General features: G+C 70.7%; 98 protein-coding genes and 3 pseudogenes (2 of these 101 cut by a window edge). 59 read left to right on the plus strand and 42 right to left on the minus strand.

What is annotated here, in order from left to right; translation table 11 throughout:
• From IG08_RS0117460 to IG08_RS0117470, 3 genes are all read right to left on the minus strand, one after another.
• Positions 1-781, minus strand: partial view of a caspase family protein gene (locus IG08_RS0117460; RefSeq protein ID WP_030602648.1) — the 5' portion only. 4,469 nt of this gene lie to the left of the window's left edge; only the first 781 of its 5,250 coding nucleotides appear in the window; its start codon is at positions 779-781; its stop codon lies off the left edge, out of view.
• Positions 782-879: 98 nt separating this feature from the next.
• Entirely contained in the window at positions 880-2,616 is a 1,737-nt protein-coding gene (locus IG08_RS0117465; protein ID WP_030602651.1) for a DUF2264 domain-containing protein, read from the minus strand.
• Positions 2,617-2,688: 72 nt separating this feature from the next.
• The gene (locus IG08_RS0117470) at positions 2,689-3,732 is read right to left on the minus strand and encodes a rhamnogalacturonan acetylesterase (protein WP_030602654.1); all 1,044 of its coding nucleotides are present in this window, start codon (positions 3,730-3,732) and stop codon (positions 2,689-2,691) included.
• Positions 3,733-3,925: 193 nt separating this feature from the next.
• On the opposite strand from IG08_RS0117470, the gene IG08_RS0117475 reads away from it, so the two are divergent.
• A complete protein-coding gene (locus IG08_RS0117475) occupies positions 3,926-5,608 on the plus strand; it encodes a rhamnogalacturonan lyase B N-terminal domain-containing protein (RefSeq protein ID WP_030602657.1) in 1,683 nt (560 codons plus the stop codon).
• 89 nt (positions 5,609-5,697) lie between these two features.
• Positions 5,698-6,675, plus strand: a complete 978-nt coding sequence (locus tag IG08_RS0117480) for a hypothetical protein (protein WP_030602659.1) — start codon at positions 5,698-5,700, stop codon at positions 6,673-6,675.
• A 91-nt stretch (positions 6,676-6,766) separates the two neighbouring features.
• On the opposite strand, the gene IG08_RS0117485 is transcribed toward IG08_RS0117480, so the two are convergent.
• Positions 6,767-8,176: an RICIN domain-containing protein gene (locus IG08_RS0117485; protein ID WP_030602662.1), complete on the minus strand. Its 1,410-nt coding sequence runs from the start codon at positions 8,174-8,176 to the stop codon at positions 6,767-6,769.
• Positions 8,173-9,258, minus strand: a complete 1,086-nt coding sequence (locus IG08_RS0117490) for a glycoside hydrolase family 43 protein (protein WP_030602667.1) — start codon at positions 9,256-9,258, stop codon at positions 8,173-8,175. Before IG08_RS0117490 ends, IG08_RS0117485 begins: the two co-directional genes overlap by 4 nt.
• Before the next feature lie 196 nt (positions 9,259-9,454).
• Between IG08_RS0117490 and IG08_RS0117495 the strand changes: the two genes are divergently transcribed.
• Entirely contained in the window at positions 9,455-11,560 is a 2,106-nt protein-coding gene (locus tag IG08_RS0117495) for an autotransporter-associated beta strand repeat-containing protein (RefSeq protein ID WP_030602669.1), read from the plus strand.
• Between the two features lie 3 nt (positions 11,561-11,563).
• Here IG08_RS0117495 and IG08_RS0117500 read toward each other — a convergent pair whose 3' ends face one another.
• Positions 11,564-12,676, minus strand: coding sequence for an aminoglycoside phosphotransferase (locus IG08_RS0117500; RefSeq protein WP_030602672.1), 1,113 nt, complete (start codon positions 12,674-12,676; stop codon positions 11,564-11,566).
• A gap of 88 nt (positions 12,677-12,764) precedes the next feature.
• Here IG08_RS0117500 and mmuM point away from each other — a divergent pair, with 88 nt between their 5' ends.
• Both mmuM and IG08_RS0117510 read left to right on the plus strand, forming a co-directional pair.
• Positions 12,765-13,691, plus strand: coding sequence for a homocysteine S-methyltransferase (gene mmuM / locus IG08_RS0117505; protein ID WP_030602675.1), 927 nt, complete (start codon positions 12,765-12,767; stop codon positions 13,689-13,691).
• A 197-nt stretch (positions 13,692-13,888) separates the two neighbouring features.
• Entirely contained in the window at positions 13,889-14,953 is a 1,065-nt protein-coding gene (locus IG08_RS0117510) for a LacI family DNA-binding transcriptional regulator (protein ID WP_030602678.1), read from the plus strand.
• Between the two features lie 145 nt (positions 14,954-15,098).
• Here IG08_RS0117510 and IG08_RS0117515 read toward each other — a convergent pair whose 3' ends face one another.
• The 7 genes from IG08_RS0117515 to IG08_RS0117545 all read right to left on the minus strand — a co-directional run bounded on the left by IG08_RS0117515 (position 15,099) and on the right by IG08_RS0117545 (position 26,217).
• Positions 15,099-16,694, minus strand: a complete 1,596-nt coding sequence (locus IG08_RS0117515) for a carboxylesterase/lipase family protein (protein ID WP_052424755.1) — start codon at positions 16,692-16,694, stop codon at positions 15,099-15,101.
• Between the two features lie 140 nt (positions 16,695-16,834).
• Entirely contained in the window at positions 16,835-18,088 is a 1,254-nt protein-coding gene (locus tag IG08_RS0117520) for an alginate lyase family protein (protein WP_030602684.1), read from the minus strand.
• 25 nt (positions 18,089-18,113) lie between these two features.
• On the minus strand, positions 18,114-21,446 hold the full coding sequence (locus IG08_RS0117525; protein WP_030602688.1) for an alginate lyase family protein: 3,333 nt from the start codon (positions 21,444-21,446) through the stop codon (positions 18,114-18,116).
• Positions 21,443-22,969: a glycosyl hydrolase family 28 protein gene (locus tag IG08_RS0117530; RefSeq protein ID WP_030602691.1), complete on the minus strand. Its 1,527-nt coding sequence runs from the start codon at positions 22,967-22,969 to the stop codon at positions 21,443-21,445. The genes IG08_RS0117525 and IG08_RS0117530 overlap by 4 nt, the downstream gene beginning before the upstream one ends.
• A 34-nt stretch (positions 22,970-23,003) precedes the next feature.
• On the minus strand, positions 23,004-23,876 hold the full coding sequence (locus IG08_RS0117535) for a carbohydrate ABC transporter permease (protein ID WP_030602694.1): 873 nt from the start codon (positions 23,874-23,876) through the stop codon (positions 23,004-23,006).
• Positions 23,873-24,871 carry a carbohydrate ABC transporter permease gene (locus IG08_RS0117540; protein ID WP_030602697.1) on the minus strand — a complete coding sequence of 333 codons (999 nt, stop codon included), beginning with the start codon at positions 24,869-24,871 and terminating at the stop codon, positions 23,873-23,875. The genes IG08_RS0117535 and IG08_RS0117540 overlap by 4 nt, the downstream gene beginning before the upstream one ends.
• Positions 24,868-26,217, minus strand: a complete 1,350-nt coding sequence (locus IG08_RS0117545; protein WP_030602700.1) for an extracellular solute-binding protein — start codon at positions 26,215-26,217, stop codon at positions 24,868-24,870. The genes IG08_RS0117540 and IG08_RS0117545 overlap by 4 nt, the downstream gene beginning before the upstream one ends.
• A 513-nt stretch (positions 26,218-26,730) precedes the next feature.
• Here IG08_RS0117545 and IG08_RS0117550 point away from each other — a divergent pair.
• The 8 genes from IG08_RS0117550 to IG08_RS0117585 all read left to right on the plus strand — a co-directional run bounded on the left by IG08_RS0117550 (position 26,731) and on the right by IG08_RS0117585 (position 36,161).
• Positions 26,731-27,744 carry a hydroxyacid dehydrogenase gene (locus tag IG08_RS0117550; RefSeq protein ID WP_030602703.1) on the plus strand — a complete coding sequence of 338 codons (1,014 nt, stop codon included), beginning with the start codon at positions 26,731-26,733 and terminating at the stop codon, positions 27,742-27,744.
• Between the two features lie 421 nt (positions 27,745-28,165).
• Complete coding sequence (locus IG08_RS0117555; RefSeq protein ID WP_030602706.1) at positions 28,166-29,254, plus strand: LacI family DNA-binding transcriptional regulator; 1,089 nt, start codon at positions 28,166-28,168, stop codon at positions 29,252-29,254.
• 387 nt (positions 29,255-29,641) lie between these two features.
• A complete protein-coding gene (locus IG08_RS0117560) occupies positions 29,642-30,973 on the plus strand; it encodes an ABC transporter substrate-binding protein (protein WP_030602709.1) in 1,332 nt (443 codons plus the stop codon).
• Positions 30,974-30,992: 19 nt separating this feature from the next.
• Positions 30,993-31,877 (plus strand): carbohydrate ABC transporter permease, encoded by an 885-nt coding sequence (locus tag IG08_RS0117565; RefSeq protein ID WP_030602711.1) that lies wholly within the window; start codon positions 30,993-30,995, stop codon positions 31,875-31,877.
• A complete protein-coding gene (locus tag IG08_RS0117570) occupies positions 31,877-32,791 on the plus strand; it encodes a carbohydrate ABC transporter permease (protein WP_030602714.1) in 915 nt (304 codons plus the stop codon). Before IG08_RS0117565 ends, IG08_RS0117570 begins: the two co-directional genes overlap by 1 nt.
• Positions 32,788-34,377 carry a glycoside hydrolase family 43 protein gene (locus IG08_RS0117575; protein ID WP_030602717.1) on the plus strand — a complete coding sequence of 530 codons (1,590 nt, stop codon included), beginning with the start codon at positions 32,788-32,790 and terminating at the stop codon, positions 34,375-34,377. The genes IG08_RS0117570 and IG08_RS0117575 overlap by 4 nt, the downstream gene beginning before the upstream one ends.
• A gap of 196 nt (positions 34,378-34,573) precedes the next feature.
• Complete coding sequence (locus IG08_RS0117580) at positions 34,574-35,623, plus strand: LacI family DNA-binding transcriptional regulator (protein ID WP_030602719.1); 1,050 nt, start codon at positions 34,574-34,576, stop codon at positions 35,621-35,623.
• A gap of 31 nt (positions 35,624-35,654) precedes the next feature.
• Positions 35,655-36,161, plus strand: a complete 507-nt coding sequence (locus IG08_RS0117585; RefSeq protein ID WP_158812256.1) for a hypothetical protein — start codon at positions 35,655-35,657, stop codon at positions 36,159-36,161.
• On the opposite strand, the gene IG08_RS0117590 is transcribed toward IG08_RS0117585, so the two are convergent.
• Both IG08_RS0117590 and IG08_RS0117595 read right to left on the minus strand, forming a co-directional pair.
• Entirely contained in the window at positions 36,158-36,805 is a 648-nt protein-coding gene (locus tag IG08_RS0117590; protein ID WP_030602725.1) for a ThuA domain-containing protein, read from the minus strand. The two genes, IG08_RS0117585 and IG08_RS0117590, sit on opposite strands and share 4 nt — an antisense overlap.
• Positions 36,806-36,815: 10 nt before the next feature.
• On the minus strand, positions 36,816-37,634 hold the full coding sequence (locus IG08_RS0117595; protein WP_052424756.1) for an ABC transporter ATP-binding protein: 819 nt from the start codon (positions 37,632-37,634) through the stop codon (positions 36,816-36,818).
• A gap of 261 nt (positions 37,635-37,895) precedes the next feature.
• Between IG08_RS0117595 and IG08_RS0117600 the strand changes: the two genes are divergently transcribed.
• From IG08_RS0117600 to IG08_RS0117615, 4 genes are read left to right on the plus strand one after another with little or no spacing between them, the layout of a single operon-like run.
• Positions 37,896-38,705 carry a class I SAM-dependent methyltransferase gene (locus tag IG08_RS0117600; protein ID WP_030602729.1) on the plus strand — a complete coding sequence of 270 codons (810 nt, stop codon included), beginning with the start codon at positions 37,896-37,898 and terminating at the stop codon, positions 38,703-38,705.
• A 9-nt stretch (positions 38,706-38,714) separates the two neighbouring features.
• A complete protein-coding gene (locus IG08_RS0117605) occupies positions 38,715-39,734 on the plus strand; it encodes an ABC transporter substrate-binding protein (protein WP_052424757.1) in 1,020 nt (339 codons plus the stop codon).
• A complete protein-coding gene (locus IG08_RS0117610; protein ID WP_052424758.1) occupies positions 39,731-40,522 on the plus strand; it encodes an ABC transporter permease in 792 nt (263 codons plus the stop codon). Before IG08_RS0117605 ends, IG08_RS0117610 begins: the two co-directional genes overlap by 4 nt.
• A 46-nt stretch (positions 40,523-40,568) precedes the next feature.
• Entirely contained in the window at positions 40,569-41,366 is a 798-nt protein-coding gene (locus tag IG08_RS0117615; RefSeq protein ID WP_052424759.1) for a phosphotransferase enzyme family protein, read from the plus strand.
• Here IG08_RS0117615 and IG08_RS0117620 read toward each other — a convergent pair.
• A complete protein-coding gene (locus tag IG08_RS0117620; protein ID WP_030602741.1) occupies positions 41,356-41,988 on the minus strand; it encodes a hypothetical protein in 633 nt (210 codons plus the stop codon). The genes IG08_RS0117615 and IG08_RS0117620 overlap by 11 nt on opposite strands.
• Positions 41,985-42,416 carry an ATP-binding protein gene (locus IG08_RS0117625; protein WP_030603074.1) on the minus strand — a complete coding sequence of 144 codons (432 nt, stop codon included), beginning with the start codon at positions 42,414-42,416 and terminating at the stop codon, positions 41,985-41,987. The genes IG08_RS0117620 and IG08_RS0117625 overlap by 4 nt, the downstream gene beginning before the upstream one ends.
• Positions 42,417-42,528: 112 nt before the next feature.
• On the opposite strand from IG08_RS0117625, the gene IG08_RS0117635 reads away from it, so the two are divergent.
• From IG08_RS0117635 to IG08_RS0117650, 4 genes are all read left to right on the plus strand, one after another.
• On the plus strand, positions 42,529-43,362 hold the full coding sequence (locus IG08_RS0117635; protein ID WP_030602744.1) for a helix-turn-helix domain-containing protein: 834 nt from the start codon (positions 42,529-42,531) through the stop codon (positions 43,360-43,362).
• Entirely contained in the window at positions 43,359-43,550 is a 192-nt protein-coding gene (locus tag IG08_RS0117640; protein WP_030602747.1) for a DUF397 domain-containing protein, read from the plus strand. The genes IG08_RS0117635 and IG08_RS0117640 overlap by 4 nt, the downstream gene beginning before the upstream one ends.
• 46 nt (positions 43,551-43,596) lie before the next feature.
• On the plus strand, positions 43,597-44,622 hold the full coding sequence (locus IG08_RS0117645) for a DUF5954 family protein (RefSeq protein WP_030602748.1): 1,026 nt from the start codon (positions 43,597-43,599) through the stop codon (positions 44,620-44,622).
• A gap of 70 nt (positions 44,623-44,692) precedes the next feature.
• Complete coding sequence (locus IG08_RS0117650) at positions 44,693-45,325, plus strand: VOC family protein (protein ID WP_030602751.1); 633 nt, start codon at positions 44,693-44,695, stop codon at positions 45,323-45,325.
• A gap of 7 nt (positions 45,326-45,332) precedes the next feature.
• Here IG08_RS0117650 and IG08_RS0117655 read toward each other — a convergent pair whose 3' ends face one another.
• The 5 genes from IG08_RS0117655 to IG08_RS0117675 form a co-directional block, all read right to left on the minus strand.
• Positions 45,333-45,998: a TetR/AcrR family transcriptional regulator gene (locus IG08_RS0117655; protein WP_030602753.1), complete on the minus strand. Its 666-nt coding sequence runs from the start codon at positions 45,996-45,998 to the stop codon at positions 45,333-45,335.
• 45 nt (positions 45,999-46,043) lie between these two features.
• Complete coding sequence (locus tag IG08_RS0117660) at positions 46,044-46,448, minus strand: carboxymuconolactone decarboxylase family protein (protein ID WP_030602756.1); 405 nt, start codon at positions 46,446-46,448, stop codon at positions 46,044-46,046.
• Positions 46,445-47,293, minus strand: coding sequence for an SDR family NAD(P)-dependent oxidoreductase (locus IG08_RS0117665; protein WP_030602759.1), 849 nt, complete (start codon positions 47,291-47,293; stop codon positions 46,445-46,447). Before IG08_RS0117665 ends, IG08_RS0117660 begins: the two co-directional genes overlap by 4 nt.
• The gene (locus IG08_RS0117670) at positions 47,290-48,522 is read right to left on the minus strand and encodes a cytochrome P450 (RefSeq protein WP_030602762.1); all 1,233 of its coding nucleotides are present in this window, start codon (positions 48,520-48,522) and stop codon (positions 47,290-47,292) included. The genes IG08_RS0117665 and IG08_RS0117670 overlap by 4 nt, the downstream gene beginning before the upstream one ends.
• 162 nt (positions 48,523-48,684) lie before the next feature.
• A complete protein-coding gene (locus IG08_RS0117675) occupies positions 48,685-48,885 on the minus strand; it encodes a ferredoxin (RefSeq protein ID WP_030602765.1) in 201 nt (66 codons plus the stop codon).
• Positions 48,886-49,024: 139 nt separating this feature from the next.
• On the opposite strand from IG08_RS0117675, the gene IG08_RS0117680 reads away from it, so the two are divergent.
• The gene (locus tag IG08_RS0117680) at positions 49,025-49,426 is read left to right on the plus strand and encodes a VOC family protein (protein WP_030602767.1); all 402 of its coding nucleotides are present in this window, start codon (positions 49,025-49,027) and stop codon (positions 49,424-49,426) included.
• Here IG08_RS0117680 and IG08_RS0117685 read toward each other — a convergent pair.
• Positions 49,409-50,086 (minus strand): helix-turn-helix transcriptional regulator, encoded by a 678-nt coding sequence (locus IG08_RS0117685; protein WP_030602770.1) that lies wholly within the window; start codon positions 50,084-50,086, stop codon positions 49,409-49,411. The genes IG08_RS0117680 and IG08_RS0117685 overlap by 18 nt on opposite strands.
• 131 nt (positions 50,087-50,217) lie before the next feature.
• Positions 50,218-51,168 carry an AraC family transcriptional regulator gene (locus IG08_RS0117690; RefSeq protein WP_030602772.1) on the minus strand — a complete coding sequence of 317 codons (951 nt, stop codon included), beginning with the start codon at positions 51,166-51,168 and terminating at the stop codon, positions 50,218-50,220.
• Between the two features lie 105 nt (positions 51,169-51,273).
• Between IG08_RS0117690 and IG08_RS0117695 the strand changes: the two genes are divergently transcribed.
• A complete protein-coding gene (locus IG08_RS0117695) occupies positions 51,274-52,113 on the plus strand; it encodes an NmrA family NAD(P)-binding protein (RefSeq protein ID WP_030602774.1) in 840 nt (279 codons plus the stop codon).
• A 207-nt stretch (positions 52,114-52,320) separates the two neighbouring features.
• Here IG08_RS0117695 and IG08_RS0117700 read toward each other — a convergent pair whose 3' ends face one another.
• Positions 52,321-53,469, minus strand: coding sequence for a YihY/virulence factor BrkB family protein (locus IG08_RS0117700; protein ID WP_078655631.1), 1,149 nt, complete (start codon positions 53,467-53,469; stop codon positions 52,321-52,323).
• A gap of 681 nt (positions 53,470-54,150) precedes the next feature.
• Between IG08_RS0117700 and IG08_RS0117705 the strand changes: the two genes are divergently transcribed.
• The 28 genes and pseudogenes from IG08_RS0117705 to IG08_RS0117840 all read left to right on the plus strand — a co-directional run bounded on the left by IG08_RS0117705 (position 54,151) and on the right by IG08_RS0117840 (position 88,448).
• On the plus strand, positions 54,151-56,619 hold the full coding sequence (locus IG08_RS0117705; RefSeq protein WP_078655632.1) for a Pls/PosA family non-ribosomal peptide synthetase: 2,469 nt from the start codon (positions 54,151-54,153) through the stop codon (positions 56,617-56,619).
• A gap of 24 nt (positions 56,620-56,643) precedes the next feature.
• Positions 56,644-58,755, plus strand: a complete 2,112-nt coding sequence (locus tag IG08_RS0117710) for a non-ribosomal peptide synthetase (protein WP_030602782.1) — start codon at positions 56,644-56,646, stop codon at positions 58,753-58,755.
• A 14-nt stretch (positions 58,756-58,769) separates the two neighbouring features.
• The gene (locus tag IG08_RS0117715) at positions 58,770-59,768 is read left to right on the plus strand and encodes a TauD/TfdA family dioxygenase (RefSeq protein ID WP_030602785.1); all 999 of its coding nucleotides are present in this window, start codon (positions 58,770-58,772) and stop codon (positions 59,766-59,768) included.
• Positions 59,765-60,796: a 2,3-diaminopropionate biosynthesis protein SbnB gene (sbnB, locus tag IG08_RS0117720; protein ID WP_030602788.1), complete on the plus strand. Its 1,032-nt coding sequence runs from the start codon at positions 59,765-59,767 to the stop codon at positions 60,794-60,796. Before IG08_RS0117715 ends, sbnB begins: the two co-directional genes overlap by 4 nt.
• Before the next feature lie 36 nt (positions 60,797-60,832).
• Positions 60,833-61,804 (plus strand): 2,3-diaminopropionate biosynthesis protein SbnA, encoded by a 972-nt coding sequence (sbnA, locus tag IG08_RS0117725; RefSeq protein ID WP_030602791.1) that lies wholly within the window; start codon positions 60,833-60,835, stop codon positions 61,802-61,804.
• A 384-nt stretch (positions 61,805-62,188) separates the two neighbouring features.
• Positions 62,189-63,823: an acyl-CoA dehydrogenase family protein gene (locus IG08_RS0117730; RefSeq protein WP_030602794.1), complete on the plus strand. Its 1,635-nt coding sequence runs from the start codon at positions 62,189-62,191 to the stop codon at positions 63,821-63,823.
• A gap of 413 nt (positions 63,824-64,236) precedes the next feature.
• A complete protein-coding gene (locus IG08_RS0117735) occupies positions 64,237-65,526 on the plus strand; it encodes a GAF domain-containing protein (RefSeq protein ID WP_030602798.1) in 1,290 nt (429 codons plus the stop codon).
• A gap of 175 nt (positions 65,527-65,701) precedes the next feature.
• Entirely contained in the window at positions 65,702-66,982 is a 1,281-nt protein-coding gene (locus IG08_RS0117740) for a hypothetical protein (RefSeq protein ID WP_030602801.1), read from the plus strand.
• 76 nt (positions 66,983-67,058) lie between these two features.
• Positions 67,059-67,631 (plus strand): GNAT family N-acetyltransferase, encoded by a 573-nt coding sequence (locus IG08_RS0117745; RefSeq protein WP_030602804.1) that lies wholly within the window; start codon positions 67,059-67,061, stop codon positions 67,629-67,631.
• A 127-nt stretch (positions 67,632-67,758) separates the two neighbouring features.
• Positions 67,759-67,842 carry a putative leader peptide gene (locus IG08_RS62815; RefSeq protein ID WP_310591794.1) on the plus strand — a complete coding sequence of 28 codons (84 nt, stop codon included), beginning with the start codon at positions 67,759-67,761 and terminating at the stop codon, positions 67,840-67,842.
• A 128-nt stretch (positions 67,843-67,970) separates the two neighbouring features.
• Positions 67,971-69,668 carry a nitrite/sulfite reductase gene (locus tag IG08_RS0117750; RefSeq protein ID WP_030602807.1) on the plus strand — a complete coding sequence of 566 codons (1,698 nt, stop codon included), beginning with the start codon at positions 67,971-67,973 and terminating at the stop codon, positions 69,666-69,668.
• Positions 69,665-69,850 (plus strand): hypothetical protein, encoded by a 186-nt coding sequence (locus IG08_RS61370; RefSeq protein WP_078655634.1) that lies wholly within the window; start codon positions 69,665-69,667, stop codon positions 69,848-69,850. The genes IG08_RS0117750 and IG08_RS61370 overlap by 4 nt, the downstream gene beginning before the upstream one ends.
• A complete protein-coding gene (locus tag IG08_RS0117755; protein ID WP_030602810.1) occupies positions 69,847-70,566 on the plus strand; it encodes a phosphoadenylyl-sulfate reductase in 720 nt (239 codons plus the stop codon). Before IG08_RS61370 ends, IG08_RS0117755 begins: the two co-directional genes overlap by 4 nt.
• Positions 70,567-70,589: 23 nt before the next feature.
• Entirely contained in the window at positions 70,590-71,126 is a 537-nt protein-coding gene (gene cysC / locus IG08_RS0117760) for an adenylyl-sulfate kinase (RefSeq protein ID WP_043454604.1), read from the plus strand.
• Positions 71,123-72,000, plus strand: a pseudogene (gene cysD, locus IG08_RS54255) (sulfate adenylyltransferase subunit CysD). Before cysC ends, cysD begins: the two are co-directional and overlap by 4 nt.
• Positions 72,001-72,002: 2 nt before the next feature.
• Positions 72,003-73,331 (plus strand): sulfate adenylyltransferase subunit 1, encoded by a 1,329-nt coding sequence (locus IG08_RS0117770; RefSeq protein ID WP_030602816.1) that lies wholly within the window; start codon positions 72,003-72,005, stop codon positions 73,329-73,331.
• A 230-nt stretch (positions 73,332-73,561) separates the two neighbouring features.
• Positions 73,562-74,674 (plus strand): aliphatic sulfonate ABC transporter substrate-binding protein, encoded by a 1,113-nt coding sequence (locus IG08_RS0117775; protein ID WP_030602819.1) that lies wholly within the window; start codon positions 73,562-73,564, stop codon positions 74,672-74,674.
• A gap of 10 nt (positions 74,675-74,684) precedes the next feature.
• The gene (locus tag IG08_RS0117780) at positions 74,685-75,488 is read left to right on the plus strand and encodes an ABC transporter ATP-binding protein (protein ID WP_030602822.1); all 804 of its coding nucleotides are present in this window, start codon (positions 74,685-74,687) and stop codon (positions 75,486-75,488) included.
• Positions 75,475-76,353, plus strand: a complete 879-nt coding sequence (locus IG08_RS0117785; protein WP_030602825.1) for an ABC transporter permease — start codon at positions 75,475-75,477, stop codon at positions 76,351-76,353. The genes IG08_RS0117780 and IG08_RS0117785 overlap by 14 nt, the downstream gene beginning before the upstream one ends.
• 5 nt (positions 76,354-76,358) lie before the next feature.
• Positions 76,359-77,108, plus strand: a complete 750-nt coding sequence (locus IG08_RS0117790; RefSeq protein WP_030602830.1) for a sirohydrochlorin chelatase — start codon at positions 76,359-76,361, stop codon at positions 77,106-77,108.
• 220 nt (positions 77,109-77,328) lie between these two features.
• A pseudogene (locus IG08_RS61375) lies at positions 77,329-77,421 on the plus strand (sirohydrochlorin chelatase); the annotation flags it as partial.
• 114 nt (positions 77,422-77,535) lie between these two features.
• The gene (locus IG08_RS0117800) at positions 77,536-79,746 is read left to right on the plus strand and encodes a hypothetical protein (RefSeq protein WP_030602833.1); all 2,211 of its coding nucleotides are present in this window, start codon (positions 77,536-77,538) and stop codon (positions 79,744-79,746) included.
• Positions 79,747-79,749: 3 nt separating this feature from the next.
• A complete protein-coding gene (locus IG08_RS0117805; protein WP_030602835.1) occupies positions 79,750-80,997 on the plus strand; it encodes a TRAFAC clade GTPase domain-containing protein in 1,248 nt (415 codons plus the stop codon).
• The gene (locus tag IG08_RS54260) at positions 80,994-83,606 is read left to right on the plus strand and encodes a GTPase-associated protein 1-related protein (RefSeq protein ID WP_043454546.1); all 2,613 of its coding nucleotides are present in this window, start codon (positions 80,994-80,996) and stop codon (positions 83,604-83,606) included. Before IG08_RS0117805 ends, IG08_RS54260 begins: the two co-directional genes overlap by 4 nt.
• Positions 83,607-83,694: 88 nt before the next feature.
• Complete coding sequence (locus IG08_RS0117820; protein WP_030602837.1) at positions 83,695-85,335, plus strand: TRAFAC clade GTPase domain-containing protein; 1,641 nt, start codon at positions 83,695-83,697, stop codon at positions 85,333-85,335.
• A 189-nt stretch (positions 85,336-85,524) separates the two neighbouring features.
• Complete coding sequence (locus IG08_RS0117830) at positions 85,525-86,187, plus strand: vWA domain-containing protein (RefSeq protein WP_030602839.1); 663 nt, start codon at positions 85,525-85,527, stop codon at positions 86,185-86,187.
• Entirely contained in the window at positions 86,181-87,107 is a 927-nt protein-coding gene (locus IG08_RS0117835; protein ID WP_030602840.1) for a protein phosphatase 2C domain-containing protein, read from the plus strand. The genes IG08_RS0117830 and IG08_RS0117835 overlap by 7 nt, the downstream gene beginning before the upstream one ends.
• Before the next feature lie 3 nt (positions 87,108-87,110).
• Positions 87,111-88,448: a serine/threonine protein kinase gene (locus IG08_RS0117840; RefSeq protein ID WP_030602842.1), complete on the plus strand. Its 1,338-nt coding sequence runs from the start codon at positions 87,111-87,113 to the stop codon at positions 88,446-88,448.
• Positions 88,449-88,507: 59 nt separating this feature from the next.
• Here the strand turns inward: IG08_RS0117840 and IG08_RS0117845 are convergent, their stop codons facing one another.
• The 4 genes from IG08_RS0117845 to IG08_RS0117860 all read right to left on the minus strand — a co-directional run bounded on the left by IG08_RS0117845 (position 88,508) and on the right by IG08_RS0117860 (position 92,174).
• The gene (locus tag IG08_RS0117845; protein WP_030602844.1) at positions 88,508-88,828 is read right to left on the minus strand and encodes a hypothetical protein; all 321 of its coding nucleotides are present in this window, start codon (positions 88,826-88,828) and stop codon (positions 88,508-88,510) included.
• Between the two features lie 68 nt (positions 88,829-88,896).
• Complete coding sequence (locus IG08_RS0117850) at positions 88,897-90,366, minus strand: hypothetical protein (protein WP_043454549.1); 1,470 nt, start codon at positions 90,364-90,366, stop codon at positions 88,897-88,899.
• Between the two features lie 160 nt (positions 90,367-90,526).
• Positions 90,527-91,123 carry a TIGR03086 family metal-binding protein gene (locus tag IG08_RS0117855; RefSeq protein WP_030602850.1) on the minus strand — a complete coding sequence of 199 codons (597 nt, stop codon included), beginning with the start codon at positions 91,121-91,123 and terminating at the stop codon, positions 90,527-90,529.
• Between the two features lie 25 nt (positions 91,124-91,148).
• The gene (locus IG08_RS0117860) at positions 91,149-92,174 is read right to left on the minus strand and encodes a ketopantoate reductase family protein (RefSeq protein WP_030602851.1); all 1,026 of its coding nucleotides are present in this window, start codon (positions 92,172-92,174) and stop codon (positions 91,149-91,151) included.
• Between the two features lie 38 nt (positions 92,175-92,212).
• Here IG08_RS0117860 and IG08_RS0117865 point away from each other — a divergent pair, with 38 nt between their 5' ends.
• Both IG08_RS0117865 and IG08_RS0117870 read left to right on the plus strand, forming a co-directional pair.
• A complete protein-coding gene (locus IG08_RS0117865) occupies positions 92,213-93,052 on the plus strand; it encodes an aldo/keto reductase (protein ID WP_030602853.1) in 840 nt (279 codons plus the stop codon).
• 34 nt (positions 93,053-93,086) lie between these two features.
• On the plus strand, positions 93,087-93,941 hold the full coding sequence (locus IG08_RS0117870; protein WP_030602856.1) for a transglutaminase-like domain-containing protein: 855 nt from the start codon (positions 93,087-93,089) through the stop codon (positions 93,939-93,941).
• On the opposite strand, the gene IG08_RS0117875 is transcribed toward IG08_RS0117870, so the two are convergent.
• Together IG08_RS0117875 and IG08_RS0117880 are read right to left on the minus strand one after the other, a co-directional pair.
• Positions 93,922-94,296 carry a nuclear transport factor 2 family protein gene (locus IG08_RS0117875; protein WP_030602859.1) on the minus strand — a complete coding sequence of 125 codons (375 nt, stop codon included), beginning with the start codon at positions 94,294-94,296 and terminating at the stop codon, positions 93,922-93,924. The genes IG08_RS0117870 and IG08_RS0117875 overlap by 20 nt on opposite strands.
• The gene (locus tag IG08_RS0117880; RefSeq protein ID WP_030602861.1) at positions 94,289-94,837 is read right to left on the minus strand and encodes a DUF1697 domain-containing protein; all 549 of its coding nucleotides are present in this window, start codon (positions 94,835-94,837) and stop codon (positions 94,289-94,291) included. Before IG08_RS0117880 ends, IG08_RS0117875 begins: the two co-directional genes overlap by 8 nt.
• Before the next feature lie 226 nt (positions 94,838-95,063).
• Here IG08_RS0117880 and IG08_RS0117885 point away from each other — a divergent pair, with 226 nt between their 5' ends.
• Together IG08_RS0117885 and IG08_RS0117890 are read left to right on the plus strand one after the other, a co-directional pair.
• Positions 95,064-97,313 carry an MMPL family transporter gene (locus tag IG08_RS0117885; protein ID WP_030602864.1) on the plus strand — a complete coding sequence of 750 codons (2,250 nt, stop codon included), beginning with the start codon at positions 95,064-95,066 and terminating at the stop codon, positions 97,311-97,313.
• 101 nt (positions 97,314-97,414) lie between these two features.
• Positions 97,415-98,377 (plus strand): hypothetical protein, encoded by a 963-nt coding sequence (locus IG08_RS0117890; RefSeq protein ID WP_030602867.1) that lies wholly within the window; start codon positions 97,415-97,417, stop codon positions 98,375-98,377.
• On the opposite strand, the pseudogene mgt reads toward IG08_RS0117890, so the two are convergent.
• The 5 genes and pseudogenes from mgt to IG08_RS0117915 all read right to left on the minus strand — a co-directional run bounded on the left by mgt (position 98,368) and on the right by IG08_RS0117915 (position 103,729).
• A pseudogene (gene mgt, locus IG08_RS0117895) lies at positions 98,368-99,637 on the minus strand (macrolide-inactivating glycosyltransferase). The gene IG08_RS0117890 and the pseudogene mgt sit on opposite strands and share 10 nt — an antisense overlap.
• On the minus strand, positions 99,634-100,413 hold the full coding sequence (gene erm, locus IG08_RS0117900) for an ErmE/ErmH/ErmO/ErmR family 23S rRNA (adenine(2058)-N(6))-methyltransferase (RefSeq protein WP_030602872.1): 780 nt from the start codon (positions 100,411-100,413) through the stop codon (positions 99,634-99,636). The pseudogene mgt and the gene erm overlap by 4 nt, the downstream one beginning before the upstream one ends.
• A gap of 264 nt (positions 100,414-100,677) precedes the next feature.
• Complete coding sequence (locus IG08_RS0117905) at positions 100,678-101,964, minus strand: ABC transporter substrate-binding protein (protein ID WP_030602874.1); 1,287 nt, start codon at positions 101,962-101,964, stop codon at positions 100,678-100,680.
• The gene (locus tag IG08_RS0117910) at positions 101,964-102,797 is read right to left on the minus strand and encodes a carbohydrate ABC transporter permease (RefSeq protein ID WP_030602877.1); all 834 of its coding nucleotides are present in this window, start codon (positions 102,795-102,797) and stop codon (positions 101,964-101,966) included. The genes IG08_RS0117905 and IG08_RS0117910 overlap by 1 nt, the downstream gene beginning before the upstream one ends.
• On the minus strand, positions 102,794-103,729 hold the full coding sequence (locus tag IG08_RS0117915; RefSeq protein WP_030602880.1) for a carbohydrate ABC transporter permease: 936 nt from the start codon (positions 103,727-103,729) through the stop codon (positions 102,794-102,796). The genes IG08_RS0117910 and IG08_RS0117915 overlap by 4 nt, the downstream gene beginning before the upstream one ends.
• A 224-nt stretch (positions 103,730-103,953) precedes the next feature.
• Here IG08_RS0117915 and IG08_RS0117920 point away from each other — a divergent pair, with 224 nt between their 5' ends.
• Positions 103,954-104,817 carry a phosphotransferase enzyme family protein gene (locus IG08_RS0117920; protein ID WP_030602883.1) on the plus strand — a complete coding sequence of 288 codons (864 nt, stop codon included), beginning with the start codon at positions 103,954-103,956 and terminating at the stop codon, positions 104,815-104,817.
• Positions 104,818-104,862: 45 nt separating this feature from the next.
• On the opposite strand, the gene IG08_RS0117925 is transcribed toward IG08_RS0117920, so the two are convergent.
• Positions 104,863-105,810 carry a LysR family transcriptional regulator gene (locus IG08_RS0117925; RefSeq protein WP_030602885.1) on the minus strand — a complete coding sequence of 316 codons (948 nt, stop codon included), beginning with the start codon at positions 105,808-105,810 and terminating at the stop codon, positions 104,863-104,865.
• A gap of 94 nt (positions 105,811-105,904) precedes the next feature.
• Between IG08_RS0117925 and IG08_RS0117930 the strand changes: the two genes are divergently transcribed.
• Both IG08_RS0117930 and IG08_RS0117935 read left to right on the plus strand, forming a co-directional pair.
• The gene (locus IG08_RS0117930) at positions 105,905-106,873 is read left to right on the plus strand and encodes a DMT family transporter (RefSeq protein WP_030602888.1); all 969 of its coding nucleotides are present in this window, start codon (positions 105,905-105,907) and stop codon (positions 106,871-106,873) included.
• The gene (locus tag IG08_RS0117935; protein ID WP_030602891.1) at positions 106,834-107,376 is read left to right on the plus strand and encodes a YbaK/EbsC family protein; all 543 of its coding nucleotides are present in this window, start codon (positions 106,834-106,836) and stop codon (positions 107,374-107,376) included. The genes IG08_RS0117930 and IG08_RS0117935 overlap by 40 nt, the downstream gene beginning before the upstream one ends.
• 16 nt (positions 107,377-107,392) lie before the next feature.
• Here the strand turns inward: IG08_RS0117935 and IG08_RS0117940 are convergent, their stop codons facing one another.
• The 4 genes from IG08_RS0117940 to IG08_RS0117955 form a co-directional block, all read right to left on the minus strand.
• Positions 107,393-108,115, minus strand: coding sequence for a 3'-5' exonuclease (locus IG08_RS0117940; protein ID WP_030602894.1), 723 nt, complete (start codon positions 108,113-108,115; stop codon positions 107,393-107,395).
• Positions 108,116-108,244: 129 nt separating this feature from the next.
• On the minus strand, positions 108,245-109,483 hold the full coding sequence (locus IG08_RS0117945; protein WP_078655637.1) for an SAV2148 family HEPN domain-containing protein: 1,239 nt from the start codon (positions 109,481-109,483) through the stop codon (positions 108,245-108,247).
• A gap of 103 nt (positions 109,484-109,586) precedes the next feature.
• Positions 109,587-110,888, minus strand: coding sequence for a copper amine oxidase (locus tag IG08_RS0117950; protein ID WP_052424762.1), 1,302 nt, complete (start codon positions 110,886-110,888; stop codon positions 109,587-109,589).
• Positions 110,889-110,985: 97 nt separating this feature from the next.
• A complete protein-coding gene (locus IG08_RS0117955; protein ID WP_030602903.1) occupies positions 110,986-111,801 on the minus strand; it encodes a hypothetical protein in 816 nt (271 codons plus the stop codon).
• A gap of 196 nt (positions 111,802-111,997) precedes the next feature.
• On the opposite strand from IG08_RS0117955, the gene glgX reads away from it, so the two are divergent.
• Positions 111,998-114,115, plus strand: coding sequence for a glycogen debranching protein GlgX (glgX, locus tag IG08_RS0117960; protein ID WP_030602905.1), 2,118 nt, complete (start codon positions 111,998-112,000; stop codon positions 114,113-114,115).
• On the opposite strand, the gene IG08_RS0117965 is transcribed toward glgX, so the two are convergent.
• Positions 114,112-115,343, minus strand: partial view of an MFS transporter gene (locus IG08_RS0117965; RefSeq protein WP_063757779.1) — the 3' portion only. 172 nt of this gene lie beyond the right edge of the window; the window shows 1,232 of its 1,404 coding nt (coding positions 173-1,404); its start codon lies off the right edge, out of view — the gene reads right to left on this strand; the stop codon is at positions 114,112-114,114. The genes glgX and IG08_RS0117965 overlap by 4 nt on opposite strands.

Raw genomic sequence — 115,343 nt, forward strand, 5'->3', positions numbered from 1 at the left:
CCAGATCGGTGCCGATGGGCGGAAGCGCCTCCCGGTAACCGGAGTTGGGCAGGAACGGGGCCAGGCCGGTCACCAGTCCGCTGGCGAGCTCGGCGCGCTGGCCGAGGCCGTCCGCCTCGAACCGCTCATTGACGGCCTTCACCAGTTCGGCGAGGTCGAGGTACTGCTGCCGCTGCCCGGTCCGCCCGGTGGTGATCTCCACGGCGGAGCTCAGCGCGGCGACGAACTTCCCTTCCTCGGCTATGTCCTTGCGGCGGGCGGAGGCCAGGAACCACAGCCCGGTGGCAGTTCCCGCGCCGATGTTCCGGTAGGCGATCGACTGCAACGCGAGCGCGGCGGCCTCCGCACCGCCCGCCCCGCCGGCGCAGGTGTCCAGGACGAGCAGCAGATGGCGCAGCTCGCCCCGGCACAGGATGCGGACGAGGTCCTCGGTGGCCAGGGCCGTGGTCGCGGCGTCCTCGTCGGCCCGGGAGTCCCAGCACAGCAGGTAGTGCCGGTCCCGGTCCTGGACCAGGCCGTGTCCGGCGAAGTAGAGGACGACCACGTCGTCGGCGGTGAGGGCGGCGTCGGTGGACCAGTGGCGCAGCTTCTGGCGGATCTGCTCCGCGGTGTCGTACTCCCCGAGGCCGGACAGGACGGGCCGGTAGCCGAGTCCGGCGAACAGGTCGCGCACGGCGCGCACGTCCGCGGGGACCTGCCCCAGTTGTTCGCGCGCCGGGAGGTGGCAGTAGCGGCCCACACCCAGCGCGAGGAAGAATCGCCGACCGACCCGCAGCGCCATCGTTCGCCCCCCGCAGCACTCCCGTCCACTGTAGCGGCGCGGTCACGCTCCGGGACCGTCCTTGGCACATGCCCAACGGCCTTGTCCCCGGGCTTTGTTCAGCCGGAGACCGTGACCTGGCCCGCGCCCAGCCGCACTTCGAGCACGGGACCTTCCGTCCAGCGGACGACGAGGGTGTCCGGGCCGGTCACGTCGACGGTGACCGATGACGTCGGCGGCGCCGGGTCCGCCTCGGCGGTGAGCCGGGCCAGCGCCACGAAGAGGCCCGGCTCGGCACCGACGACACCGGTCAGCTCGCCGACGGCGCCGGTCGGCCCGCCGTCGTCATCGGCCGGCGCGGCTGCCACTCCCGACAGCCCCGCGACAGGCAGGAGTTCGGAGCGCAGGCCCGGGCCCGCCGCCCAGCCCGTGACCCGGATCGGCGTCCCCTCGGGTACGTCCGTCACGCGGAACGCCCGTACCTCCACCGCGCTCCGCGCCAGCACGACGCTCGTCACCTCGCCACCGGAACCCGTCCGATGCCGCGAGGCCACCCACCCCTCCCCCACTCCCAACGGCTCGATCCCCGTACGGCTCGGATCGCCCCCGACGATCACGCTGTTGTCGTACGACGTCGAGGGCCACGTCACCGTCGAGTACGCGAGGCGCGTGTAGTACGGGTCGTAGCGGACGTCCTCGCTGCCGTGGTTGTGGAGGCGCACCAAGCCGTCCGAACTGGTCGACTGGATCAGCCAGTTGGGGGGCGCGATCGGCGTCACGGCGTCGGAGCGCTCGGCCGGGCCCGGTTCCTCGGCGGCCGTCCACACCGGGTGGTCCGCCGGCAGGAGCAGGCCGAGGAAGCCCTTGCTCGCCCAGTACGGCGAGGCCGGCCCCGAATAGCCTTGCAGGACACGGGAGTCGGGGCCGTGCCAGCCCAGTGTGAGCAGGCCGTTGGAAGCCACCGCCCCGCGCTCCAGGAAGTACTTCAGCGCCCCGGACGCCAGCCTCCGCGTCTCCCCCGGCGACAACGGCGTACGACCGGACAGCGCGCCCAGCCACAGCGGAGCCGTCGTCGCGAAGCGATACGTCAGCGACCGCCCCTGGTGCACCGGGGCGCCGTCGCCGCCGAACAAGCGGGCGTAGTCCTCGAGATGGCGGGAGAGCCGGTCGCCGTACAGGTCGAGGAGCCGGGCGTCGTCCGCGAGCCAGGCGTGCAGCACCGGGTAGAGGTGCATCGCCCAGCCGTTGTAGTAGTCGAACTTGCGGCCGTCGCCGTCGGTGTACCAGCCGTGGCCGACGTACCACTGCTCGATGCGTTCCAGGCCGCGCTCGATCGCCTTGCGGGACGCGTCGGGCTCGTGGCCGATCTCCTGGAGGAAGCCGGCGACCGTGACGGGGAACAACTCCCAGTTGCAGGGCCAGGCTTCGGCGTGCAGGCCGTCGCCGAGCCAGGCCGCCGCCCGCTGCCGTACGCCCTCGTCCAGACGGTCCCACAGCAGCGGCTTCGTCAGCCGCAGCGCGAAGGCGATGGAGGCCGCCTCGACCAGCGGCTGGCTGCGGTCCTCGATACGGGGCCAGACGCCGGAGACGCCGGCGGCGAGACCGTCGGCGTACCGTTCCAGCACCGTCTCGTCCTGGCGGAAGGCCGCCAGCAGCAGCGTACGGGCGTAGCCCTCCAGGCCGTCGGAGAGCCGTCCCGACCAGCTCTCGTGGTCGCCGGGGAAGTGGTAGAGGGCGCGGTCCTCGGTGGCGTACGGCTCCACGGCGGCGAGCAGGGCGTCGGCGGCCGCCTCCCAGTGCGCGCGGGTGTAGCCGGTGTGCGGGCTGAGGGTGCGGTCCTCGGCGGGCAGGTGCATGTGCGGTGTCGTTCCTTCCACGTCCAACATGGGCCTGGGGCGCCCCGGTTCCGGTCGAGGCGCCCCAGGGGCTCATCCCACCCGCACCAGGCCCTCGGGCACCAGGTGCCGGGCGGCGAGTTCGTCGCGGACCAGGCCCGCGTAGACCGTCGCACCGTGGACGGAGGTGTGGGTGTTGTCCCTTTTCTCGTTGTACAGATAGATCGCCTTGGAGCCTTCCACGCCCAGGGACTCCACCAGCGCCTTCGTCTTCGCCGTCAGGTCGATCAGCGGAACGTCCGCAGCCGCCGCGACGGAGCGGATGACCGCAGGATGGTCCACGCCGAGGCCGTTGACCAGTAGCGCGGTGTTGTTGTTCAGCGTGCCGTCGGAGTTGAACCAGCGTCGCACGATGGGCGTCACGAGGACAGGCTCCCCGCCCTTCTCGCGTACACCCGCGACCAGTGTCTCCAGGTTCGCCCGGTACGTCGCCTCGTCGGTCGTCTTGTCGTTGTGGGCGAGCTGCACCAGGACGAGGTCGCCGGGACGGATCAGGGGCTGGACGGTGGCCCAGAGCCGCGGCTCGGACAGATACGTCACCGTGCTCTCGCCGGAGTCTGCGTAGTTGGCGACGGACACGCCCTTGCGCAGGTACTGGGGCAGTCGCTGGCCCCAGCCGGAGTACGGGTCGCCGGGCTGGTCGCAGACCGTGGAGTCGCCGACGAGGAAGATCTGGCGGGTGTGCCGCGCGGCCGGGGTGACGCGGATGTCGGCGAGCGCGGGGGCCGAGCCCCCGAGGACGAGGTCCAGGCCGGGGGTGCCGTCGGCGCCGGTCGGCTCGCCCTCCGGCGTACGGACGTTCACGGTGAAGCTGCGGGCGACCCGCTCGCCGGCCGCGACGGCGGTCTCGGGGAGGAGCGAGCGCCGGGTCTCGCCGCTGACGGCGGTGCTCGACTCGGCGTCGCCGCCGAGGAGGACCTTCACGTCGTAGGTGCCGGCCGGGACGTCGAAGTGACAGGCGGTGGCGGTGCAGTTGTCGATGCCGAGCGGGCGTCCGGCGTGCGCCTGCGCCGGTACGGCGGTCAGTCCGGTGCTCAGTGCGACCGCCGCCAGCAGGGCGAGGTTGAAACGTCTCATTCGCGGCTCCTCCTGGAGACGACAAGGCCTGGCGGCTGGACCGTACCGCTCTGGGCAAGCGCTTTCTAGCCCCTGTACCGATTTCACAAGATTGCCAACCTCCCGCAAGCGAAAGCCCTTTCGCGAAATCGATTCAACTGTCACTCTCCAAAGCACCCGCACCACCCCCACACGTCTCGAAGGAGGCACCCCCATGTCCGAATCCGCTGTGAACAGACCGGTAGGACGCCGCACCTTCGTCCTCGGCACCGCGGCCGCCGCAGGCACGGCCGCCCTCGCCGGGCCGCTCGCCCAGACCGCGTCCGCAGCGTCCTTCGGCTACACCGACGACGGCTCGAACTACGTCGTCGACACCGGCGCCAACCTCGTCTTCAAGGTCAGCAAGACCAACGGCGACCTGACCTCGCTGGTCTACCGCGGCACGGAGTACCAGGGCTACGGCGGCAAGAACTCGCACATCGAGTCCGGCCTCGGCACCTCGACCGTGAGCATCAAGCAGTCCGGTACGACGATCCTGATCTCGGTCGCGTACGGCACGCTGAAGCACTACTACGCGGCCCGCAGCGGCGAGAACAACGTCTATCTGTGGACCAACCGGGCCGACACCTCGGTCGCGTCGACCCGCTTCATCCTGCGGGTCAAGGCAGGCCTGTTCCTCAACGACGAGCCCGACTCCTACACATACGCCCCCACCACCATCGAGGCCTCGGACGTCTTCGCGAAGTCCGACGGCCAGACCCGCTCGAAGCACTACTCGAAGCTGCGGGTCATCGACTACAACTACGTCGGCTGGAGCGCGAACGGCGTCGGCCTGTGGATCGTCCGCTCCAACCACGAGAAGGCCTCCGGCGGCCCGTTCTACCGCTCTCTGCTGCGGCACCAGAGCGCGGACGGCGGCGGTCTCTACGAGATCCTGCACTACGCCCAGAACCAGACCGAGAACGAGCGCTTCGGCCTCCAGGGCCCCTACGTCATCGCCCTCACGGACGGCGGCGCGCCCTCCTCCTCGCTGTACCCGGGCACCCTCACCACCTCGTGGGCGGACTCGCTCGGCATCTCCGGATACGTCGCCTCGGGCGGCCGCGGCCGGGTCGCCGGCGTCGGCATCACCGGGCGGGACACGTCGTACGCGTACACGGTCGGGCTCGCCAACTCCGCCGCCCAGTACTGGGGTTCGGCCAGGTCCTCGGACGGCTACTTCTCCATCGGCGGCGTCCTTGCGGGGACGTACACGCTGACCGTCTTCAAGGGTGAACTCGCCGTCTACACCAGCTCGGTGAGCGTCAGTGCGGGCGGGACGACCACCCTCAACACCCTCGCGATCCCGTCCTCGAACGACCCGAGCAACGCGAGCGCGATCTGGCGCATCAACAACTGGAACGGCACGCCCAGCGGCTTCAAGAACGCCGACCTGATGTTGTACGCCCACCCGTCCGACGTCCGCGCCTCCTCCTGGACCGGCAACGTCGTGATCGGCAGCGGCACCGAGACCTCGGCCTTCCCCTGCTACCTCTGGAAGGACGTCAACAGCGGCCTCATCGTCTACTTCAAGCTGACGGCCGCCCAGGCCGCCGCCGCGCACACCCTGCGCATCGGCGTGACGACGGCCTACGCCAACGGCCGCCCGCAGGTCGTCATCAACGACACCTGGACCTCCGCCGTCCCCTCGCCACCCACCCAGCCGAGCACCCGGTCGCTGACCGTGGGCTCGTACCGGGGCAACAACAACACGTTCACCTACAGCGTGCCGGCGTCCGCCTGGCTGACGGACACCAGCGCCTACAACACGCTGAAGATCTACGTGGCGAGCGGTTCGGGGACGACGTCCTACCTCAGTGCGGGTACGTCGATCGACGCGATCGACCTGCTGGCCTGAACTCCGCTGCCCGGCACCGTGGTCGCGGTGCCGGGTTCGGCCGACGGACGGCGTGGTATGCCACCCCTACCCAAGGGGAGGGTGGCGAAGTGGGTCACGAGGATCTGGTGACGGAGGCGGTCAGGGCCCAGGTGGCGGCCGAGTCCGAGAGATGGCTGAGGGCAGGTCTGTCCACCGAGCGCTGCGACCGGCCGGCGGCCGAGGCCGCGGTCGCCGAGGTGTACCGGGCCCACGGCATGCCCGCCCCGCGGACGGTGGTGTGGATGGACTCACCGCTCGGTGGCGCGCTGGCGTTCTGGCTGCTGCGCCACGGGTGTGAGGACCGGCTGGACGGAACGCTGGTCGGGGGCGCCGTCGCCGGACCGCCGATACGGGTACCGCAGGCGTTCGCCCGGCAGGCCGAGGAGCGGATCCTCGAACAGATCCCGGCGCGGGAGGACACACCCGGGCGGCCGGAAGCCGGGCGGGAGAGACGGCGGCTGACCGGCACGTTCTCGGACACCAGCGGGGCGCAGGCACAGCTGGTGGAGGTTCTCGGTCATCCCCTGTTCGACCAGCTCGACTTCTACTGGCTGCAGGACGTGCGCGGCGCCTACGAGCTGGAACAGGAGATGAGCAGGATCTTCGCCTGGCCGACCCACGCATGCCTGTCCCACATCGGCGGGCTGACGTACAAGGACCTGCTGGGGAGGGTCCGCGGTCCGGTTCCGGAGCGCATCGCGCAGCCCGAGCGGGACGGGGACGTCATCACGCCGCCACCGCCGCCGAGCCGGGAACAGATCTACTTCCACGAGCAGTTCGGCGGCAGACTGGACTACTGGGCCGCGCCCTTCGAGTTGATCCGCTGGCGCTGCACCCTGGCCGCCGCCGGCCTGCCCGCGTCACCGACGCTGGATGCCGTGCAGGAGGCCTTGTACCGGTCCGGCGGGTGGTGGCCGCTGGAAGACGCCGTCGTCCTCGTGGAGCGGCCGGTCGTCCTGCGGTACGAGGAGGCGGTCACGGACGCTCCCGCGTCGAGGAACGTGCTGGTCCGGTACGCGGACGGCTACCACGTGGCGAGCCCGTAGCGGACTCGGGGACCTGTCTGGATGCGGTAGGCCCGCCGGGGTGGGTCGCCCCGGACCCCGGCGGGCCGTCGTGCGTGTCGGTCTCCGAACGTCAACTACCGCGTGTCCACTGCTGGTTGGTAGCCCCGTTGCAGGTGTACGTGATCACCGCCGCGGAGTTGGCGGTGGACGCGCCGTTCACGTCCAGGCACTCGCCGGTGATGCGGGCCTTGATGTTGACGTACGAGCCCGAAGTGACCACCGACCACTGCTGGGTCGTCGCGCTGCCGCAGTTCTCCTGGGTGACGGTGGAGGCGTTCTCCTGCAGACACAGCGAGCTGCCCCGGCCGACCAGTTGGTAGTAGCCGGTGCCCAGGTCCTTGAACCACCACTTCTGGTTGGTGCCGCTGTTGCAGGTGTACTGGCTGATCGCGACGCCCTGCCACAGTGACTGGTTCGCCACGTCCGCACACTTGCTGCTGTGGCGCGCGATCAGCGTGTTGTACGTCGCGCTCGTCCCGCTGATCGTCCCGGTGGTCGCGTCGATGCCGACCTCCGGGGACCAGGACATCGACATCGTGGTGGTCGTCGGGAAGGTCAGCGGCAGCCACACGTACCGCGAGTCGTTGACGGTCCCGCCGAAGGAGTTGCCCCAGCGGTCGCCCATGTAGAGGTACGAGGTGCCCGAAGTCCCCTGGACCGGGAGGACGTACGCGGTCTGCGAGTTGTACGTCGTGGAGTCGCCGACGTTCGCCATGGACGACCAGGGGCCCGCCAGTGAGGTCGCCGTCGCGTACTGCTGCTGGTTGGCGCTCCAGCCAGTGGCGCCCGAAGTCAGCATGAAGTAGACGCCGTTGCGCTTGAAGAGCGCCGGCGCCTCGCGGTGGCCGCCCGCCCAGGGGTTCGCGACCAGGGTGTCGATCGCGGTGTAGTCGGCGGTGAGCTTGTAGATGTGCAGGTCGTAGTTCTCGTTGGCGGCCGAGACCATGTAGCCGGTGCCGTCCGTGTCGACGAAGGTCGTGATGTCGCGCGACATGTAGGTGTCGAACGGGCGGAAGCTGCCCTGGTAGGTGTAGTTCCCGTCGACGGTGTCGGAGACGGCGACGGCCGCGCGGGCCTCGCTGTAGTCGGTCCCGTTCTCCTTGTGCATCCACATGACGAACTTGCCGGTGGAGGCGTTGTAGATGACCTTGGGCCGCTCGATGTAGGCGGTGGCCAGCTCGGAGGCGGTGGACTCGGTCAGGACGTGGTTCCTGAACTCCCAGTTCTTCAGGTCGGTGGAGCGGTAGGCGTCCACGTACCGGAAGGTGTTGTCGGAGTTGCGGTCCTCGCCGAACCAGTAGTAGTAGGAGCCGACCTTGATGACGCCGCCGCCATGGGCGTGCAGGGCGTTGCCCGAAGTGTCCGTGAACTGGGTGCCGTTGGCGATCGTCACGGTCGCGGCCTGGGCCGGTCCCGCGGTGGCCAGGGCGCCGGCCAGCGCCAGACAGAGGGCGAGCAGTACCGCGTACGCACGTCTCATGACGCAACCTCCGTGTCGATGACGGTGTCCGCCACCGGTATGCCGAAGTCGGGGGTGCCGTCCGCGTTCCAGCCCAGCTTCTGGACGCGGGTGTGGCGGTTGGGGTCGTTCAGCGGGTCGCCGACGATCTCCTTGTACTGGCGGGCGTGGTAGACGAGGACGTCACTGCATCCGTCCTCGGCGACCGTGAAGCTGTTGTGGCCGGGGCCGTACTGCTTGGTCGTGTCGTTGCTGGTGAAGACCGGGGTCGGGGACTTCGACCAGTTCGCGGGGTCCATGAGGTCGGCGTCCGCGTCGACGGTCAGCAGGCCCATGCAGTAGTTGAAGTCGGTGGCACTGGCCGAGTACGACATGAACAGGCGGCCGTTGCGGGCGATGACCGACGGGCCCTCGTTGACCTTGTAGCCGATGCACTCCCAGTCGTACTCCGGGGTGGTCAGGCGTACTTGAGGGCCCGTCAGAGTCCATGGGTTCGCCATCTTCGACAGGAAGATGCCCGTGTTGTTGTCCATGCCGGGCTCGTGCTGGGCCCAGGCGAGGTAGCGGCTGCCGCGGTGGGTGAAGGTGGTGGCGTCCAGGGAGAAGGTCTCCCAGGCCGTCTTGAGCTGGCCCTTCTCCGTCCAACTCCCCTTGAAGGGATCGGCGTTGGCGTTCTCCAGGACCCAGATGCGGATGTCCCACACGCTCTCGGCGGGCGCGGAGGCGAAGTAGATGTACCACTTGCCGCCGATGCGATGGATCTCCGGCGCCCAGATGTGCGCGCCCATGGGACCGGTCGCATGCTTGGTCCAGATGACCGACTCGGCAGCGGTGGCGAGGCCGTTCAGGGTGCGGGAGCGGCGCAGGATGATCCGGTCGTACTCGGGGGCGGTGGCCGTGAAGTAGTAGTGACCGTCGGCGTGACGGTGGATGTGCGGGTCGGCCCGGTTGCGGACGAGCGGGTTCACGTACGGCGGCGCTTTCGGGGTCGGGGCGGCGTGGGCGATACCGGGGGTGGCCGCCGCCAGGGCGCCCGCGGCCAGGGCACCCTTCAGCAGCAGCCTGCGGTGTGGATCTCGGGGGACGTCGTTGTCGCGGCTCATGCGGACTGCCTCTCGGGGGTGGGGTGTCCTGAGAGCGATGTTCGATATTGAGAACATCTGTCGTTTTTCCGAACGCCGAAAAGGTAAGGGCGGGGAACGGGGAGGTCAACGGGTTGGACGGGACTGCTAGAGAGCGCTTTCCAGATGGGTACAGCTTTTCTGTTATCCATCGGCCGTCCGGAGCGTCTCCCATGACGTGCGCAGCCATACCCACAAGACAGCAGCAGCCGCCGGTGCCCTGGCAGCGGTCGCCTTCCTGGTCACCGCTCCCCCGGCGGTGGCCGCCGGCGCCCGGGACGTCACGGCCGACGTGCTGGCGGACCGGGACGTGACGCTGACCGGCGACACGGTGATCACGGTTCCGTCCGGGACGACGACGTACGACGGCGTGTTCCGCGGCGAGGGCACGCTCACCGTGCGCGGCAGCGGGACGCTGGTCCTGACCAAGGACAGCGACTTCACGCTGCCGAAGTCCCGGCAGGGGCAGCAGGTGTCGATCCCGGGCGGCAACCACCCGTACGTCACCACGAGCAACCCCGACCCGCCGGCGATCACGGTCGAGCGCGGGGCGACCCTCCAGTACGGCAACGGCGGCACGACCGGGCTGATCGGCCACTTCCCGTACAACACCCCGGCGTTCCGGCTCAACCAGGACAACATCCGGGTCGACGGCACCCTGCGGCTGTCGCTCAAGAACGTGGGCTACAACCTGGGCACGATCAGCGGCTCGGGCCTCCTGACCCAGCCCCGCTTCCTCTGGGGCACCTGGGACCTGTCGGGCACCCACTCCTTCTCCGGGGTGATCGACAACGGCACGCAGGTGAACGCCGGACGGCCGGAGTTCGCGACCTCGTTGCCCAACGTCCGCAAGGTCCTCAACCAGGGCACCTGGACCGTGGACACCCCACTGGGCCAGACCGTCACCCAGCGCATGGACTTCTACCAGCGCGAGTACGGCAGTGACATCAACGTCCAGTCCCGGCCCGGCAGCAAGGTCGTCCTGACCGGGCAGTACAGCTGGTCGAACCAGGGTGGCGACACCAACCCCTCGCTCAGCGACCCCGCCCTGAACTGGACACCGGCCAACAAGAACGTCAACAAGCGCGGCACCAACATCAAGGGCGCCAACGTCCAGTGGGGCGACGGCACCACGCACAAGATCTTCATGCCGGGCACCGCCGAGACCGTCTACATCAACCTGCTTGCGGCGCGCTCCCGTTCACTGCTCACGTTCGACTACAACGGCCCGGTGACGCTGGGCGCCCCCATCGGCGGCGGCAGGTTCCACGACACGCTGGCCGCGCCGGGAGCCGGGGACATCGTCATCGCCGGGACACGTGGGAATGACGTCACCTTCGCGGCCGTCCAGTACTACAACGGCTCGACGACGGTCGAGAAGGGCGCCGTGCTGCGGCTGGGCAGCGGCAAGTCGGGCGGCGACGGCGGGCTGTACACCGGGGGCGACCTCTACAAGGTCGTGAACAACGGCTCGCTGGTGCTGAACAACACGGGCAAGGCCCTTTCCCTGCCCCGGATCAGCGGCAGCGGATCGCTCACCCAGGCGGGCGCCGCGACGACGACCCTGACGGGGAGCGCGGTGTCGTACACGGGCACGACGACGGTCAGCAAGGGCACCCTCGCGCTGCGGCAGGGAGCAACTCTCAGCCGCAGCAAGGCCATTCGGCTCACCTCGTCCGGCTCGCGCCTCGACGCCGGTACGGCGGGCCTGCGGGTGGCGACCACGACCTCGCTGAGCGGCAAGGGCACGGTGAAGGGCGCGGTCACGAACGACGGCGTGGTCGCGGGCGGTCTCACCGTCTCCGGCGCCTACACGCAGAGCGCGAAGGGTGAACTCGTCCTGCGGGACCGGCCGTTGAAGGTGACCGGCGCGGTACGGCTGGCCGGTGACCTCGACCTGTCGGCCGCCGGGACCGATCCGGCCCGCAGGATCACCGTGCTGAACCACACGGGGAGTTCGAAGACCACCGGCACGTTCACCGGCCTGAAGCAGGGCGCGAAGCTGAAGCTCGCCGACACGACGTACCGGATCAGCTACCGGGGCGGCGACGGCAACGACGTCGTCCTGACCGCCGCCACCGCGAGCCCGTCGCCGTCCGCCACCCGGAGCACGGAGTCGTCCGGGGCCGTGGCCGCCGACACGCGGATCGAGAACACCGCGAGCAGTGGGCTCGGTTGGTGGCCGTACGTCCTCTCCGTCGGCCTGCTCCTCGGCCTCGTGGTCCCGGCGACACTGCACCGGCGCAGCTCGCGGCGCGGGGGTGGACGCCACGCGGCCCACTGATCATCACCGACCGCTCGGCGCCTCCGGAAACCCCAGCCGCGGGGCCAGCGCACGCGCCTCCGCCGCCCACCCCGCGAGGAACGCGAGCGCCGACCCCCGTTCCCGGTAGCGGAGTTCGGCGGACACCGTGCGCCCGCCGCCGTAGTCGAGCTGCTCCTCGCCCGCGTGGGCCAGCATCAGCGCGGTGAGCCAGTCGTACTTCACGGCCGAGGCGCACACGGCGAGTCGTACGAGGTTCTCGTCGCCCTTCCAGCCGCTCCCCCGCAGCCCGTGCAGATAGGCGTCGTAGGCGTCCGCCGCGTACGAGGGCAGCCGGGCGGCCGGGACGAACAGGTCGAAGACGGAGTCGGGGAGGTAGTTGCCGAGGTCCTCGCCGAGGGCGCCGTCGCCGGTGAACGCCCAGTCGTACAGGACGCTGTCCGGGCCGTCGGAGCGGACGTTGGCGGGCCACTGGTCGAGATGGCTCAGGGTGCGCGGCAGGGTCTCCATGATCTGGAGGAACCACTCGCGGTCGTGGTGGAGGCGGACCATGTCGCGGCGCAGGCCGTCGGGGAAGTGGTCGCGGACCAGGGGCTGTTGCCAGGCCTCGTCCTCGTCGAGGAGGTCCTGGCCGAGGGTGTTGCTGTCGACGTACTGGCGCAGGAAGCGGTGCGAGAGCCATGGCTCGTCGGCTATATGGGCATTCCCTTGTGCCGCCCCCAGTCGACGGGCGTGCTCGATGTGCCGGGCGAGCGGCCAGCGGGTGGCCGGCTCACCGCGGACGTGCTCCAGCCACAGCGCCACGTCCCCGTCGGACCGTTCGACACAGGCGAGCAGCTCGGGCGCGCGGATGCCGTACGGCTGCCAGAGCTGTGCGAGGCCGGACGCGTAGACATCGGCCTCGCGCCGCCAGTAGTTCCAGTGCCGGGGGGCGTCCGAGGCGGCCCAGCGCCCGGTGGCCTCCTTGTTGCGGGTGAGCACCTTCAGGACGGCCTCGCGGTCGCCTGCGGTGACGCTCCAGACGCCGCCGGTGACGCCGTTCTTCGGGTTGTGGGTCAGGGATGTCAGGAGGGCGGGTCCGGTGCAGGGGCCGAGGACCTCACCCGCCTCGGCGAACACGACATCGGTGTCAGGCATGGACCGAGGTTAGTTCCACATGCTGGCCGCGACGTTCACGTTTTGGACCAATACGGCCTTCTCCCACCCCTTCGATTAGCGTCGTGGCATGACCAGCGACACCACCCTCAGCCTCGCCGAAGCGCTCGCCGCCGGGGCCGTCGTCCTCGACGGCGGCATGTCCAACCAGCTCGCGTCCGCCGGGCACGACCTGAGCGACGAGCTGTGGTCGGCGCGGCTGCTCATGGAGCGGCCCGAGGCGATCACCGAGGCGCACCTCGCCTACTTCGAGGCGGGCGCGGACGTGGCGATCACGTCCAGCTACCAGGCCACCTTCGAGGGCTTCGCCAAGCGCGGGATCGAGCGGGAGCAAGCCGCCGAACTCCTCGCCCAGAGTGTCGAGTTGGCGCGGGAGGCGGCACGGCAGGCCCACGCCAAGGGTGTCACGCGGCCGCTGTGGGTGGCCGCGTCGGTCGGCCCGTACGGGGCGATGCTCGCGGACGGCTCCGAGTACCGGGGCCGCTACGGACTGAGCGTCGCCGAGCTGGAGGCCTTCCATCGACCGCGCCTGGAGGTGCTGGCCGCGGCCGGTCCCGATGTCCTCGCGCTGGAGACGGTCCCCGACGCCGACGAGGCCGAGGCGCTGCTGCGGGCGGTGCGCGGGCTCGGGGTGCCGGCCTGGCTGTCGTACTCCGTCGCGGGCGACCGCACCCGTGCCGGTCAGCCGCTGGAGGAGGCGTTCGCCCTGGCGGCCGAGGCGGACGAGGTCATCGCGGTCGGCGTGAACTGCTGCGTCCCCGAGGACGTGGACGGCGCGATCGAGACCGCCGCCCGCGTCACCGGCAAGCCGGTCGTCGTCTACCCCAACAGCGGCGAGGCCTGGAACGCCGAGGCCCGCGCCTGGGAAGGCAGCTCCACCTTCGCCCCCGAGGAGGTACGGGGCTGGCACGCGTCCGGCGCCCGGCTGATCGGCGGCTGCTGCCGGGTGGGACCGGAGGCGATCACGTCGATCGCCGGGACGCTGAGGGCGGCGTAAAACAGAGCGGCTCCACAAGGGCAAGCCCGCACGGTGCCGGAAACCCTCGGCTGACCGCCGAGTAAGCAGAGTCCTGCCGCTTCTCTCGTCCCCGCCTCCCCGCCCTGCTAGCCTCCGCATCGGGAACCGGTTTCCACCCATGTTGCCGCAGTTCCCGAGGGGTGGGCGACACAGCCCGGGGAGAGGGGCGGCAGGTCATGACGAGGAAGAGCGAGGACACCAGCCGGAGCACCATCCGGGACGTGGCGACCCGCGCCGGGGTCTCCGCGTCCACGGTGTCGCGAGTGCTGGGCGGGGAGTACCCGGTGAGTACGGCGACCCGTACACGCGTGATGCGGGCGGTGCGCGACCTGGACTACGTCGCCGACGCCCGCGCCAAGGCGATCGCGGGCGTCGGGACGCCCACGCTGGCGTTCGTCCTGGAGGACATCACCGGGCCGTCGTTCGCGCTGATGGCGCACGGTGTGGAGCGCGAGGCGACGCGGCTCGGCCATCTGTGTCTGGTGTGCAGCACGGAGGGCGACGTCGAGCACGAGCTGGAGTTCGTGGAGATGATGCGCGCCCAGCGGGCCGCCGCCGTGATCCTGGTCGGCGGCGCCGCGGACACCGTCGAGTACCGCGAGCGCACCCGCCGTATGGCCGACTCCCTGGCCTCCGCCGGCTCCCGCCTGGTGCTGTGCGGCCGCCCGCCGCTGGGCCCGGGGGCACCCGTGACGGTCATCGAGTACGACAACGAGGGCGGCGCCTTCGCCCTGGTCTCCCACGTCCTGGCACAGGGCCACCGGCGTGTCCTGTTCCTCGGTGGCAAGGCGGACCACACCACCGCGCAGGGCCGCGAGCGCGGCTATCTGGCCGCGCACCGCGCCCGCGGTCTGGAACCCGATCCCGCACTGGTCCTGAACGGCGACTTCACCCGCGACTCGGGCCACCGCCTGATGCGCCGAGCCCTGAAGGAGGGGCTGGAGTTCACGGCCGTGGTCGCCGCCACGGACATGGTCGCGGCGGGCGCCCTGACCGCCCTGCACGAGGCGGACCTGACCGTGCCGGGCGACATCTCGCTGGCCGGCTACGACGACATCCCCTTCGCCCGCGACCTGCACCCGGCGCTCACGACGGTCCACGTCCCCTACGAGGAACTGGGCCGCCTCGCCGTGCGCACCGTGCTGGGCCGCACGGCGGAGACCCCGGACGAGCATCTGCTGCTCGGCACGCACGTGGTGGTGCGGAACTCGGTGGCGAAAACCCCGGAAACCGGTTCCTGAGCGGACCTGGTGAAGTCGGCTGCGGAACCGCGCCCCGTAAGGGGCGCGGGGCTGTATCGATATGCGGCTCCGCTGCGGGGCCCGACCAGCCCCCACCGGCCCGCGGTGGACGAACCGCATAACCAGCGGAGCGCTTGGGCCGCGGTCAGGTGCGGCGCACCGGGCCCGCCCGCCGCAGCCGCCGTACCACCGACCGCAGTTCCGCGGTCCGTGCCGGCCACCCCTCCGCGGGCTCCGACACGGGCGGGGTCTCCTGGACGCTCGCCTCGGCGGTCCACACCGCGAACTCTCGGTCCCGAGGGCCGGACACCGTGTGCGGCTCGCCCTTGCCGAAGATCCGCACCGGATGCGTGGCGTCCCAGCGCTGCCAGCCGGGGTCGCCGTCGACTGCGAAGCGCAGCCACGCCGAGTGCATCGCCTCGGTCAGCTCCCGTGGAGCTCCGTCGCCGGCGAGCTTGGCCGACTCGGGCGCCTCACCGGTGTCGAAGACGAAGCCCAGCTCCAGGGCGTGGCACGCGCCGAGGTCGGGCCGCAGCGAGGGCCAGGCGAACTCGTAGACGTACGAGCTGTCCGGGCGGGCTTCTGCGAGGCGGTGCAGCGGGAGGCGCAGCAGGTGGTCGGTGACCATCTGGCCGACGATCTCGGCGGTGCCGACCCCGGGGTGCAGCGCGCGGTAGCCGCGGACGACCTCCTGGCCGCAGTGGCAGCGGGCCATGGCGCCGGCGAGGGCGACCGGACCCAGCCGGTCGACGCGTTCCAGCAGGCCGCCCGGCACCAGCCACAACCGGTACTCGTCGCTGGTCCAGCCCATCATCAGGTCGACACCCTTGGCCGCCTCCCCCTCGACGAGCGCCTCCAGGGGGTCCCGCGGGACGACGTCGCCGTCGACGACGATCCCGAACGTGGGCCCGCCGAGCACCGGGCTGCTGAGCTTGCCCACCTCGGCCTGGGTGCGCAGCAGCAGCTCGCGGTCGACGTCGGCGAAGGCCGCGGCGGTGGCGGGAATCTTCAGCCGGGTCGCCATACGGCGCACCATCCGCCGCACCTTGTCGCGATCGTTCGCCTCGGGCGGCCCGCTCTGCAGCACCGCCCGCCGGAACAGGCCCTGCGCCTGCGGGGCGGCGAGCAGGGCGCCGATGCTGATCGCGCCGGCGGACTGGCCGAAGAGGGTGATCCGGTCGAGGTCGCCGCCGAAGGCCGCGATCGACTCGTGGACCCACTGCAGGGCGGCGAGCTGGTCGCGCAGACCGGGGTTGGCGGGGGCGTCCGGGAACAGTCCGTAGCCCTCCACTCCCAGCCGGTAGTTGACCGAGACGAAGACGACGCCGTCACGGGCGAAGCCGTGCCCGTCGTACACGGGCACCGCCGAGGAGCCGCGGGTCAGGGCACCGCCGTGCAGCCACACCATGACCGGGAGCCGGGCACCAGGGCCCGGCTCCGGAGTCCACACGTTCAGGTTGAGGCAGTCGTCGCCCGGCACGACCGGGTCGGACAGGTACTGCGCGAAGGCCTCGGAGTACGGCGGTTTCGGCGCCGTCGGCCCGAAGGCGCCCGCGTCGCGCACACCGTCCCAGGGCTCGGGCGGTACGGGCGGGCGGAACCTGCGGGGCCCGAAGGGCGGGGCCGCGTAGGGGATGCCCCGGAACACCGCGATTCCCTGCTCGTACCGGCCGCGTACGGCCCCGTACGGCGTCCCCACCACCGGGCCCGCGAGGCCCTCTGCCTGGTCTGCTGCCGTCATACGCCCACCAGCCTCCCGCACCGCGCTCGTGCACCGTGAACATCAGAGCACCACAAGGCCGCCGGGTATTCCGGCGCACGAGCGCGGTTTACGGCCGTACGGGGGACGCGACTACGGGGCGTACCCGACCGGTCACGGAACTACTTGGCGTACATCAGCGTTCCGAAGCCCAGCTGGTCGTAGCCGCCACTGTCGGAACCGTAGTCACCGCCGCCGCCCTCGGGAGCGACGAGGTTGTAGTACATCTGCGAGATGTACTTGTCGTCGAGGGACAGGCGCCGGTTGTAGTGGAAGTGGAGCTGTGCCCACACCGGACGGACCTGGCCGCGGGAGGCGGAGGAGACCACCGTCTGGGACGACTGGGCGCAGCTCTGGCCGGTGCCCCAGGTGTAGGTCGTGAAGGGCACGTCACTGCCCAGGTTGTACTTGGCGACGTACTGGGCGGCCTTCATGAAGCGGCGGCTGTCGTACGAGTAGAGGTCGTCGCCCTGGTTCCAGGCCATCTCGCAGACGGCGCCCATCTGACCCATGCCCATGACGGTGTGGCCCTGGTCGCGTCCGGACTCCTGCCACTGGCCGAGGGCGTATCCGTCGCTGTCGGTGTACAGGTACGGCACCGCGTGCGCGATGGAGCCGTTGCCCGCACCGGACTTGAAGTACGTGACGGCCTGGTCGTACTTGGCGCTGTCCTCGTTGAGGATCCCGATGGCCAGGATGGAGGCCATGTTGCACAGGTCCCAGTTGGCCCAGTAGTTCGTGATGCAGGCGTCGTTGTGGTTGGTCAGGAAGCTGTTGTTGAGCGGATAGAAGACGCTGACCAGCATCTCCTGACAGGCGGCGAGGTCCAACGCGTCGTAGTCCCGCATGAGTTCGACCGCGTTGGCGAACTGCCAGCCGTAGAGGCCGGACGCGAGGAACCGGTCGGCGTTTCCGGTGACCGAAGTCAGCGTCTTCGCCCACGCGTTGAGGATGTTGGCGGCGCACACGGCGTTCGCCTCGGTGCCGCCGACCTTCCAACGCAGGGCGTTCTGGTAGGCGGCGGCGATGTCGTTGTAGAGCAGGCCGTAGTTCTGTCCGGTGCCTCCGCGGATGATCGTCGCCGTCGCGCGGTTCGTCCAGGTGGACTGGGAGTGGGAGTTGGCGGTCAGCTTGTTCCAGCCCGACAGCCAGGGGTCCGTGCCCGCGGCGACCCTGACCTTGGCCCGGTTGATGTCGCCCGCGTTGTGCAGCATGCCCGGATGGGTCCAGGTGGCCGGTGCGGCGTCCGCCTGGGTGGCGGCGAAGGCGCCGCCGCCCAGGGCGAGGGCGGCGCCGAGACCGCCGGCGGTCTTCAGCAGACCGCGGCGGCTCAACTCGGTTTCCTGGGCGTGCCGGTGGGGGGAAGTGCGGCTCATTGCTCTTCTCCAATCCGTGGGGGATCTAGAGCGGGGTGATGCTCACCTCGTCGAACTCGGTGGTGCCGAGGGCCAGCGGACTGCGGGAGCAGACCACGAGGCCCACGTAGTAGGCGGCGTCGCCGAAGCCGGGGATCTCGCCGGAGGCGAGGGCGGTCCAGGTGGCGCCGTCGTCGGTGGAGACGGATGCGGCGAAGGCGGTCCCGGTGCGCTTCAGCCGCAGCAGTAGGGGCAGTTGGACGGTGGCGGTGCCCGAGAAGGCGGAGGCACCGGCCACGGTCTTGCGCAGCATGAGCTGAGCGCTGGTCCCGCCGGTGACGATCGCCCCGGCCGCCTGGTCGAACGGCGACAGCGACTTCGCCATCAGCAGCCCCACCCGGTCGGCGGTAGCGCCGGTACGGGAGACCAGCCGGGCGGTGACCTCGCAGTCACCGGTGACGGGCTGCCGTGCGAACTGCCCGGTCATTCCCTGGTTGTTGACGGTCAGATCGACTCCGGCGCCCCGCACCACGAAGTTCCCGTCTTCGTGTGAGGTGCTGCCGGGCGTACGGATCGCCACCACACCCAGGGTCCCGAAGGCGCGGTCATCGAGGACCACGTCGCCGAGGTCGCCATAGGTCCAGGGGGCGGGCGGGGGTGTGCCAACCGTGAGCGTGAGGGGGCCGGCGCCTTCGCCGGCCGCGTTGCCCACGGTGGTGGTGACCGTGAACTCGCCGGTCTCGGTGGGGGTTCCGGAGATCAGACCGGTGCGCTTGTCGACGCGGAGGCCGTCGGGCAGGCCGTCGGCGGTGAACCGCACGGGCTCGTGCGAGCCGCGCAGCAGATGCCGGAAGGCGACGCCCTTGCTGGCGAATGCCGTTGCGGCAGAGGTGAGTTGAGGGACGGACGGCGTCGGCATCGGCGCGGAAGCGGACTCCGACAGCGGGCCACGCCCGGCACTGTTCGTCTTCGCCACGGCGTAGTGGTACGTCGTCCCGGGCGCGCCGGTGGCATCCGCGTACCGGATGCGGGTGCCGGACCCCACCGGGCCGACGCCGGTCGCGAGGGTCACGTAGGGGCCGTCGGCGCCGGGGGCCCGCAGCACCTTGTAGCGGGCGGAGAGGTCCGGGTCGGTCCAGGCGAGCTCGACGGCGTCCGGGCCGCTCACGGCCTTCAGGTCCCCGGCAGCCCGGGCGGGCTTCGGCACCGACCAGACCTCGCCGGCCGAAGTGGACGTCACGGTGACGTTGTCGAAGGCGCCGGTGCCGGTCTCGGCGTACTCCTCGTCGACGCCGAGGCAGGAGGTGAGGACGAGACCCGCGTACGCCGTGTGCCCCAACTCGACCTCGGAGGTGCCGACTTCGGTCCAACGGATGCCGTCCGGGGAGATGGCGCCGGTGCAGCGGCGACCCTTGCGGGTCATGCGTACCCAGTACGGCGTCCGCAGCCGGTAGCCGTCGCCCGCGCCCTCGACGTACGGAGCCTCCAGCGGGGTCGCCGACTCGGGCAGGGTGCCGAGGCTGGAGATCGGGAAGGCGGCGTTCGTGGTGATGGCCGCCTGCTGCGAGGGCGGAACCGGCGTGCTGCCGGTGCCGGAGACGTCGGCTCCGGTGGACGGTCGCACCGAGAACACCCCGCTCCAGGTGTGCAGCGGCAGCCCCTGGACGATCATCGCGGCGTGCGCCGCGTCCGCGTCGAGGGAGGCCCGGAGGCTCACGCCGATCTTGGAGTACTGCGAGCTGAGCGGCCACACGATCCGCGCGGTGACCGTGCCGTCGCCGGGCAGCGGCAGGTGCACGAGGCGGTAGGTGCCGGCGGTGCCGGACGCCTCCAGCACGAACCGCTCACCGTCGAAGACGGCCGATCCGGGAATCTCCACGTCGCCGACGTCCTGGGTCGACCAGGGCTCGGGGAGACCGGCGGTGACGGAGACCGGGCTCGAATCACCGCTGCCGCCTTGGGAGTTGGTGGCACTGACGATGTAGTGGTACGTCCGTCCCGTGCGGGTGTCACGGTCGGTGTACGCCGGCTCCTCGACGCCGGCGGCGATCTCCTCGTACGGCCCCTCGACTCCGGCGGCCCGGCGGACGGTGTACGTGCTCGCCCACGCGGACGGCAGCCAGGTCACGGTGACTGACGTGCCGTCACCAACCGCCGTGACGCCCGCCGGAGCCGTCGGCACGGTGGACGCGGGCGCGGTCGTACCGGCGAAGGAGAAGGTCCCCCAGCTGGGCAGGTCGTCGTTGCTGCCCTCGATGACGCGGGCGCCGCCGGTGCCGCGGAAGACGGCCGCCTTGGTGTACGGGGTGTCGAGGCCGCGGACGCCGGCGTAGTGGGCGTAGGCCATCTCGTAGATCGGCGGCAGGTTGCCGCGGCCGATGGCGGAGACGGTCTTCTTGATGTACTTGCCGGTGCGGTCGAGGTCGGGGACGAAGGGGACGTCGCCGCCCAGGTTGTAGCGGGCGGCGTACTCGAAGTTGGCGAGGATGCGGTTCTCGTCGTAACCCCACAGGTCGACGCCCTGGTTCCAGGCGACCTGCGCGATGTCACCGGTGAGGCCGGCCGCGAGCTGTTCGTGGCCCTGGTCGCGGCCGCTCTCCTGGCCCTGGCCCGCGTCGGTGACGATGCGGTGGCCGATGCTGCCGTCGCCGGCACCGGCCGCGGCGAAGCGCAGGGCGTCCTCGAAGAGGGTGGGCTCCTCGCAGAACACGCCGATGGCCAGAATGGTCTGAAGGGCCGTCAGATCCCAGTTGCCGTTGGCGTAGAGCATGTAGCCGGACACCGCGGGATACCAGACGTCGAGGAAGGACTCCTCGCAGCGGGCGATGTCCGCGTCCGCCCAGCCGTCGTAGTCGCTGTGGCGGAGCAGCTCCGCCGCGTTGACGAACTTGAAGGCCTGCAGGCCCGCACCGAGCGGACCGTCGGCGCCCGTGATCATCGTCAGGGACGCCGACCAGGCGTTGAGGATGTCGCGGGCCTTGTCGGCGTGGGCGCGGTCGCCCGTGACGCACCAGATCAACGCGTTCTGGTACGCGGCGGCGGAGTCGGCGACGGCCTGGTTCGCGAAGTTGGAGGGACCGCGGCCCCAGGAGGTGATCTGGCCGGTGTTCTGCAGCGCGTACGACGCTGAGGAACGGGCGTGGGCCGCGAGTGCCAGGTAACCGTCGTACAGCGGGGATTGCTCGGCCGCGACCGCCGCCTTCATCCGGGCGAGGTCGTCGGCGCTGTGCAGCAGCCCGGGGTGGGTGAAGGCCCGGGCTCCCGTGTTCTCCTGGGCCCGGGCCGCGCCGGGCACGAGCAGTGCGCTCGCGCCCGACGCCAGCAGCAGGGCCGCGGTGCCGCCGAGGAAACCCCGGCGGCTCGGTCCGTGGTTCATCATGATGCGGCGGCCGCCTCGGCGGTGGTGAGGAACTTGAGGTTCGTCACGTGCTCGTTGACGAACATGGGCACGCCGTCCGAGGCCAGATACCACCTCGGCTTGCCCGTGCTGTCGGCGATCACCTTGCCGTTGACGCGGAGGTTCTCGAAGGTGACGTCCTTGATCGCGTGCTCCGCATCGAGGCCGGCGATGATCGAGAGGTCGGCGTTCTCGCCGTTGTAGCTGAGGTCCTTGATGTAGACGGACTCGATGCCGCGGCCTGCCGAAGTGTTGTACTTCGGGTTGTACTCGACCCGCATGTGGATGAGCTGGCCCCAGCGGAAGTCCTCCACGCGGATGTTGTCGAACTTGACGTCCCGGACGATGTTGCTGTCGCCGACCATGAAGGCGATAGCGCCCTGGTAGGTCACCTGCGGCTCGCGGTGGTCGAGGATGTCGATGTTCTCGTAGCGCAGGTTCTCCAGCATCTCGGGGGTGTCGGAATTGCCGTGCACGCCGATGTTGATCGGGTGGGCGACGTCGGCCCAGAGGGAGCAGTTCTTGACGGTGATGTTGCGGGTGTCGCCGTAGAAGTCCCAACGGTGGGTGTAGAGGGCGACGCAGTCGTCGGAGGTACGCAGGAAGCAGCCGTCGATCGTGACGTTCTCGGAGCAGTAGAGCTGGATGCCGTCACCCCAGCCCTGGTGGCTGAAGGCGCGCAGATTCCTGATGGTGAGGTTCTTGGACTCGGCGACCCTGATGTTCTCGTACCGGGGGTTGAGGATCGTGACGCCGTCGATCGTGACGTTGTCGCACTTGCGGACGAAGACCGCGCCGCCGGTCGTGTCGTAGATCACGCCGCGGCCGATCAGCCGGGAGTTCTCCACGCCCTCGAAGATCACGCTGGAGGTGAGAACGGCGCCCGGGGCCAGGTAGACGGTGGTGCCGGTGGGCACCTTCAGGGTTCTGTCGGGGTGGGTGTGCAGACCGGGCCCGAAGTACATGACCTTCTTGTCGCCCTCGGTGGGCACGTCCTGCTCGATCGGGTTCGCGAACAGGTGCAGGCAGTCGAAGATCTTGTCGTCGATCTGGACGACGAGGTTGCGGGGCCGGTCCAGGGTGAAGCGCGCGGTGCTGCCGAGCACCTCGGGCTTGATGCCGTACGAGTCCGGGCGGATGCGGACCTTCTCGCCGCCGCCCGGGTTGTACGTGACCTCGACCTCGACGGTGCCGGAGAAGTCGAAGGCGGCCCAGGAGGAGCTCTGGGCCCTGTTGCTGCCGGTGTTCGCGTCGATCAGTGCGAGCTTGGCAAGGTAGACGCCAAGCTTCTGCCAGGTGCCGCCGAGCGGCCGGACCTTGACGGTGAAGGAGTTGTTGACAGGCACCTGCGGAAGGGTCGGGTGGATGACCACGCTGTCGCCGGTGGTGCCGGTCTCCTCCGCCGCGGCGGCCTGTGCGGTGCCCGCGATGCTGCTGGCCAAGCCGGCGGCAGCGATGACACCGGCGGCCTGGAGGGTGGTCCGGCGTGACAGGGGCGTGTTCATGCGTAACTCCTTGCAACAGGTTCGGTAAGAGGGGCTACTTCAGGCCGGACGTGGACATCCCGGCGACGAAGCCGCGCTGGGCGATGAGGAAGATCAGCAGGATCGGGACGACGTACATCACGGAGGCCGCGGCCTGGAGTTCGGGGACGGGCGTACCGCCATCGTTGACGTAGGCCGTCATCACGGCGACGGCGAGCGTGGTGCGGTCGGTGGACAGCAGCAGCTGCGGGGCGATGTAGTCGCCCCAGGTCCAGGTGAAGGCGATGATGAAGCTCGCGGACAGCACCGGCCAGGACTGGGGCAGGAAGATCCGCCAGAAGATCGTGGCGTAGCCGCAGCCGTCGACGATCGCAGCCTCCTCCAACTCCCGTGGCATGCCCGCGAAGAACTGCCGGAAGAGGAAGACCAGATACGGCGCCGCCGACAGGCCCCACAGCACCCACGGCCAGTACGTGTCGACCATGCCGACCTTGGCGAAGATCAGGTACGTCGGCAGCAGGGTGACCATCTGGGGCAGCATCATCGAGCCGAGCAGGACGCCGAACAGGACCTTCTTGCCGGGTGCGTCGAGCCGGGCGAAGCCGAAGCCGACCCAGGCCGAGCTGAGGGTGACGAGCGTGGCGTAGATGAGGGCGATGACCAGGGAGTTGCGGGCGTAGCCGAGGAAGTCGATCTGGTGGAAGGCGTCGGCGAAGTTGTGCCACTGGAAGACGTCGGGCAGCCAGTGGACGGGCGAGGCGGCCAGTTCCCCCTGGGTCTTGAGGCCGGAGAGGATCAGCCAGCCGAAGGGGCCGAGGAACAGTCCGGTGACGGAGACGAGGATCGTGTAGAGGACGAGGCGCTTGGCGCGTACCCGCACGCGGGCGTCGGTCGTGAGCGACTTGGGCTGCAGGCTGGTGGCGGTCACTTCTTCGCCTCCGGGTCGACGTTGTAGAACACCGCGCCGGACGTGAACTTGAAGATGAGTCCGGTCACGGCGAGGATCAGGACGAAGAGCACCCACAGCAGGGCGGAGGCGTAGCCGTAGCGGCCGAGCGCGAAGTACTGCGCGAACACATGCATCATGTAGAGGTAGTTGGACTGCGGGACCGTGGTGATGCCGCTCGTGTCGCCGAGGGGGGCCAGCAGCAGCGGCATGATGGTCTGCACTGAGGCGATCATCCCGGTGACCGTCTGGAAGAGCAGGACGGGTGACAGCAGCGGCACGGTGATGCTGCGGAAGGTGCGCCAGGCGCTCGCTCCGTCGATGCGGGCCGCCTCGTGGAGTTCGCGCGGTACGTCCTGGAGCCCGGCCAGCGAGATGATCATGACGTTTCCGGCGCCCCAGAGCACCGTCATCAGCAGTACGTAGCGGGCGTAGGGATCGGCCAGCCACCCGACGGCGTCGAAGCCGAAGAAGGTCAGGACGCCGTTGGAGGCGCCGGAGTTCTGGTCGAAGAGAAGCTTGAAGGCGAGGCCCGCGCCCACCGGCGGCACCACGGCGGGCAGATACAGCAGGGTGCGGAACAGGCCACGCGCCTTGATCGGCCGGTTCACCAGGACGGCGAGGACGAGCCCCGCGATGATCGACAGCGGCACCGAGGTCAGCGCGAACAGGCCCGCGCGGCCGAGTGAGTCCCAGGTCACCGGATCGTTCAGCAGCTCGCGGTAGTTGCCGAGTCCGACGTACTTCCAGTTGGGCGAGATGCCGTCGAACGTGGTGAAGCTCAGCCACAGCGCGTACACCATCGGCGTGACGGTCAGCAGCAGGAACCCGATGATCCAGGGCGAGGTGAACATGTAGAACGCGCGGTGCCTGCGCGCGGTCATCGAGGTCCGCGATCCGCCGACGGCCGGTGCGCGACCGGCGCGCGCGGCGGCGTCCGGCCGGTCCGCGACGGAGGAGATCTGGTCGACCGTCATCCCACTTGCTCCTTACCGCGCTTCAGCTGCTCGTTGATGGCCGAGTTCAGGCGCCCGGCGAGGGTGTCGACGGAGATCTGGCCGTTCATCGCGGCGGGGGCGATCTGGTTGAAGAGGGCGTCCAGCGCGTCCGCCCTGGTGTACGGAGTGAAAGAGACCACCGAGAAGTGCTTCAGCTCGTTCTCCTGCACCTTCAGCGCTCGCTTCTGGGCGTCCTCCTGGGCCGGCATCAGCGAACGCATCGACTTCAGGCTGGGGATGCCCCAGCCGCCGCCGGCCCGCGCCTTGGCCGGCTCCTCGCCGAAGAACCACTCGAAGACCCGCCACGCGGCGTCCTTGTTCTTCGCCTTCTTCGGCATCCACAGGCCGGTACCGCCCTGGCAGGCGCTGATCCGCGTGCCGCCCGCGAAGAGCGGGGCCGGCGCCAGGCGGGACACCTCGGCCAGCTTCTTGTCCGGGTAGATCATGCCGCCCATCCAGTAGCCGGAGTTCGACATGGCCAGCCGCCCGGCCTGGTACGTGGGCCCGTCCCAGCCGTTGGGGTCGGGCTGGATGAGGCTCGGCCCGACCTTGGTCTTGCAGTAGTCGATGTACCAGGCCAGCGCCTTGCGGGCCTCGGGGGCGGTGAAGTCGACCCGGGAGAAGTCGTCGTTGAAGAGGCTGCCGCCGGCGGAGGCCGTCATGGTCGTCAGGAGCGTGGACCGGGTCAGTCCGCCGTAGCTGCCGCCGAAGACGGTGGTCTGGCCGCTCTTGCGCTGCACGAGACGCTTGGCGGTCTCCTGCCATTCCTCGTACGTGACCGGCTCGGTCTCCGACGGGTGGTCGACACCGGCCTTGTCGAAGGCCGACGTGTTGTACCAGTACATGGAGTCCTGGGAGAAGTCCTTCGCCATGCCATAGCGCGGACCCTTGCCCTGGGTACGGCCGTCGAACCGCCAGAGGTCGTTGACCGGGTCCAGGTCGTCGACCTTGAGGACGCCGCTCCGGGAAAAGTAGGGGTCCAGTTCCTCGGCCACGTCCCGCGCCGCGAAGAACGGCGAGTCCACGGCACCGACGCCGCGCACCAGGTCGGGCGGGTTGCCGCTGGTGAGCATCGCGATCAGCTTGGTGATGTCGTACTTCACCAGGACGATCTTGATGCCGAGGTCCTTCTTCGCCTGCTGGACCTGCTCCGGGAGGATGTCCCCGGAGTTGACCATCACCGTCACGGTCTCACCCGATCCGCTGACCCCGGACGACACCTGCATCGCGCAGCCGCTCAACGCCGCCGCGCCGGTGGCGGCGCCGGCCGCCGAGAGGGAGAGAAATCGGCGGCGGCTCAGCGGGGCACCAGCATGTGGGCGCATGAACGCACCACCTCCTGCTCTGTCCATTCGGGATATCGACCAAGGATCGGCTCGTCGATCACTTGATCGCAGTAACCGGTTCAGCAACCGGTTGCTGCGCGTTGGGGCAGAGCTTCTTCCTGTCCGGAAACGGCGTCAAGAGTCTTGACGAACTTTCGAAAAGACTGTGTAACCTCGGCGTCATGGGCCGACCGGTCGAGCGGAACCGGTGGAACCCGGCCTGATCTGCGAAGAAAACGGGAGCAGGGCAGAGATTTCGGCGGGGCGATCCCGGGAACCGGTTGCCGACCCTGAACCTCCCGACCGCCGCCCCGTCGGCACACCCACGCAACTCCGGTAAGCGATTTCACGACATACGGCCCACTCGGCCACCGGCCAGGCCGACCCGAGGTCGCGTTCACCGCCCCATCCTGGCGATTGACCGCCCGTCACCGCCAGATCTACGGTAGAAGACGCTTTCTGAAAATGTTTCCATCCAGTGCATCAGTTTCCGCCCAGCGCGTCAGGAGAGACATGCCCAGCCCGCAGCCACCCAGGGCCGTGTTCGCGATGGATCCCGTGCACCTCCCCCTGCTCTTCCCCCCGCCGCTCATGGCCCGGCTGACGCAGGCGGCCGGCCTCGATCCCACCCTCGTCGTACGGGACTTCACCGACCGCACCGCGGCGGACGCCCTGGCCCGGGCCGAGTTCCTGATCACCGGCTGGGGCTGCCCCCGCCTCGACACCGACGTCCTCGCCGCGGCCCCCCGGCTGCGCTCGGTCCTGCACGCCGCCGGCTCGGTCCGCTCGCTCGTCAGCGAGGAACTCTGGAAGCACGGGATCACCGTCTCCAGCGCGGTGACCGCCAACGCCCTGCCGGTCGCGGAGTACACCCTCGCGATGATCCTGCTCGCCGGGAAGGACACCTTCACCCACCGCGAGCGCTTCCGCGCCACGCACGCCTACCCCTCCCCCGCCGAGACCGCCACCACCGGCAACGTCGGCCGCCGCATCGGCGTCATCGGCGCCTCCCGCGTGGGCCGCCGACTCCTCGAGCTGCTACGGCCGTTCGACTTCTCGGTACTGCTCCACGACCCGTACGTCAGCACCGCCGAGGCGACCGCACTGGGCGCCGAACTCCTGTCCCTGGACGACCTGCTCAGACACAGCGACATCGTGACCCTGCACGCCCCCGACATCCCCGAGACCTACCGCATGCTCGACGCCGACCGACTCGCTCTCATCAAGGACGGCGGCGTCCTCATCAACACCTCCCGGGGCGCGCTGGTCGACCCGGAGGCACTGACGGACGAGCTGGTGTCCGGTCGGCTGCACGCGATCCTCGACGTGACCGAGCCCGAACCGCTGCCCGCGGGTTCGCCGCTGTACCGGTTGCCCAACGTCTTTCTCACCCCGCACATCGCGGGGTCGCTGGGCAATGAACTGGAACGCTTGGGTCGGATCGTCGTGGAGGAGCTGGAACGCCTGGCAACCGGGAGGCCGTTGGTTCACGAAGTGCACCACTCGGACCTGGCTCGCGTGGCATGAAATGGACGCACCCGCAGCCGCGTACGGCGAGGACCCGGCACGGGCGTGGGCGCGGTCAGCCGCGTACGGCGAGGACCCGGCACGGGCGTGGGCGCGGTCAGCCGTGTACGGCGGCAAGGGGACGTGCCGGGGGTGTCCGCCCGCAGCGGCGGGCGTCCGACACCGAGCACAACCCCAGCCCACAACACCGCCCGACCGAGGACGGACACCCCCCGGCACGGCCCCGACCCACCCACCGAACCCAACGCGCTACACAAGCCCCCATCACACCCGCGCAGGCCGCCGCAGGCACCCCCGGCACCCGCCGGAAACCATGGGATACGGTTTCCGCAATCGGCGCTGAGCCGGGTCCCCGACCGTCCGCTGAACCGGGCCCACGGTCGTCCGGCGAAGCACCCGCAACGACGAAGGAGCCGCAACGGTGAGTCAGCGCAAGGCGGCCGGTGACGCCGGACGGGCCACCATCCGTGACGTGGCGGAGCGTGCCGGGGTCTCCGTGGCGAGCGTGTCGCGTGTCCTGTCGGGCAACTACCCGGTGTCGGAGGAGCTGCGCCGCCGGGTGATGAAGGTCGTCGGGGACCTGGACTACGTCACCAACGCCCACGCCCGCTCCCTGGCCGGGGGCGGTACGCCGACGGTCGCCATCCTCATCAACAACATCACCGGCGCCGCGTTCGCCCACGTGGCCAAGGGCGTCGAGGGCGCGGCCACCCTGCGGGGCTGGCTGTCCCTGGTCGGCACCACCGGCGACGACCCCGAGCGGGAACTCGCCCTGGTCAACCTCATGCGCCAGCAGGGCGTGACCGCCGTGGTCCTGCTCGGCGGCGCCTACGACTACGACGAGTACCAGCTGCGCATGGCACGCTTCGCGCGCTCCCTGGACGCGGCCGGCTCCCACCTGGTTCTGGTGGGCAGGCCACCCCTGGAGGGCGACGTACCGGCCACGACGGTCGACTACGACAACGAGGGCGGCGCCTACGCCATGGCCAGCCATCTGCTGTCGGCCGGCCACCGCAGGGTCCTGGTCCTGCCGGGCCACGCCGAACTCACCACGGCCCAGGGCCGGTTGAAGGGCGCACGGCGCGCCTTCGAGGCGTACGGCGTGCCCTTCGACCCGGACATGGTGCGGCACGGGCCGTACGACTACGAGCACGGGTACGAGGCCGTCCAGGACAGCCTGCGCGACGGGCTCGACTTCACCGCGGTGCTGGCCGGCACCGACGTGGTCGCCGCGGGTGCGATGCAGGCGCTGCGCGCGGCCGGCCTCAGGGTGCCCGAGGACGTCTCGATCGTCGGCTACGACGACATCCCGCTGGCGTCCCAGCTCACCCCCCAACTCACCACCGTGCACGTGCCGTACGAGGAGATGGGGCGGGTGGCCCTGCGCGCGGTCGCCGACCGACGCGAGGGCGGCGGAAGCCGCCGCAAGGGCGGCGACGGCGACCATCTGGTGCTGGGCACCCATGTCGTCGTACGCAACTCGGTGCAGCCGCCTGCCCGGCGTGCGTGACACCTCCTCACCCACAGAAGCAGATCGTTTCGTAAACGTTTTCCCGAAGTTTTTGGCAGCACCCAAGGTCCGATGCGGGCACCCGCCGAGCCCTGCCCGGGGCCGGCCTGCACCCATTTGACCTGCGTCGATTCAGGAACATGGGCATGCGCCCCGCGCGCACCTGCGCCTAACCCCACGGACAAACCGCCGTAACAAATTGACGCGCACCTCTTGCTATCGGCGGGATCACCGCCCTACCGTCCCAGCAACCGCTTACTACAGCTTCCGCTTGGCCGACCCCCCGCAACCGCGAGCCGATGCTTTCCGGCCGCCGTTCCCGGCCGGCGCCAAGGCGCCGCTCTCACTCCCTCCGAAACGCCCTACTTTCCGAAGGAACACGGTCAGATGAACTTCACCAGCCCCCGGAGAAGGTTCGCCCGCGCAGCCGTGGCGGGACTCGCGTTGACAGGTCTGCTCTCCGCGTGCGGCGGATCGGACTCCGACGACACCAAGGCGTCGGGCCCGGTCACCCTCCCCTTCTGGGGCTGGGCCAACGGCCAGGAGGCCGTCGTCAAGGCGTTCAACGCCGCGCACAAGGACATCCAGCTGAAGTACACGAAGGTCACCGACCAGCTGACCATGCAGAAGCAGCTGACCAACGCGGTCAAGGCGGACAACGCCCCCTGCCTGGTGCAGAACACCGCCGAGTACGTGACGAGCTGGGTCTCGCAGGACGCACTCGCCGACATCACGCAGTACGTCGAGGCGGACAAGGCCAAGTTCAACACCGGCTCCTGGGCCGGCGCGCAGGTGCAGGGGAAGATGTACGGCGTCCCCACCAGCTCCTCGCCCAACTTCACGATCTACCGCACGGACATCTTCGAGAAGTACGGCCTGAAGGCCCCCACGACCTGGGACGAGTTCATAGCCGCGGGCAAGGTCCTGAAGAAGCACGGCGTCAAGATCACCAACTACGCCGGTGAGGACCCCAGCACCCTCGAAGTACTGGCCATGCAGGCCGGCGCGCACTGGTACTCCATCGACGGCAACGCCTGGAAGGTGGACTTCCAGGACGCGGGCACCCTCAAGGCCGCCAAGGTGATCCAGGAGATCATCGACAACGACCTCAACTCCAAGCTCTCCTTCGCCGACTACGCGGCCGTACAGCGCAACTACGACAACGGCGGCACCGCGACCCGGCAGATCTCCACCTGGCAGATGGCGGGCATGGTGCAGAACTTCACCAAGTCCTTCGGCGACTGGGCCCTCGCCCCCTGGCCGACCTTCACCGGCGAGGCCGCCAAGACCCCGGCCGGCACCAACCTGACCGGCAGCGTGACCCTGGTGACCAAGGGCTGCGAGCACCAGGAGCAGGCCGCCGAGGCCGCGCTGTGGATGTCCACGAACACCGGCGCGGTCAAGACGATGGCGAGCCCGGAGACCGGAAACGGCGTGATGCCGGCGCTGGCCGACAGTGACGGCTACGTGCCCGAGGCGATCTCCGAGAAGCTGCTCGGCTCCCACTACCAGCCGGCCCAGCAGACCGTGAAGGACAGCCTGGGCACCGTCACCACCGACTGGACCTTCGGCCCGAACTGGACCGCCATGTTCACCGAGATGCAGGCGGGCTGGGCCAAGGTGGTCAGCAAGGAGCAGAAGGTCACCGACCTGCTGGCGCACATGCAGGAGTGGACGGTCAAGGACCTGAAGTCCCGCGGCATCAGCGTCGAGGGCTAGAGGCCGAGGGCAACGACTGATGATTCGCTCCCTGCGCTGGAAGGGCGCCGCCTTCACGGTGCCCTTCCAGCTCGGCTTCGTCTTCCTGTACCTGATCCCGATCGGCTATGCCGTCTACCAGTCGCTGTTCCGCGTCCAGCAGTCCGGACTCGGGCTCGGCGGTTCGACGGAGAAGTTCTCCGGCCTGGACAACTACCAACAGGGTCTGACCGACTCGGCGTTCATGGGCTCGGTCCTTCGGGTCGTGCTGTTCGCGTGCGTCCAGATCCCGGTGATGCTGCTCATCAGCCTCGTCCTGGCACTGCTCCTGGACGCGCTCACCTCCAAGGTGGCCGGCCGCTTCCGGATCCTGCTGCTGGTGCCGTACATGATCCCCGGCGTGGTCGCCGCGATCGTGTGGCTCAACCTCTACAGCCCCGACGTCGGCCCGCTCACCCCCCTGGGCAAGCTCTTCGGCCTGGACTGGAACTTCTTCGCACCCTCCATGGTCTGGCCCTCCATCGGCAACCTGCTGACCTGGCACGGCATCGGCTACAACATGGTGATCATCTACTCCGCGCTGCAGGGCGTGCCCCGCGAGCTGTTCGAGGCCGCCCGCCTGGACGGTGCCTCCGAGCGGCGGATCGCGCTGAGCATCAAGATCCCGTTCGTGCGGGGCGCGTTGGTGCTCACCGGGATGCTGTCGGTCATCCAGATGCTGCAGATCTTCAACGAGCCGGCTCTCTTCCGGAACGTGACACCGCAGACGGTCAGCGACAGCTTCACCCCGATCATGATCATCTACAACCAGGCGTTCAACGCCGGCAACTACCACTACGCCGCCGCCCTGTCGGTGCTGCTCGCCCTGATCCTCGGCGTCGCTTCCTTCCTGTTCTACCGGTTCACCTCGAAGGAGGCCGACTGATGACGCTCACCGAAGACCGCGCCCAGCAGCCCCCGACACCGGCCGTCCGCCGTCTGACCCGCCCGGACCCCGCCTCCGGCGGCCGCGGCGGCCAGCGCTTCCTCCTGGTCGGGCTGGCCCTGGCCAGCGTCTACAGCCTGTTCCCGGTGTGGTGGCTGATCGTCGCCGCCACCAAGGACCGCACCGCCCTCTACCAGTCCAACGGCCTGTGGTTCTCGGGCTGGCACCTCTGGGACAACCTGCATCAGCTCTTCACGTACGAGGACGGCATCTTCCTGCGCTGGACCGCCAACTCGTTCCTGTACGCGGGGGTCGGCTCGCTCGGCGGCACACTCCTCGCCCTGGCGACGGGCTACGGCCTCGCCCGCTTCCAATTCCCGGGCCGCAACCTGGTGTTCGCCTGCGTGGTCGGCTCCTTCCTGATCCCGATCGCCCTGCTCACCCTCCCCCTCTACCTGCTGTTCTCCGAGATCGGCCTGGTCGACACACCCTGGGCGATGCTGATCCCCTGCCTGATCAACCCGTTCAGCGTGTACCTGGCCAAGGTGTACACCGAGGCGACGATCCCCTACGAACTCCTGGAAGCCGCCCGCATCGACGGCGCCGGCGAACTCCGCATCTTCTTCAGCATCGTGCTGCGCATGATGACGACGGGCGGCGCCACGGTGTTCCTGCTGGCCTTCGTCAACACCTGGAACGCCTTCTTCCTCCCCCTCACCGTGCTGCGCGGCGAGGAGAACTGGACCCTCAACCTGGGCCTGTACAACTGGTCCGGCAAACGCCTCGAATCCGGCGTCGACCTGACCAGCCTCGTCCTGACCGGCGCACTGCTCTCCATCGTGCCGATGGCGATCATGATGGTCGCGATGCGGCGCTACTGGCGGTCCGGCGTGACGCTGGGGGCCCTCAAGTGACCGTCCTGCACAACCCGGTCCTCCGCGGCTTCGCCCCCGACCCGTCGCTGGTACGGGTCGGCGACTGGTACTACGTGGCGACCAGTTCCTTCGAGTGGTTCCCCACCATCCCCCTCCACCGCTCCCGCGACCTCGCCCACTGGGAGTACGCGGGTCACGTCCAAGGCGCGGTCCCCGGCGGGACACTGGCCGGGGTCCCCGACTCGGGCGGCATCTGGGCGCCGTCGCTCAGCTGGGACGGCGAGCGCTTCTGGGCGGTCTACTCGGTCGTCCGCTCGGTCGGCACGCCGTACTTCGACACGGACACCTACGTCTCCACGGCCACGGAGGCGGGCGGCAAGTGGACGACACCCCGCCGGATCGCGAGCCACGGCTTCGATCCCGCCCTCTTCCACGACGACGAGGGCCGCCTGTGGCTGCTCAACCTCCAGAACGACCACCGCCCCGGCGGCCGCCGCTTCGCCGGCATCGTCATGACCGAGCTGGACCGGGAGACGCTCGCCCCGAGTGGCGACACGCACCTGCTCCTCCAGCATGAACGGCTCGTCGAGGGACCGAAGTTGCTGCGGCGCGACGGCTGGTACTACCTCGTCCTGGCGGAAGGCGGCACCGGTTTCGAGCACGGTGTTCTGGTGGCTCGCAGTCGTGCGATCACCGGCCCGTACGAGCTCGACGACCGTCCGCTGCTGACCTCCAGGGACGACCCGTCGCTTCCGCTGCAGAAGGCAGGCCACGGGGAGCTGGTCCAAACACCGGACGGCGACTGGGTGTTGAGCCATCTGACGGCCCGTCCGCTGGACACACCGGAGGGCCCGCGCTGCACACTCGGCCGCGAGACGGCGATCCAGGCGGTGGCGTGGGACGAGGAAGGGTGGCCGAGGATGCGGCACGGGGGTTCGCATCCGGCCATCGAGGTCGACGTACCGACGCGCCCGACACCACCGGCTCAACTCACCGAACCCGAGGATCCGTTGGGCTGGCCGTGGAGCACCCTTCGGGCCGCCCCGGACCCGTCGTGGGCCGACACCACCACCCGCCCCGGCTCGATCCGCCTGCGCGGCCGCCACGGACCGGAGTCGCGCTGGGCGCACAGTCTGCTCGCGCAGCGCCTCACCGAGCACCGCGCGGAGGCCGAGGTCACCGTCGAGGCACGGCCGCGTACGTTCACGCAGGCCGCCGGGCTGGTGCTCTGGTACAACACCGAGGCCTATCTGGCCCTCGACCTGACCTGGGCGGAACCCGACGGCGAGGAGCAGCACGGCCAGCAGTGGCGGGACGGCGGCCGCACGGTGCTCGGCCTCACCGCCCGGGACGAGGGAAGCACCCGGCAGGTGACCGTCGTCGACGTCAACGCCACGAGGCCCGTCACCCTGGGGGTGACCGTCGAGTACGCGGAAGCCCGATTCTGGTACGCGCTCGACGGCGTACGGACGGCAGTCGGCCCCGCACTGGATTTCAGTCACCTCTCCGACGACCACGGATCCAAGCTGCGCTTCACCGGGGCGATGGCCGGCATCCACGCCGTGGACCTCGTCGACGCGGCGTTCACGGCCGACTTCACCGGGTTCCGGCTCACCTGCTGGTAGCCCGGCCGACGGCCAAGCGCGCGTTCGAAGTTTCGAAAGTCCATGACCACGGAGGCCTGCGAAGTCCGGCCCCTTCCCGACTTCGTGCGGTGAACCTAGGGTAGGAAGCGCTTACTGTTTCGCCCTGCTGTTTCCGTGCCGGTCTCAGCCCGTCGAAACTTTCATGGCCCTCGGGCGGGCCGGAGAGGTGGTTCCGATGGTCCGTACGGGGAGTGCGAGCGTGGCGGCCGGGCCGACCCTGGCGGTCGTGGCCCGCGAGGCCGGCGTGTCCGTGCCGACCGCCTCCAAGGTGGTCAACGGCAGGGAGGACGTGGCCCCCGAGACCCGCCGCCGGGTCACGGAGGCGCTGGACCGGCTCGGCTACGTCCGCCGGCCCAGGTTCGACGCGGCGAAGGCGTCCGGCCTGGTCGACCTGGTGGTGCACTCGCTGGACAGTTCCTGGTCGGGCGCGGTGCTGCACGGGGTGGAGGGGGCGGCCCACGACGCGGGCCTGGAGGTGGTCGTCTCGGCGGGCCTGACCCGGACGCGGAGCGGCCGCCCGGAGCGCGGCTGGCTGGACAAGCTCACCGCCCGCGGCTCCTCCGGGGTCCTGTTCAACCTGGCCGAGCTGAGCCCGGCCCAGTACGGCTGGCTGGACCAGCACCGCATCCCCTACGTCATGATCGACCCGGTCCTCGAACCCCCGTCGGGCGTGGTGTCGGTGGGCGCGGCCAACTGGCACGGCGGGGTGACGGCGACCGAGCACCTGCTGTCCCTCGGCCACGAGCGCATCGCCGTCATCGCCGGCCACCAGCGCAAGATGTGCAGCAGCGCGCGGGTCGCCGGCTACCGCTCGGCCCTGGCGTCCGCCGGGATCCGGCAGCACCCCGAGTACATCCGCCACGCCGGCTTCGACGAGACCCTTGCCCACGGCCGCATGCTGGAACTCCTCGACCTGCCAGAACCGCCCACGGCGGTCTTCGTCTGCTCGGACCGGATGGCACTGGGGGTCTACGAGGCCCTGGCCGAACGGAAGTTGACCGTCCCGGACGACATCAGCGTCGTAGGCTTCGACGATCTCCCCGAGGCCCGCTGGCTCACCCCCGCCCTGACCACGATCCGCCAGCCACTGTCGGAGATGGCGGCGACGGCACTGCGCCTGCTGGTCCGGATCATGGACGGGAACCGCCCGGAGAGCACACGGACGGAGCTGTCGACGCGGCTGGTGGAACGGGCGAGCACGGCCCGACCGGCACGTCTGGGGTGACCTGGACGGACTCACGACACGGGGGACAGACATGGCGGACGGGATAGAGGAATTCCTCTGCTGGCGCGGTCCTGCCTCGGTGGACGTGTTCGTCCTCGGCGCCGGCAACACACCGCTACCGAACGAGTCGTTCCGCCTCGCCGGGCTCGTTCCCGACGCCGTGCTGCCGTATGTGCTGCTGGAGCCGCCGGAGGACATCGAGCGGCTCGGTCTGGTGTCGTACGACCTCGACTTCGACGACACCTCGCTCGACCTGCGCGCGTACACGCGAGCGGCCCTCCGGCGGGTCTGCGAGGGCAGTCGGGCTGTGGCCTGGGCGGCTTTCGAGGGGTCGTTCCACTACGACGAGCTCCTCACCGACCAGGTGGCCCACCAGGTCTACGGCTACTGCGTGAGCGGCACCGAGCCGGTGGTCGAGTGGGACCGGGCCGCCTTGCGAAGCGAGGAGTGGAGACACCGCATCGCCGGGGCCCGCACGGCCTTGGACGCGCTGCGGTCCGCCCCGGAGGACCGCGCGCACCAGCAGGAATCCGCCTAGCCCAGCCGCGCCGCCCAGTTGATCCCGCCCAGCAGATGGGAACGGAAGTCGGGGTCTTCGTACGCCTCGGCGGCATGACCGAGGGCCGTGTAGAAGACCCGCCCCTCCCCCTGCGCACGGCACCACACCAAGGAGTGGTCCTCCCCCATGCCGCCTCCGTCGTACGAGGACTCGTCGGCGGTGGCCAACACCCGCACCGTGCCACGGGGGTTGGTGCGGAAGTCGTACCACTCGTCGGTGAACTCCCATACGGCGGGCAGGTGTCGGGTGGCCGGATGGTCATGGTCCTCGATCACCGCCTTGCCCGGCTGGTACTCGGGGTGCCGCGCGAACCGCGTCCCCAACAGCTCGCCGTAGTACGGCCATTCGTCCTCGGTACAGGCCGCCGCGTGTACGCCGACGAAGCCGCCGCCCGACTCGACGTACGCGGCGAGCTGTTCGCGTCCGGCCGGGGTGAGCACCTCGCCGCTGGTGGAGAGGAAGACGACGACGGCGTACCGGTCGAGGGGCCGCTCCAGGGCCGTCGGGTCCTCGGTCGCGTCCACCTCGAAGGCGCCGAGCGTGCGTACGGCGGCGATGCCGGCCGGGATGGAGTCGTGCCGGTAAGCGGCGGTGCGGGTGTACACGAGGAGCCGTGGAGCCATGCCGACGAGCCTATGACGTGGGCGGTCGGCGTCCCAGGGAAGTGATCGGCGTGAACGTCTCCGCCCCTTCCTCCCCGGCCCGGGACATCAGCAGCTCGTGCAACTCGGCGCTGCACCGGGCCACCTCCGCCTGGTGCTCGTTGCGCCCCAGCGTCCGGGGGCGCGGGATGTTCACCTCGACGATCTTCCTGATCCGTCCCGGGCGTGGGGTGAGCACCGCGACCCGGTCGGCGAGCAGGACCGCCTCGTCTATCGAGTGGGTGACGAAGAGGGTGGTGGCAGCCGACTCCATGTGCACGCGCTGGAGTTCTCCGGCGAGCTCCTCGCGGGTCAGCGCGTCCAGCGCGGAGAACGGCTCGTCCATGAGCATCACCTTCGGCCGCCCGATGAGCGAGCGACACAGGGCGACCCTCTGCTGCATGCCGCCGGACAGCTCGTGCGGCAGCCGCTTCTCGAACCCGCCGAGGCCGGCCGTCTCCAGCAGCGCCAGGGCCCGCCCCCGGTACGCGCCGCGCTTCCAGCCGAACATCTCGACCGGGAGCAGCACGTTGTCCAGCACCGAGCGCCATGGCAGCAGCGCGGGCCGCTGGAACACCAGGGCCACGTCCCGGCGTGGCCCCGCGACCGGAGTGCCGCCGACCAGGATCCGCCCGCCGGACGTCTCCAGCAGACCGGCCACCATCCGCAGCAGGGTGGACTTGCCGCAGCCGGAGCGGCCGACGACGGCGACGAACTCGCCGTCGCGGACGTCGAGGCTGACCTCGTGCAGCGCGTCCACGGTGCCGCGAGGACCACGGAACGTACGGGAGACGCCGTCAAGTCGGATCATTCCGCCGGCTCCCCACTGGCCACTGGTGAACACCGTTCCGGGTCGAGGCAATGACGAGGCTATCCGGTCGTTGGTCGGCGCATACCCCCCTTGCCTTCCACTGTGCGGAACGCACGAGTGGCCTATCGGCCGCGCGGCCGATAGGCAGCGGAAGGCGAAGGCACGTGCGCGAAGTGGTCATCTCCCCGGGTTCCGCAGGAGTCCCCGGTTCCACAGAAGTCCCCGGCTTCACAGGAGTCCCCGCCCCCACAGGAGCCCCCCATGACAACGGCTGCCCGCGATCCCTCCACGCCGTACACGTTCGACAACTCCGCGCCGACCGGCGGCCGGCTGCTCGAAGCGCTCAGCCAGATGTTCGACGGGTTCACCGCGGTCCGGCTGACCAAGGCCGGGATACGGCCGGGCGCACGCTGTCTGGAGATCGGCGCCGGGGCCGGCACGGTGGCCGTCTGGATGGCCGAGCAGGTCGGACCGGACGGCGAGGTGATCGCCACCGATCCGAAGCCCCAACACGTCCCGGCGCACGGCCGGTTGACCGCACTACGGCACAACGTGATCACGGATCCGCTGCCGGACGGGAAGTTCGACCTCATTCACGCCCGCGCCGTCCTGCAGCACCTGCCCCAGCGTCGGGAGGTGCTGGCCAAGCTGGTGGACGCGCTGGCGCCGGGCGGCTCGGTGGTGATCGAGGAGATCGAGGCACGGTGGGGGGCCGCGGTGCTGGCCACGCCGGACCCGCGGGCGCACGGCATCTTCGAGCGGTACGAGACCGCCGTGCTGGCCGCGCTGAAGGCCAACGGGAACGACCCGACCTGGGCGCGCGGCGTGCACCAGACCCTGCGCGACCTCGGGCTGGCGGACGTGAACAGCGAGGGCTGGCAGGGGTCGTACGAGGGCGGGACGGGCTCGTGCCTGCTCGCCCACTCGGGCTCGACCGAGTTGCGCGAGCGGCTGATCGAGGTCGGCATGCCGGCCGAGGACCTGGACGTCATGGCCACCCTGACGCTGGATCCCCGGCTGGTGCTGCGCGGCCTGCTGCTGTTGTCGACCAGCGGCCGCACGGCCGCATAGGAGGCGTTCGTGACAGGGTGGACGCGGCGCGAGTTCGGTGCCGCTCTGGGCGTCATGTCCCTTGCCGCGGCGAGTGGTTGCGGCGGCTCGGACGACGACGGGAGTGCCTCCGGCAGCACCGGGCTCAAGAAGGTCACCTATGTGACCGGGCTCAACGTCCTCGGGCGGGAGAGCTACGTCTACATCGCCTCGGAGAAGGGCTGGTTCAGGGAGGCCGGGCTGGAGGTGGCGGTGAGACCCGGCGTCGGCACCGAGGGAAACCTCAAGATCCTGCAGTCCGGCCAGGCCGAGTTCGTGGTCGTCGACATCACCGCCGGGATCACCGAGCATGCCCGGGGCACCTTCAAGGACTTCACCGTCGTGAGCGCCGTCCAACAGGCGAACCTGGCCTGCCTGATGGCGTTGCGGGGAGCCGGCATCACCGGACCGAAGGACCTGGCCGGCAAGAAGATCGGCTACATCCCCGGCGGCGTGGTGAGGGTGCTCTTCGACGCCTACGCCAGGAAGGCCGGGGTGGATGCCGGGAAGATCACCTGGGTGAACATCCCGGCCGCACAGCTGCCCCAGGCCCTGGCCGCCGGCACGATCGACGCCGCGACCCAGTTCGTGGTGGGCCGGCCGCAGGTGGAGAACGTCGGCAGGAAGAAGGCGGTCGTGCTGCCGTACAGCGACTACCTGCCCGATCTCTACGGCAACGGGATCGCGGTGACTCCGCGGTTCGCCGAGCGGAATCCGGATCTGGTCCGGAAGTTCAACGAGGCGTTGGTGAAGGGCATCCGGTACGCGATCGACCACCCGGACGAGGCCGGGCGGATCTATGCGAAGCACCAGAAGCTGCAGCCCGCCGTGGTGGCCACGGCGGAGGTCACCCTGATGAAGCCGTACGTCCAGGTCGACGGCGCCCCGATCGGTGCGCTGGACCGCGACCGGGCGGCCCGAAACATCGCGACCCTGCGCGGTGCCGGAGCCATTGCGTCCGAGATCGACCCGGACGGCCTCTTCTCGTTCGACCTCGCGCCGAAGGCATGAAGGTCGACGGGTCGGAGGCGGATCCCGGCCGCAGGCCGGCGATCGCGGCGGCGGTCGGACTTCCGGTCCTGGGCACGGTCGGCACCGTTGTGCTGTGGTGGCTCGTCGTCGTGGCCTTCGACGTCGAGTCGTACCTGGTCCCGACCCCCGGCCAGGTGGCGTCGGCGTTCACCAGGATGCCGGGCTATCTGTTGGACAACGCCCGGGTCACCCTGGTGGAGACCCTCGCCGGGTTCACGCTGACCGTCGTCGGCGGTCTGGTGCTCGGCGGACTGCTGGCCGCCTCCCGCCTTCTCGAGCAGGCGCTCTACCCGGTCCTGGTGGCGCTCAACGCGGTGCCGAAACTGGCCTTCGCCCCACTGCTGGTGGTCTGGATGGGCTTCGGACACGCACCGAAGATCGTCATGGTGGTGCTGATGTGCTTCTTCCCGGTGGTGCTGGCCACCGCGGCCGGGCTCACCTCGACCCCGAAGGACCTCGTCGAGCTGGCGAGGTCGCTGTCCGCCTCCCGTCTGCAGACGTTCGTCAAGGTACGTCTGCGGGCCGCGCTGCCGCAGATCTTCGTGGGGCTCAAGACGGCGATGCCGCTCGCGGTCATCGGCGCGCTCGTCGGTGAACTCTTCGGCGCGAGCGAGGGACTCGGCTTCGTCATCCAGAACGCCGGCGGCGACACCGCCGTCGCCTTCGCGGCGATCGCCCTCCTGGCGGTCATGAGCATCGTCCTGTTCTACGTCCTGGTCGTGGCGGAACGCCTGCTGCTGCCATGGGTCCGGGAGACGACCGGCTGAGGGATATTCAGGTGATCGCGAGGGGCCGAACGGCCAGACTGCCCCCATGCTGCATGAAGAAGAGTTCCATGACGACGAACAGCCGCTGTCCGGCGGAAACGTCAGTGCCGGTGTCGTCCGTGTCGGGGACACCGTCCGGCGCCCGGCGGGGCCGTGGACTCCTGCCGTGCACGCGCTGCTCGGCCATCTCCACGAGGTGGGGTTCCGGTCGGTGCCGCGGCCCCTCGGCATCGACGAGCGGGGGCGGGAGGTCCTGAGCTTCATGCCCGGTGACGTCATCTGGCCCGACCGGTTCGCCTTCGTGGAGCCCCCGGAGCGGCTGGCCCGTGTCGCGCGCCTGATCAGGGACTTCCACGACGCCGCGAAGGACTTCACGCCACCGGCCGACGCCCGGTGGAACGTGCTGTTTCCCGTCGAGGGAGCCGACCTGATCACCCATGGGGACCTGGCGCCGTGGAACCTCGTCGTCGGCGGCGAGGACCAATGGGCCTTCATCGACTGGGACAACGCCGGCCCCGGCACCCGCCTCTGGGACCTCGCCTACGCCATCCACGGCTTCGTCCCCCTGTCCGCGCATCCCCACTGGCAACGCACCGACGCCGCGGACCGCCTGCGCGTCTTCGCCGACGCCTACGGGCTCGACGAGGCCGAACGGCGCGACCTCGTCCCCCTGTTGAGCCGCCGTACCCTCGCCATGCACGACTTCCTGCGCGACCAGGCCGCCCAGGACAACCAGCCCTGGGCAACCCTCTGGGCCGAAGGACACGGCGACGCCTGGCGGAACGACGCAGAGTACATCGAGCAGCGCGAGGAGCAGTGGGCACACGCCTTGCTCACCGGCTGAGCCCTGTCTCTTGGACAGAAGTCCCCGGAGGTTGATCGTGCACGAGCTGCCAGGTGAGCCTCTCCGCTTCAACGGCAATCCCGACCGCACAGAACCACACCAGCAGGCAGTAGTTGATCCCCAGTGTGAGCAGCCATTGTGCGGCCTTGGCCGTCGGCACACCTGCCCGCACCTTGGACGACACCACATAGGAAGCGACCCACATCACCAGAGTGCCCGCAGCGACGAACACGGTCAGGCCGAGGAGAAGACCGAAGGCCTCGCCGACGACGGAGCTCATCCGCACGGGCCGGTCCTTGGTCAGCGCTTCCTTGAGAACCTCGTTCCACCCCGACGCCGCGCTCGACGAGAGCAGCATCACCAGGGCGATCACCCCGGCCACGATCAGCAGCCTGCGGAGACGGCGAGCCGCACGCGACCGGAGAACAGCCTGCTGATAGGCGTTGTGTGCCTCCGCGACCTGCCCCAGGAACGCGACTTCCCGTGCCTCCGCGACCGGCCGCAGCTGTTCCGGCGTGAGCCTGCCTCTGATGTCAGGGCTCGGACTCAACTCCGGCTCGGCCAGGACCTGGGTCAGCGACTCCGAGAACACCTTCTCCGGCCTCAGCATCGAACCCGTCATGGAGCCTCTCCCACCCGTCCCCCGGCGAACTCACACCACACGACCTTCCCCGGCTCCCGTTCCCCCACCCCCCACTTGTCCGCCGGCTCCGACACCAGCAGCAGCCCGCGCCCGCCCTCGTCCGGCTCCCGGGCATGCGTCTGCGGTACGGCCGGTTCGCCGGCGCCGCTGTCGTGGACCTCCACGCGGACGCCGCCGTCGTACGGCAGCGGCAGGAGCCGTAGGAGGAAGCCGCGGCCTGGTGGGACGCCGTGCACGAGGGCGTTCGTCGCGAGTTCGCTGACGCACAGGGCGATGTCGTACGACCGCTTCCGCATCCCCCAGTCGGCGAGCGCCTCCCGGGCGAACGCACGGGCGGCCGGGACGGACTGACGCTCACGTCGGTAGAAACGCTCACGTGGGGACGGGGGTGGAGATTCGGTGTTCACGTGACGAGAGTCACGCTGTGTGGCCATGATGTGACAGATCGCGCACTCGTACAGCCCGTCTGTACGAGTGCGCAATGGTGAACGTACGCACGCGGGTGGGGAGTTGGACCGCATGAGCACGACGACTCGACGGTCACGAGCACGCAGGAACGCCTCGGCGATGAAGATGGTGGGCGCGCTGCTCGCCCTCTTCCGCGAGGCCGCCGGATACACACAGAAGACGCTGGGCGAGCAGTTCGTCATCGGCGAGCAGCAGATCGCGTCGATCGAGCAGGGGAGACGGCCACTGAAGCCGGACCTCGCGGACCAGCTCGACGAACTCCTCAATACGAAGGGAGCGTTGTCGATCGCGCTGAGCAAGATGCCGGAGGTGGATCTGATCCCGCTGTGGGCGGAGGAGTACCTGGATCGGGAGCGGGAGGCGATCGCCATCTCGTGGTATGAGGGTCTGGTCGTCCCCGGCCTGCTCCAGACCGAGGCTTACGCACGGGCAGTCTTTCGCAGCCGCGTGCCGGTCTACGACGAGGACGAGATCGAGCAGTTGGTTGCGGCGCGCATCGAGCGGCGGGAGATTCTGCACGGCAAGGTACCGCCGACGACAAGCTTCGTCGTGTGGGAGGCGGCACTGCGGGATCGCCTGGGCGGGAACACGGTGCACCTCGAACAGCTGCGCCACCTGCGGGAGTACGCCGACCTGCCCGGCCTGACCTTGCAGGTCCTGCCACTCGGCCGCACCTCGCACGCCGGGCTCGACGGGCCGTTCATCCTGCTGGAGACCTCCGAACATCAGCGGCTCGCGTACACCGAAACCCATCGCGGCAGCCAACTGATCGCCGATCCCGATGAGGTCGGGATCCTTACCCAGAAGTATGCGATGCTGCGAACACAGGCCCTCAACGCCGAAGACACGAGGGACCTGCTGAATCGTCTTCTGGGAGAGCAATGAGCGGCACCACGCTTGAGTGGTTCAAGTCGAGCTACAGCGGCAGTGAAGGCGGCGCATGCCTCGAAGTCGCCCTCCAGCCCACCACCATCCACATCCGCGACTCCAAGACCCCCGACACCCCCCACCTCACCGTCACCCCCGCCACCTGGTCCGCCTTCCTGGAGCTGTCCAACAACACCGTTTGTTGAGTCGGTTCACCCCCGGCGCGCACACGCACCCCGCAACAATGCGTGCATGACCGATGACTGGCAGCAACAGATCGACGCGCTCCACGAGGAGTTGGTCCGGCGCGACGACCCCGCCGCGTGGGTGCGGGAGGCCGACGCGGTGGAGGCGACGCTGCGGTATCCCCATGTCGCGTTGCGCGGGCCCGTGTTCGGGGTCGCGGTGCAGGATCCGGCAGTAGGGCCTCAGTGGCGGGTGCTGAAGCCCGTGGTGGACGGGATGCCGCAGATGGCCCGGGACGGGCTGCAGTCGCATCTGTTCTTCGCCGCGAAGGACGACACCGACAACCCTGCCGTACGGCGCGAACTCCTCGCCGCTGTGGCCGTGTTGGAGCGGGAGCCGGCCGACGAGGTCGAGGCGTGCGGGGTGCGTTACCGCGTCGTACGCGGGGATGAGTTCGCTCGGGTGGGGGACGACGGGCTGGAGCCTCCCCGGCCCACCGACCCGGAGCCCGCGGACCGGTCCTGGGACCGGCGGAAGCGTGACGCCCCCTCCCCCGACCTCGGCTTCGTCCTCGATCCGGAGCGCGTGGACGGCCCGGCCGCGGGGGCGATGAAACTGGGACTGCGGGACTTCACGTACACGGGCGCCCGCTTCCCCTCCGACGTCCGCTCGGACTCGAAGCGGGCGGTCACCAGCCACCCGGAACTCGTGCTGCTGCCCACCACCTTCGGCGCGGTCGAGCGCGGCGACCACGGCGGCTGGCGGCCGTGCGGTGCCGTCATGGCCAGCCCGCACGACGCCCGGCGTCTGCTGTACGACGGCATGGCCGAGATGTGGGCCCTGCTGTACAAGTTCGACGACGTCACGAAGGCCAGGTACGCGGAGGCGGCCGAGGAGTACCGGGCGCTCGGCCACGCCGACGCGTTCGAGGTCGACGACCGCGCCTTCCGGATCTGCCGTGTCGAGCGCCTGCTCCGCACGGGTCCCGAGGGGCCGGAGACCCCGCGCCCCTCGGATCTCGACGAGTACGGCCCCATGAAGATGCACCCGACGATGGACCCCGAGGACGGCACCTTGACCTACGAGTCCTGACGAGTCCTGACCTGTGAGTGAGGCGTACAGGTGTTCCATTGCGGGGCCCGGTGTGCGTAGCCTCAGCGCGATGAAGGCCATCCCCGCACGACTGGACCACCTCGTCCTCGCGAGCCCCGACCTCGCGGCGACGGTCGCCGACTTCGCCCGGCGCACCGGTGTGACGCCCGCCCCCGGCGGCGTCCACCTCGGGCTCGGCACCCGCAATTACCTGGTCTCACTGGGCGGCACCGGCTACCTGGAGATCATCGGCCCGGACCCGGAGCAGCCGACGCCGACGGGTCCGCGCCCCTTCAGCGTCGACGCGCTGAGCACCGCGCGCACCGTGACGTGGGCGATCAGCCCGCCCGACCTGGACGCGGCGGTCGCGACCGCCCGCGCCCGGGGCTACGACCCCGGGGACATCCACCCGATGACCCGCCGCAGACCTGACGGCACCTTGCTGGAATGGCGCCTGACGGACGGCGACACCCAGCACCCCTCCGGCCTGGTGCCGTTCCTCATCGACTGGGGCTCGGCGCTGCACCCCTCCGCCTCGGGCCTGCCCGTCACTCCCCTGCTGTCGCTGTCCGGGACCGCCCCCGACCCGGATGAGATCCGCGCCCTGCTCGCCACCCTCGACACCGAACTCCCCCTCGGCGAGGGGCCGGTGGGCCTCTCCTTCACCGTGGACACACCGAGGGGGCCGGTGACGTTCGTCTGACCCGGCTTCAGCCGCGGGCGTCGCGCAGGAGCATGTCGATGGTGCGGTGGGCGAAGGTGTGCAGCGTTTCGGGGTCGTGTTCGCCGAAGGAGCCGGCCCAGAGGGCGAATCGGCCGAACAGGGCGGCCCAGAGGTGCATCGTCGTGTCGTGGACCCCGTCCGGCCAGTGCACTCCCTCGTCCTCGCAGGCGCCGACGGCCGCGAGCCACTGCTCCCAGAGGATGCGGCCCGGCGGGGTTTCCCCGGGCGCACCGAGGTGCGAGAGGTCGTTGCCGAACATCAGCCGGAAGACACCGCGGTTGGCGCGGGCGAAGTCGCAGAAGGCGTCACTCTGCGCCCGGAGGCGTTCGGCGGCGCCCGCACTCTCGAGCGACGCCGCCGCGTCGGCAGAGCGCATCGCCGCCACGATCCGCCGGTAGCCGTCTTCGGCCACGGCGCGGGCGAGTTGCTCCTTGTCCGAGAAGTGCAGATACATGCTCTGCGCGGCGATACCGACCTCCCGCGCGACTTCGCGCAGCGAGACGGGGAGGGCGTCCTCGCCGCCCACCTTCTGGTCGAGGAGGCGTCCGACGGCGGCGAGGACCTCCTGACGGAGTCGCTCGCCCTGACCGCGGGGGTTGCGTCGGCGCGCGCCGCTCGCCGTGGTGCTGGATACCTCGTTCACCTGCGCCATTGTGCAGCATCCCCCTCCCGCCGGTCCCCGCGCGCCGCCCGCCGTCTACCTGCCCCGCAGGGTGTCCGCCGCCGTGGCCAGGGCGTGGCCCGCGGCGGGCAGGCCGATGTAGGGGACGGCGTGCACGGTCGCCTCCAGGATCTCCTCGGGGCTGAGGCCGTTGCCCAGGGCGCCGACGACGTGGTTGCGCAGTTCGGCCTGGTGACCCTGGGCCATGAGGATGCCGAGAGTGATCAGACTGCGGCTGCGGCGGTCCAGGCCCGGGCGGGTCCAGATGTCGCCGTAGCACTGTTCGAGGGCGAGCCGGGCGAGGTCCGCGCCGGCGCCGGGCGCGCCGTCGGCCGGGCCCGCCATGCTCTCCCGCAGGAACCCCTCCCCCAGCATCTCCCTGACGACCTGCTCGCCCTCCAGCCGCCGGACCGAAGTCCCTTTCGTGGTACGGGTGTTCATAGTGTGTCTCCTGATACGGCGGTGGCGTTCACCCGGGGCAGCATGCCCAGGACGGTGGCGGTGGTCGTGCCCGCGTCGACGGGCAGGGCCACACCGGTGATCCAGCGGGACTCGGGGCCGGCCAGGAACAGGGCGGCCCAGGCCAGGTCCCAGGCGGTGCCCTCGATGCCGAGGAGGTTGGCTCTGCGGCGCATCTCCCGGCCCGCCGCGCCGCCGTGGTCTCCGATGGGCGTGTGCAGATGGCCGGGGACCAGGCAGTTGACGCGGATGAGGTCCGGGCCCCAGGCGTACGCGAGGTCGGTGGTCAGCGACTGCAGCGCCCCCTTGCTGGCGCCGTACGCCCCGCTGCCGAAGCCGCGCAGCGCGGCGACGGAGGAGACGTTCACGATCGAGCCGCCGCCCGCACGGACGAGGTGCGGGTGGGCCGCGCGGGCCACCAGCATCGCGCCGGTGACGTTGACGGCGAAGACCCGGTCCCAGCCCGCGCGGGTGGTGGCCGCGATGCCGCCCTCGCCGCTGACACCGGCGTTGTTGACGACAGCGTCCAGACGGCCGGTCCGGTCGGCCAGGTCGTCGACGGCGGCCCGTACCGCGCCCTCGTCGGTGATGTCGGCGGTGAGGACGACCGCCCGGCCGCCGTCCTTTTCTATACGGCCGCTGGTGTGCTCGGCGCGTTCCGGGTCGGCGTCGAGGATGCCGACGGTGGCACCCTGAGCGGCGAGGAGCAGCGCGGTGGCGGCCCCGGTGCCGAGGAAGTCTCCGGCGCTGCCGGCGCCCGTGACCAGCGCGACCCTGTCCCGCATACGGGTGCCGTGGCCGTCGGCGTAACCGCCGACGGCGCTCACCACGTCACCGGCAGGGACTCGAGGCCGTACACGATGGAGTTCGTCTTGAACGGCAGGGCGTCCACGTCCACGGCGAGCCGCAGGTCGGGGATGCGTGCGAAGAGGCGGGGCCAGGCGACCTGCATCTCGACGCGGGCGAGGTTCTGGCCCAGGCACTGGTGGGTGCCGAAGCCGAACGCCACGTGCCCGCGGGCGTTGCGGGCGATGTCCACCTCGTCGGCGTCGGGGCCGAAGGCGAGGGGATCGCGGTTGCCCGCGACGAGGGAGACGATGACTGCCTCACCCTTGCGTACCGACTGCCCGCCGATCTCGACGTCCTCGGTGGCGACACGACGGGGGTCGGTGGAGACGATGCCCCAGTAGCGCAGCATCTCCTCGGCGGCACTGGGCGCCAACTCGGGCCGGGTACGGAGGAGTTCACGCTGGTCGGGGTTGAGGAGCAGGGCCGTGGTGCCCAGACCCAGCATGTTGGCGGTGGTCTCGTGGCCCGCGCCGACCAGGATGTTGACCAGGACCGGGAGTTGTTCGGGTGAGAAGCCGTCGGGGCCGGTGTGGTCGGCGATCAGACGGCTGATCATGTCGTCGGCCGGCTCGCGGCGCTTTCGCTCCACCAACTCGCTGTAGTACGCGAAGGCTTCGGCGTGTGCGCGGGCGCGCTCCTCGTGCGGAATGGAGAGGTCCGTGCCGGCGTCGGCATGGCGCTGGAAGAGCTCGTGGTCCTCGTACGGGACGCCGAGGATCACGCAGATGGCCCGGGAGGGCAGCGGCAGCGCGAACTCCTTGACGAAGTCGACGGGTCCGCCCGCGGCCAGCATCGCGTCGATCAACTCATCGGTGACGGCGAGGAGTTGGTCGCTCATCGCGCGGGTCTTCCGGACGCTGAACTCGTGCGTGAGCATCTTCCGCAGCCGGGCGTGCTCGGGGTCGTCGAGTCGCAGGAACAGCCCGCCTTCGTGTTCGCGCTGGTTGGAGTGGACCAGGGGGAACTCCGGGCGGCGTACGTCGGCGGAGAAATGCGGACTGGCCAGGACGGCGCGGATGTCCTCGTGCCGGGTGGCCAGCCAGTGCCGGGAGCCGTCCCAGATGGCGACCTTGTGCAGGCCGCCGGCTTCCCGGAACTCGGTGTACTGCCGGGGCGCACTGAAGGGGCAGGTGCGCGGCGCCGGGAAGAAGGGGGCGTCCTCCTCGGCGGCGGAGTCAGGGACGTCGGTGGTGACAGGGGGTGTCATGCGGACTCCTCGGCGGACTGCTGTCGGGATGGTGGCCACTGGGCCTACGGCAAGGGGGTGTTGTCGAGGAGTACGGCAGTCCCGGCACCCCAGGGGAAGACCGGTTCCGGCCAGCCGGCCCACGGCCGGGCGGGCACCCGGCTCCGCGATGCGGTCGGCACCTCAGTCCTCCTGCGCGTGCACGACGATGGCGGCGGCCGGGCACAGCTGCGCCGCCTCGTGCACGGCCGCGTACTGCTCGGCGGGCGGGGCGGCGTCCAGGAGCACGACGATGCCGTCGTCGTCCTGGTCGAAGACGTCCGGAGCGGCCAGCACGCACTGTCCGGCGGCGCAGCACTTCTCCTCGTCAAGGGTGACTTTCACGATGCGACCTCCACATGGACGCACGGCGGCCCGACAGGCCGCCGAGTAACCTGACAGCTATCACCTTATGCGTGTCAGGTTATGGATCGCGTCCGTTTTCTTCAAGACCGCCCGGCGGTGTGCTGCCTACGGTGGCCCCATGACTCCACGACTCGACGCAATCGGTGTGGTGGCCTCCGACATGGCCGCCTCCGTCGCCTTCTACCGGCGCCTCGGGTTCGCGTTCCCCGACGGCGCCGAGGACCAGCCGCACGTCGAAGCCCAACTGCCGGGCGGGCTGCGGCTGATGCTCGACACGGAGGAGATGGTCCGCTCGATCGTCCCCGAGTTCCAGCCGCCGTCCGACGGGGGCCGGATCGGGCTGGCCCTGCTGTGCGACAGCCCGTCCGAGGTCGACTCGGTGTACGAGGACATGGTGGCCGCCGGCTACCAGGGCGGGCTCAAGCCGTGGGACGCCGACTGGGGACAGCGTTACGCGAGCCTGCACGACCCGGACGGCAACGGTGTCGACCTGTTCGCCCCGCTACCCCAGGCCCAGTAGCCGCCCCAGCGGCATGCCCGCCAACTCCTTGACGTCCCGGGCGAGATGGGCCTGGTCCGCGAAACCGGCCCGGGCCGCCGTCTCCGCGAAGGGCACCTCGGCCCGGGCGAGAGCGAGGGCACGCTGCAGCCGCAGGATGCGGGCCAGCGTCTTGGGCCCGTATCCGAACGCGGCCAGCGAGCGCCGGTGCAACTGGCGTGCGCCGAGGCCCAGTTCGTCGGCGGTCCCGGCGACCGGGCGGCCCGCGTCGAGGGCGGCGACGAGCCGCAGCAGCACGGGGTCCGGAGGGGTCGCACGTTCCAGCGCGATCTCCTCGAGTGCCCCCGCGACATCGGACGCGGCTGCGATACGTCCTTGCAGCCGCCGTACCTCGGACGCCGACCACAGCTCGGCCAACTCCACGCGCCTGTCGCGCAGTTCGTGCGCGGGCACCCCCAGGAAGGCGGGCGCGGTGCCGGGATAGAAGCGCACGCCCACCCACGTACTGGGCGCACCCTCGGTGACGTACGCGCGCGTGTCGGGCCCGGCGACCACCAGCCGCCCCTCGTTCCACAGCAGATCCATGCACCCGTCGGGCAACACGGACCCCGGGCCACCACCGGACGGGGTGTTGGTCCAGACGACCGCACCCGCCAGCAGAGACGCCCTCTCCGCATACACAAAGGCCAGCGTACGCGCCCCGATAGGGGCGCGGGGCTGTGACATTGTGCGGCTCCGCCGCGTGGGCGCGAGCAACCACAACGAACCCGCAGTCAGCCGAAAATCCGCACCCCGACGGCGAAACCCGCCCCCTACACCGCCACCCGCGTCCGGTGCTCCTGCGGACTGACCCCGTACACCCGCTTGAACGCACTCGACAGCGCGAACGCGCTCCCGTACCCCACCTGCCGGGCGATCGCCCCGATCGTGTCGTCCGTGTCGCGCAGACGGTCCGCCGCGAGGGCCAGCCGCCAGCCGGTCAGATACGTCATCGGGGGTTCGCCCACCAGCTCGGTGAAGCGGCGGGCGAGGGCGGCCCGGGAGCCGCCCGCCTTCGCTGCGAGGGTCGCGACCGTCCACGGATGGGCGGGGTCGTCCTGCAGCAGCCGTAGGACGCGACCCACGACCGGGTCCGAGAGGGCCGCGTACCAGGCCGGCGCCGCCGCCTCCGGGCGCGAGAACCAGGCCCTGAGCGCGGCGATGACCAACAGGTCGAGCAGCCGGTCCAGGACGACCTCCTGGCCAGGCTCGTCGCGCACGATCTCCTCCATGAGGAGCGGGGTCAGCGGGCACTCCCACACGTCCGTGGTGAGGGACAGCAGCGGCGGCAGCGCGTCCAGCAGCCGGCCGTTGATCTCGCCCTCCATCAGGTACGTCCCGATCAGCACGACCGTGGAACCGTCGGGCCGGTCGCCCCAGGTGCGCACGCCGAGGTCCATGGAGCCGTTCAGTGGCCGCCCGTCGGGATAGCTGCACTCGGCGCCCGGCAGGATCAGCGCCTGCGGGGCCGTGGCGGGGTCGTCGGCGCAGGTGTACGGGTCCGGGCCGCGGGCGATGGCGAGGTCGCCGGGACGCAGCCTGATCCGCTCCCCCGTGTCCGGGACGACCCAGGCCTCGCCGCGGACCAGCAGCATCACCGTCAGCGGGGCGCGGTCCTCGACGCGCACCGCCCACGGCGGGTCGAAACACGCACGGATCATGAAGGCGCCACGCGCCCGCGGTCCCTCCAGCAGGCCTGCGAGGGGGTCCCCCCGCGTGAGCATATTCGAGCGTGGGGGAGCGTCCATGCGGCCAGCGTAGACGCGCGCGTATGGGAATGAGCCGTTCAGCGATGGTCCCTTGTCGGGCACGGCAGTTGACTCGACGGCATGACACACGACGCGAAGAACATGACGGTAGTGGTGACGGGCGCCTCGGGCCGCACGGGCGGCCGGGTGGCGCAGGCCGCCGAGGCGGCGGGGCTCACGGTGCGGGCGGCCTCGCGGGCACAGGGCTTCGACTACGCGAACCCCTCGACGTGGGCGGACGTGCTGCGCGGCGCGGACGCGGCGTACGTCGTGTACCCCTCGGACATCGGCGCCCCGGGTGCCGCCGAGGCGGTCGGGGCGCTCGCGCGGGAGGCGGTCGGGCTCGGCGTACGGCGGCTGGTGCTGCTGTCCTCGCGCGGGCAGGACCGGGCGCGGGCGGCGGAGGAGGCGCTGCACGCGTCGGGGGCGGACTGGACGGTCGTACGGGCGTCGTGGTTCGCGCAGAACTTCAGCGAGGGGCCGCTGGTGGAGGAGCTGCGGCTGAGCGGGGCGCTGGTGTTCCCGGCCGGGGAGGTGCGCGAGCCGTTCGTCGACGTGCGGGACATCGGGGAGGTGGTGGTGGCCGCGCTGACGGCGGGCGACCGGTACGTGGGACAGACGATCACCGTGTCGGGGCCGCGACTGCTGACCTTCGGCGAGGCCGTCGCGGAGATCGGCGAGGCGGCGGGGCGCCCGCTGACGTACCGGGCGGTGTCACCGCGGCAGTACGGCGACAACCTGGCCGGCTTCGGGGTGCCGCCCGAGGAGGTCGAGGCCCTCGTCGAGGCGTTCACCCAGCTCCTCGACGGGCGCAACGCCCATCTCTCGGACGGCGTCCAGCAGGTGCTGGGGCGCGAGCCGCGCGACTTCCGGCAGTTCGCCCGGGAGGCCGCGGCGGCGGGCACGTGGAAGGGCGTCTGACCGGTGCGGGTCCGGCCGGGGTGGGTTTCGCTCACCGCCGCTTGGCGGGTGCCGCTGCGCCCACCCGTGCCGGCTGCCCGCAGCGAGGCGGGGTGCCGTGCGACTGACGGCAGCTGTCCGTACCCAGGGGCGCGGGGCTGCATCGATTTGCGGCTCCGCCGCGGGGCGCGACCAGCCCCCACCCAGCCGCACCCAAAAGACGACCCGTCAAGAACCATCCGGCTTGTGCGGTGGATGCATGCTCTTCGCGTGCGTCCGGAACCGTGACGAGACGTCCTCCGGGGGCAGGAAGCGGGACCAGCGCTCCGGGAACTCGGACGGCATGTCGGGGTCGTCGCCGTCGTCGTCGGGGGCGGGCCCGCGCTGCGCGGCGGCGCGGGCGACGTACTCGGCGACCTGCGCCTCGCGCACCCGCTCGTTGGCGGCGCGGGCCGCGGCCGTCGCTGCGGCCGGCCAGACCCGGTCGATGGCGGCGTTGACCGCGGCCCCGACGAGGACGGCGAACGCGGACACACCGATCCACAGCATGACCGCGACGGCGGCGGCGAGCGAGCCGTAGATCGACGCGCCCTCGATGGTGCTCGTCAGGTAGATGCGCAGCAGGAAGCTGCCGAACACCCACATGGCGAGGGCGACCAGCGCACCGGGCACGTCCTCGATCCACGGGGAGCGCACGGGCACGGACACGTGGTACAGCGTGGTCAGGAAGGCGACCGACAGGACGAGCACCACCGGCCAGTACAGGACCTGCACGAGGGTCTCCGACCACGGCACGATCCGTACCACCGCGTCGGGGCCCGCGACCATCAGCGGCAGTGCGACCGAGCCGATCAGCAGCGCCGCGAGGAACAGCAGGAACGCCACCAGCCGGGTCTTGACGATCCCCCGGACGCCGTCGAGGCCGTACATGACGGTGATGGTGTCGATGAAGACGTTCACCGCACGCGAGCCGGACCACAGGGCGAACAGGAAGCCTATGGAGATGACGTCGGGGCGGCCGCCCTTCATCACGTCGTCCAGGATCGGCTGCGCGATCTCGCGGACGCCCTTGTCGGACAGGACCGTCCGCGAGGCCTCGATGAGGTTGGCCTCCAGGCTGCTGATGCTGTCGGTGCCGGTCCAGTCGTCGACGTAGCCGAGCAGACCGATCAGGCTCAGCAGGAGCGGCGGCACGGAGAGCAGCGTGAAGAACGCGGCCTCGGCCGCGAGGCCCAGGATCCGGTACTCCATGCACGAGTCGACGGTGTCCTTGAGCAACAGCCAGGCAGTCCTGCGCTTCGAGACGTTCCGATAGAGGGCACGCGCGCGGTGGAGACGGCCTGAGGGCCGCTGGGGGGAATCGCTTGCTGGCTGCACGACCTAAAGGTATCCGCCACGGGAGCATGCACTCATCCCCCGGTCCCCCGGCCGGTCCGCGGGTGCCCGGGAACCGCCCCCTCCCGTTCGGTTCCGTCATACGGTAGAAAACAAGCAGCAACTCCGTGGAAACCGTAAAGGGAATCGAACTCCTTTTCTGTCATGCACCCGGTGGCCGAATTCAGAGGCCACCGGAAGCGGAACGCCCGACGGTATATGCGCTGCCCAAAAGTGAGTTCCCCGGTGAAGCGCCCGGACGGAGTGGCTCCCTTACCCAGCCGATGAACAGTCAACCGGCAAGAAGTCGCCATAGACCGAAACGGCCTTGACCCGTTCACAAGCCCACCGAAACAATTCGGATTGCATTCTCCGAGCGCTTCGAGGAGGCTCGGGAGCACCACGACACGGGGGACATCCAGGGCCTTGACCAGGCCCGACCATGCCGCGTTGCCCGTGGCCCGCGTGGAGACCGCGCGGGCCATGCCGTGCTGCCCCACGCCCTTTCACGCGGTCACTCCACTCACTTCCAGAACTACTTCTTCACCCATGCCTTTTCTTTTCCCAGGGCACTTCTCTTTCATACGACGCAACCGCACGACTTTCTCAGTCGTCGTGAACAGCGGGCGTCTTTTCACCGTATTCGTCCTTGAAGAATTCCGATGCAAGCAGCAAGGAGATCAAGTGGTGGTAAATCCCGGCGAGATCACGACAATCGCCCCGGTGAACGACACCGCACACGTCCTCGCCGAGGTACTGGCCGGGGTCGTCCACACCGAGCAGGTCCCGCTCGACAGCCACTTCTTCGACGATCTGGGGGCCAACTCGCTGGTCATGGCGCACTTCTGCGCCCGGGTCAGGAAGCGCGAGGACCTGCCGTCGGTGTCGATGAAGGACATCTACGGCCATCCGACGATCCGCAGTCTCGCGACGGCGCTCGCCGACGACCCGTCCGAGTCCCACGCCCCCGCACCGCCGGCCGAGCCTCCGCCGCCGCCCAGCAGCACCGCGCGCTACGTCCTGTGCGGCGTCCTGCAGTTCCTCGTCTTCGCCACGTACTGCCTCGTCGCCGGCTTCGCCACCGCCGCCGGGTACGGCTGGGTCTCCGCCGGTGACGGCCTGATCGCGGTCTATCTGCGCGCACTGGCCTTCGGCGGCGCCCTGTTCGTCGGGCTGTGCACGCTGCCGGTGGTGGCGAAGTGGGTGCTCGTCGGCCGGTGGAAGGAGACCGAGTTCCCGGTGTGGGGCCTCGCCTACGTCCGCTTCTGGACCGTCAAGGCGCTGCTGCACGCCAACCCGATGATCCTGTTCACCGGCAACCCGCTGTACGTCCTCTACCTGCGGGCCCTCGGCGCACGCATCGGCAAGGGCGTCACGATCCTGTCCCACACGGTGCCGGTCTGCACCGACCTGCTGACGGTCGGCGCCGGCACGGTGATCCGCAAGGACTCCCTGTTCCTCTGCTACCGGGCCCACGCCGGACGGATCCAGACCGGCAGGGTCACCCTCGGCCGGGACGTCTTCGTCGGCGAGAAGACGGTCCTCGACCTCGGCACGTCGATGGGCGACGGCGCCCAACTCGGCCATGCCTCCGCGCTGTACGACGGCGCCGCAGTCCCGGCCGGTGAGCGCTGGCACGGCTCCCCGGCCCGCCGCACGGACACCGAGTACGTCCGCGTCCCGCCGGCCCACTGCTCCACCCCGCGCCGGGCCGGTTTCGCGCTGGCCGCCCTGCTGCAGACGCTGTTCGTGTACGTCCCGCTCTCGGTCGGCGGCACCTATCTGCTGCTCGGCCTCGTGCCGGCGCTCGACCCGCTGCTCGACCCGGACGCCCAACAGCTGGCCTCGGGACACTTCTACGCCCAGGCACTGGTCCTGTCCCTCGCCCTCTTCGCGGGCGTCTGCGTCCTCGGCGGCGTCGTCGTGGCCGTACTCCCGCGCCTGCTGCATCTGACGCTGCAACCGGACCGGGTCTATCCCCTGTACGGCTTCCACTACTCGGTGCAGCGCTCGATCGCCCGCATGACCAACATCAAGTTCTTCATGTGGCTGTGCGGCGACAGCTCCTACATCGTCCACTACCTGCGGGCCATCGGGTACAACCTCTCGCACGTCGAGCAGACCGGCTCGAACTTCGGCACCGAGGTGGCGCACGAGTCGCCGTACCTGGCCACCGTCGGCAGCGGCACGATGGTCGCCGACGGGCTGTCGATCATGAACGCCGAGTTCTCCGGTACGTCCTTCCGCGTCTCGCGCGCCTCGATCGGGGCGCGCAACTTCCTCGGCAACCACATCGCCTATCCCGTCGGCGGCCGCACCGGCGAGAACTGCCTGCTCGCCACGAAGGTGATGATCCCGCTCGACGGCGAACTCCGCGAAGGCGTGGGCCTGCTCGGCTCGCCCAGCTTCGAGATCCCGCGGACGGTGGAGCGCGACACCCGCTTCGACCACCTCCGCGAGGGCGACGAGCTGAGTCGCCGCCTGAGTGCGAAGAACCGGTTCAACGCCCGCTCGATGGCCCTGTTCCTGTTCATCCGGTGGCTGCACTGGTTCATGCTCACGCTGCTCGGTTTCGCCATCTTCGATCTCTACGGCGGCCAGGGTGCCCTCGGGGGCCTGCTGATCGGCGGATACCTGATGGCCGGCCTCGTGCTGACCGCGGGCTACTACGTGCTGGTGGAGCTCCTGATCACACGGTTCCGTCCGCTCCAACCGCAGCTGTGCTCGATCTACGAGCCGTATTTCTGGTGGCACGAGCGGTTGTGGAAGGTGCCCGACAAGCACATCGCCGTGTTCAACGGCACTCCGTTCAAGAACGTGATCTGGCGGCTGCTGGGCGTGCGGCTCGGCCGCAGGGTCTTCGACGACGGCTGCTCCATCACCGAGCGGACGCTCGCCGCCATCGGCGACGACTGCACGCTGGCCGCGCAGTCGAAGGTGCAGCCGCACTCGCAGGAGGACGGCACCTTCAAGTCCGACCACATCACGATCGGCAACGGCTGCACCCTCGGGGTCGGCGTGCTCGTCCACTACGGCGTCTCGATGGGCGACGGCGCCGTACTCACCACCGACTCCTTCCTGATGAAGGGCGAGGAGATGCCGCCGGGGGCGCGCTGGGGCGGGAATCCGGCGGTCGCGCCGCGGCGCGCGTAAACGTACTCAAGGGGGAAGAAAGTCATGGAAACAGTTCCGCGCTGGACACTCGATCCGGCACCGGGGGTGGCGGAGCACGAAGTGCCCCTGCCCGACGGGGTGTCGACACGGCCCGCCGCGCTGCTCGCCGCCCACACCAGGGTCCTCGCCGCGCTGTCCGGCGAACAGCAGGTCGCACCGGTCGACGACAACGGGCTGCGCGTGAGTGTCACGGGCCGCACGCTGCGCCTGCGGTACGACACCGACGTACTCGACGCCGAGGCCGCCGCCCGGATCGCGGGCTACCACCTCACCGCCCTCACCGAACCCGAGCGGCCGAGCCTGCTGTCCGAGGACGAACTCCGCTTCCAGCTGGAGGAGTTGGCCGGGCCGCACCGGGAGCTGCCGGACCTGCGGGTGCACGAGCTGTTCGAGGAGCGCGTCAAGGCGCACCCGGACGCCGTGGCCGCCGTACAGGGCGAACGGCAGTGGACATACGGCGAGCTCAACTCCCGGGCGAATCAGCTCGGTCGGGCGCTCCAGGCACGCGGTCTCGATCGCGAGGGTGTTGTCGCCGTCGTCATGGAGCGCAACCTGGACTGGATGGCGGCCGTGCTCGGCGTGCTCAAGGCGGGCGGGGTGTATCTGCCGGTCGAGCCGCACTTCCCGCCCGAGCGCGTCGCGAGGACGCTGGCCCGCGCGGGCTGCGAGCTCGCCCTCACCGAGCTCGGCAGCGACGGCTCGCTCGACGGGGCCGCAGCCAAGACCCTGTTCGTGGACACCGCGTACGCCGAGGGCCACGCGGACGACGACCTCGGGGTCCCCGTCGCTCCCGGTCAACTCGCCTACATCTACTTCACCTCCGGCTCCACCGGCGAGCCCAAGGGCGCGATGTGCGAGCACGACGGCTTCCTCAACCACGTGTTCGCCAAGCTGGACGACCTGGGGATCGGCGCGGGGGACGTGGTCGCGCAGACCGCGCCCCAGTGCTTCGACATCTCCCTGTGGCAGCTGCTCGCCGCGACCGTCGTCGGCGGCCGGACCCTGATCGTCGGGCAGGACACGATCCTCGACGTCCCTCGGTTCGTGGACACGGTCGTCCGGGGGCGGGTCCATGTGCTCCAGGTCGTGCCGTCGTATCTGGAGGCCGTGCTGGCCGAGTTGGAGCAGCGGCCGCGTGAACTGAACGCCCTGCGCTGTGTGTCGGTGACCGGGGAGGCGGTGAAGCGGGAGCTCGTGCAGCGCTGGTTCGCCACCGCGCCCGGGATCCGGCTCGTCAACGCCTATGGCCTGACCGAGACTTCGGACGACACCAACCACGAGGTCATGGACCGGGTGCCGGACGGCGACCGGGTCCCGCTCGGGCGGCCGGTCGGCAACGTGCGCGTGTACGTCGTCGACGCGGACCTGACCCCCGTCCCGCTGGGGGCGCCCGGCGAGATCGTCTTCTCGGGGGTGTGCGTCGGGCGCGGGTACGTCAACGACCCCGAGCGCACCGCGGCCGCCTTCACCGAGGACCCGTACCGTCCGGGCGAGCGGCTCTACCGCAGCGGCGACCACGGGCGCTGGCGTCCCGACGGCAAGCTGGAGTTCCTCGGCCGCCGGGACGCCCAGGTCAAGATCCGCGGGTTCCGCATCGAGATCGGCGAGATCGAGAACGCGCTGCTGCGGGTGCCCGGGGTCCGGGACGGGGCGGTGGTCGTCGTACGGGGCACGCAGCTGGCCGCGTTCTGCGCCGGCCCTGAGCCGGTGAGCGCGGAGGCGGTGCGGGAACGGCTGGCGGCGACGCTGCCGTCGTACATGGTCCCCGCGGTCGTCCACTGGCGGGAGCGGCTGCCGCTGACCGCCAACGGCAAGACCGACAAGAAGACGCTCACCGCGCTCGCCGAGGACCTCGACACCGACGCCGAGGACCTGAGCACCGACAAGGACCGGCCCGGCACACCGGCCGAGCAGCGGCTGGCGGACGCCTGGGCCGAGGTGCTCGGCATCCCCGAGGACCGGATCGGCCGCCTGGACCACTTCTTCGACCGCGGCGGCACCTCGCTGTCCGCCGTACGGCTGGCGATCGCCCTGGACCGGGCGATCACCCACAAGGACGTCGTCCGCCTTCCGGTCCTCGCGGACCTGGCGGGCCTGCTCGACCAGCGCCACTGAAAGGAACCTGTGCCATGTCGTCCTCGCTTCTCCTTCCTGACATCGAACTCGCCCCGGGCCGTCCACCCCTCCTGGACATCAAGTGGGACGGCGATCCCGCGCATTGGACCGCCGAGCACCGCGGCGCGCTGCATGCCGTGGTCGCCGAGCACGGCAGCCTCCTGGTCCGCGGGCTGGACCTCGACGAACCCACCGTCACGGAGGCGGTGTTCCGTCGGCTGACCGACGCCCTGATGGCCGACCGGGAACCCTTCGCGCCGCGCCGCTCCTACGCGGACGGTGTGTACTCCTCCTCCAAGTGGCCGCCCAACCAGCAGATGTGCATGCACCACGAGCTGAGCTACGCCCTGGAGTTCCCGGGCCTGCTGCTGTTCGCGTGTCTGGAGGCGCCGGAGGCCGGCGGCGCGACCGCCGTCGCCGACTCGACGGCCGTGCTGGAGGCGCTGCCCCGTGAGCTGGTCGAGCGGTTCGCGCGGGAGGGCTGGCTGCTGACCCGGACGTACAACGACGAGATCGGGGCGTCGGTCGCCGAGGCGTTCGGCACCGACGACCGGGACGCCGTCGAGCGGTACTGCCGTACCCATGCCATCGAGTTCGCATGGCAGGACGACGGCTCACTGCGCACCCGGCAGCGGCGCAGCGCGGTCGTCCGCCATCCGGTGAGCGGGCGCCGCTGCTGGTTCAACCAGATCGCGTTCCTCAACGAGTGGACGATGGACCCGGAGGTGCGCGAGTACCTGGTCGACGTGTACGGATCCGACGGGCTGCCCTTCAACACCCGCTTCGGGAACGGCGATCCGGTCGGCGAGGACGTCGTACGGACGATCAACGAGGTCTACGAGGCACACACCCTGCGCGAGCCGTGGCGCTCCGGTGACCTGCTGCTCATCGACAACATCCGCACCGCGCACAGCCGGGAGCCCTTCGAGGGCCCGCGCGAGGTGCTGGCCGCGCTCGGGAATCCGGTGCGACTGACGGACTGTGCACCGACCACCGAAGTGAGGGCCGTATGACCGCCGCTGTCGCACCACCTTTCACCGTCGTCTCCGGCGAGCAGGTCCAACGGGCCCTGCACGGCCGGGAGCGGGAGATCGGCGAGCTCGTCGAGGCCGTCTACCGGCTGCACGGCGCGGGCGACTCGGTGAACCCGCCGTCGTACTTCCTGCGCTTCCCGGACCGTCCGTCGGCGCGGATCATCGCGCTGCCGGCTTCGCTGGGCGGGCCGCTCCCGGTGGACGGCCTGAAGTGGATCTCCAGCTTTCCCGAGAACACCAAGTCCGGGCTGCCGCGGGCGTCGGCGGTGCTGATCCTCAACGACCCCGACACCGGCTATCCGTTCGCCTGCCTGGAGAGCTCGGTCATCAGCGCCACCCGCACCGCGTCCTCGGCGGCCCTGGCGGCCGACCGGCTCAGCAGGGGGCGCTCCCGTCCTCTGCGGGTCGGCTTCATCGGCACGGGCCTCATCGCCCGCTACATCCACACCCATCTCACCGGCACCGGCTGGGAGTTCGAGGAGACCGGCGTGCACGACCTGTCCGCGGACAGCGCGGCCGGGTTCAGCGGCTATCTGGAACGCTCGGGCGCCAAGGGCCGGATCACGGTGTACGACAGTCCCGAAGACCTGGTCCGCTCCTCGGACCTGCTGGTCTTCGCCACGGTCGCGGGGGCACCGCACATCCACGAGCCGAAGTGGTTCGACCACCACCCCCTCGTCCTGCACGTCTCGCTGCGCGACCTCGCCCCCGAGATCCTGCTCACGTCCGCCAACTTCGTCGACGACGTCGAGCACTGCCTGAAGGCCGAGACGTCACCGCACCTGGCCGAACAGCTCACCGGGAGCCGGGACTTCATCGACGGCACCCTGAACGACGTACTGACCGGACAGGCGACCGTCCCTACCGACCGGACGGTGGTGTTCTCCCCCTTCGGCCTGGGGGTGCTCGACCTGGCGGTCGGCAGGTTCGTCCACGACGAACTGGCCCGGCGCGGCGAACTGCACGTCGTCGACGGGTTCTTCAACGAGCTGCGCCGCTACGGCTGACCTGCCGTACCCATGACGCATGAGGAGGGGGGCATCATGCCCGTCATATCCGATCCATCGGAATTCAACGAGGAGCAGCTCTACGTCGACCTACGGGTGGCGCTCGGGCTTCCGCTGTACCTGAAATGCGAGGGCTTCAACTTCGCCGGTTCGATCAAACTGAAGGCCGCACGGGAGATGGTGGAGGCCGCCGAACGCAACGGCATCCTGCGGCCCGGCTCGGTCCTGGTCGAGTCGTCGTCCGGGAACCTGGGCGTCGCGCTGAGCATGATCGCGGCGAGCCGGGGCTACGGGTTCCTGTGTGTGACCGACTCACGCTGCAACCGGGCGAGCATCCGCCTGATGGAGTCGCTCGGCAGCCACGTGCACGTCATCGACGACCCGGACGCGGACGGCGGGTTCCTGGGCGCCCGGATCGATTACGTGCGTGCACTGTGCGCCTCCGACCCGCGCTACGTATGGCTCAACCAGTACGAGAACCCGGGGAACTGGCGAGCCCACTACCGCACGACCGCACCGGAGATCGCCCGCCGGTTCCCCGACCTGGACGTCCTGTTCGTCGGGGCGGGCACCACCGGGACCCTGATGGGCTGCGCCCGCTGGTTCTGGCAGTGGCGGCGCCCGGTGCGGATCGTCGCCGTCGACAGCGTCGGCTCGGTGACCTTCGGCGGGCCGCCGGGGCGCCGGATGATCCCCGGCCTCGGCACCAGCGTGCCGCCGGCGCTGCTCGACGTGTCGTACATCGACGACGTCGTCCGCGTCGAGGAGCCGGACACCGTCCACGTCTGCCGGCGCCTGGCCGCCCGCGGCTTCATGTTCGGCGGCTCCACCGGCACGGTCGTCAGCGGCGCCCACCAGTGGCTGACCGAGCACGGCCGCCGCGACCTCACCGCGGTGGCGATCGCCCCGGACCTCGGCGAGCGCTACCTGGACACGGTGTACCGAGAGGGCTGGCCCACCGACGCGATCGAGCACGAGGCGGTGGGGGCGCTGGCGCGCTCGGCTTGAGCCGGTTGAGCGATGCCGCTCGAGAACCGGCACTGCCCTTTCAACGCCGGCCGGATCTCTCAGCCCGCCCGGCGTCCGAGGACGAGCACCGCCCTTCCAGCGCCGGCCGACATCTCTCAGCCCGTCCGGCGTCCGAGGACGAGCACCGCCCTCTCAACGCCGGCCGACATCTCTCAACCCGCCCGGCGTCCGAGGACGAGCACCGCCCTTCCAGCGCCGGCCGACATCTCTCAGCCCGTCCGGCGTTTGAGGACGAGGCCCCTTCAGGGCCGAAGCGGGGGTCTGGGGGCGGCAGCCCCCAGGGACGGGACGGGTAGGGGCGGCGGGGGCGAGTGACGTGTCCGTGGCGTGACCCCCGCCCTACCCCGAGGTACGTTCGCAGACATGGCAGGCACCACGCACACCGTGACCAACCAGCCCCCGCCCCTGGTCGGCTACGACGTCTTCACCACCGACCGCGCCCTCACCACCGCCGTAGAACGGCACCTCGACCCGACCCTGCTCGACGACGTCCGCGGCGAACTGGCCGCCCTCGGCCGGGCCGCCGGCTCGGCCCAGGTCCAGGAGTGGGGCGTGCAGGCCAACGAGAACCCGCCCCGCCTACGCACCCACGACCCCCATGGCCACCGTATCGACGAGGTCGACTTCCACCCGTCCTGGCACCGCCTGCTCGGCAAGGGCGTCGCGGCGGGCCTGACCACGGCCTGGATCCGGCCCGGCGGCCACGTCCGCAGAGCAGCCGCCTTCCAGGTGTGGACGCAGGTCGACGCGGGCAACCTCTGCCCGCTGTCGATGACCCACGCGGCCGTCCCCGCACTCCGCACCGACCCGGACCTCGCCGCCGAGTGGGAGCCGCGCCTGACGTCCGTGGTCTATGACCGCGAGCTGCGCCCCGCCCACCTCAAGGCCGGTGCCCTGTTCGGGATGGGCATGACGGAGAAGCAGGGCGGCAGCGACGTACGCGCGAACGCGACCTCCGCCCGGCCGCTCGCCGAGGCCGGGACCTACGAGCTGACCGGGCACAAGTGGTTCTGCTCGGCGCCGATGTCGGACGGGTTCCTGGTGCTGGCGCAGGCTCCGGAGGGGCTGACCTGCTTCCTGGTGCCGCGGGTGCTGGAGGACGGCACCTGCAACGTCTTCCTGATCCAGCGCCTCAAGGACAAGCTGGGCAACCGGTCGAACGCCTCCAGCGAGGTCGAGTTCGACGGGACCTGGGCGCGCCGGGTCGGCGAGGAGGGGCGCGGGGTGCGCACCATCATCGAGATGGTGGCGGCGACCCGGCTGGACTGCGTGCTCGGCTCGGCGGGCCTGATGCGGCAGGCCGTCGCGCAGGCGATCCACCACTGCACCTACCGGGAGGTGTTCGGCGGCACGCTCGTCGACAAGCCGCTGATGCGCAACGTCCTGGCCGACCTCGCCCTGGAGTCCGAGGCCGCGACCACGCTCGCGCTCCGGCTCGCCGCCGCCTACGACGACGGAGGCGAGCAGGAGCGGGCGTTCCTCAGGATCGCGGTGCCGGCCGCCAAGTACTGGGTGACCAAGCGCTGTACGCCGGTGACGGTCGAGGCCGCCGAGTGCCTGGGCGGCAACGGGTACGTCGAGGAGTCGGGACTGCCCCGACTGGTACGCGAGTCGCCGCTCAACTCGATCTGGGAGGGCGCCGGCAACGTCCAGGCGCTGGACGTGCTCCGGGCTCTGCAACGCGAGCCCCAGGCCCTCAACGCCTACCTCCTGGAGATCGGCGAGGCCCGCGGCGCCGACCACCGCCTGGACGCGGCGACCAAGGACCTCCTGACCGAACTCGCCGACCTGGAGGGCATCGAGGGACGGGCCAGGCGGCTCACCGAGAAGCTCGCGCTGGTCCTCCAGGGCTCACTGCTGGTGCGCTACGCCCCACCGGAGATCGCCGACGCGTTCTGCGCGGGGCGGCTGGGCGGCGACGCGGGCACGGCCTTCGGGACGCTGCCAACGAACCTGAACCTGGCCTCGGTGGTGGAGCGGGCCCGGCCGGCGAACTGACCGCAAGTGGTCCCACTCAGGGGCGCGGGGCTGCATCGATATGCGGCTGCGCCGCGTGGGCGCGACCAGCCACAACGAACCCGCAGCCGCCAACGCACACCAAGCCGCACCCCTTGTGGCGCACGGCCGACCAGCGGAGCGCGGGGGTGGTGCTGCGCCGACACGGCACCACCCCCGCCGATGGCCCGTTCGAGGCCGCGAACGCCGCTGCGACGGCGTTGCTCAAGTTTCAATCACGCCAGAGCGGTCCACCAGGGTTGCAGGGGGTTGCAACTTGCTGGTCTCTGTGTCCGGATTATGTCCGTCCGCCAGGGGTGCACGGCACTATTGGACGGACAGTCAGGACGGACATCGCGCCGTGGCCGAAAAGCTGCGGAAAACGGTTGTCCCGAGCCCTTCTCCCGGGAGGTCCAGTGGCGCACTCGCCGACGGACATGACGCAGCTGGCCGCCGTGGACTCGGCGCGCGCGGCGCGGGTACTCAGCGAGGTCCGCTCCGCCACGCTGTCCGGGCAGCGTGCCCCGCTCGCACCGCGGCCGGTGATCGAGCAGTCCTGGGGACGCATGCTGCGCAGCGGGGTCGACCCCGACCACGACTTCCGGACCGGGCTGCTGCCCGTCGAGGAGGTGCAGCGGCGCCGGGAGAACACGGCGCTCAGGCATGTGCTGCCGGTGCTGCGGGAGGGGCTGCTGTCGGTCGCGGACCTCGCCCACCACATCATGGTGGTCGCCGACGGCGAGGGCCGGGTGCTGTGGCGGGAGGGCAGCTCCCCGGTGCTGCGCAAGGCCGACGGGACCGGGTTCGAACTCGGCGCCGACTGGCGGGAGGACGTCATCGGCACGAACGGCGTGGGCACTCCGGCGGTCGTACGCCGGCCCGTGCAGGTCTTCGCCTCCGAGCACTTCGTGCGCTCGCAGACCTCCTGGACCTGCACCGGCGCCCCCATCACCGACCCGCGCGACGGTCGGCTGATCGGCGTCGTGGACATCAGCGGACCGCTGGAGACCATGCACCCGGCCACGCTCGCCTGGGTCGACTCGGTGGCCAAGCTCGCCGAGGCACGGCTGCGCGAGATGCATGTGATGTCGCTGGAGCAGTTGCGGGCGGTGGCGGCACCGGTGCTGGCCCGGCTCGCCGGCCGGGCCCTGGTGGTGGACCGGGACGGCTGGACGGCGGCGGTGACCGGGATGCCGTACACGAACCGGATCGCGCTGCCCAAGTCCCCGACGGCGGACCGCCGGTGGATGCCGGCGCTGGGTCTGTGCGCGCTGGAGCCGCTGGCGGACGGCTGGCTGATACGCGCCTGCGAGGAGCCGGTGCCGCCGGGGGCCACCCGGATCGTGCTGGATCTGGCGCAGCCGCGCCGCTGGTCGGTGACGGTGTCGGGCGGCGCGGGCGCGTGGACCCACGAACTGAGTCCCCGGCACGCCGAGTTGCTCTACCTGCTGGCCCTGAACCGCACCGGCCGCAGCGCGGCGGGCCTGGCCGAGGACGTGTTCGGCGACCCGGCCCGCACGGTGACCGTGCGCGCCGAGATGTCCCGGGTCCGTCGCTATCTCGGGGGATTTCTGGAGCACCGGCCGTATCGTTTCTGCGAGGACGCCGAGGTCGAGGTGCTCCTCCCGGACGACCCGCTCGACCTGCTGCCGCACTCCACCGCCCCGGCGGTGACCGGGCAGAGGGTGTCCGTACAGACGCCCTGAGCGTACGGCGTCCCGAGTGTCCCGGGCGTCCCGTCCGGGGCATCTTCCGCATATTTGCAGGTTCTTCGTCCCCACCGGTGCCTCCCTGCCGTAGCATCCCTCTACGGGCCACCCCACCTGCTCCTCGGTCAACGCACGGATCATCAGGCGCAGTTGGCCCGCCTCGGGAGGACATATGACGCATCGTGGCCGACATCGCCGACGCAGGCGGGGCAAAGCGGTGCGCGCCTTCCTGGCCGGGACCGCCCTCGCGCTGACCGCCGCCGCCACCATGATCAGTGCCTCCCAGGCCACGGTCGGCTCCAACCCAGGTGCCCTGAAGTCGCTCAGCTCGGCCACCGAGTCCGACGCGTTCGGGCTCCGGGAACACACCGTGCCCGAGCGCGCCCTCGACCGGCTCGCCTCCGCGATGGGGCGGCCGGCCGGTGTCGGCGCCGTTCTCGACTCCGCCGACCACAAGCTGCGCGCGGCGGCCGACTGCACGGCCGGCGAGCGCGAGGCGCTGCCCGTCGAACCGGTGGCCACGCGCGCGTACTGCTGGGACACCGCCGACACCCGGGCCTGGCGGGCCGGGGCGGTCACCACCTCCGGGGACGCCGACGACGACGGCCTGTGGGGCGCCAACCGCGTGATCCTCTCCGCGTGGACCAACACCGGCGGCGCGACGGCGGACCGGGGCCTGGCCAAGGTCGCCTTCGTCGACGCGAACGACCTGGAACGCCCCACCTACTCCTGGGTGCTCCTCGCCGTCCCGGTCGACGACGGACGCGACTACCGCGGCCTGGTCTCCCAGGTGTCCGGCATGGTCTGGTACCAGGACAAGCTGCTGGTGACCACGGCGGACGGCCTGTACGTGTACGACATGAGCCGCATCCAGCGCGCGACCGTGGACAGCGCCCAGGTGGGCCGGGTCCAGGGCGGCTGGGCGGCGCACGGCGCCCGGTGGGTGCTGCCCGCCGTCGCCTCCTACGCGCCGGTCGGCGATGCCGCCGCCGCCCATCCCGACTACATCTCCCTGGACCGCAGCACCGCGCCGGACAGCCTGGCCGCGAGCGAGTGGGTCTCCGTGGACGGCGACCGGCACGTGCGGCTGTGGCGCTACGACTTCAGCAGCTCCCCCGACCGCTCCGGACTGCTCGCCACCGACACCGCCGGGCAGGCGCGCGCGGCCGAGGCCTACGAGACGAAGGCGGACGGCGTCGGCGCCGTGCTGTCGTACCGCTCCACCTGGTATCTGGGCCGCGCCGCCGACGCACAGGGCGGACACGGCACGCTGTGGCGGCAGGACGCGAACGGCGCGAAGGCCCCCCGGTGCGGCTCCGACGAGTCCCAGCACTGCTGGAGCACGGAGGCGGAGTCGCTGTCCTACTGGGAGGAGACCGGCGAGGTCTGGTCCCAGTCGGGACGGGTGCTGTTCGCGCTGCCGCTGGCGTCCATCGACAGATCACTGGCGTAGCGACTCACCGGCATGGCGATTCACTCGTAGCGATCGCGATCGACAGACCGTCGGCCCGGATGATTCCCTGACCGGCATGGCCAACACCCCCGTGACCACGTGGTCCCTGCAGCAGACCGCCCCGACCGACCTCCTCCCGGCCGCCGCGCCGGAGGGCCACGTGCGGATCGTGCGCTCCGAGGAGCCCTCGCCCGAGTTCAGCCGCTTCCTGTACGCGTCCGTGGGCGGGGACATCCGCTGGATCGACCGGCTGGGCTGGACGTACGCGCAGTGGCAGGAACACCTGGACCGGCCCGGCGTGGAGACATGGGTCGCCTACGACCGGGGCACGCCCGCGGGGTACGTGGAGCTGGACCCGCAGGACGACGGGGTCGTGGAGATCGTCTACTTCGGGCTGATCCCGGCCTTCCGGGGCCGCCGGATCGGCGGGCACCTGCTGTCGTACGGCGCCGCCCGTGCCTGGGATCTCGCGGACCGCTGGCCGGGGCTGGCGGACACGAAGCGGGTGTGGCTGCATACATGCAGCCTGGACGGGGAGCACGCGATGGAGAACTATCTGCGTCGGGGCTTCGAGCTCTTCGACACCAAGGTCGAGGAGGAGCCGGACGTGGCCGCACCGGGTCCCTGGCCTGGTGCGTACCCGGCCTGACCTGCACGGACAAGACTCCGTGCGCCACATGTGATCGAGGACACCCTTGTCTCACACTTCGGGACAAGGGTGTCCGCATGATGGACGAAGCTGGACTGTGTCCAGATCGCCGTGACACGCTTCCGTCATGTCTGGAACTGGAATTGCCTTGGTGAGTCGGCGGCACGTCGACCTCGGCCGCATGTCCAGCGCCATCTGTCCGGCGCGCTAGCGAGCCGTAGCGCCGCCCGACATCTCCCGCATTGGTCTCATTCCTGCGCAATGTTGCGCACGTACACGTATGCGCCCGTACGCGCAGGTCAGAGCCGCATTCCCGCCTGTCCCGAAGGACGAATAACCATGGCCGCCACCCCGCAGAACCCTGCCGCCGAGACTCCCCGCCGCAAGGTGAGCCGTCACCGCGGTGAGGGTCAGTGGGCCGCGGGGCACTTCACCCCGCTGAACGGCAACGAGCAGTTCAAGAAGGACGACGACGGTCTCAATGTGCGGACACGCATTGAGACGATCTACTCCAAGCGGGGCTTCGACTCGATCGACCCCAACGACCTCCGCGGCCGGATGCGCTGGTGGGGGCTGTACACCCAGCGCAAGCCCGGGATCGACGGCGGCAAGACCGCGATCCTGGAGCCGGAGGAGCTGGACGACGAGTACTTCATGCTGCGCGTCCGTATCGACGGCGGCCGCCTGACCACGCAGCAGCTGCGCGTGATCGGCGAGATCTCGCAGGAGTTCGCCCGCGGCACCGCGGACCTCACCGACCGGCAGAACGTCCAGTACCACTGGATCCGGATCGAGGACGTACCCGAGATCTGGAACCGTCTCGAGGCCGTCGGCCTGTCCACCACCGAGGCCTGCGGTGACACGCCCCGCGTCGTCCTCGGTTCGCCGGTGGCCGGGATCGCCGAGGACGAGATCATCGACGGCAGCTCCGCCATCGACGAGATCCAGCGCCGGATCATCGGCAACAAGGCCTTCTCGAACCTGCCCCGCAAGTTCAAGTCCGCGATCTCCGGCTCGCCGCTCCTCGACGTGGCGCACGAGATCAACGACATCGCCTTCGTCGGTGTGAACCACCCCGAGCACGGCCCCGGCTTCGACCTGTGGGTCGGCGGCGGCCTGTCCACCAACCCCAAGATCGGCCAGCGCCTCGGCGCCTGGGTCCCGCTGGACGAGGTCCCGGACGTCTACGAGGGCGTCATCTCGATCTTCCGCGACTACGGCTACCGGCGGCTGCGCACCCGCGCCCGTCTGAAGTTCCTGGTCGCCGACTGGGGCGTCGAGAAGTTCCGCCAGGTCCTGGAGGACGAGTACCTCCAGCGCAAGCTGGTCGACGGCCCGGCCCCGGACCAGCCGGTCGCCCGCTGGCGCGACCACGTCGGTGTGCACCGGCAGAAGGACGGCAACTTCTACGTCGGGTTCGCCCCGCGGGTCGGCCGTGTGGACGGTGCGACCCTGACGAAGATCGCCGAGCTGGCGGAGGCACACGGCTCGGGCCGGGTGCGCACCACCGTCGAGCAGAAGATGATCGTCCTCGATGTCGAGGAGACGCAGGTCGAGTCGCTGGTCGAGGCCCTGGAGGCCCTGGACCTGACCGCCAAGCCCTCCCCGTTCCGGCGCGGCACCATGGCCTGCACCGGCATCGAGTACTGCAAGCTCGCCATCGTCGAGACCAAGGCGCGCGGCGCCTCGCTGATCGACGAACTGGAGCGCCGTATCCCGGAGTTCGACGAGCCGCTCACCATCAACATCAACGGCTGCCCGAACGCCTGCGCCCGTATCCAGGTGGCGGACATCGGTCTCAAGGGCCAGCTCATGCTCAACGACCAGGGTGAGCAGGTCGAGGGCTACCAGGTGCACCTCGGTGGCGCGCTCGGCCTTGAGGCCGGCTTCGGCCGCAAGGTGCGTGGCCTGAAGGTCACGTCCGAGGAGCTGCCGGACTACGTCGAGCGCGTCCTGACGCGGTTCCAGGAGGAGCGCGAGGACGGCGAGCGCTTCGCCGCCTGGGCCTCGCGGGCCAGCGAGGAGTCCCTCTCATGAGCGAGCGGGCCGCCCCCTTCTACTGCCCCTACTGCGGTGACGAAGACCTTCGTCCGAGTGAAGCCGCTGAAGGCAGTCACGGCGCGTGGGAATGCGCGGCGTGCAACCGGGCCTTCCAGTTGAAGTTCCTCGGGCTTCTTGCCCGGGGGCTTCACACCGAAGCAGGGGGAGACGAGATATGACCGCGGTTCAGGAAGAGCGCACGACCGAGGATCTCAAGGCGCTCGCCGAGCAGGCGGGCCGTGACCTGGAGGACGCCTCGGCCCTGGAGATCCTCCAGTGGGCCGTCGCCACGTTCGGCAAGCGCTTCTGCGTGACCTCCTCGATGGAGGACGCGGTGGTCGCCCACCTCGCCTCCCGCGCGATGCCCGGCGGCGCCAAAGTCGACGTAGTCTTCCTCGACACCGGCTACCACTTCCCCGAGACCATCGGCACCCGTGACGCGGTCGAGGCCGTGATGGACGTCAACGTCATCACGCTCACCCCGCGCCGGACGGTCGCCGAGCAGGACGCGGAGTACGGCCCCAAGCTGCACGACCGCGACCCCGACCTGTGCTGCAAGCTGCGCAAGGTCGAGCCGCTGGAGCGGGGCCTGAAGAACTACCTGGCCTGGGCGACCGGTCTGCGCCGCGACGAGTCCCCGACCCGGGCGAACACCCCGGTCGTCGGCTGGGACGAGAAGCGCCAGAAGGTCAAGGTCTCCCCCATCGCCCGCTGGACCCAGGACGACGTGGACGCGTACGTCGCCGAACACGGCGTACTCACCAACCCGCTGCTGATGGACGGCTACGCCTCCGTCGGCTGCGCCCCCTGCACCCGCCGCGTCCTGGAGGGCGAGGACGCGCGCGCCGGCCGCTGGGCGGGCCGCGGCAAGACCGAGTGCGGGCTGCACGAATGACCATCACCGAGAAGGAGTTGCACGTGACGACCGGAGCCACCGTCTGGCTCACGGGTCTGCCGAGTGCCGGCAAGACCACCATCGCGTACGAGCTGGCAGGCCGGCTGCGCGAGGAGGGCCACCTCGTCGAGGTGCTCGACGGCGACGAGATCCGCGAGTTCATCTCGGCGGGCCTCGGCTTCAGCCGCGAGGACCGGCACACGAACGTGCAGCGCATCGGCTTCCTCGCCGAGCTGCTCGCCCGCAACGGCGTCAAGGCGCTCGTCCCGGTGATCGCGCCGTACGCGGACAGCCGCGAGGCCGTGCGCAAGCGGCACCAGGAGAGCGGCGCCGCGTACATCGAGGTGCACGTGGCGACCCCGGTCGAGGTGTGCTCCGTACGCGATGTGAAGGGCCTGTACGCCAAGCAGGCGGCGGGCGAGCTGTCCGGGCTCACGGGGGTCGACGACCCCTACGAGGAGCCCGAGTCGCCCGACCTGCGGATCGAGTCGCAGGACCAGACCGTCCAGGAGTCCGCAGCCACGCTCCACGCGCTGCTCACCGAGAGGGGACTGGCATGACGACGACCGTTGCCAAGCCGGCGGAGGGTACGGGCGTCCCGTACACCCTGTCCCACCTGGACGCGCTGGAGTCCGAGGCCGTCCACATCTTCCGCGAGGTGGCGGGTGAGTTCGAGCGGCCGGTGATCCTGTTCTCCGGCGGCAAGGACTCGATCGTCATGCTGCATCTGGCGCTGAAGGCCTTCGCCCCCGCGGCGATCCCCTTCACGCTGCTGCACGTGGACACGGGCCACAACTTCCCCGAGGTCCTGGAGTACCGCGACCGTGCGGTGGCCACACATGGGCTGCGGCTCCATGTGGCCTCCGTACAGGACTACATCGACCGCGGTGTGCTGAAGGAGCGTCCGGACGGGACCCGCAACCCGCTCCAGACCCTTCCGCTCACCGAGAAGATCCAGGCCGAGAAGTTCGACGCGGTCTTCGGTGGCGGTCGGCGTGACGAGGAGAAGGCCCGGGCCAAGGAGCGGGTGTTCTCCCTGCGCGACGAGTTCTCGCAGTGGGACCCGCGCCGCCAGCGGCCCGAGCTGTGGAACCTCAGCTCGACGTCTGGCAGTACATCGCCCGCGAGGGCATCGAACTGCCGGAGATCTACTTCGCGCACGAGCGCGAGGTGTTCCAGCGGGCGGGGATGTGGCTGACCGCCGGTGAGTGGGGCGGCCCCAAGGACGGGGAGACCGTCGAGAAGCGCCTCGTGCGCTACCGCACCGTCGGCGACATGTCCTGCACGGGTGCCGTCGACTCCGACGCGGTGACGCTGGACGACGTGATCGCCGAGATCGCCGCCTCCCGGCTCACCGAGCGGGGCGCGACCCGCGCCGACGACAAGATGTCCGAGGCCGCGATGGAAGACCGTAAGCGCGAGGGGTACTTCTAAGCATGAGCACCATCACGGAACTCTCCGAGACCACGCTCCTGCGGTTCGCCACCGCCGGTTCCGTCGACGACGGCAAGTCCACGCTCGTGGGCCGGCTGCTGCACGACTCCAAGTCGATCCTCACCGACCAGCTGGAGGCCGTGGAGCGCGCGTCGGCTTCGCGGGGGCAGGAGGCCCCTGACCTCGCGCTGCTCACCGACGGCCTGCGCGCCGAGCGCGAGCAGGGCATCACCATCGACGTGGCCTACCGCTACTTCGCCACGCCGAAGCGCCGGTTCATCCTCGCCGACACCCCCGGCCACGTGCAGTACACCCGCAACATGGTGACGGGTGCCTCCACGGCCGAGCTGACGGTGATCCTCATCGACGCCCGCAACGGCGTCGTCGAGCAGACCCGCCGGCACGCCGCCCTCGCGGCGCTGCTGCGGGTCCCGCACGTGGTGCTCGCCGTGAACAAGATGGACCTGGTCGACTACCAGGAGTCCGTGTTCGCCGCGATCGCCGAGGAGTTCACGGCGTACGCGCTGGAGCTCGGCGTCCCGGAGGTCACCGCGATCCCGATCTCGGCGCTCGCCGGGGACAACGTGGTCGACCCGTCCGCGAACATGGACTGGTACGGCGGCCCGACCGTCCTGGAGCACCTGGAGACGGTTCCGGTCGCCCACGACCTGAGCCACTGCCACGCCCGCCTCCCCGTGCAGTACGTGATCCGGCCGCAGACCGCCGAGCACCCGGACTACCGGGGCTACGCGGGCCAGATCGCCGCCGGTTCCTTCCGCGTCGGCGAGTCCGTGACGGTCCTGCCCTCCGGCCACGCGTCGAAGATCGCCGGCATCGACCTGCTCGGCGAGCCGGTCGACGTCGCCTGGACCACCCAGTCGGTCACCGTCCTGCTCGAGGACGACATCGACATCTCGCGCGGCGACCTGATCGTGCCCAGCAAGGACGCGCCGCCGACCACGCAGGACGTCGAGGCGACCGTCTGCCACGTCGCCGACGCGCCGCTGACCGTCGGCCACCGGGTGCTGCTCAAGCACGGCACCCGCACGGTCAAGGCGATCGTCAAGGACATCCCGTCCCGTCTCACGCTCGACGACCTGTCCCTGCACCCGCACCCGGGACAGCTCGTCGCCAACGACATCGGCCGTGTGAAGATCCGCACCGCGGAGCCGCTGCCGGTGGACTCGTACGCCGACTCGCGGCGCACGGGCTCGTTCATCCTGATCGACCCGAACGACGGCACCACGCTCACCGCGGGCATGGTCGGCGAGTCGTTCGCCTCCCCGGAGCCGGTCAAGGACGAGTCCGAGGACGACGGGTGGGACTTCTGACATGAATGCCACCGACTACTACTCCACGTTCGCGAAAGAGGGCGGCCGCATCGGCAGCGGTGACCTCGGCAGTGGGCAGGGCGGAGTGGCGCGATGTGCGTGCTGACGTACGCGCACCGCTTGCGCGCCCCGTCCCCCCACCCGACGTCCCGGACGAGACGAAGACCTGCCGACCTCCCGGCCACGACCTGAGAGACGTGACCGCCGGGCCTCCGAGAGGAACACCTCCCGTGCCTGCCAACCGCTCAACCCTCGTTCGCCGCGGCATAGCCGCAGTGGCCGCACTTCCGCTTCTCACGCTCGCCGCTTGCGGCTACGGGTCCGAGTCCACGGCCGACAACGCCAAGGAGAAGGTCGCCGCCGGGTCGTCGAAGATCGACGGTCTCGACTCCGTCAAGATCGGCTACTTCGGCAACCTGACCCACGGCACCGCGCTCGTCGCCCGTCAGCAGGGCCTCTTCCAGAAGCAGCTGGGCGCCACCAAGGCCGCGTACCAGATCTTCAACGCCGGCCCCTCGGAGATCGAGGCCCTCAACTCGAAGTCCATCGACATCGGTTGGATCGGCCCGTCCCCGGCGATCAACGGCTACACCAAGGCCAACGGCACCAACCTGCGCATCATCGGCGGTTCGGCCTCCGGCGGCGTGAAGCTCGTCGTCAACCCGAAGAAGATCAAGTCCCTGAAGGACGTCAAGGGCAAGAAGATCGCCACCCCGCAGCTCGGCAACACCCAGGACGTGGCGTTCCTCAACTGGATCGCCGACCAGGGCTGGAAGGTCGACGCGGAGACCGGCAAGGGCGATGTGTCGGTGGTCCGCACCGACAACAAGATCACCCCGGACGCCTACGCGTCCGGTGCCATCGACGGTGCCTGGGTGCCGGAGCCGACCGCGTCCAAGCTGGTCGCGGAGGGCGGCAAGGTCCTGCTCGACGAGGCGTCGCTGTGGCCGGACAAGAAGTTCGTGATCACGAACATCATCGTGCGGCAGGACTTCCTCAAGGAGCACCCGAAGGCCGTCGAGGCCGTGCTGAAGGCCGCGGTCGGGGCCAACAAGTGGATCAACGCCAACCCCGACAAAGCGAAGGCGGCGGCGAACAAGCAGCTCGAGGCCGACTCGGGCAAGGCTCTCCCGGCCGACGTCCTGGACCCGGCCTGGACGTCGATCCAGTTCACCGACGACCCGCTGGCCGCCACCCTCAACACCGAGGCGGAGCACGCGGTCAAGGCCGGTCTGCTGGAGAAGCCGAACCTGAAGGGCATCTACGACCTCACGCTCCTCAACAAGGTCCTCAAGGCCGAGGGCGCCAGCACGGTCGACGACGCCGGTCTCGGCGCCAGCTGATAACCGCCCGATGAGTTCCCAGGAGGTGACGACCATGGCAACGACCCTCGCCAAGGCCGAAGAGTCGGTGGAGTACGCCGCTCGCCTTGAGCATGTCTCGAAGTCCTTCGCAGGACCGGGCGGGCAGCAGCTCGTCCTGGACGACATCAGCATCGATGTCGCGCCCGGCGAGTTCGTCACCCTCCTGGGGGCCTCGGGCTGCGGCAAGTCCACACTGCTGAACCTGGTGGCGGGACTGGACAAGCCGACCGTCGGCTCCATCGCGACGGACGGCCGCCCGTCCCTGATGTTCCAGGAGCACGCCCTCTTCCCGTGGCTGACCGCGGGCAAGAACATCGAACTCGCCCTCAAGCTCAGGGGAGTTCCGAAGAACGAACGGCGCGACAGGACCGAGGAACTGCTCGAACTCGTCCGCCTGAAGGGCGCGTACGGCAAGCGCGTCCACGAGCTGTCGGGCGGTATGCGCCAGCGCGCGGCGCTGGCCCGGGCGCTCGCCCAGGAGAGCAACCTGCTGCTGATGGACGAGCCGTTCTCGGCCCTCGACGCCATCACGCGGGACGTGCTGCACGACGAGCTGACGCGGATCTGGACGGAGACGGGCGTGTCCGTCCTCTTCGTCACGCACAACGTGCGCGAGGCGGTACGGCTCGCCCAGCGCGTCATCCTGCTGTCCTCCCGACCGGGGCGGATCGCGCGCGAGTGGACGGTCGACATCCCGCAGCCGCGTCGCATCGAGGACGCGCCCGTGGCCGAACTGTCCCTTGAGATCACCGATGTACTGCGTGGGGAGATCCGCCGTCATGGCCAGCACTGAGACGACGCCGGCTCAGGACTCCGGAAGCGTCGAGGCGGGCCTCGACGCACTGGAGACCACGGCCACCGGCCGTACGCCCTTCAGTCAGACCTTCAAGAACAAGATCCTGCCGCCCATCACCGCCGTCGCCGTGGTGCTGGTGGCCTGGGCCCTCCTCTACCCGGTCGTCGACAACCCGTCGAAGCTCCCCTCCCCCTCCGACGTCTGGGGCGAGGTCGAGGACCAGTGGCTCAAGGGGACCCTGCTCGAATACATCTGGGGCAGCGTCTCCCGCGGTCTGCTCGGCTTCCTGCTCGCCCTGGCCATCGGTACGCCGCTGGGCCTGGTGGTGGCGCGGGTGAAGTTCGTGCGCGCGGCGATCGGCCCGATCCTGTCCGGTCTGCAGTCGCTGCCCTCGGTCGCCTGGGTCGCGCCCGCGGTGATCTGGCTGGGCCTGAACAACTCGGTGATGTTCACGGTGATCCTGCTGGGCGCCGTTCCCTCGATCGCCAACGGCCTGGTGTCGGGCGTCGACCAGGTGCCCCCGCTGTTCCTGCGCGCGGGCCGCACCCTGGGTGCGACGGGACTGCGCGGCACCTGGCACATCGTGATGCCGGCGGCGCTGCCCGGCTATGTGGCCGGTCTGAAGCAGGGCTGGGCGTTCTCCTGGCGTTCGCTGATGGCCGCCGAGATCATCGCCCAGTCGCCGGACATGGGTATGGGTCTGGGCCAGCTGCTGGAGGTGGGCCGTACGAACAGCAGCATGGCTACGGTCTTCCTCGCCATCCTCCTCATCCTGTTCGTCGGCATCGCCATCGACCTGCTGATCTTCAGTCCGCTGGAGCGGTGGGTGCTGCGCAGCCGAGGCCTGTTGGTGAAGAGCTGAGTCACATGTACCGGAAGCCGGTCCGCCCCGTCCTCGTCGTCATCGCCCACGGCAGCCGCGATCCGCGGCATGCCGCGACGGTGCACGCCCTGGTGCGCCGGGTGCGCGCGATGCGCCCCGGCGTACGGGTGGAGACCGGCTTCCTGGACTTCAACATCCCCTCGGTCCAAGGGGTGTTGGAGTCACTGGCGGCGGAGGGCGTCCGGGACGTCGTAGCGCTCCCCCTCCTGCTGACCCGCGCGTTCCACGCGAAGGCGGACATCCCGGCGGTCCTCAGGGACGCGCCGCCGCAGCTCCGCATCCGCCAGGCGGAGGTGCTGGGCCCGTCCCCGCTCCTCCTGTCGGCCCTCGAACGCCGTTTGTACGAGGCGGGGTTGACGCCCGCCGACAAGTCCTCGACCGGGGTCGTACTGGCCTCGGCGGGGTCCACCGACCCGGAGGCGATCGCAGTGATCGCAGAAATCGCGCGGGAGTGGCGGCACACCGGTTGGTGCGCCGTGCGACCTGCGTTCGCCTCCGCTGCTCTCCCCCGCACCGAGGACGCGGTACGGGAACTCCGGGCGCTGGGCTGCACGAAGGTCGCGGTCGCGCCGTATGTCCTGGCCCCCGGCTTCCTGCCCGACCGCATCGCGCGGGGCGCGGCGGAGGCGGATGTGCTGGCCGAGGTGCTGGGGCCTGCGCCGGAGGTGGCGCGGGTGTTGCTGGAGCGGTACGACGCGGCGCGGATGCCCGCGCTGGCCGCTGTCGGCGCCTAGGGCCTGTCCGGCGGATCAGGCCGGCGTCGCAGGGTCTGGTCGTGCAGCTGCAAGGCGCCGGACCCCGCTCGGCTTGCCCGAGACGCGCCGCTTTTTTCAGTCGGCCTGATCCGCCGGGCAGGCCCTGGCGGCAGAGCTCGTCGCCCAACCGCGTCCGCGCGTACCGTACGGCCCTGCCGCTCCGGGTCCGGCTGAGCAGTCCCGCGTAGTACGCCACCGTGAGGTGCTGGGCCCGGCGCCGGAGGTGGTACGGGTGTTGCTGCAGCGGTACGACGCGGCGCGGGTGCCGATTCCGGCGGCCGTCGGGGCCTGAACCAGATACCACTTTTACGGGTCCGACCTGGTCAGATTCCGAAAAAACTCCTCCCCTGCGCACCGGTATCTGCTGGGATGGTTCCCTCGAAGTACGAGCGGGGGGGCTCAGCACGTGGCGGGTCGTGATTTCGGGCATCATTTGGGGCTGCCCAGGGCGCTCTCCGGGCTGCCGCTCAGCCCACTGGTTCCCGGCTACGGCGCGCTCGTCGCCGCCCAGCACTCGGCAGGATTACGGCACGTCGGCGAGGCCCTGGCACCCGCGGGCGTCGGACTGGCCGTGCTCGACGGCCTGTACGTGCCGTCAGGTGCACGCGGCCGCCGGCGGGTGGACGAGGCGCTGCTGAACGATCTCTCCCGGGCCGCGACTCCTTCGGGCACCGTCGCCGGACTGCTGGCCGACGCCTGCCGGCGCGATCCGCAGGCGCCGCGCAGGATCGTGCTGTACCAGCTGATCGGCCTGCTTCAGGACCGCCCTGCGGCCGAACGGCCCAGCGCCGCCGCCGAGTTGGGGGTGCAGCCCGCGGAGGCGGCCGGGCTGGTGGCGGCCGCGCGGTTACGGCCCGCCCTGGACCGGCGGCAGCGCGATGCCGCCGAGTCCCTCGCCGACGCCTGGAAGCGGCACCGGCTGCACCGGGTGCGCGCCCTGCTGGAGCAGTTACCCAAGAGCGGCCGCGATCAGGACCTTGAGACGCTGCGGGCCACCCTCGCCGCGCGACTGGCCGTCGTCGACGCGGCCCTGAAAGCGGCGCGGGAGGCCGACGGACGGCGGGACGCGAAGGCCGCGAGCGAGGAGTATCTGCGCGCCCTGCACGAGGCCGCCGACGACCGGCCGGCCCTGCGCGGCCTGGTCCGCGTCCACGGACCCCGGGGCGGCCGTCCCGCCCTCCTGCACGCCGAACTCGCCTGGGAGCAGGTCGAGTTGAGCTGGCAGGACAGCGGCGTCGAGGAAGACCACGACTGGCGGCTGCTGTGTCTTTTCCGCGACGCGAAGGGCGCGGCGAGGGTCCGCGAGGTGGCCTTGGACTCCACAGGCCTCACGGCCCGGGACACGGCCGTCGCTCTCGGCAGCACCGTCCGCTATGCCGCCCTCCCCGTGCGCGACGGGCGCGCGACCGGTCCGCCGCTGGTCTCGCACCGGGTCCTGGTCGCCCCCGACGTCACCGGACTGACCCTGGCCGATGGCCCTCGGCGCGTTGCGGGCTCCTGGCAACAGCCGCCGGGCGCCGCCGACGTGACCGTCGAGTGCACCGGCCCCGAAGGCACCACCGGTCAACTCCGGCCCCGCACCGGCGGGTTCACCGCCACCGACCTGCCCGTCGGGAGCCACGCCTTCCGCGTCGTCTGCCACTACCGCGCCCCGGGCGGCGCCCTCGTCCTCTCCCCCGGAGTCCGCGCCACCCGCACCGTCCATCCCTGGCCGGAACCGGTGCGCACCCTCACCGCCCGCGCCGACGGCGAGGCGTTACGGGTCGACTGGACCGGCGCGCAGGGCGCCGAGGTCCGGCTGGTGCGGTGGCCCGGTGAGGCACCGGCTCCCGGCACCGAGCTGCGCACGGACGAGCTGCCGCCCCGGCTCGATGAAGGCGGGGCGCTGCTGCGGCCCCCCGCAGGGTCCCTCCGGCTCGCGTCCGTCGCCGTGCTCGGCGAGCGCGCCCTGGCGGGTCCCGCGGTCGACGTCGAGACACTGAGCCCGGTGACCGGGCTCGCCGCCCGCCGCCTCCCGGACGGACAGGCCGAGATCACCCTCGACTGGCCCGACGGCGCCGGCCATCTCTCGGTCACCTGGGAGCTCCTGGACCTCTCAGAAGGGGGGTCCACGGGCGGCGAACGGACCGTCACCGCGCACGCCTTCCGGCGCGGCGGACTGCGGTTGCCCGTCGGTCCGCGCGGTGTCCGCATCCGGGCCGCCGGCGCTCCCCGGTCGCCGGACGCGGTCGTCATACCCGCCACGACCGCCGACGTGGTGCTGCCGCCGGACGCCGCCATCGACTACCGACTCGTCCGCCCGCCAAGGAAGTTCTTCGGACGGGGCGGTGGCCCCACGGTGTTGCGGGTCACCCTCTCCGCACCGGGCGGCCACCCGTCCGTCCCCGAGTTCGTGTGTGTCGCCCGCAGCGGCACGCTCCGCCCCCGCAGCGCCACCGACGGCACCACCGTGCTGCGGATACCCGGCACGGACCTGACGCGCCACGGCATGGTCGAGCAGGAGCTGCCGGCCGCGCCCTGCCCGGCCCCGTACACCCTGCGCGGCTTCCTGCTGGGAGAGCACGCGGCCGCCGTCCGCCTCGAAGAACCGTCCCCCGCGACCCTGGTGGTGCGCTGAGCCATGACGACCGTCATCTGCCCCTACTGCTTCGACCGCGCACCCGCGGCCAAGCTGCCCTACCGCTGCCTGATGACTCCGAGCGGCGTACGCGGCGGCACGCCCTGCGGTCCTGAACGCGACGACATCTGGGCCGGGTTCATGGGCCCGAGCGTGCCCCCGGCGGCGCGGATGCGCGGCCCTGTCTTCACTCCGGCGCGAGGGGTCGCCGCACTGGCGGCCGGGATGCGGGGCGGCAGCAGCGTGCCCTGTCCGGGGTGCGGAGTGTCCACGCCGGTGCGGGTGTGCCGGTCCTGCCACAGCGACCTGCCGAGCGACTACTGCGACCAGGACAGCCGCATCATCGCGCTGGTCGGGGCGAAGGCCTCCGGCAAGAGCACCTATGTCTCCGTGCTGGTCAACGAGTTGAACCAGCGGGTCGGACAGGCCTACCACGCCGTGCTGGCCGCGATGGGGCAGAGCACCCAGCAGCGGGACAAGGAGATGGCCGAGGACCTGTACGACCGGCTGCGGCTGCCGGACGCCACCCGCCCGGCCGCCCTCGGCTTCAACGACCCGCTGCTGTACCGGCTGAGCATGCCGCGCCGGGGGCGGCTGGGCTCCGGCACCCGGCACACCACACTGGTGTTCTTCGACGCGGCCGGCGAGGACCTCGCGGGTGCCGAGGCGATGGACCGCTACACCCGGTATCTCAGCGCCGCCGACGGCATAGTCCTGCTGGTCGATCCGCTCCAACTGGGCTCGGTTCGCGACCGGTTGCCCGTGCACGACGGTCCTCCGCTGCCCGTGGTGGAGACTCCGCCGCGGCAGATCGCCGCCGACCTCGCGGCCCAGCTGCGCGCGCACGGCAAGGGCGGGTCCCGCGGACGGGTCAGCACGCCGATCGCGGTGGCCGTCACCAAGTCGGACATGCTCAAGCCGCTGCTCGACCCGCACTCGCCGCTGCTCGCCAACGCCCGGCACGCCGAGGGGGCGTTCGACGAGGACGACCGGCTCGCCGTGCACGAGGAGATCCGGTCCCTGATGGCGGAGTGGGACTCGGGCGCGCTGGTACGGCAACTGGAGCTGGACTTCGCGGAGTTGTCGCTGTTCGGGCTGTCGGCGCTCGGTGCGCCGCCGCCCGCCGACGCACCGGCGGACGTACCGAAGTCGGGGCCACGTCCGGTCCGGGTGGAGGATCCGCTGCTGTGGCTGCTGGCCCGGCGCGGTCTGCTGCCGGTCCGTGACGCGGGGAAGGGACGAGCCAAGTGACCCTGGCCCAGCTGCACTACACGTCGGCGCCGCCGGGGCCCGACGGTTCCGGCTTCCGGTTCACGGCGGTCAGCGCGGGCGTGTCGCAGGGGCTGCTGCGGGAGGCCGAGCAGCTCATCGGGTACGAGCCGCCGCGCGACTTCCCGGCCCGCCCCGACACCGAACAGCTCAGGTCGTTTCCCAAGGCCCTGAGCTTCAGCGAACTGTCCGACGGCGGGCGCCTGTTGAGCCGTTCCGTCTACACGGGGGCGGACTACAGCGGCCGTTGGGGCAACTTCCACGCGCACGCCCTGCACCTGCCGCCCGGTGCACGGCTGCCGGACGGGGCGCTGCCCATCACGGCCTGGGAGTCGCCCCGTTGGGCCGGCTCCACTCCGCCCGGTGGCCACCCCGAGCCGATCGACCGCTTCGAATCGTCGGGGCTGATCCACCGGGACTCCCTCGTCGCGTTCGCCGTGTCCCGGACCGACCGGCTCGCCGCGTTCTTCGCCGACCTGCGGGTGCTCGCCGAGGACCCGGACGCCGGGCAGATCGTGCTCGTCGAGAACGACAGCGCCGACGTGGCCCGGTGGATCACCCTCGCCTGCGCGGTGCTGCCCCGGGAGCGGGCCCACCGGCTGACGTTCACCACGTACACGCGCCGGCCGCAGCAGGCCCGCCAGCAGATCATCGGCGCTCTGCCGTCCTCGGAGTCCGTCACCCACGACCACCGCTACCGGGTCCACGACTGCACCGGCCGGGCGCCGTCCGCACCGGTCACGGACGCGTGGGCCGACCTGTGCGCACGGATCTGGTGCGCGGGCCGGCCCGAACTGTTCCAGGACGCGCACCTGGAGGTCGGGCCGCTGGCGGTGACCGCACTGGTCGCCGGGATCGAGCTGGACGCGGACGGCCGTACGGCGGCGGCACGATGGGCGGCCGAGCAGGCAGGTGCGCTTCCCCACGCGACGTTGGCGGAGCTGGTGGGCGCGTTGTGCGCGGACGGCAAGGGTGCCGCCGTAGCGGATTCCGGAGCCGACGGCGAACAGGCGGCACTGGCAGCGCTGTTGGCCCGGATCGAGGGACAGCTGCCGACATCCGTGACCGCGGCGCTCGCCGCGCGCGTGCTGGCCTCGGCCGTCCTGAGCCGGGGCCCGGTCCCGGCGTTGCGGGCCGGATCGCTCACCCCCGAAACCCGGGCCGGCCTGGCCCGGGACCTGGCGCCCGCCATCCGGTCGGGCATCGACGACGTCCACGAGCCGGCCGTCGGACGCCCCCTCGCCCTGCTGCGCATCGCCGACCTGCTCGACGTCGACTGCCAGGACCTCCTCCCGGAACTGGCGGGCCGCCTCGCCCGGGCCCTGGTCACCGAGCCACCGACCGACTCCGCGGACCGGTCGGCCGCGGACAGCGTGGCGCATCCCGCGGGGTACGGCCCGGGCGACGCCACAAGCCGCGCCGCAGCCTCGGGCCGTACTCCGACGGGTGTCTGGAACTCGCCGTCGGCCGACGCCCCGGCCCCCCCCGCCGCCCCCGCCGCCTGTCCACCCGCCCTGCTCGACGCCGTGCACGAGCACCCCTCCCTGCGTATCGCGCTCTTCGCGTCCCTCGACGCGCTCGCCGCCGCCGACCCGCAGACCGTCGCGCGGATGCTGGGCGGGGCGGGGCTGCCCGTGGAACTGCAGCCCGGCAACCCCCATCTGCGGATGTGCGTTCTGGCGGGCGCCGCGCGTGGGTCCGGGAGCCGGCTCGCGCGGTTCCATGAGCTCCTGCGGGCCGCCGGAGTGTCACCGCACGCCGACACCACGCTGTTGCGCACCGCCCTGCGCCTGGTGTGGAGCGGCGAGCTCCCGACCGGGGAAGAGGCGAGCCGGCTGCTGAACGAGCTGGGGTCCGACATCCATCGCTCGGCCGGTACCCGGGATCTGCTGATCGACGCCGCCCTCACCGCACCGCCGGAGGACCGGGACGTACCCGCCCTGGCCGTGGAGCTGCTCACCGCCTTCTCGGCCGAGCTGCGGCCCGGGCAGCGCGCGGCCCTGCTCCTGCTGGAGTACGTGCGGCTGCTGGGCACGGAGGGCGAGGGCGACAACTGGGTCACCCGGGTCCTGCAACTGCGGGACAGCGCGACCGAGCCCGTGCCGGACACCGTGACCGACCGGGTGTTCGGCATGCTCGCGTGGCGGCTCGTCAAGGGGCCGACCCCCGAGAGCGAGCTGTACGCCTTGGTCCGGTCGGCTGAGCCCCGGCTGTTCGCGGCGTACGAGCGGGCCGGACGCCTGGACCGTGTGGGCGACCGGCTGCGGACCGTGCCGTCGTACGCCGCCCAGTGCTTCAGTGCCTGGAGCGCCTTCCCCGGGACCCATCCGGCCTGGGACGAGGCGCGCAACGCCCTGCTGACCAAGGTGCTGCGGCCGATCGTGCGGGCGCTGCCCGCCGAGGACGTCGTCGCCGTGGAGCAGGCCCTCGGCAGCGCGGGCCGGGGCAGGCTCGACGCGTTCCGCACCTGGAACCGGCCCGGCACGCTCGGCCGGCTCGCGGGACGCCTCTCGGGCCGCGGCCGCCGCGGTGAACAGCCCTCCGCCTGGCACGCGGACGTGGAGCCGCCGTCCGACGGGGGCCGCCGATGAGCCGTACGACACCGTCGGCGGCCCGGTCCGCCGGCCACGCGGCACACGCCGGGTCCGGGTCCGGGCCTTCGGCCGAAGGAGATAGCCGATGACCGTCTACATTCCCCTCATGGCGCTGCTCGGCTGGACCGCGCTGATAGCCGTCGGACTGTGCCTGGGCAACGTGCTCTGGAAGTTCCTCGGCATCGGCGTGGGCGCCGTGTGGCGGGGTCTCGGACCGTGGCAGACGGGCACGCCGGATCAGCGCGTACCGGTTGTCGGGGCGGACGAGCCCGCTCATCTCGGCTACTGGTGGCGGCAGATGTGGGTGGACACCGTGTCGGCCGCCGGGTACGGCATACGCGTGATCTGGACGGCATTCGCCGACCCGTGGATGGGCCGGTACGCCGACAACCTGTTCCACGGACGGAATCCGAACGGCCTGCGCGCCACCTCGCCCGGCAGCCGGCTCTGGCTGGCCGTGTTCGTGGCACCCGGCACCGCCGTGGGCGCGCTGCTCGGCGCCACGCTCGCCACCGTTCTCCTCGGCACGGTGCTGGCGGTGTTCGCCCTGCTGCTCGGCATGGTGTGGCTGGGCTGCGCGGCGCCCGTGCCAGTGGTGCGGGGCGTGGAGCGCGGCTGGATGCTGGCCCGCGGAGTCCGGGTCAAGTGCCCCTACCCCGGCTGCTATCTGCCGGTGCCCCTGCCCATGTACCGGTGCCCGAAGTGCCGGGCGGAACACCGCGCACTGCGCCCCGGACGGTACGGCGTGCTGTGGCACGCGTGCGCGTGCGGGCACCGGCTGCCGACGACGCGGATCGCGGGCCGGACGAAGCTGACGGCGTCGTGCCCGCACTGCACGCAGTACCTGCCGAAGTCGGTCGGCACCACCCGGGTCGTGCACGCGCCGCTCATCGGCGGCACCTCCTCCGGCAAGACGATGCTGATGGCGGCCATGGTGGAGGGCCTGCACAGCTGTGCGCGGCGCGGCGAGCTGACGGTCGAGTACGCCTCGGACGACGACCGGCGCACGGCCAACGACCTCAACCAGGACCTGAAGAGCACCGGTTGGGCGCACGCGACGACCAGCACCCAGCCACGCGCCCTGATGCTGGCGGTGGCCTGCGGACGGCGCCGCAGACTGCTGTACCTGTACGACCCGATGGGCGAGACGGTGAGCGACGCCTCACGCGTGCGTGCCCAGCAGTATCTGGCGCACACGCACGGCGTGATCCTGGTCGCGGACGTACTGGCCGACCCGAAGGTACGCGGCCGGCTCGGCAAGGAGGACACCCGGCGGGCCCAGGACGCACGCCCCTCGCAGCAGGGGCCCTGGGACACCTACCAGCGGCTGACCGGCGAGCTGGCGGCGCTGACCGGACGGCGCTCGAAGCTGTCCGTGGCGACGGTCGTCACCAAGCGGGACGTCCTGGACCAGCTGGTGTCCCTCCCCGTGCCCGGCGCGCAGATCGACGCCTGGCTGGAGGAGATCGGTCTGGGCGGCCTGGTACGCGCCCTCGGGCACGACTTCCGTTCGGCGCGCTACTGGGCCGTGAGCGCCCACGCGGCCACCGGCACCGGCCCGCTGGAGAGCGAGCAGCGCCGAGCCGCCGAGCCGGTGCTGTGGCTGCTCGCGGCCTCCGGGCTGAGGACCGACGCGCTCACCGGGCCCGGCGGCGCGAGCGGCAAGGAGCGCAGGATCAGGCTGCGCGGCAACGGCGACCGTGAGAGGAAGTACAGCCCCGCATGACCCAGGTGACCCCACCCATCGGACACGGACGGCGGCTGACGGCCGGCCTGTTCATCACCGCTCTCGTGCTGACACCGGCCGCCCTGGCACTGCTCGTGCGGTGGCTGCTGCCGTGAGACCCACAACGACCGAAGACCCCGACCCGACTCCCGGAAAGGACACGGAGTGAGCGACATTCCCGGCGGGCCCATGGCGAACCGGCCGGTCCACTTCATCTGGCTGCTCGACTGCTCGTACTCGATGCAGGGAGAGAAGATCGCCCGGCTCAACTACGCGATCAGAGAGGCCATTCCGGAGATGCGTGCGGTGGCGCACGACAACCCGGTGGCCCAGCTGCTGGTGCGGACCATCACCTTCTCCAGCACGGCCCAGTGGCACCACCAGACACCCGTCCCGGTCGACGACTTCACCTGGCAGGACGTCGAGGTGGACGGTATGACCAATCTCGGCGAGGCCCTCACGCTCGTCTCGCGGGAGCTGCAGAGCCCGCCGATGCCGCAGCGCGCGTTGAAGCCCGTGCTGGCGCTGGTGTCGGACGGCGGGCCCACGGACGACTGGAAGGCCGGTCTCAAGGCGATCGACGCGACGCCGTGGGGCCGTAAGGCGGTACGCGTGGCCATCGCGATCGGCCACGACGCGGACCGCGGCGTTCTCCAGGAGTTCATCGGCAACCCGGAGATGCCTCCGTTGGACGCCAACAGCCCCAAGCAGCTTGCGGCGGCGATCCGTTGGGCGTCGACGGCGGCGGTGAAGGCGGCGTCACAGCCGATGGCGGGCTCGGCGGACAACCTGACGAAGCAGCCGTACGCACCGCCGGTCCTGGATGACGACGACGATGACGACGTGTGGTGACGCTCGGGGTGCGGCGCTGGGACACGCTGGCCGACAGCGTCCAGGGCGTCGGCAAGCGATGCAACCAGGACTGGTACGCCTGTGAGGGCACCGGCTCCGGCGAGGATCCGCTGGTGCTGGCGGTGGCGGACGGGCACGGCTCGGCCAGGCACTCCCGCAGCGAGCTGGGCGCGCGGTTCGCCGTGGACCGGTTCCTGGTCCGGGCCGCCGAGTTCGGCCGGGCGGCCCGCGACTGCCACGAACCGGGGCGCCTGACACGGCTGATGACGTATGCCCGGGACGACTTCCCCCGCGCGCTGGTGCACGACTGGCGGGAGGAGGTCCTGGGGCACTGGTCCCGGCACCGCCCGGTCGCCGACGACGGGGCGCGGGAGCCCGAGCCGGACGAGAAGCTGCTGCTGTACGGCACGACCCTGATCGGCGCGGTGCTCACGCCCTGGCTGTTCGTGGCCTGGCAGATCGGCGACGGCGATCTCGCGGTCGTCGAGCACGACGGCACGCTGACCCGGCCGCTCGCGCCCGAGGAGGAGGACCTGGGCGACGAGACGGAGTCGCTGTGCGGGCCGGAGGCCTGGGCCGCGGTGCGGATGCACTGGGCGCCGGTGTTCGAGGAGGCGCGCGCGCCTCGGCTGGTGGTGCTGTCGACGGACGGGCTGTCGAAGAGCTTCGCGTCGGCCGACGGTTACCGGGAGTTCGTCGCCGGACTGGACGACCGGCTGGCGGCGCAGGGCAGTTCGGGAGTGCGGGAGGTGCTGCCCCAGTGGCTGCGGCAGGCCTCGCAGTACTCCGGGGACGACACGACCCTGACGGCCGCGCTGCGCCACAGGCACGGGGACGTCGCACCCGAGGACGTCGCACGGGACGCCCCGCCGCACCCGGCGGCGCTGCCCTTGGAAACGGAACAGAAGACGGAGACGTAGCGGATGAGCGGCATGCTCGACAGCGGGACGCGGATGGCCGTGGAGAACGGCGACGAGATCGAGATCATCGACATGCTCGGCGCCGGCGGCCAGGGCGAGGTGTACCGGGTCCGGACACCGGGCGGGGACAAGGCCCTCAAGTGGTACTACCCCACGTCGGCGACACCCGACCAGGAGACGATCGTACGGGAGCTGGTGACCCGGGACTTCGACGACGACCGGTTCCTGTGGCCGGAGGCGTACGTGAACGCGCACCGCGGCTCGTTCGGGTATCTGATGGGGCTCAGGCCGGAGCGCTACAAAGGCCTTCCCGACCTCTTCCGGCGCCAACTGCGCACCAGCACGGGTGCGTTGCTCACGGCCTGCCTGTACACGGTGGAGGCCTACCAGGCGCTGCACTCGCGCGGCATCGCCTACCGGGACATCTCCTGGGGCAACATCTTCTTCGACCCGAGCACCGGTGACGTCCTGGTCTGCGACAACGACAACGCGGTGGTGGAGGGCGACGCCAGCGGCATCTCGGGGACCATGAAGTTCATGGCCCCGGAACTGGTGCGCGCCGACCCGGGGGCGCGCCCCGGAACCCAGTCCGACCTGCACTCGCTCGCCGTGCTGCTGTTCATGCTGCTGATGAACCATCACCCCTTCGAGGGCCGACGGGAGTTGGGCATCCACTGCCTGGACGAGGCGGCGGAGCGCAAGCTGTACGGCAAGAACCCGCTGTTCGTCTTCGATCCGACGGACGACTCCAACGCGCCCGACCCGATGGAGCACTTGACGGTGCTGGCGACGTGGGACGCTGCCGCCGACAAGCTCCAGGAGCTGTTCCGGCGCAGCTTCACCGTGGGTCTGCACGAACCGGCGCGCCGGGTGCGCGAGTCCGAGTGGCGGGACGCGCTGCGGGCGGTGCTCGACTCGGTGGTGGAGTGTGCCTCCTGCGGGCGGCAGAACATGACGGAGCCAGGTGAGAACCCGCCGCCGCGCGCCTGTTGGGGGTGCCGGGCACAACTGGTGCTGCCGCCCCGTCTGACGGTGACGACACCGCCGCCGCGCACCGAACACCACATCCGGCTGCGCCGGGCGGCCCGGGTGCAGGCGCACCATCTGCTGCCGGAGCCGACGCGGCACGACTGCTCGGACGCGAGCCTGGTCGCGGAGCTGGTCGAACATCCCTCGAAACCGGGCCGGTTCGGCATCGCGAACCGCTCCGGGGAGACCTGGCGGGGCACCCGCTCCGACGGCACCCCGCAGCAGATCGGCCCCGGTCAGACGGTGCCGCTGCGTTCCGGTCTGGAGCTGGATCTCGGGAGCGGGGTGCGGGCGGCGGTGCGGGCCAAGTGACCGTGAAGGGCACCCCACCGGGTGGGGGCCCTTCACGTCGTACGGTCCGGCGAGGTGCGTCACATGCCGAGGATGCGGCCGATCTCCTGGGCCAGCGCGAGCCCGCCGCTGCCCGTCGCGACGCCGACGCCGATGGTCTCCAGGGCGGAGCGGATACGGCCCCGGTCGGGGCTCTGCCCGCCCTGCCCGGCACGGGCCAGCTCGCCCTGGACGATCTCGGCCTGCGGGACGAGCGCGGGGCTCTCGCGGCGCAGCCGGTCGACGAGTTCGCCCGCGAGGCGCAGGACGACCGCCGCGTCCGTCCCGTTGTTGATCTCGATACGGCCGTCGGGGCCGATGTTGCTGGGGCCGTTGACGTTGTTGATGTTGTACGTGGTCATGTGCCGACTCCTGGTCCGGGCCCGGTGCAGAGCTTGATGGTCAGGGCTTGATGGTCAGGGCTTGTTGGTCAGGGCTTGTTGGGAGGTGCCCCGCCGCCCGGCCCCGAAGGACCGCTCCCCTGGGGCGCGTTCGGATTGCCGATCTGGCCGCCGGGGCCGATGTTGCTGGGGCCGTTGACGTTGTTGATGTTGTAGGTCTGCGTGTTGATGTTCTGCTGGGCCTTGTCGAACGAGCTGGTGTCGACGTTGTGGTCCTTCAGGAAGCGCTCGGTCGCGACGAGCACCCCCTGCTGGAGCCGGTTCAGGAAGTCCGCCGCGTCGGTGCGCTCGTTGTAGCCCGCCTGCTCCCAGTCGCCGATTCGCTCGCGCAGACTGTCGGGGGCGCCGTAGTCGTAGATCACATGCTGGTCGGTGATGTCCCGGCGCACCTTCTTCAGGAACTTCGCCGAACGGCGCCGCGTCCGGCCCCGCCCGCGGATGCGCCCCACGGCGCCCCTCAGCTCCGGCAAGGTGTGCGAAGTGGCATGCCCGACGAGGCTCCACCAGCGGTCGAAGGAGGCCACCGGCAGCCGGTCCAGCCGGTAGAAGCGGGCGCCGAGCGGAGGTATCGCGTAGACGGCGACCTCCCAGGTCAGACTGGGCCGGTTGAGGATCGCCCGCAGGTACATGGAGACGATGAGCCGGCCGCCCTCGCCGACCCGCTCCAGGCACAGATGGGTCCGCATGGCCGCGCCGGGGCTCTGCAGGCCCGCCTGGACGAGCTGCTTGGGGATCTGGGCCTGCGGCCGTCGGGTGCGGTCGGGCACCAGTTCCTGAAGCATGTAGGCGTGGCTGCCGAGGACGTAGAGCCGGTTCCTGGCGCGCAGGCCGTCCAGGCCGGAGATGCTCTCCATCTCGCGGGCCACATAGGTGTGGAGGTCGATGGCGTCGAAGGAGAGGATCGGGAGCTTGCCGCCGCCCGGCGCCTCGGCGGGCTTGCTGACGTCGATGGGCTGCCAGACGGTTTCCCTGAGTTCGTGGCCACTGCCGACGAACGGGTTGTCGAGGGCGGCCGCGTCGGCGTACGGCAGGACGTTGGCGCGCTTGAGTTCGTGCAGCCAGGCCTCGGCCTCGGGTTCCACGGGTGGCGCGAGCTTCTCGGCCCGGTCCGGGTCGCGGAACACCTGCTGCGCCGCCGCGCGGGCCTGGGACTCCGCGTGGTGCACCAGCCACCACGCGGCCGCGAGGGCACCGAGCAGGCCGTAGAACCCGATCTGGGCGACTGGCCCACGACCGCCGATCAGTCCCCCCAGGGCGACCAGCAGGGCGGTCACCAACAAGGCGCCGAGTGCGGCCAGTTGGCGGTCGAGCGCGGCGCGGCGGCGTACGGCCACGCGCGCGTGCCGGGCGAGGGCCACGAAGTTGACGCCGAGGGTCAGCCCCATCGCGTTCAGCCGGTCGCCGGTGAGGTCGCGGTCGACCTCCTGGGCAAAGTCGTCGTCGAGATGGACCGACGCGCACAGTCGCCGGGTCACTCCGTCCTTGCGGTACTGCGGCAACGAAGGTAACGCTCTTCCCACCACTGTGACCTGCCCCCCTTGCGTCTATGCGGGCCTCACCTTAGGGACAACCGGTGCTATTTGTCCCGGAGTTGAGGCGAGTCCACCCGAGAGGGTGCAGCCGCCTTGACACGGGGTGATGTTCAGGAGGCGCAAAGGCTCAGTGGGTCGCTTGGGCCCGCTGTCGCGGATCCCGTCCGCTCGACGCCAGCGCCCGCTCGAACACGGGCGCGTCGTCCGGCACCGGTACCGGGTCCGCGAAGCCGTCGTACTGGCGGTAGAGGTCGCCGTGGGTGACGACCATGTCGAGGACGAGCCGGGCGGCGCCCTCCGAGACGTGGAACTCCTGGCCGGTGGCCACGGCGACGTCCCAGCCGTGGACCGCCGTCTCCTTGATGATCATCGCGGCGAGTTCGGCGGCGGGCATCTTCGCCATACCCAGGTCCACCTCGCCCTCCCACACCGCGGGATCGGCCCAGGCCGCGACGGCACGGTCGAGCTGGGCGGCGTACGCCTCGGCCCAGTCCGGGTCGGCGGTGAAGTCGCGCGCGGTCAGTTCCTCGGGGAGCTGCTTACGCAGGGCGCGGTGCTCCATGCCGTGCGAGGTGTAGAGGACCCAGTGGTTGACCAGGGCCCGGACGTCCCAGTCGGGGCAGTGGGTCGGGTCGGTCAGCTGTGCCGCCGTGACGCCGCGTGCGACACGGGCCGCCTCGGCGGCACATTCGGTCATGTACGGGTACAGGTCGTCCTTCTTCATGCACCCCACGCTAGGAAGGGCCTGTTCAGGACTCTTGAACAAACGCGACAGCCTCGTCGGCGAGCCGGACCAGCTCCCCGACCGGCATCGCCCCGGCCGCCCGTCCCTCCCGCGCGAAGGTGTTGGCGAGCCGCTGCAGCAGGGCGTTCAGCGGGGTCGGTACGCCGTGCAGGCGCCCGAGCAGCACGATCTCGCCGTTGAGGTAGTCGGCCTCGATGGTGCCGGTGCCCCGGGTGAGGGACTGCCAGGAGGAGCCGCCGCCGCGCGGGGCGCCGTCGAGCGGTACGAGGTCGACCTTGCGGCCCCGCATGGCCCGCTGTTCCTCGTCGCTCGCGTACGGGATCCCGGCGGCGTCGAGCACGGCCGCGCCCTCGGCCCGCACCCGGCCGAACAGCACGATGGCCTCCTCGCTGTCGACGGGACCGGTGACGGCTTCGACGGCGTTGGCGAGGTTGGCCAGCAGCTTGGCGTACTGCCAGCGCGTCACGTCCGGCACGACCGGCGCCTCCAAGAACCTCGACTTCTCCAGGTCGGCGGCGACCAGGCGGATGGTCTCGTCCGTGCCGTGCGGGTACCCGCCCAGGTGGAGCATGCCGGTGAGCGGGGCCGCCCCGGCGGAGACGACGCCCGGTTCGACGAAGGTCGACGGCAGCCAGACGCAGACGCCGTACACCCGGCGGAAGCGGCGCAGGGCGATCCGCTGGCCCTCCACACCGTTCTGCGCGCACAGCAGCGGCAGCCGCTCGGCCGCCGTGCCGCCGCCCGCGACGGGCGCCGGGCCCCAGGCGTCCAAGGCGCCTTCGGTGTCCTGTGTCTTGACCGCGAGGACGAGCACGTCGTCGGCCCGCAGTTCGCCGAGCGGACCCGGCCCGTCCACGACCGGCAGCCGGTACGTGAACTCCCCGTCCGGCACTTTCAGCCGCAGCCCGCCGTCCCGCAGCGCCGCGTGGTGCGCGCCCCGCGCGACCAGAACGACCTCGTGTCCCGAGCCCGCGAGCCGTCCGCCGATCGCTCCGCCGACCGCCCCTGCCCCGATGATGATGTAGCGCATGGGACGAGCCTCGCACAGGTGTGTGTAACCTCCATTAAATGATCAGGGAAACCTTTGCCCTGGGCGGACAGCTGCCGGTCCGGCGCCTCGGCTACGGCACCGCCCAGCTGACCGGCCCCGGCTACTGGGGTCCCCGCAGCGACGCCCGGGACGCGGTGGCGGTGCTGCGGCGGGCGGTCGAGCTTGGGGTCACGCTGATCGACACGGCGGACAACTACGGCCCGTCGATCGCCGAGGAACTGGTGGCCGAGGCGCTGCACCCGTACCCGGAGGGGCTGGTGATCGCCACCAAGGGCGGGGTCGTACGCACCAGTGACAGCGCCTGGCACGTGGACGGGCGGCCGGAGCGGCTGCGGGCGATGTGCGAGGCGAGCCTACGGCGGCTGCGGCTGGACACCGTCGACCTGTACCAGCTGCACCGGCTCGACCCCGAGGTCCCGTTGGCCGAACAGCTGGGCGCGCTCGACGAGTTGCGGGCCGAGGGCAAGATCCGGCACATCGGACTGGACACGGTCACCGACGAACAGCTGTCGGCAGCCCTGGAGTTGACGTCCGTGGCGTCGGTCCAGAACCGGTACAACCTGCTCGACCGTTCCTCGGAGCCGCTGCTGAAGCTGTGCGAGGCGCACGGCATCGCCTTCCTGCCGTGGTTCCCGCTGGGCAACGGTTCGTTGACCTCGGACCCGGTGTGCGCGGAGATCGCCGCGGCGCACGGCACGACTCCGGGGCAGATCGCACTGGCCTGGCTGCTGCACCGCTCCCCTGTGCTGTGCCCGACGCCCGGCACCGGGTCCCTCGTGCACCTGGAGGAGAACCTGGCCGCCGGCGCCGTACGACTGGCTCCGGAGGACAAGTCCCGGCTGGATTCCCTGGGTTGACCCTGCCCCTGGGGCAAGGCCGAGGGTCCCCGGCATGGACTTCTACCTGAAGCAGACGGCGTACAGCGATCCGGGGAGCCTGGACATCGGCGGGTTGCCGCGGGATCCGGGGGAACTCGCGGGGGTCGTACGGGATCTGATCATTCATCGGGGCGAGGGTGAGCGCCTCGGCCACACCATTCCCGAGCAGCGGTTGCACGAGGACGCCGAGTCGCGGTACGTGACCGAGATGCTCCGCATCCTGCGGGAGCTCCGGGACGCGCCGCTGACCGAACCGCGGGCGCCCGAGGAACGGTTCGTGGGCACGTGCCGGGACTTCTCGCTCCTGCACTGTTCCCTGCTGCGGGCCACGGGTACTCCGGCACGGATCCGCTGCGGCTTCGGCACCTACTTCCTCGACGGCTGGTACGAGGATCACTGGGTCACCGAGTACCGCTTGCCGGACGGGAGTTGGCGGCTGGTCGACCCGCAGGTCCTGCACCCGTCGTACACCCTGGACTTCGACCCGCTGGACGTGCCGCGGGACCGGTTCGTCGTGGCCTGGGACGTCTGGCGGGCCTGCCGTGCAGGTCGGGTCGATCCCCTGAGGTGCGGCTTCAGCCCGATCGACCGCCTCAAGGGCCTGTGGTTCGTCCGGGCCAATGTGGGGCACGACCTTGCCGCCCTCCACGGCGTCGAGGTCCTCCCCTGGGACGGCTGGGGTCCGGAGATCCTCGACGACGCGTCCCTGACCGACGACGACCTGGTGCTGATCGACGCGGTCGCCGCGGCCGGATCCGAGGACGAACTGCGACGGCTGTACGGGGACCCGCGCCTGACCGTGCCGGACGTGATCACCTCGTACACCACCTACCGCGGCGTGCGGCAGGTCACCCTGCGTCGAGGGTGAACGGTGTCGCCTGGTGGAAGTACAGCAGCCACCCGTCCTCGGTGCACCGCCACAGCGAACTGCGGTGCGCCCGGCTGCCGTTGTTCTCCGTGTCGAAGGTGAGGTGGACGAGGTCGGGGGCGAGCTGCACTCCCTGAATCCGGGACGCCACGATCGGCTTCGCCCCCGGATCCGTGGTCCTCGCCAGCGCGGCGATGATCGCCGCCCGGTCCCAGTGCCGCCCCGACGCGCCGAACTCGTGGAACTCGGGGTGCAGCAGCGCCCCGACGAGCTCGGGAGAGCTGCGCACCTCGGGGGCGAGGAGCCTCAACTCGCTCTCGATGGCCGCTTCGACGGCAGGACTCCGGTCAGCCACCGGTCATCCCCACGAGCTTGACGACCGTGTTCCAGTTGCGGCTGGTGGCGATGACGCCCTTGTTCACACGGGGCTTGGAGAGGTGTTCGGCGAGCTTGGAGCGGCCGAGGCCGTTCGGGGCGTAGAGGTAGAGGGCGCGGTCGCCGAGGCGGAACTCCTCGGGGAGGTAGGTGTCGCGGTCGATCTCCGCGAAGCGGTCGGCGTCGACGGGGGCGGAGAAGTAGGTGACGTGGAGCTGCTTGGCCTCGAGCTCGGCGGCCGGGAAGGGGCAGTCCTCGGCGATCGCCTTCAGATAGGCGTGGTCGCGCACGATCACGTCGACCGCGAAGCCGAACCGCTTCTCGATCGCGCCCGCGAGCTCGGCGGCCAGGGACTCCTCGTCCCCGTGGTCGGCGGTGAAGACGGCCTGGCCGCTCTGCAGGTAGGTGCGTACGTCGTCGTGACCGAGGCCTTCCATCAGCGTGCGCAGGTCGGCCATGGGGACCTTCCTGCTGCCGCCGACATTGATTCCGCGCAGCAGCGCCGCATACGTCGTCGTCATTCGCTCACCTTAAGGCGGGTGCACCCTGATCGCCGCCCCGCAGAGCCGCCGTTAGATGTAAGGGCCACGCTCCTCCCCAGTGGGGAGGCCCCGGCATCCGAGGGGAGGACTCCCGGGCACCGCACTTCACCGGGGAGCACGACGAGAAGGCTTTATCCGGCCCATACCTTCGAAACGAAAGGTGGCGGCAGGGGGCTGCCACCGCTCACAAGGGGGCAAGCCCGTCATGGGGAACCGAGATACACGAGTGCGGGGCCTGGCCGCCCGGGCCGGCGGCTGGAGCGCACGCCATCGATGGGCTGCCGTCGGCATCTGGGTGCTGTTCGTCGTCCTGGCGATGGGGCTCGGCTCGGCGGCGGGCCGGGTCGACGTCAAGGACAGCGACCAGCTGAAGGGCGAGACACACACCTCCGCCAGGATCGTCGAGGACGCCGGGATCAACGAGCCGGCCAGTGAGTCGGTCCTGATCCAGGCGAAGGACGACGGCCTCAAGGCCACGGACGCCGAGTTCAGGGCCGCGGTCACCGCGGTCGTCCAGGCGGTCGAGGGCACGGGCAAGGTCACGGACGTGACCTCGCCGTACGACACGGACACGGTCTCGAAGGACGGCCGCAGCGCGCTCGTGCAGTTCGACATGCGCGGCGAGTCGGACACCGCGGGCGAGCGGGTCGAGCCGGTGCTGAAGGCCGTCGAGGGGGTTCAGAAGGAGCACGAGTCGCTGCGGATCGAGGAGATCGGCGGCGCGAGCATGATGAAGACGTTCGACGACGCGTTCGGCGACGACTTCGAGAAGGCCGAGTACTCCGCGGTGCCGGTGGCCTTCGGCATTCTGCTCATCGCCTTCGGTGCCCTGGTCGCGGCGCTGCTGCCGGTGCTGCTGGCCGTCACCTCGATCATGGCCACGATCGGCCTGATGGGCATTGTCAGCCACGTCATGCCGATGAGCGACACCGCCAACTCGGTGATGCTGCTGGTCGGTCTGGCCGTCGGCGTCGACTACTGCCTGTTCTATCTGCGCCGTGAGCGCGAGGAGCGCGAGGCCGGCCGGGACGCGCAGACGGCCCTCAGGGTCGCCGCCGCCACCAGCGGCCGCGCGATCATCGTCTCCGGGGTCACGGTGTGCGTGGCGATGGCGGGCATGCTGTTCACCGGTCTCGCCGAGTTCGAGGCGATGGGACTTGCCTCGCTGATGGTCGTGGCGGTCGCCATGGTCGGTTCGGTGACCGTGCTGCCCGCGCTGCTCTCGCTGCTGGGCGAGCGGGTGGAGAAGGGCCGCATACCGTTCCTGCGCCGCCGCAAGCGGAAGGGCAACGGCGAGAGCCGGTTCTGGACGGCCGTCCTCAAGGGCGTGCTCGCCAGGCCCGTCATCTCGGTCGTCGTGGCGGCCGGTGCCCTGCTGGCGATAGCGGCCCCCGCGGTCGGCATGAAGACGCAGAACCTCACGCTGGACCAGGAGTTCGGCGACTCGCTGCCGATCGTGCAGACGTACAACCGGGTCAACGACGCCTTCCCGGGCGGCTCCGAGCCTGCCGAGGTCGTCGTGAAGGCCGACGACATCAACGCTCCCGAGGTGACGTCCGCGCTCGCCGACTTCCGCGAGGAGGCGATCAGTTCGGGTGCCTCGCGCGGCCCGGTCGAGATCAAGCTGCACGACGCGCAGAACATCGCCTTCGTGTACGTCCCGCTGGTCGGCGGCTCCGATCTGGACAAGGCGGGTGCGAGCCTGGACAAGCTGCGCGACGAGGTGCGGCCCGCCACGCTCGGCAAGGTGGACGGCGTCGAGGCGCCGATCACCGGGCAGGTGGCCGGTTCGAAGGACTTCAACGACCAGCTGGCCGGAGCCGTCATCCCGGTCTTCGCGTTCGTCGTGGTCTTCGCCTTCGTGCTGATGCTGCTGTCGTTCCGCTCGCTGACGATCGCGATCACCTCGATCGTGCTGAACCTGCTGTCGGTGGGGGCGGCCTACGGCATCCTCGTCGCCGTCTTCCAGCACGGCTGGGGCGCCTCGCTGGTGGGCGCGGAGGGCGTCGGCGCCATCATCACCTGGCTGCCGCTGTTCCTCTTCGTCATCCTGTTCGGCCTGTCGATGGACTACCACGTGTTCGTGGTCTCGCGGATCCGCGAGGCGCGGCTGCGCGGCCGTACGACGAACGACGCCATCCAGCACGGTGTCGTCACCACCGCCGGTGTCGTGACCAGTGCCGCCGTCATCATGGTCGCCGTGTTCGCGATCTTCGGGACGCTGTCCATGCAGTCCATGAAGCAGATGGGCGTGGGCCTCGCCGCCGCGGTGCTCATCGACGCGACGATCATCCGGGGCGTGCTGCTCCCGGCGGTGATGGCGCTGCTCGGCGAGCGCAACTGGTACCTGCCGAAGTGGCTGAACCGGCTGCCCGACCTGACGCACGACGAGGCGGCGGACGCCGTGGTGGCGCCCCAGGCCCGGGACGACGAGGGTGAGCCGCTGAGGGTCTGATTCCTCCTGTTGACAGAGGGCCCGTTGGTATCCCGGGGGAACCAACGGGCCCTCGTGCGTGCTCTCTTGGGGCGACAGCTCTTGTGCGACGGGGGGAACGCATGGACAGGCGGGGTCTGCTGAAGGGTGTGCTCGCGGGGGCGGTGGCAGGGCCGGCCGCCGGACTGGTGACCGCCGCTCCGGCGAGCGCGGCGCCCGCGCAGTTCAACGTGCTCGTCGGGGACGTGAACTCGGGCAAGATCTATCTCTTCGACCGCAACAAGCCGTTCACCGACGCCAACATCAAGTGGTCGCTGAATCCTGCCGGTTCGGGCCATCCGATGGAGCACCGCTTCCGCGACACGAGCGGCGACGGCCAGATCCTGCTGGCCGCGACCGGCACCCCGACCAGCGGCACCGCGAGCATCTACCGGCGCCGCGACAAGAGGAAGCTGTGGTCGGCTAACGTCCCGAACTATCCGCACGCCATCGAGCGCGCCCGTGGCACCGGAGTGGTCGTCGTCGCCGGCCGCAGCCACGGCAGCGGAGGCGGCACGGCGACGGGCGGCAGCCTGCACGTGTTCCGGCCGACCGACAGCCACAGCGGCTCGCTGGTGAGGGCGGGGAGCCCGATCCCGTTCCACCAGGCCCACGGACTGCTGTGGGACCCGCAGTTGGAGCGGATGTGGGTGACCGGCGGCAAGCGACTGACGGCGTACCGGATCGTGACGACGGCCTCGTCGGCCAAGCTGGTCGAGGACACGGCCCGCCGCCTGGACGAGTTCACCCGCGCCCACGACCTCCAGCCGGACTATCGGAACCCCGGCCGTCTGCTCGTCACCGACACCTACGGCGTCTACGCCGTCGACACCTCGACCATGCGTAAGAGCGCCCCGCTGCACACCCGCCGGCTCGTGAAGTCGTACGTCCACCACTCGTCCGGCGAGCAGATGTGGACCGGCGCGGTGGAGGGCGGGAACGCCTTCGGCACCAAGTGGGTCCACTTCAATGTGAGCGGAGTCGCTCGTGCGCGGGCGGGGGCGATCATCTACAAGGCCCGCCTGGAGACCCCGAACTACCGCTGACGGGAGGCCGGTTCGGCCTCGATCCCGGCCTCGATGAGGTCGGCCGCCCGCTTGGTCCCGCCCTCCGTCGCCATCCCGGCCTGGATGTCCTTCAGCCGCCGTGCGACCTCGGGATCGTCGACGAGCGCGAGGGCGGCCTCCCGCAGAGCCTGTCCGGTCGCCTCCTGCGTCGGGATGTGCCAGGCCACACCGAGGCCCTGGAGCATGTCCGCGTTGCCGAACTGGTCCACGGCCTGCGGTACGGCGATCATCGGCGTGGCGGTGGCCAGGCCCTCCTGGCTGCCGCCCGCGCCCGCGTGCGTGACGAACAGGTCGGCCTGCTTGAGGACCGCCAACTGCGGTACCCAGGACCGCACTTCGACGTTCGCGGGTACGTCGCCCAGCTCGGCCGGGTCCACGTGCTTGCCGATCTGGAGCACCAGGTGCCAGCCCGGCAGATCACCGAAGGCCTTGACGCACTCCCGGTAGAAGCCGGGCAGCTTGGTGAAGGAGGACCCGAGGGACACCAGGACCACCTTCTCGGCACCGGCCGGCCGCTGCCAGTCACCCTGGGCGGTGCGGTCGCCCTGGCAGGCGCCGACGAAGGTGTACACGGTCTCGTCGACCCGGTCCGCGTTGGGCTGCAGCGCCTTCGGGATCAGGACGAGGGAACGGTCGGGACGGCCCGCGAAGGGGTCCGGATGCAGGGCGACCCCGTTCTCCTCCAGCCAGGACTGGAAACGGGCGTAGTAGGCCTGCCCCCGCTCGGTCTTCTTCGGCTCGGCCCACATCGGCTCGGCGACCTCCTCCTCGTAACCCTCCCAGGCGACGAGGTTCGGCGAGAGCGAGATCGCGGGCACGCCCCAGCGGCGGGCGAGGACGCGGGCCGGGTAGGCGGTGATGTCGTGCAGCACGAGGTCCGGCTCGTCGCCCTCGTACGCCTCGATCAGCTGCGGCAAGGCCTGGATCGCGTCGGCCAGGAACGGCTCCACGTTGTCGAGCAGGGTGGTACCCCAGGCCTCCGGGTCGTCGTCGGGCCCGGGCAGCGTGGAGTTCCAGAGCTTCGGCTCGGCGCCGGTCTCGGCGACCTTCTCGGCGAAGAGGGGTGGGATCGCGTACGTCACCCGGTGCCCGCGTGCCACGAGCTCGCGGATCACTTCGAGGCTGGGGTTCACATGGCCGTGGGCGGCGATGGAGAACATGGCGATGTGGGCGGGGGTGGTGGTCATGTCCTCGACGGTAAGCGAGACGCAACGTCTCGTGCAATTCTATTTCGGTCATCGCCCCAGCACCTCGAACAGCCGCAGCCAGCACTCCGGCGCCACCTCCCCGACGAGTACGCCCCGATCGAGACGTGCGGCTCGGTACGCCGCGTCAACTCGGCGCCTGGGGTGGGCCCGGCACAGCGACGCATGCAGCGAGCCGCCCACCCCCGAGAAGCCCAGCTCGACGAGATGCCGCCAGCTCGCGTGCCGGGCGGCATCGAGCAACGGGGTACGGCGGCGCTCGATGCGGATGATCCCGGCGTCGACGCGCGGCACGGGCCGGAAGCTGCGCCGGCCGACCCTGCCCACCAGGCGCCATTCGTGGCGGGGCCAGCTCAGGACCGTCAGCAGGGTCCAACTCCCGTAGTCCCCGGTGCGTTTGCGGGCGTACTCGAGCTGGGTGAGGAGTGTCGCGTCGGTGAGACCGGGCGCGCGCAGGCACCAGTCGACGATGTCCGCGGTGCGCGAGAAGGGCACGTTGCCGACGACGGAGAAGGGGGTGCGTGGGGGGTGTACGGCGAGGAAGTCCCCTTCGATCACCTGCACTTGGGGAGTGCCGGAGAACCGGGTCCGGAGTGCGGGGACGAGCCGTGGGTCGATCTCATAGGCGAGCAACCGGCTGCAGCGCGGGGCGAGCACTTCGGTCAACGCGCCCTTGCCCGCGCCGACTTCGAGCAGCAGCGGGGTCTTTCCGGGGCGCGGTACGGCGAGCCGGGCGAGCTGTGCGGCGGCTGCGCGGTCGGCGAGGAAGTTCTGCGAGAGCGCGCGGGAAACACGCGTGGGGCGGGCCATGGCCTGCGGTCCTTGTCTTCCGGAGGGAGAAGGGCATGCGAAAGCCCTGGCCGGAAGACATGCGGGGAGAGGAAGAGAACGGATCCGCGCGGAATCAGCGGGCGTGGCTCCCCGGGCCGGTCAGGGCTCCGGGGTCGCGGCGCTTCCGGGTGGAATGCGCAAGGCCCCGGCCGTGACCGGAGAAGAAGATCGCGTTGTTCGCTGCCACGGACGGCACGTTAGGCGGGCCGGCGCCGGGCGGGCAACGGGTTTTTGTGCGGGTACTCAGCGCTGGTAGCGGGCGAGCACCAGATTGCCGTCGTCCTCCAACCGTTTCCGCAGCTCACCGAGGCCGATCGCCCCGCTGTAGTACTCCTGGAAGGCCGGGGTCGCCACCTTGTCCTTCCATTCCGGGTAGCCCCGTACGGACTGGGCGGGAGCCGAGGTGAGGTGGGTGGCGAGGGCGGTACCGGTGGCCCAGCCGTCCTTGACGGTCCGCAGGGCCGGGGCCTTCAGAGCCTCCGTGCCGGTGGGCAGCATCCAGTCGCCGAGGGCCAGCCGGACCATGTTCTGCGGCTGGAGCAGGAAGTCGATGAACTCGGCGGCCTCCTTCTTGTGCGGGCTGTCCTCGGCGACGGACAGGGTCTGCGGGCTGACGCCCTGGGTGAGTCCGTCGGCGCCGGCCGGGGCGGGCAGTACCTGCCACTGGAACCCCTTCGGCGCCTGCTGCACGATCTGCTGACGGTAGGAGAAGCCGAGCGGGACCATCGCGTACTTGCCGCCGAAGAAGCCGGGCAGGGTGTCGGAGCCACCGCTGCCGAGGGTGGTGGGCGAGGCGCTGTGGTCGGTGTTGGCCTGGTCGTGGATCGTCCGGGGCACTGTCTCGTCGGCTTCCTCGAACCGGACGGTGACCTTGCCGTCGGCGCCCCGGTGGAAGAGCTGACCGCCCGCCGACAGGGAGAGGTTGAGGGTGGCGGAGACGGGTTCCTTGAGCGGCCAGGCGACGCCGTACTTGCCGTCGCCGCTGAGCTGTTCGGTGATTTTCCTGAACTCCTCCCAGCTCCAAGGGTGTTCAGGAGTGGGGATCCGTACGCCGGATTCCTTCAGCCACTTCGCGTTGGCGATGAGGACGCGTGGCTCCTGGAGGAAGGGCACCCCGTAGATCCCGTCCCCGAAGGTCGCCGTCTCCCAACTCCGCTCGGGGATGTCCGACTTCAGCCGCTCGGGCAGCAGGTCGGTCAGGTCGGCGAGGTAGCCGCCGTAGGCGAAGTCCGCGAGGTCGTCGGAGGCGTCGTGGATGATGTCGGGCGCCTCACCGCCCTCGAAGGAGGTGAGCAGCTGGTCGTGGATGCTGTCCCAACTCCCTTGTACGTACTCGACCTTGACGTCGGGATGACGCGCGTTCCACTCCCTCACGAGTTCCTTGTTGGCCTCGACGGACTCCTCCTGCCAGGCGAGGGACTGGAAGCGGAGGGTGATACGGCCGTCCGCGGAGCTGCCGCCGCCGCTTGTGCACCCTGCGAGCAGCAGCATGAGGACGACGATCCATCGCGTACGCCGTTGTGTGCGCATCAGCTCTTCACCGCCCCGGTGAGCATGCCGCCCGTGATCCGCCGTTGGATGATCGCGAAGACGACCAGTGAGGGAAGGGTGGCGAGGAAGGCGGCCGCGGCCAGCGGGCCGAGGTCGGCGACGCCCTCCGCGCCGATGAAGTGGGTGAGGACGACCGGCAGGGTCTGTTTCTCGGGGGTCTTCAGCAACACCAACGCGAAGAAGAACTCGTTCCACGCGGTGATGAACGCGAACAGCCCCGTCGCCACGATCCCCGGCGCGAGCAGTGGGGCCGTCACCGAGACGAGTGTCCTGACGCGCCCCGCTCCGTCGACGGCCGCCGCCTCCTCCAACTCGGCGGGCACGGCACGGACATATCCCACGAGCATCCACAGCGCGAACGGCAGCGCCCACACGACGTACACCATCACCAGCCCCGCAAGGGAGTTGATCAGGCCGAGGTTCTTCAGCACCAGGAACAGCGGGATGATCACCAGCACGAGCGGAAACGCCTGGCTGACCACCACCCAGCCCGTCGCGGCCTTCGCGAGCCGGGTGCGGTGGCGGGCCATGACGTACGCCAGCGGGGTCGCGATCAGCACGGCGATCAGCGCGGCGCCGAGCGCGGCGAGCAGGGAGTTGCCCGCGGCGCGTAGCAGCGGCTGCTCGTCGAAGGCCTGCCGGAAGTTGTCGAGGGTGGGGTCGTCGGGGATCCAGCTGGGGTGCAGACGGCCCAGTTCGCGGGGGGACTTGAAGGCGGTGGAGATCAGCCAGAGGAAGGGGAAGGCGAGGAAGACGAGATACGCGAGCAGGGCGACGTACTGGCCGACGCGGCCCGTGGTGCTGGTCCTCACGCGTCGTCACCTCCCCTGAGCCGGCCCACCAGGAAGAGGGCGAGGAGTACGGAGATCACCGCGACCATGACGCAGCCCATGGCCGCCGCGTAGCCGAACTGGCCGTAGCGGAAGGCCTCTTCGTAGGCGAAGAGCATGGGGAGGCGGGTGCGGCCGCCGGGTCCGCCGCTGGTCAGGACGTACACCAGGGCGAACGAGTTGAAGTTCCAGATGAAGTTGAGCGCGGTGATCGAGAGCGCGACCGGCCTGAGCGCGGGCCAGGTGACCGTCCGGAAGCGGCGCCAGGCGCCGGCGCCGTCGATCGCGGCCGCCTCGTGGAGTTCGTGCGGGGTGTTCTGCAGGCCGGCGAGCAGGGCGACCGTCGTCTGGGGCATCCCGGCCCAGACACCCACGACGATCACTGCGGGGAGGGCAGTGGACAAGCCACTGAGCCAGTCGCGGCCGTCGCCGAGGCCGAGGTCGCGCAGGGTCTCGTTGAGGACGCCCGCGTCCGGGTTGTAGACGAGCCGCCACATGACACCGACGACGACCTCGGGCATCGCCCACGGGATGATCGCGAGGGCCCGGGCCAGCCAGCGCAGGCGCAGGTCCTGGTTGAGGAGAAGGGCGAGGCCGAGCGCAAGCAGGAACTGTGGGACGGTCACCCCGACCGCCCAGACCAGGCCGATCCGGAACGACTCCCAGAACAGCGTGTCGTGCAGCAGATCCTGGAAGTTGAGCCCGCCGATCCACTCCGTGGGCTCGGTCCGCCCCGACTGGGAGTCGGTGAAGGCCAGCAGGATCCCGTAGAGCAACGGGCCCACGCTCAGCACCAGGATCGGGATCAGCGCGGGCAGCACCAGGAACCAGGCCCCGTGGTAGGGAGGCCGGCGGCCCCCGTCGGCGCGTGGCGCGCCCTGCGCCGACCGCTTCGTCGCGGTCACCAATGTCACGTGATCGGCTCCCTTGCCGCGCGGCTCGTGACGGCGGGGCCGGCCGGGCCCCGGGCCCGACGGGCCTCCGTCATGGTCGTGAAGGGGGTATGCGCCGTCAAGGCGCCGCGTACACGGTCCGACCTGTGCGAATGCGAGACTGGCCGGTGGATGGCGGGATCACGACGCTGTTCACACAGGCATAAACGGACATGCGGGGACACACGGGACCGGGAGGCCGGAGGGTGGACGAGGCACGGGCGCGCGACGTACTGGCCGCGGCGGGAGTACTGCCCGGCCGGGCCCAGGACGCCCGGCTGCTCGCCCTGGGCGAGAACGCGGTGTTCGCCGCCGGTGACCTGGTCGTCAAGGTGGGCCGCGACGCCGAACTCCTCGACCGGGCGCGCCGCGAGCTGGACATCGCGGTGTGGCTGGCCGAGGCGGACGTGCCCGCGGTGCGGGTGGCGTCGCCGGAGGCGCTCCTGGTCGAGGGGCACCCGGTGACGGTGTGGCACCGGCTGCCCGAGCCTGCACGGCCCGCCGAACCGCGGGATTTGGCCGAACTGTTGCGGGTCGTCCACGGGTTGCCTGCGCCCGCTTTCCCGTTGCCGCCGCGTGAGCTTCTCGGGGGTGTGGAGCGCTGGCTGCGGCTTGCAGGGGATGCGATCGATCCGGCCGATGCGGCGTATCTGCGGTCACGGCGGGATGGGTTCTCCTCGGCCGCGGCCGCGCTGACCCCGCATCTGCCGCGCGGGCCCATCCACGGGGATGCGTTGCCGCGGAACGTCCATGTCGGGCCGGACGGGCCTGTGCTGGTTGATCTGGAGACGTTCTCGGCGGACCTGCGTGAGCATGATCTGGTGGTCATGGCTCTGTCCCGGGACCGGTATGGGCTGCCTTCCGAGGCGTACAACTCCTTTGTCGAGGCGTACGGGTGGGATGTGCGGGAGTGGGCGGGGTGTTCGGTGCTGCGGGGTGCGCGGGAGACGGCCAGCTGTGCGTGGGTGGCTCAGCATGCGCCGAGTAATCCGAAGGCGTTGGCGGAGTTCGAGCGGCGGGTGGCGTCTTTGCGGGACGGGGACGAGTCCGTGCGTTGGTATTCGTTCTGAGCGCCTAATGTCCGGGGGCTGTCGTTTGGCAGGCGGCTGCGGGTCCTATGTGGCTGGTCGCGCAGTTCCCCGCGCCCCTTTGGGGCGCGTCTCCTCGCCCTCCTGGATTGTGCGCGCGGCTTGGCGCAGTTCCCGCAGGACCGTGCGGAACGCCGTTCGCGCCGTGCGCTCGGGGCGATAAAGGGCGTCGATGTGGCGTCTCGCCTGGACCCCGCTGAGGGGTCTCAGGGTCAGTGCCGGGTGTCGGCGCATCGTCCAGCGCGGCATCAAGGCCAGGCCCCCGCCCGCCGCCACCACCTCGGCGACCACCGCGAACTCGTTGATGCGGTGGGCGAGATGGAGGCGTCGGCCCGCTGCCGCGGCGATCGCGTCGATCGTCGCCATGACCGGGAAGCCGTCGTGCACGGTGATCCAGGGCTCGTCGGCCACGTCGCGCGGGGTCACCCGGCGCTTGGCGGCGAGCGGGTGGTCCACCGGCATGGCCACGTCCAGCGGCTCACGCAGGAGCGTCGTCACGGTCACCGTGTCCGGCCAGGTCGGGGCGTGGTCGAGGCGGTGGGCGAGCACCAGGTCGTACTCCCGGGTCAGCCGGGGGAAGTCGTCCTGGGCCACGTCCTCGTCGGCCAGCGCCAGCACCGGATGTCCGGGCCCCGCCAGCGCCCGCAGCAGCAACGGGAAGAACGCCGCACCCGCGCTGTGGAACGCCGCCACCGACACGTCGCCGTCCGGCCGGGCCACGAACTCCTCGACGGTGTGCCGGGCGCGGGCCAGTGCCGTCTCCACCTCGACGGCCGCTCCCGCCAGTGCCTGCCCGGCGTCCGTGAGCACCAGTCGCCGCCCGTCGCGCTCGGTCAGCGGCACGGGGATCGAGCGCTGCAACAGCCGTAGCTGCTGCGAGATCGCCGACGGTGTCACCAGCAGCGCCTCGGCGACCGCGGTGACGCTGCCCAGTTCGCCCAGCTCCCGCAGGATCCGCAATTGCCGTTCGTCCACACCCTCAGTGTAGAGAGACTTTGTAGGGAAGCTAAAAGATCGTTTAAGAAAGTGGTTCTGGGCTTCAGTGGCCTCGTCGGTGCAGGGTGGGCGGGTGTCCGACACCCGCCGTACCGACGCGGTACTCCTCCTGGTCGCGCTCGTCTGGGGTTCCAGTTATCTGTCCGCCCAGACCGCCACCGCGGCCCTCCCTGTCCTGCTGGTCCTGCTCGCCCGCTACGCCCTGTCCTCGCTGGCCTGTCTCGGCCTCCTCGCCGCCCGCAGGTCGCCCCGCCGGTGGACCCGCGACGAGCTCCGGGTCGGGGTGCCCCTGGGGGTCACGCAGGCCGCCGTCCTGGTCGTGGAGACGTACGGCGTGGCCCACACCAGCGCCGCCAACGCGGGCCTGATCATCAGCCTGACCATCGTGCTCACCCCCCTCCTCGACCGCGCCGGCCACCCGGGCGGACTGCCTCCCGTCTTCTACGCCGCCGCCGGGGTGTGTGTCCTGGCCGTCGGACTCCTCATGTCCGGCAACGGCTTCCACGCGCCCCGCCTCGGCGACCTGCTGATGCTCGGCGCCGCGGTCGTCCGCGCCGGGCACGTGGCCCTGGTCGGCCGGCTCACCGTGGGCCGGGCGATACGGCCGCTGCACCTGACCACGGTGCAGACCCTCGTCGGCACGGCCCTGTTCCTGGCCCCGGCCGCGCACGAACTGCCGACCCTGGTCCGCGCCGACGCCGCCACCTGGACGCAGCTCGTCTATCTCGCGCTGTTCTGCAGCGTGTTCGCCTTCCTCGCCCAGACCTGGGCGGTGCAGCGCACCTCGGCCAGCCGGGCCAGCCTGCTGCTGGGCACCGAGCCGATCTGGGCCGCGGCGGTGGGGATCACTCTGGCCGGCGAACACTTCACGACGCTGACCGGTCTCGGGGCCGTCATGATGATCACCGGTACTTACTGGGGGCAGTCCGTGGAGCGCGCACACCGCTCATCTGCCCTGCCCCGCAGTGAAGTTCACCCCACCGGCAACGAAGGGGACACCCGATGCCCGACGACAGCGCCAACGGCGCCTACGACCGTCTGATCTCCCTGCTCGACACCTCCTCCGTCGACTACAAGCTCATCGATCACGCTCCCGAGGGCACCACCGACGCCGTCTGCGCACTGCGCGGGCACCCCGCCTCCGAGGCGGCGAAGTGCATCGTGCTGCGGGTCAAGGTCGACCAGCGCACCACCCGACACGTCCTCGCGGTCGTACCCGGGGACCGGCGGGTGGACCTGGATGCCGTACGGACGCTGTTCGCGGCGCTCCCCCAACTCTCGGCTTCGCTCGAGCCGGGGACCCCCACCGTCGGGTTCAGCGACGCGGAGACGGCCGAGCGGCTGGCCCGCGCGATTCCCGGCACCGTGCTTCCGTTCAGCTTCGACCCGGAGCTGGAGGTCGTCGCCGACCCGAACGTCGTGGCGCAGCCCCGGCTGTACTTCAACGCCGCCCGCCTGGACCGCTCGCTGTTCATCTCGGGTGCGGACTATGCGCGGGTCGCACAGCCCCGGGTGGAGCCGATCGCGGGCCCGGTACCGGCCTGAGGGTGACGAGGCGGGGTCACACCGTCTCGTCGGCCGGCTCGCGCAGCGGCCACGTGCCGTCCACCACCGCGCTCGCGTCGCCCTTGCGGCGCAGGAAGCTCTGGAAGTCGGCCGCCCACTCCGCATACCACTCGATCTGGCGGCGGTGCAGCTCCGCCGGGCCGAGGCCCGCGACCTTGGGATGGCGATCGGCGATCGCGCAGGCCAGCCGGGCCGCGGCGAGGGCGTCGGCCGCGGCGTCGTGGGCGGCGTCGAGCGAGACGCCGTACTCCGTGCAGACCGCTTCGAGGTTGCGCTTGCCGCGGCGGTAGCGGTCGACCTGGCGGTCGATGGTGTACGGGTCGATGACCGGGGCGGGGTCGATGCCGCCCAGTCGCTCACGCAGGGACGGCAGTCCGTGCCGGCGCAGTTCGGCGGAGAGCAGGCTCAGGTCGAAGGCCGCGTTGTAGGCGACGACCGGCACGCCCGTCTTCCAGTAGGTCGCGAGGACGTCGGCGATCGCGTCGGCGACCTGGTCGGCCGGTCGGCCCTCGGCGGCCGCTCGCTCATTGCTGATGCCGTGCACCGCCACCGCGTCCGCCGGGATCTCCACACCCGGGTCGGCGAGCCACTCCCGGCGCCCTATCGGCTGCCCGGCCCTGACCTCGATCACGGCCCCTGTGACGATGCGCGCCTCGCGCGGATCGGTGCCGGTCGTCTCCAGGTCGAAGCCGATCAGCAGCTCCCGGTGCCAGCCCATGGGCGGTCCCCCTTCTTGGTGGTGCTTTCCCCCAGTGGTCTCCACCCTCCCATGCGCCACTGACAATCAGGGGACCGCGTTCCGCTTACCCCGTTCCGCGGTCTCCCGCCGAAGCGCACGTGAGGAAATTCAGGACACCGGCCGCGAATCCGACCAATTCACCTCGAACTCTTCGCGGTAGGTCGGGAAGAGCCCGCTCTCGTCGATCTCGTCCGACTTGAGCACCCGGCCTCCGTTGCGCAGCACCAGCACCGGCGCCTCCATGCCCCGCGAGCGCCGCAGATAGGACTGCACGACGGCTATGCCGTCCGAGCCGTCCCCGTCGACGAGGTACGCCGTGAAGCGGGGCGTCTCGTCGTAGACCTGGATCTCGAACGCCCCGGGGTCGCGCAGCTTGGAGCGGACGCGGCGCATGTGCAGGATGTTCATCTCGACGGCACGGCTCAGTTCCCCGCGCTTGATGCCGAGTTCACGCTCGCGCCGCTTGACCGCGCTGGACGCGGGGTTCAGGAACAGCAGCCGCACCCGGCAGCCGGACTCGGCGAGGCGCACCAGACGACGGCCGGAGAAGTTCTGCACGAGCAGGTTGAGGCCGATGCCGATCGCGTCGAGCCGGCGGGCGCCGCCGAAGATGTCCTCGGCCGGGAACTGCCGCATGAGCCGCACCCGGTCGGAGTGCACGGCGACCACGTCCGCGTACCGGTCGCCGACGAGGTCCTCGACGGCGTCGACGGGCAGCCGGCGGGCGGAGGGGACGTCGCCGCCCGTGCCGAGTATCTCCAGCAGCTTCGCGGAGGCGCGCTCGGCCTGGCCCAGAACGGCTTCGGACAGGGCACGGTTGCGGGAGACGACGTTCCGGGTGACTTCCAGCTCGTCCAGGGCGAGTTCGACGTCCCGGCGCTCGTCGAAGTAGGGCTCGAAGCACGGCCAGTGCTGCACCATCAGCTCGCGCAGCTGCGGCAGGGTGAGGAAGCTGAGGACGTTGTCGTCGGCCGGGTCGAGCAAGTAGCCCTTGCGGCGGCTGACTTCGCGGACGGCGACCGCGCGCTGCACCCACTCCTGGCCGGCCGGGCCGGCGGCGGCGACCACCCAGTCGTCGCCGTGGACGGGTTCGTAGATGGGGCGCAGGACAGCGGCCACGACCGCCCGCAGCCGCTGTTCGACGAGGTTCAGCCAGATGTAGGCCCGGCCGGCCCGCTGGGCGCGCGTACGTACTTCGCGCCAGGCGTCGGCGTCCCAGTCCAGCTCCGGCCCGATCGCACCCGCGTCCATCGGCCGTGCCAGGGACACCGTGCCGGGCGGGACGTCTGCGGAGTTCCCCTCGTGACCCTCGTCACCAGGGGGCAACTCCAGCCCTCCCGACCCCACCCGCGCACCGCCTTCCGCTCCCCCGAGCACTCCCCTTGCCAACGATCAAGGAAGGGTACTCCGGGAGTGGTCGGCGGTGCAGCCGGATGGACAGGGTCATTTCTCAACTACGCGGCTGCCAGTGCCCGTTCTGCCACACAAGGTCGTCGGGAGTGAGCGGATTCATAGCCGTGACGTCCCTCGGAGCGATGGAGAACCCCTGCCAGTGGATCGGCATGGGCTGCTGGTCCTCGTCCCGGGCGATGTGGTGAAAGCCCACGTTCATCCAGACGATCGGGTGTGTGAGGGTCTCACCGTTGACCCACTTGTCGACGGAGGCGCCTGCTCCGGCACCGCAGCTGCCCGGGTTGTTGCTGGCGAACTTCTCGCACTTGTTGTACTGCGTGAAGTAGACGTCGTGCTTGGTGAAACTGCGGCCCGGGTACTTGGTGGTGGCTCCGGGGACGATCTCGTACGACCGCGGGTGCCAGTCCTTGTTCTTGCCGGTCGCGCTGACCACACGCCACCAGCGGTAGGCCTTGGCGTTGCCCGCGAGTTCCTTGGTGACCTTGGTACGGGTGGTCTTGGTGGTCGGGGCCTGGTCACCGCTTCCGGGCGCGGTGACCGCCGAGTCGTACTGCTCGATCTGGTTCCTGGAGGAGCCGTCGAGGCCGAAGTCGAGCCGCCAGAAGACGTTGTGGCTGTGGCTGGTGGCCTTGGACCGGAGGCCCTTGCCGATGGGCCAGCCGCGCCCGTCACCGGCGTCGTAGTCGTCGTAGGAGAGGCTGCCGGTCGCGCCGACGTTCATGTTGACCGTGCCGTCGTCCTGGAAGCGCCACTCGGTCATGTACTCGTACCAGCCGACCTGGTTGACCGTGTAGACGAGGAGGTCCTTGCCCTGGGCCTGGTAGACCTTGCTCGCGGTGTCGCCCTGCATGCGGTAGGCGTGGCCGCGGGAACGGGTGGTGGTGCACAGGCCCTTGACGGTCGGGCGCTCCGGGTCCCCGTCCGGGATCTTGACGCTCTTGATGGTGCCGCCGGGGCACTCGCCCGGTGCCAGCTCCATCAGATCCTGGGCGAAGTTCTGGCCCGTCAGGTCGTCGAACTCGTTCTGCCCGTCGTCGTACGGGACATGTATCTGGCCCAGCCTGGCGCTGTTGAGGACCTTGATCGGCGCGGCCTCGCCCTTGGGCTGGTAGGTGACGTCCTCCAGGACGAGCCCGGCCATGCTGTCGTAGCGCCAGCACATCCGCCAGGTCGTGCCGCTCGCGAGCTTCTGCTCGATGCGGTAGGCGGCGCTGCAGTCGGCGGCCGCCACCGCTGCGGCCTTCGGCTGGGCCACGGCCGGTCCCGCGCCCGCGGTCGCGCCGGCGGTCAGCGCGACCAGGGACAGGCCGACGGCCACCCCCTTGCGGGCACGACTCATTCTCCGCGGCCGGAGGCCGCTGATTGAACACTGCACGCGCATGAAGAAATGACTCCCTTGCAGGAGAAGCAAGTTGGAAAAGTGGACGGAGGTCGGCTCAGCCGTGGTCGAGGTCGGCGACCTTGCGGGCACTCAGGTCGATCACCAGGGACCTGGCGTCGATCCACGGCCCGTTCTTGACCTTCACGAACAGCCGCACGCAGCGGTGCTCACCGCACTTGTCGAGTACGGCGGGCTGGGCGCCCGCACTGGCCCGGTAGACCCCGCCGCTCAGCGTCAGCTGGTCCGGGGAGGTGAGCTCCTTGCCGGTGGCGTCCTTGTAGTCCGCCTTGAGGTCCGCGCCCAGGGGATCGGCGATCAGGAGCTGGGCGGCCTCGATGTTCTCGGCACGGCTCAGCGGCGGCTGGACGCCGTGCTGGGTGGCGGTCTCGACGACCTTGCCGGCGTCGAGGTCGACGGTCTTGGTGACGAGGCTGTCGTCCCGGTAGTCGTAGAACGTCACGTCGGCACGCCGGGGCGCGTTCGGGTCGTCGACCTCGTCGGCGTCCGGCTCCGCGAGGTCGACGGTGAGGCGCTGCGGACCGCGGTCGCCCTCGACGTCCTCGGTCGCGTTGAACAACTGCCGGTTCACCGCGATCTGTTCGACCCGCTTCATCTCGTCGTCGGTCAGCGGGTCGCGGCCCTCGCCCTTGTCGCCCTCGGCGGGGGCCTCCTCGACCACACCGGGCGCGACGGCCGAGTCCTGTCCCTGTCCTGCCTGCTGCGCGGCCTGACTGCCCGTCCCGCCGTTTCCCGCCTCACCGGCTCCCGCGGTGCCGGGCAGGGTGATTCCGATCATCACGGCGGTCCCGGCCACCGCGATGGCCGCACCGGCCACCACCTTGCCGAGATGGCGGTGCACTATGTTGCGCACATCTTCCCCCTACTCCCCCAACATCACCGGGAGTACGTCTTTGCCCCACTGGTTCGGCATTTCGCGACAGCGTTGATCGCGGATGCACTGGTCGATCGGTAAGAGGGACGTAAGTCATAGGTGGTTCCCTCACTTTCGGGGAGACTCAGGACCAAGGCGCCCACGGCGGCGCGGGACACCTGAAAGAGTCGTATCCATGCAGGTCTGGCCTGGAGAGGCGTATCCACTCGGTGCCACGTACGACGGCGCCGGCACCAATTTCGCGGTCTTCACCGAGGCCGCGGACCGAGTAGAGCTGTGTCTGCTGCACGACGACGGCTCGGAGACGGCGGTGGAACTGCGGGAGAGCGACGCGTTCGTACGGCACGCCTACCTGCCCGGCGTCATGCCTGGGCAGCGGTACGGCTTCCGCGTGCACGGCCCGTACACCCCCGAGCGCGGCATGCGCTGCAACTCCGCGAAGCTGCTGCTCGACCCGTACGCGCGCGCGATCAGCGGCTCGATCCGCTGGGGCGAGGAGGTGTACGGCTACCACTTCGACTCCCCGGACAAGCGCAACGACCTGGACTCGGCCCCGCACATGATGTCGTCGGTCGTGGTCAACCCCTACTTCGACTGGGGCGACGACCGGCGGCCGCGCACCGAGTACCACCACACGGTGATCTACGAGGCCCATGTGAAGGGCCTCACCATGCGGCATCCGGGCCTGCCCGAGGAACTGCGCGGCACCTACGCCGCCCTCGCGCACCCGGCGATCATCGAGCACCTCACCGAGCTGGGCGTCACGGCACTGGAGTTGATGCCGGTCCACCAGTTCGTGAACGACCACCGCCTGGTGGACATGGGCCTCAACAACTACTGGGGCTACAACACCATCGGTTTCTTCGCCCCGCACAACGCGTACGCCTCCTGGGGCGACCGCGGCCAGCAGGTCCTGGAGTTCAAGTCGGCGGTGCGGGCGCTGCACGAGGCCGGTATCGAGGTCATCCTGGACGTGGTCTACAACCACACCGCCGAGGGCAACCATCTGGGCCCGACCCTGTCCTTCAAGGGCCTCGACAATCCGCAGTACTACCGCCTGACGGACGACCCCCGTTACTACATGGACACCACGGGCACCGGGAACTCGCTGCTCATGCGGTCCCCGCACGTCCTGCAGCTGATCATGGACTCGCTGCGGTACTGGGTCACCGAGATGCACGTCGACGGGTTCCGCTTCGACCTCGCGGCCACCCTGGCCCGGCAGTTCCACGAGGTGGACCGGCTGTCGTCGTTCTTCGACCTGGTGCAGCAGGATCCGGTGGTCTCCCAGGTGAAGCTGATCGCCGAACCGTGGGACGTGGGCGAGGGCGGCTACCAGGTGGGCAACTTCCCGCCCCTGTGGACCGAGTGGAACGGCATGTACCGCGACACCGTCCGCGACCTGTGGCGGGCCGAACCCCGCGCGCTGGCCGAGTTCGCGTCCCGGCTGACCGGCTCGTCCGACCTCTACCAGGACGACGGGCGGCGCCCGTTGGCGTCCATCAACTTCGTGACCTGCCACGACGGGTTCACACTGCACGACATGGTCTCGTACAACGAGAAGCACAACGACGCCAACGGCGAGGACAACCGGGACGGCGAGAGCCACAACCGGTCCTGGAACTGCGGTGTGGAGGGCGAGACCGATGACCCGGCCGTGCTGGAGCTGCGCGCCCGGCAGATGCGGAACCTCATCGCCACGCTGATGCTCTCCCAGGGCGTGCCGATGATCAGCCACGGCGACGAGGTCGCCCGCACTCAGCGCGGCAACAACAACGCGTACTGCCAGGACAGCGACCTCGCCTGGGTGCAGTGGCCCGACGGCGAGGGGCTCGGCAGCGAGATGCTGGACTTCACGCGCGCGATGGTGTGGCTGCGCAAGGACCATCCGGTCTTCCGCAGGCGGCGCTTCTTCCACGGGCGGCCCGTGGAGGGCACTCACGACGAGCTGTCGGACATCGCATGGTTCACCCCCGAGGGCGGGGAGATGACCCAGCGGGACTGGGACCGCGCGCCGGCGTCGGCGCTGTCGGTGTTCCTCAACGGCAACGCGATCTCCGAGCCCGGCTCGCGCGGGGAGCGGATCGCCGACGACTCGTTCCTGCTGATGTTCAACGCCTCGCCCAGATCGCTGGAGTTCGTGGTGCCGGTCAACCACGGACGGCAGTGGCAGGTGGTGGTCGACACCGCTCGCTCCGACGGGGTCCCGCCGGGCACGGGCGTCAAGGTGCAGGCCGGGGACCGGCTGACCCTGGTGGACCGCAGCCTGGTGGTGTTGCAGCGCCCCGTCTAGGAGGGCGAGTTCGTGTGCCTTTCGCCGGGCACGCGCGCGTGGAGAAGGTTTTCGGTGCGTCCGGTGTACGGGGCCGGGCGCACCGTCAGCGCGATCACGCAGGCGAGTGCGGCCGCCGCGCTCGCCGTCCCGAAGGCCGCGACAGGACCGTACGACTCGGCCAGGCGGCCGGTGACGGCGACCGCGAGGGCCTGGCCGCCGACGAGCGCGCTCGTCGCGAAGGCCATGGCCTCGGCGAGCCGGGTGGGCGGCACCGCACGTTCGGTCAGCCCGAAGACGGTGATGAGGTGCGGGGCGTAGGCGACGCCGAGGACGGTGACGACCGCGTACAGGGCGGGGAGGCTGTCCGTCCACAGCAGGGGCAGGGAGAGGCCGAAGGCGGCCGCGGTGGCTGCCTTCCAGCGTGACGGCAGTCCGATGCCGACGGGTACGGCGGCCATGGACAGGCCTGCCGCCGCGCTCATCACTCCCATCGCCGCGTACACGAGTCCGGCCTGGTCCGGCTGTCCGAGCCGCTCCGTGAGCGCGGTGATGCCGGCCTGGCAGGCGCCGAACATGGCTCCTTGGAGTGCCAGGGCGGCACGGAGGGCGTGGACGGCGCGGGGCGTCGGGACGGGACCGGAGCGTCGTGGCGCGGACGTCGGGACGCGACCGGAGCGTCGCGCCGCAGACGTCAGGACGCGACCGGAGCGTCGCGCCGCAGACGTCAGGACGCGACCGGAGCGTCGCGCCGCAGACGTCAGGACGCGACCGGTTCGTCGTGGCGTCGGCGTAGCGACGGAACGGGGGCGTGTCTCCGTTGCCGTCGGGTGCAGTGCGAAGCCGCTGCCGCACAGGGCCACCAGGATCGCGGCCGCGCCCAGGGCGTACGCCGGATGGGCGAGGACCGCGGCGAGCCCGACCAGGGCCGGACCGAGGACGAAGGAGATCTCGTCCAGCGTGCTCTCGAAGGAGAGCGCGGTGGCCACCGTCGCGTCGGAAGCCTTCGCACGGCGGGCCAGAGCCACCAGGCGCGTGCGGCCCAGAGGGCCGATCAGCGGCACGCTCGCGCCTGCCGTCGCCCCGAGGAGGGCCAGGACCACCGTGGGCAGCCCGGCGAGCGCGCCGGCCACGAGCGCGGCGATCGCGACGGCGTTGACGAGGGAGAACACGAGGACGACGGTCCGCTGGCCGTGCCGGTCGGCGAGCCGGCCCACCAGGGGCCCGCAGGCCACCTGCCCGATCGCGA

Source organism: Streptomyces fulvoviolaceus, from assembly GCF_000718165.1.
Lineage (GTDB): Bacteria > Actinomycetota > Actinomycetes > Streptomycetales > Streptomycetaceae > Streptomyces > Streptomyces fulvoviolaceus.

Coding starts and splice junctions, on each gene's coding strand:
- IG08_RS0117740 (WP_030602801.1), top strand. CDS start 65,702: ATGACGCATCGTGGCCGACATCGCCGACGCAGGCGGGGCAAAGCGGTG.
- IG08_RS0117865 (WP_030602853.1), top strand. CDS start 92,213: ATGATCAGGGAAACCTTTGCCCTGGGCGGACAGCTGCCGGTCCGGCGC.
- IG08_RS0117610 (WP_052424758.1), top strand. CDS start 39,731: ATGAAGGTCGACGGGTCGGAGGCGGATCCCGGCCGCAGGCCGGCGATC.
- IG08_RS0117695 (WP_030602774.1), top strand. CDS start 51,274: ATGACACACGACGCGAAGAACATGACGGTAGTGGTGACGGGCGCCTCG.
- IG08_RS0117750 (WP_030602807.1), top strand. CDS start 67,971: ATGGCCGCCACCCCGCAGAACCCTGCCGCCGAGACTCCCCGCCGCAAG.
- IG08_RS0117840 (WP_030602842.1), top strand. CDS start 87,111: ATGAGCGGCATGCTCGACAGCGGGACGCGGATGGCCGTGGAGAACGGC.
- IG08_RS0117785 (WP_030602825.1), top strand. CDS start 75,475: ATGGCCAGCACTGAGACGACGCCGGCTCAGGACTCCGGAAGCGTCGAG.
- IG08_RS0117655 (WP_030602753.1), bottom strand. CDS start 45,998: ATGGCGCAGGTGAACGAGGTATCCAGCACCACGGCGAGCGGCGCGCGC.
- IG08_RS0117890 (WP_030602867.1), top strand. CDS start 97,415: ATGGACAGGCGGGGTCTGCTGAAGGGTGTGCTCGCGGGGGCGGTGGCA.
- IG08_RS0117710 (WP_030602782.1), top strand. CDS start 56,644: ATGGAAACAGTTCCGCGCTGGACACTCGATCCGGCACCGGGGGTGGCG.
- IG08_RS0117780 (WP_030602822.1), top strand. CDS start 74,685: ATGAGTTCCCAGGAGGTGACGACCATGGCAACGACCCTCGCCAAGGCC.
- IG08_RS0117570 (WP_030602714.1), top strand. CDS start 31,877: ATGACGCTCACCGAAGACCGCGCCCAGCAGCCCCCGACACCGGCCGTC.
- IG08_RS0117940 (WP_030602894.1), bottom strand. CDS start 108,115: ATGGGCTGGCACCGGGAGCTGCTGATCGGCTTCGACCTGGAGACGACC.
- IG08_RS0117490 (WP_030602667.1), bottom strand. CDS start 9,258: ATGAGCCGCGACAACGACGTCCCCCGAGATCCACACCGCAGGCTGCTG.
- IG08_RS0117620 (WP_030602741.1), bottom strand. CDS start 41,988: ATGACGGGTTCGATGCTGAGGCCGGAGAAGGTGTTCTCGGAGTCGCTG.
- IG08_RS0117860 (WP_030602851.1), bottom strand. CDS start 92,174: ATGCGCTACATCATCATCGGGGCAGGGGCGGTCGGCGGAGCGATCGGC.
- IG08_RS61370 (WP_078655634.1), top strand. CDS start 69,665: ATGAGCGAGCGGGCCGCCCCCTTCTACTGCCCCTACTGCGGTGACGAA.
- IG08_RS0117585 (WP_158812256.1), top strand. CDS start 35,655: ATGGCGGACGGGATAGAGGAATTCCTCTGCTGGCGCGGTCCTGCCTCG.
- IG08_RS0117560 (WP_030602709.1), top strand. CDS start 29,642: ATGAACTTCACCAGCCCCCGGAGAAGGTTCGCCCGCGCAGCCGTGGCG.
- IG08_RS0117595 (WP_052424756.1), bottom strand. CDS start 37,634: ATGATCCGACTTGACGGCGTCTCCCGTACGTTCCGTGGTCCTCGCGGC.
- IG08_RS0117650 (WP_030602751.1), top strand. CDS start 44,693: ATGAAGGCCATCCCCGCACGACTGGACCACCTCGTCCTCGCGAGCCCC.
- IG08_RS0117730 (WP_030602794.1), top strand. CDS start 62,189: ATGGCAGGCACCACGCACACCGTGACCAACCAGCCCCCGCCCCTGGTC.
- IG08_RS0117580 (WP_030602719.1), top strand. CDS start 34,574: ATGGTCCGTACGGGGAGTGCGAGCGTGGCGGCCGGGCCGACCCTGGCG.
- IG08_RS0117600 (WP_030602729.1), top strand. CDS start 37,896: ATGACAACGGCTGCCCGCGATCCCTCCACGCCGTACACGTTCGACAAC.
- erm (WP_030602872.1), bottom strand. CDS start 100,413: ATGGCCCGCCCCACGCGTGTTTCCCGCGCGCTCTCGCAGAACTTCCTC.
- IG08_RS0117485 (WP_030602662.1), bottom strand. CDS start 8,176: ATGAGACGTGCGTACGCGGTACTGCTCGCCCTCTGTCTGGCGCTGGCC.
- IG08_RS0117805 (WP_030602835.1), top strand. CDS start 79,750: ATGACGACCGTCATCTGCCCCTACTGCTTCGACCGCGCACCCGCGGCC.
- IG08_RS0117830 (WP_030602839.1), top strand. CDS start 85,525: ATGGCGAACCGGCCGGTCCACTTCATCTGGCTGCTCGACTGCTCGTAC.
- IG08_RS0117885 (WP_030602864.1), top strand. CDS start 95,064: ATGGGGAACCGAGATACACGAGTGCGGGGCCTGGCCGCCCGGGCCGGC.
- sbnA (WP_030602791.1), top strand. CDS start 60,833: ATGCCCGTCATATCCGATCCATCGGAATTCAACGAGGAGCAGCTCTAC.
- IG08_RS0117565 (WP_030602711.1), top strand. CDS start 30,993: ATGATTCGCTCCCTGCGCTGGAAGGGCGCCGCCTTCACGGTGCCCTTC.
- IG08_RS0117870 (WP_030602856.1), top strand. CDS start 93,087: ATGGACTTCTACCTGAAGCAGACGGCGTACAGCGATCCGGGGAGCCTG.
- IG08_RS0117540 (WP_030602697.1), bottom strand. CDS start 24,871: ATGACGGTCGACCAGATCTCCTCCGTCGCGGACCGGCCGGACGCCGCC.
- IG08_RS0117745 (WP_030602804.1), top strand. CDS start 67,059: ATGGCCAACACCCCCGTGACCACGTGGTCCCTGCAGCAGACCGCCCCG.
- IG08_RS0117635 (WP_030602744.1), top strand. CDS start 42,529: ATGAGCACGACGACTCGACGGTCACGAGCACGCAGGAACGCCTCGGCG.
- IG08_RS0117880 (WP_030602861.1), bottom strand. CDS start 94,837: ATGACGACGACGTATGCGGCGCTGCTGCGCGGAATCAATGTCGGCGGC.
- IG08_RS0117530 (WP_030602691.1), bottom strand. CDS start 22,969: ATGAACACGCCCCTGTCACGCCGGACCACCCTCCAGGCCGCCGGTGTC.
- glgX (WP_030602905.1), top strand. CDS start 111,998: ATGCAGGTCTGGCCTGGAGAGGCGTATCCACTCGGTGCCACGTACGAC.
- IG08_RS0117470 (WP_030602654.1), bottom strand. CDS start 3,732: ATGAGACGTTTCAACCTCGCCCTGCTGGCGGCGGTCGCACTGAGCACC.
- IG08_RS0117790 (WP_030602830.1), top strand. CDS start 76,359: ATGTACCGGAAGCCGGTCCGCCCCGTCCTCGTCGTCATCGCCCACGGC.
- IG08_RS0117935 (WP_030602891.1), top strand. CDS start 106,834: ATGCCCGACGACAGCGCCAACGGCGCCTACGACCGTCTGATCTCCCTG.
- IG08_RS0117660 (WP_030602756.1), bottom strand. CDS start 46,448: ATGAACACCCGTACCACGAAAGGGACTTCGGTCCGGCGGCTGGAGGGC.
- IG08_RS0117950 (WP_052424762.1), bottom strand. CDS start 110,888: ATGAGTCGTGCCCGCAAGGGGGTGGCCGTCGGCCTGTCCCTGGTCGCG.
- IG08_RS0117905 (WP_030602874.1), bottom strand. CDS start 101,964: ATGCGCACACAACGGCGTACGCGATGGATCGTCGTCCTCATGCTGCTG.
- IG08_RS0117770 (WP_030602816.1), top strand. CDS start 72,003: ATGAGCACCATCACGGAACTCTCCGAGACCACGCTCCTGCGGTTCGCC.
- IG08_RS0117755 (WP_030602810.1), top strand. CDS start 69,847: ATGACCGCGGTTCAGGAAGAGCGCACGACCGAGGATCTCAAGGCGCTC.
- IG08_RS0117645 (WP_030602748.1), top strand. CDS start 43,597: ATGACCGATGACTGGCAGCAACAGATCGACGCGCTCCACGAGGAGTTG.
- IG08_RS0117680 (WP_030602767.1), top strand. CDS start 49,025: ATGACTCCACGACTCGACGCAATCGGTGTGGTGGCCTCCGACATGGCC.
- IG08_RS0117545 (WP_030602700.1), bottom strand. CDS start 26,217: ATGCGCCCACATGCTGGTGCCCCGCTGAGCCGCCGCCGATTTCTCTCC.
- IG08_RS0117590 (WP_030602725.1), bottom strand. CDS start 36,805: ATGGCTCCACGGCTCCTCGTGTACACCCGCACCGCCGCTTACCGGCAC.
- IG08_RS0117510 (WP_030602678.1), top strand. CDS start 13,889: ATGACGAGGAAGAGCGAGGACACCAGCCGGAGCACCATCCGGGACGTG.
- sbnB (WP_030602788.1), top strand. CDS start 59,765: ATGACCGCCGCTGTCGCACCACCTTTCACCGTCGTCTCCGGCGAGCAG.
- IG08_RS0117465 (WP_030602651.1), bottom strand. CDS start 2,616: ATGCACCTGCCCGCCGAGGACCGCACCCTCAGCCCGCACACCGGCTAC.
- IG08_RS0117550 (WP_030602703.1), top strand. CDS start 26,731: ATGCCCAGCCCGCAGCCACCCAGGGCCGTGTTCGCGATGGATCCCGTG.
- IG08_RS0117670 (WP_030602762.1), bottom strand. CDS start 48,522: ATGACACCCCCTGTCACCACCGACGTCCCTGACTCCGCCGCCGAGGAG.
- IG08_RS0117690 (WP_030602772.1), bottom strand. CDS start 51,168: ATGCTCACGCGGGGGGACCCCCTCGCAGGCCTGCTGGAGGGACCGCGG.
- IG08_RS0117640 (WP_030602747.1), top strand. CDS start 43,359: ATGAGCGGCACCACGCTTGAGTGGTTCAAGTCGAGCTACAGCGGCAGT.
- IG08_RS0117820 (WP_030602837.1), top strand. CDS start 83,695: ATGACCGTCTACATTCCCCTCATGGCGCTGCTCGGCTGGACCGCGCTG.
- IG08_RS0117515 (WP_052424755.1), bottom strand. CDS start 16,694: ATGACGGCAGCAGACCAGGCAGAGGGCCTCGCGGGCCCGGTGGTGGGG.
- IG08_RS0117500 (WP_030602672.1), bottom strand. CDS start 12,676: ATGCCTGACACCGATGTCGTGTTCGCCGAGGCGGGTGAGGTCCTCGGC.
- IG08_RS0117475 (WP_030602657.1), top strand. CDS start 3,926: ATGTCCGAATCCGCTGTGAACAGACCGGTAGGACGCCGCACCTTCGTC.
- IG08_RS62815 (WP_310591794.1), top strand. CDS start 67,759: ATGTCTGGAACTGGAATTGCCTTGGTGAGTCGGCGGCACGTCGACCTC.
- IG08_RS0117525 (WP_030602688.1), bottom strand. CDS start 21,446: ATGATGAACCACGGACCGAGCCGCCGGGGTTTCCTCGGCGGCACCGCG.
- IG08_RS0117855 (WP_030602850.1), bottom strand. CDS start 91,123: ATGAAGAAGGACGACCTGTACCCGTACATGACCGAATGTGCCGCCGAG.
- mmuM (WP_030602675.1), top strand. CDS start 12,765: ATGACCAGCGACACCACCCTCAGCCTCGCCGAAGCGCTCGCCGCCGGG.
- IG08_RS0117615 (WP_052424759.1), top strand. CDS start 40,569: ATGCTGCATGAAGAAGAGTTCCATGACGACGAACAGCCGCTGTCCGGC.
- IG08_RS0117520 (WP_030602684.1), bottom strand. CDS start 18,088: ATGAGCCGCACTTCCCCCCACCGGCACGCCCAGGAAACCGAGTTGAGC.
- IG08_RS0117845 (WP_030602844.1), bottom strand. CDS start 88,828: ATGACCACGTACAACATCAACAACGTCAACGGCCCCAGCAACATCGGC.
- IG08_RS0117715 (WP_030602785.1), top strand. CDS start 58,770: ATGTCGTCCTCGCTTCTCCTTCCTGACATCGAACTCGCCCCGGGCCGT.